This window comes from Streptomyces longispororuber (assembly GCF_014656095.1).
Lineage (GTDB): Bacteria > Actinomycetota > Actinomycetes > Streptomycetales > Streptomycetaceae > Streptomyces > Streptomyces longispororuber.
The window spans coordinates 1-112,103 of the sequence record NZ_BNBT01000007.1 but is presented as its reverse complement, the minus strand read 5'-3'; the positions used below and the strand labels follow the sequence as shown (position 1 = coordinate 112,103).

Annotated in this window: 112 protein-coding genes and 3 pseudogenes (1 of these 115 running past the window's edge); 67 read left to right on the top strand and 48 right to left on the bottom strand. The window is 73.8% G+C overall.

The features are described from left to right. A protein-coding gene (locus IE330_RS04315) for a GNAT family N-acetyltransferase (protein WP_190134480.1) crosses the window boundary here: on the top strand, window positions 1-153 show its 3' end. It extends 390 nt beyond the left edge of the window; only the last 153 of its 543 coding nucleotides appear in the window; the start codon falls outside the window, past its left edge; the stop codon is at window positions 151-153. Window positions 154-267: 114 nt separating this feature from the next. Here IE330_RS04315 and IE330_RS04310 read toward each other — a convergent pair whose 3' ends face one another. Beyond that, window positions 268-927, bottom strand: a complete 660-nt coding sequence (locus IE330_RS04310; RefSeq protein WP_190134479.1) for a dihydrofolate reductase family protein — start codon at window positions 925-927, stop codon at window positions 268-270. A gap of 190 nt (window positions 928-1,117) precedes the next feature. Here IE330_RS04310 and thrS point away from each other — a divergent pair, with 190 nt between their 5' ends. The 4 genes from thrS to IE330_RS04290 all read left to right on the top strand — a co-directional run bounded on the left by thrS (window position 1,118) and on the right by IE330_RS04290 (window position 4,446). After that, window positions 1,118-2,425, top strand: coding sequence for a threonine--tRNA ligase (gene thrS, locus IE330_RS04305; RefSeq protein ID WP_373314559.1), 1,308 nt, complete (start codon window positions 1,118-1,120; stop codon window positions 2,423-2,425). A 287-nt stretch (window positions 2,426-2,712) separates the two neighbouring features. After that, the gene (locus tag IE330_RS04300) at window positions 2,713-3,132 is read left to right on the top strand and encodes a hypothetical protein (protein WP_190134477.1); all 420 of its coding nucleotides are present in this window, start codon (window positions 2,713-2,715) and stop codon (window positions 3,130-3,132) included. Window positions 3,133-3,145: 13 nt separating this feature from the next. Beyond that, window positions 3,146-3,925, top strand: coding sequence for a helix-turn-helix domain-containing protein (locus IE330_RS04295; protein WP_190134476.1), 780 nt, complete (start codon window positions 3,146-3,148; stop codon window positions 3,923-3,925). Window positions 3,926-4,050: 125 nt separating this feature from the next. Further along, window positions 4,051-4,446 carry a GNAT family N-acetyltransferase gene (locus tag IE330_RS04290; RefSeq protein WP_190134475.1) on the top strand — a complete coding sequence of 132 codons (396 nt, stop codon included), beginning with the start codon at window positions 4,051-4,053 and terminating at the stop codon, window positions 4,444-4,446. A gap of 108 nt (window positions 4,447-4,554) precedes the next feature. On the opposite strand, the gene IE330_RS04285 is transcribed toward IE330_RS04290, so the two are convergent. Beyond that, window positions 4,555-5,256 carry a PepSY domain-containing protein gene (locus IE330_RS04285; protein WP_190134474.1) on the bottom strand — a complete coding sequence of 234 codons (702 nt, stop codon included), beginning with the start codon at window positions 5,254-5,256 and terminating at the stop codon, window positions 4,555-4,557. Window positions 5,257-5,595: 339 nt separating this feature from the next. Here IE330_RS04285 and IE330_RS04280 point away from each other — a divergent pair, with 339 nt between their 5' ends. Further along, a complete protein-coding gene (locus tag IE330_RS04280) occupies window positions 5,596-6,390 on the top strand; it encodes an SDR family NAD(P)-dependent oxidoreductase (RefSeq protein ID WP_190134473.1) in 795 nt (264 codons plus the stop codon). A gap of 40 nt (window positions 6,391-6,430) precedes the next feature. Here the strand turns inward: IE330_RS04280 and IE330_RS39980 are convergent, their stop codons facing one another. Genes IE330_RS39980 through IE330_RS04270 form a run of 3 tightly spaced genes read right to left on the bottom strand, consistent with a single transcriptional unit; the run spans window position 6,431 to window position 8,892 of the window. Then, the gene (locus IE330_RS39980; protein WP_373314558.1) at window positions 6,431-7,105 is read right to left on the bottom strand and encodes a hypothetical protein; all 675 of its coding nucleotides are present in this window, start codon (window positions 7,103-7,105) and stop codon (window positions 6,431-6,433) included. Beyond that, window positions 7,105-7,263, bottom strand: coding sequence for a hypothetical protein (locus tag IE330_RS39975; RefSeq protein WP_373314557.1), 159 nt, complete (start codon window positions 7,261-7,263; stop codon window positions 7,105-7,107). The genes IE330_RS39980 and IE330_RS39975 overlap by 1 nt, the downstream gene beginning before the upstream one ends. A gap of 24 nt (window positions 7,264-7,287) precedes the next feature. Continuing rightward, window positions 7,288-8,892 carry an MFS transporter gene (locus tag IE330_RS04270; protein WP_190134472.1) on the bottom strand — a complete coding sequence of 535 codons (1,605 nt, stop codon included), beginning with the start codon at window positions 8,890-8,892 and terminating at the stop codon, window positions 7,288-7,290. Window positions 8,893-9,144: 252 nt separating this feature from the next. Between IE330_RS04270 and IE330_RS04265 the strand changes: the two genes are divergently transcribed. The 7 genes from IE330_RS04265 to IE330_RS04235 all read left to right on the top strand — a co-directional run bounded on the left by IE330_RS04265 (window position 9,145) and on the right by IE330_RS04235 (window position 14,889). Next, the gene (locus tag IE330_RS04265) at window positions 9,145-10,113 is read left to right on the top strand and encodes an acyl-ACP desaturase (protein ID WP_190134471.1); all 969 of its coding nucleotides are present in this window, start codon (window positions 9,145-9,147) and stop codon (window positions 10,111-10,113) included. Continuing rightward, a complete protein-coding gene (locus IE330_RS04260; RefSeq protein WP_190134470.1) occupies window positions 10,110-10,367 on the top strand; it encodes an acyl carrier protein in 258 nt (85 codons plus the stop codon). The genes IE330_RS04265 and IE330_RS04260 overlap by 4 nt, the downstream gene beginning before the upstream one ends. Further along, complete coding sequence (locus IE330_RS04255) at window positions 10,357-11,580, top strand: beta-ketoacyl-[acyl-carrier-protein] synthase family protein (RefSeq protein WP_190134469.1); 1,224 nt, start codon at window positions 10,357-10,359, stop codon at window positions 11,578-11,580. Before IE330_RS04260 ends, IE330_RS04255 begins: the two co-directional genes overlap by 11 nt. Window positions 11,581-11,718: 138 nt before the next feature. After that, window positions 11,719-12,768 (top strand): type III polyketide synthase, encoded by a 1,050-nt coding sequence (locus IE330_RS04250; protein ID WP_268257264.1) that lies wholly within the window; start codon window positions 11,719-11,721, stop codon window positions 12,766-12,768. Continuing rightward, the gene (locus IE330_RS04245; RefSeq protein ID WP_190134468.1) at window positions 12,765-12,911 is read left to right on the top strand and encodes a hypothetical protein; all 147 of its coding nucleotides are present in this window, start codon (window positions 12,765-12,767) and stop codon (window positions 12,909-12,911) included. The genes IE330_RS04250 and IE330_RS04245 overlap by 4 nt, the downstream gene beginning before the upstream one ends. 215 nt (window positions 12,912-13,126) lie before the next feature. Continuing rightward, a complete protein-coding gene (locus tag IE330_RS04240; RefSeq protein WP_229925371.1) occupies window positions 13,127-14,524 on the top strand; it encodes a PP2C family protein-serine/threonine phosphatase in 1,398 nt (465 codons plus the stop codon). Then, the gene (locus IE330_RS04235; protein ID WP_190134467.1) at window positions 14,521-14,889 is read left to right on the top strand and encodes an STAS domain-containing protein; all 369 of its coding nucleotides are present in this window, start codon (window positions 14,521-14,523) and stop codon (window positions 14,887-14,889) included. Before IE330_RS04240 ends, IE330_RS04235 begins: the two co-directional genes overlap by 4 nt. Window positions 14,890-15,099: 210 nt before the next feature. Here IE330_RS04235 and IE330_RS04230 read toward each other — a convergent pair whose 3' ends face one another. Continuing rightward, complete coding sequence (locus tag IE330_RS04230) at window positions 15,100-16,284, bottom strand: PP2C family protein-serine/threonine phosphatase (protein WP_190134508.1); 1,185 nt, start codon at window positions 16,282-16,284, stop codon at window positions 15,100-15,102. A 415-nt stretch (window positions 16,285-16,699) separates the two neighbouring features. Between IE330_RS04230 and IE330_RS04225 the strand changes: the two genes are divergently transcribed. The 3 genes from IE330_RS04225 to IE330_RS04215 all read left to right on the top strand — a co-directional run bounded on the left by IE330_RS04225 (window position 16,700) and on the right by IE330_RS04215 (window position 19,498). Next, complete coding sequence (locus IE330_RS04225; RefSeq protein ID WP_229925379.1) at window positions 16,700-17,515, top strand: RNA polymerase sigma factor SigF; 816 nt, start codon at window positions 16,700-16,702, stop codon at window positions 17,513-17,515. Between the two features lie 365 nt (window positions 17,516-17,880). After that, the gene (locus IE330_RS04220) at window positions 17,881-18,723 is read left to right on the top strand and encodes a hypothetical protein (RefSeq protein ID WP_190134466.1); all 843 of its coding nucleotides are present in this window, start codon (window positions 17,881-17,883) and stop codon (window positions 18,721-18,723) included. A gap of 19 nt (window positions 18,724-18,742) precedes the next feature. Continuing rightward, window positions 18,743-19,498 (top strand): hypothetical protein, encoded by a 756-nt coding sequence (locus IE330_RS04215; protein WP_190134465.1) that lies wholly within the window; start codon window positions 18,743-18,745, stop codon window positions 19,496-19,498. 54 nt (window positions 19,499-19,552) lie between these two features. On the opposite strand, the gene IE330_RS04210 is transcribed toward IE330_RS04215, so the two are convergent. Both IE330_RS04210 and IE330_RS04205 read right to left on the bottom strand, forming a co-directional pair. Further along, window positions 19,553-20,242: a TOPRIM nucleotidyl transferase/hydrolase domain-containing protein gene (locus IE330_RS04210; RefSeq protein ID WP_190134464.1), complete on the bottom strand. Its 690-nt coding sequence runs from the start codon at window positions 20,240-20,242 to the stop codon at window positions 19,553-19,555. A 75-nt stretch (window positions 20,243-20,317) separates the two neighbouring features. Continuing rightward, window positions 20,318-20,881: a GNAT family N-acetyltransferase gene (locus IE330_RS04205; RefSeq protein ID WP_190134463.1), complete on the bottom strand. Its 564-nt coding sequence runs from the start codon at window positions 20,879-20,881 to the stop codon at window positions 20,318-20,320. 211 nt (window positions 20,882-21,092) lie between these two features. On the opposite strand from IE330_RS04205, the gene IE330_RS04200 reads away from it, so the two are divergent. From IE330_RS04200 to IE330_RS04190, 3 genes are all read left to right on the top strand, one after another. Continuing rightward, window positions 21,093-22,085, top strand: coding sequence for an aminoglycoside phosphotransferase family protein (locus IE330_RS04200; RefSeq protein WP_190134462.1), 993 nt, complete (start codon window positions 21,093-21,095; stop codon window positions 22,083-22,085). After that, window positions 22,082-22,627: a P-loop nucleotide/nucleoside kinase family protein gene (locus IE330_RS04195; RefSeq protein ID WP_190134461.1), complete on the top strand. Its 546-nt coding sequence runs from the start codon at window positions 22,082-22,084 to the stop codon at window positions 22,625-22,627. Before IE330_RS04200 ends, IE330_RS04195 begins: the two co-directional genes overlap by 4 nt. A gap of 431 nt (window positions 22,628-23,058) precedes the next feature. Beyond that, entirely contained in the window at window positions 23,059-23,361 is a 303-nt protein-coding gene (locus IE330_RS04190) for a hypothetical protein (RefSeq protein WP_190134460.1), read from the top strand. Between the two features lie 88 nt (window positions 23,362-23,449). On the opposite strand, the gene IE330_RS04185 is transcribed toward IE330_RS04190, so the two are convergent. Further along, a complete protein-coding gene (locus IE330_RS04185) occupies window positions 23,450-24,352 on the bottom strand; it encodes a serine hydrolase (RefSeq protein ID WP_190134459.1) in 903 nt (300 codons plus the stop codon). Continuing rightward, window positions 24,349-25,293: a LysR family transcriptional regulator gene (locus IE330_RS04180; RefSeq protein ID WP_229925370.1), complete on the bottom strand. Its 945-nt coding sequence runs from the start codon at window positions 25,291-25,293 to the stop codon at window positions 24,349-24,351. The genes IE330_RS04185 and IE330_RS04180 overlap by 4 nt, the downstream gene beginning before the upstream one ends. A 166-nt stretch (window positions 25,294-25,459) precedes the next feature. On the opposite strand from IE330_RS04180, the gene bla reads away from it, so the two are divergent. Next, the gene (gene bla, locus IE330_RS04175) at window positions 25,460-26,416 is read left to right on the top strand and encodes a class A beta-lactamase (protein WP_190134457.1); all 957 of its coding nucleotides are present in this window, start codon (window positions 25,460-25,462) and stop codon (window positions 26,414-26,416) included. Window positions 26,417-26,491: 75 nt separating this feature from the next. Here the strand turns inward: bla and IE330_RS04170 are convergent, their stop codons facing one another. Continuing rightward, complete coding sequence (locus tag IE330_RS04170; protein WP_190134456.1) at window positions 26,492-27,373, bottom strand: fructosamine kinase family protein; 882 nt, start codon at window positions 27,371-27,373, stop codon at window positions 26,492-26,494. Between the two features lie 516 nt (window positions 27,374-27,889). On the opposite strand from IE330_RS04170, the gene IE330_RS04165 reads away from it, so the two are divergent. The 3 genes from IE330_RS04165 (at window position 27,890) to IE330_RS04155 (ending at window position 30,217) form a co-directional block, all read left to right on the top strand. After that, entirely contained in the window at window positions 27,890-28,057 is a 168-nt protein-coding gene (locus IE330_RS04165) for a hypothetical protein (RefSeq protein ID WP_190134455.1), read from the top strand. A gap of 371 nt (window positions 28,058-28,428) precedes the next feature. Continuing rightward, on the top strand, window positions 28,429-29,124 hold the full coding sequence (locus IE330_RS04160; RefSeq protein ID WP_190134454.1) for a response regulator transcription factor: 696 nt from the start codon (window positions 28,429-28,431) through the stop codon (window positions 29,122-29,124). Continuing rightward, entirely contained in the window at window positions 29,117-30,217 is a 1,101-nt protein-coding gene (locus tag IE330_RS04155) for a sensor histidine kinase (protein WP_190134453.1), read from the top strand. The genes IE330_RS04160 and IE330_RS04155 overlap by 8 nt, the downstream gene beginning before the upstream one ends. 11 nt (window positions 30,218-30,228) lie before the next feature. Here IE330_RS04155 and IE330_RS04150 read toward each other — a convergent pair whose 3' ends face one another. Continuing rightward, the gene (locus IE330_RS04150; protein ID WP_190134452.1) at window positions 30,229-31,350 is read right to left on the bottom strand and encodes a lipid II:glycine glycyltransferase FemX; all 1,122 of its coding nucleotides are present in this window, start codon (window positions 31,348-31,350) and stop codon (window positions 30,229-30,231) included. Between the two features lie 8 nt (window positions 31,351-31,358). Further along, entirely contained in the window at window positions 31,359-32,747 is a 1,389-nt protein-coding gene (locus IE330_RS04145) for a UDP-N-acetylmuramoyl-tripeptide--D-alanyl-D-alanine ligase (protein WP_190134451.1), read from the bottom strand. A gap of 413 nt (window positions 32,748-33,160) precedes the next feature. Between IE330_RS04145 and IE330_RS04140 the strand changes: the two genes are divergently transcribed. From IE330_RS04140 to IE330_RS04090, 11 genes are all read left to right on the top strand, one after another. Further along, the gene (locus IE330_RS04140; RefSeq protein ID WP_190134450.1) at window positions 33,161-34,285 is read left to right on the top strand and encodes a D-isomer specific 2-hydroxyacid dehydrogenase family protein; all 1,125 of its coding nucleotides are present in this window, start codon (window positions 33,161-33,163) and stop codon (window positions 34,283-34,285) included. Then, window positions 34,273-35,328, top strand: a complete 1,056-nt coding sequence (vanA, locus tag IE330_RS04135; protein ID WP_190134449.1) for a D-alanine--(R)-lactate ligase — start codon at window positions 34,273-34,275, stop codon at window positions 35,326-35,328. Before IE330_RS04140 ends, vanA begins: the two co-directional genes overlap by 13 nt. After that, the gene (vanX, locus tag IE330_RS04130) at window positions 35,325-35,933 is read left to right on the top strand and encodes a D-Ala-D-Ala dipeptidase VanX (protein ID WP_190134448.1); all 609 of its coding nucleotides are present in this window, start codon (window positions 35,325-35,327) and stop codon (window positions 35,931-35,933) included. Before vanA ends, vanX begins: the two co-directional genes overlap by 4 nt. Before the next feature lie 118 nt (window positions 35,934-36,051). Next, window positions 36,052-36,636 (top strand): hypothetical protein, encoded by a 585-nt coding sequence (locus IE330_RS04125; protein WP_190134447.1) that lies wholly within the window; start codon window positions 36,052-36,054, stop codon window positions 36,634-36,636. Window positions 36,637-37,012: 376 nt separating this feature from the next. Beyond that, window positions 37,013-38,491 (top strand): MFS transporter, encoded by a 1,479-nt coding sequence (locus IE330_RS04120; RefSeq protein ID WP_190134446.1) that lies wholly within the window; start codon window positions 37,013-37,015, stop codon window positions 38,489-38,491. Window positions 38,492-38,733: 242 nt separating this feature from the next. After that, window positions 38,734-39,621 (top strand): 2,3-dihydro-2,3-dihydroxybenzoate dehydrogenase, encoded by an 888-nt coding sequence (locus IE330_RS04115; RefSeq protein WP_190134445.1) that lies wholly within the window; start codon window positions 38,734-38,736, stop codon window positions 39,619-39,621. 252 nt (window positions 39,622-39,873) lie between these two features. After that, window positions 39,874-41,046, top strand: a complete 1,173-nt coding sequence (dhbC, locus tag IE330_RS04110) for an isochorismate synthase DhbC (protein WP_373314561.1) — start codon at window positions 39,874-39,876, stop codon at window positions 41,044-41,046. A gap of 77 nt (window positions 41,047-41,123) precedes the next feature. Next, window positions 41,124-42,767 carry a (2,3-dihydroxybenzoyl)adenylate synthase gene (locus IE330_RS04105; RefSeq protein ID WP_190134506.1) on the top strand — a complete coding sequence of 548 codons (1,644 nt, stop codon included), beginning with the start codon at window positions 41,124-41,126 and terminating at the stop codon, window positions 42,765-42,767. Between the two features lie 79 nt (window positions 42,768-42,846). Continuing rightward, on the top strand, window positions 42,847-43,479 hold the full coding sequence (locus IE330_RS04100) for an isochorismatase family protein (RefSeq protein WP_190134443.1): 633 nt from the start codon (window positions 42,847-42,849) through the stop codon (window positions 43,477-43,479). Window positions 43,480-43,741: 262 nt separating this feature from the next. Beyond that, window positions 43,742-44,644 carry a glycoside hydrolase family 19 protein gene (locus tag IE330_RS04095; RefSeq protein ID WP_190134505.1) on the top strand — a complete coding sequence of 301 codons (903 nt, stop codon included), beginning with the start codon at window positions 43,742-43,744 and terminating at the stop codon, window positions 44,642-44,644. Window positions 44,645-44,920: 276 nt separating this feature from the next. Continuing rightward, window positions 44,921-46,156, top strand: a complete 1,236-nt coding sequence (locus IE330_RS04090; RefSeq protein ID WP_190134504.1) for a glycosyltransferase — start codon at window positions 44,921-44,923, stop codon at window positions 46,154-46,156. A gap of 40 nt (window positions 46,157-46,196) precedes the next feature. On the opposite strand, the gene IE330_RS04085 is transcribed toward IE330_RS04090, so the two are convergent. Both IE330_RS04085 and IE330_RS04080 read right to left on the bottom strand, forming a co-directional pair. After that, complete coding sequence (locus IE330_RS04085) at window positions 46,197-47,042, bottom strand: pentapeptide repeat-containing protein (RefSeq protein WP_190134442.1); 846 nt, start codon at window positions 47,040-47,042, stop codon at window positions 46,197-46,199. 247 nt (window positions 47,043-47,289) lie between these two features. Continuing rightward, window positions 47,290-47,682: pseudogene (locus IE330_RS04080) on the bottom strand (DUF5997 family protein); the annotation flags it as partial. A 106-nt stretch (window positions 47,683-47,788) separates the two neighbouring features. On the opposite strand from IE330_RS04080, the gene IE330_RS04075 reads away from it, so the two are divergent. The 3 genes and pseudogenes from IE330_RS04075 to IE330_RS40185 all read left to right on the top strand — a co-directional run bounded on the left by IE330_RS04075 (window position 47,789) and on the right by IE330_RS40185 (window position 51,289). Beyond that, entirely contained in the window at window positions 47,789-48,640 is an 852-nt protein-coding gene (locus tag IE330_RS04075; protein ID WP_190134441.1) for a LysR family substrate-binding domain-containing protein, read from the top strand. 237 nt (window positions 48,641-48,877) lie between these two features. Then, window positions 48,878-50,620: pseudogene (locus IE330_RS04070) on the top strand (Orn/Lys/Arg decarboxylase N-terminal domain-containing protein); the annotation flags it as partial. A gap of 42 nt (window positions 50,621-50,662) precedes the next feature. Then, window positions 50,663-51,289 carry an Orn/Lys/Arg family decarboxylase gene (locus IE330_RS40185; protein ID WP_506005374.1) on the top strand — a complete coding sequence of 209 codons (627 nt, stop codon included), beginning with the start codon at window positions 50,663-50,665 and terminating at the stop codon, window positions 51,287-51,289. 52 nt (window positions 51,290-51,341) lie between these two features. On the opposite strand, the gene IE330_RS04065 is transcribed toward IE330_RS40185, so the two are convergent. Further along, window positions 51,342-51,884 carry a hypothetical protein gene (locus IE330_RS04065; RefSeq protein ID WP_190134440.1) on the bottom strand — a complete coding sequence of 181 codons (543 nt, stop codon included), beginning with the start codon at window positions 51,882-51,884 and terminating at the stop codon, window positions 51,342-51,344. Between the two features lie 361 nt (window positions 51,885-52,245). Between IE330_RS04065 and IE330_RS04060 the strand changes: the two genes are divergently transcribed. Beyond that, window positions 52,246-53,820, top strand: coding sequence for a GMC oxidoreductase (locus IE330_RS04060; protein WP_190134439.1), 1,575 nt, complete (start codon window positions 52,246-52,248; stop codon window positions 53,818-53,820). On the opposite strand, the gene IE330_RS04055 is transcribed toward IE330_RS04060, so the two are convergent. The 4 genes from IE330_RS04055 to IE330_RS04040 form a co-directional block, all read right to left on the bottom strand. Next, on the bottom strand, window positions 53,804-55,051 hold the full coding sequence (locus IE330_RS04055) for an MFS transporter (RefSeq protein ID WP_190134438.1): 1,248 nt from the start codon (window positions 55,049-55,051) through the stop codon (window positions 53,804-53,806). The genes IE330_RS04060 and IE330_RS04055 overlap by 17 nt on opposite strands. A gap of 137 nt (window positions 55,052-55,188) precedes the next feature. After that, on the bottom strand, window positions 55,189-56,070 hold the full coding sequence (locus tag IE330_RS04050; protein WP_190134437.1) for an aminoglycoside 6-adenylyltransferase: 882 nt from the start codon (window positions 56,068-56,070) through the stop codon (window positions 55,189-55,191). Between the two features lie 63 nt (window positions 56,071-56,133). Continuing rightward, window positions 56,134-57,306 (bottom strand): M24 family metallopeptidase, encoded by a 1,173-nt coding sequence (locus IE330_RS04045; RefSeq protein ID WP_190134436.1) that lies wholly within the window; start codon window positions 57,304-57,306, stop codon window positions 56,134-56,136. A gap of 82 nt (window positions 57,307-57,388) precedes the next feature. Then, complete coding sequence (locus tag IE330_RS04040) at window positions 57,389-57,883, bottom strand: cupin domain-containing protein (RefSeq protein ID WP_190134435.1); 495 nt, start codon at window positions 57,881-57,883, stop codon at window positions 57,389-57,391. Window positions 57,884-58,572: 689 nt separating this feature from the next. On the opposite strand from IE330_RS04040, the gene IE330_RS04035 reads away from it, so the two are divergent. Genes IE330_RS04035 through IE330_RS04025 form a run of 3 tightly spaced genes read left to right on the top strand, consistent with a single transcriptional unit; the run spans window position 58,573 to window position 62,218 of the window. Further along, window positions 58,573-59,985 carry a family 2B encapsulin nanocompartment shell protein gene (locus IE330_RS04035; protein WP_190134434.1) on the top strand — a complete coding sequence of 471 codons (1,413 nt, stop codon included), beginning with the start codon at window positions 58,573-58,575 and terminating at the stop codon, window positions 59,983-59,985. A gap of 41 nt (window positions 59,986-60,026) precedes the next feature. Next, complete coding sequence (locus tag IE330_RS04030) at window positions 60,027-61,283, top strand: family 2 encapsulin nanocompartment cargo protein terpene cyclase (RefSeq protein WP_190134433.1); 1,257 nt, start codon at window positions 60,027-60,029, stop codon at window positions 61,281-61,283. Between the two features lie 17 nt (window positions 61,284-61,300). Continuing rightward, a complete protein-coding gene (locus IE330_RS04025) occupies window positions 61,301-62,218 on the top strand; it encodes a geranyl diphosphate 2-C-methyltransferase (RefSeq protein WP_190134432.1) in 918 nt (305 codons plus the stop codon). A gap of 148 nt (window positions 62,219-62,366) precedes the next feature. On the opposite strand, the gene IE330_RS04020 is transcribed toward IE330_RS04025, so the two are convergent. The 4 genes from IE330_RS04020 to IE330_RS04005 all read right to left on the bottom strand — a co-directional run bounded on the left by IE330_RS04020 (window position 62,367) and on the right by IE330_RS04005 (window position 66,066). Further along, a complete protein-coding gene (locus tag IE330_RS04020; protein ID WP_190134431.1) occupies window positions 62,367-62,879 on the bottom strand; it encodes an Asp23/Gls24 family envelope stress response protein in 513 nt (170 codons plus the stop codon). Between the two features lie 189 nt (window positions 62,880-63,068). Further along, window positions 63,069-64,355, bottom strand: coding sequence for an SLC13 family permease (locus IE330_RS04015; protein ID WP_373314556.1), 1,287 nt, complete (start codon window positions 64,353-64,355; stop codon window positions 63,069-63,071). 104 nt (window positions 64,356-64,459) lie between these two features. Further along, window positions 64,460-65,512: a YncE family protein gene (locus IE330_RS04010; RefSeq protein WP_190134430.1), complete on the bottom strand. Its 1,053-nt coding sequence runs from the start codon at window positions 65,510-65,512 to the stop codon at window positions 64,460-64,462. 320 nt (window positions 65,513-65,832) lie between these two features. Beyond that, window positions 65,833-66,066, bottom strand: coding sequence for a DUF5133 domain-containing protein (locus IE330_RS04005; RefSeq protein WP_190134429.1), 234 nt, complete (start codon window positions 66,064-66,066; stop codon window positions 65,833-65,835). A 446-nt stretch (window positions 66,067-66,512) separates the two neighbouring features. Here IE330_RS04005 and IE330_RS04000 point away from each other — a divergent pair, with 446 nt between their 5' ends. From IE330_RS04000 to IE330_RS03980, 5 genes are all read left to right on the top strand, one after another. Then, window positions 66,513-67,385, top strand: a complete 873-nt coding sequence (locus IE330_RS04000; RefSeq protein ID WP_190134428.1) for an STAS domain-containing protein — start codon at window positions 66,513-66,515, stop codon at window positions 67,383-67,385. Beyond that, window positions 67,382-67,780, top strand: a complete 399-nt coding sequence (locus IE330_RS03995; RefSeq protein WP_190134427.1) for an STAS domain-containing protein — start codon at window positions 67,382-67,384, stop codon at window positions 67,778-67,780. Before IE330_RS04000 ends, IE330_RS03995 begins: the two co-directional genes overlap by 4 nt. Before the next feature lie 104 nt (window positions 67,781-67,884). Next, on the top strand, window positions 67,885-68,253 hold the full coding sequence (locus IE330_RS03990; protein ID WP_229925376.1) for an anti-sigma regulatory factor: 369 nt from the start codon (window positions 67,885-67,887) through the stop codon (window positions 68,251-68,253). Beyond that, window positions 68,250-69,296, top strand: a complete 1,047-nt coding sequence (locus tag IE330_RS03985; protein ID WP_190134425.1) for a SpoIIE family protein phosphatase — start codon at window positions 68,250-68,252, stop codon at window positions 69,294-69,296. Before IE330_RS03990 ends, IE330_RS03985 begins: the two co-directional genes overlap by 4 nt. Then, a complete protein-coding gene (locus IE330_RS03980; RefSeq protein WP_190134424.1) occupies window positions 69,293-70,591 on the top strand; it encodes a PP2C family protein-serine/threonine phosphatase in 1,299 nt (432 codons plus the stop codon). Before IE330_RS03985 ends, IE330_RS03980 begins: the two co-directional genes overlap by 4 nt. Before the next feature lie 107 nt (window positions 70,592-70,698). On the opposite strand, the gene IE330_RS03975 is transcribed toward IE330_RS03980, so the two are convergent. Both IE330_RS03975 and IE330_RS03970 read right to left on the bottom strand, forming a co-directional pair. Continuing rightward, the gene (locus IE330_RS03975; protein WP_190134423.1) at window positions 70,699-71,052 is read right to left on the bottom strand and encodes an STAS domain-containing protein; all 354 of its coding nucleotides are present in this window, start codon (window positions 71,050-71,052) and stop codon (window positions 70,699-70,701) included. Window positions 71,053-71,254: 202 nt separating this feature from the next. Then, window positions 71,255-71,653, bottom strand: coding sequence for an ATP-binding protein (locus IE330_RS03970; RefSeq protein ID WP_190134422.1), 399 nt, complete (start codon window positions 71,651-71,653; stop codon window positions 71,255-71,257). A gap of 464 nt (window positions 71,654-72,117) precedes the next feature. Between IE330_RS03970 and IE330_RS03965 the strand changes: the two genes are divergently transcribed. Together IE330_RS03965 and IE330_RS03960 are read left to right on the top strand one after the other, a co-directional pair. Next, window positions 72,118-72,636 carry a MarR family winged helix-turn-helix transcriptional regulator gene (locus IE330_RS03965; RefSeq protein WP_190134421.1) on the top strand — a complete coding sequence of 173 codons (519 nt, stop codon included), beginning with the start codon at window positions 72,118-72,120 and terminating at the stop codon, window positions 72,634-72,636. 240 nt (window positions 72,637-72,876) lie between these two features. Beyond that, window positions 72,877-73,506: a MarR family winged helix-turn-helix transcriptional regulator gene (locus IE330_RS03960; RefSeq protein WP_190134420.1), complete on the top strand. Its 630-nt coding sequence runs from the start codon at window positions 72,877-72,879 to the stop codon at window positions 73,504-73,506. Window positions 73,507-73,542: 36 nt separating this feature from the next. Here the strand turns inward: IE330_RS03960 and IE330_RS03955 are convergent, their stop codons facing one another. Together IE330_RS03955 and IE330_RS03950 are read right to left on the bottom strand one after the other, a co-directional pair. Then, complete coding sequence (locus IE330_RS03955; protein ID WP_190134419.1) at window positions 73,543-74,802, bottom strand: PP2C family protein-serine/threonine phosphatase; 1,260 nt, start codon at window positions 74,800-74,802, stop codon at window positions 73,543-73,545. A gap of 581 nt (window positions 74,803-75,383) precedes the next feature. Beyond that, complete coding sequence (locus IE330_RS03950; protein WP_190134418.1) at window positions 75,384-75,554, bottom strand: hydrophobic protein; 171 nt, start codon at window positions 75,552-75,554, stop codon at window positions 75,384-75,386. 160 nt (window positions 75,555-75,714) lie between these two features. Between IE330_RS03950 and IE330_RS03945 the strand changes: the two genes are divergently transcribed. After that, window positions 75,715-75,888, top strand: a complete 174-nt coding sequence (locus IE330_RS03945; RefSeq protein WP_190134502.1) for a CsbD family protein — start codon at window positions 75,715-75,717, stop codon at window positions 75,886-75,888. A gap of 313 nt (window positions 75,889-76,201) precedes the next feature. Here IE330_RS03945 and IE330_RS39970 read toward each other — a convergent pair whose 3' ends face one another. Continuing rightward, window positions 76,202-76,609: a DUF5133 domain-containing protein gene (locus IE330_RS39970; protein WP_373314555.1), complete on the bottom strand. Its 408-nt coding sequence runs from the start codon at window positions 76,607-76,609 to the stop codon at window positions 76,202-76,204. 206 nt (window positions 76,610-76,815) lie between these two features. Between IE330_RS39970 and dps the strand changes: the two genes are divergently transcribed. From dps to IE330_RS03925, 3 genes are all read left to right on the top strand, one after another. Further along, window positions 76,816-77,376: a DNA starvation/stationary phase protection protein Dps gene (dps, locus tag IE330_RS03935; RefSeq protein ID WP_190134417.1), complete on the top strand. Its 561-nt coding sequence runs from the start codon at window positions 76,816-76,818 to the stop codon at window positions 77,374-77,376. Between the two features lie 70 nt (window positions 77,377-77,446). Beyond that, a complete protein-coding gene (locus IE330_RS03930; protein WP_190134416.1) occupies window positions 77,447-77,998 on the top strand; it encodes a type 1 glutamine amidotransferase domain-containing protein in 552 nt (183 codons plus the stop codon). A 291-nt stretch (window positions 77,999-78,289) separates the two neighbouring features. Beyond that, window positions 78,290-79,486, top strand: coding sequence for a S8 family peptidase (locus IE330_RS03925; RefSeq protein WP_190134415.1), 1,197 nt, complete (start codon window positions 78,290-78,292; stop codon window positions 79,484-79,486). 47 nt (window positions 79,487-79,533) lie between these two features. On the opposite strand, the gene IE330_RS03920 is transcribed toward IE330_RS03925, so the two are convergent. From IE330_RS03920 to IE330_RS03900, 6 genes are all read right to left on the bottom strand, one after another. Next, window positions 79,534-80,706 carry an ATP-binding protein gene (locus IE330_RS03920; protein ID WP_190134414.1) on the bottom strand — a complete coding sequence of 391 codons (1,173 nt, stop codon included), beginning with the start codon at window positions 80,704-80,706 and terminating at the stop codon, window positions 79,534-79,536. Beyond that, window positions 80,693-80,989 (bottom strand): hypothetical protein, encoded by a 297-nt coding sequence (locus IE330_RS03915; protein ID WP_190134413.1) that lies wholly within the window; start codon window positions 80,987-80,989, stop codon window positions 80,693-80,695. The genes IE330_RS03920 and IE330_RS03915 overlap by 14 nt, the downstream gene beginning before the upstream one ends. An 8-nt stretch (window positions 80,990-80,997) precedes the next feature. Continuing rightward, window positions 80,998-81,357, bottom strand: coding sequence for a hypothetical protein (locus IE330_RS03910; RefSeq protein ID WP_190134412.1), 360 nt, complete (start codon window positions 81,355-81,357; stop codon window positions 80,998-81,000). Between the two features lie 159 nt (window positions 81,358-81,516). After that, on the bottom strand, window positions 81,517-81,642 hold the full coding sequence (locus IE330_RS39595; protein ID WP_268257261.1) for a hypothetical protein: 126 nt from the start codon (window positions 81,640-81,642) through the stop codon (window positions 81,517-81,519). A gap of 64 nt (window positions 81,643-81,706) precedes the next feature. Next, window positions 81,707-81,985: a hypothetical protein gene (locus IE330_RS03905; protein ID WP_190134411.1), complete on the bottom strand. Its 279-nt coding sequence runs from the start codon at window positions 81,983-81,985 to the stop codon at window positions 81,707-81,709. Between the two features lie 492 nt (window positions 81,986-82,477). Next, on the bottom strand, window positions 82,478-83,212 hold the full coding sequence (locus tag IE330_RS03900) for a S1 family peptidase (RefSeq protein WP_190134410.1): 735 nt from the start codon (window positions 83,210-83,212) through the stop codon (window positions 82,478-82,480). Between the two features lie 319 nt (window positions 83,213-83,531). Here IE330_RS03900 and IE330_RS03895 point away from each other — a divergent pair, with 319 nt between their 5' ends. From IE330_RS03895 to IE330_RS03880, 4 genes are all read left to right on the top strand, one after another. After that, the gene (locus tag IE330_RS03895; RefSeq protein ID WP_190134409.1) at window positions 83,532-84,374 is read left to right on the top strand and encodes a DUF1206 domain-containing protein; all 843 of its coding nucleotides are present in this window, start codon (window positions 83,532-83,534) and stop codon (window positions 84,372-84,374) included. A 251-nt stretch (window positions 84,375-84,625) separates the two neighbouring features. Further along, window positions 84,626-85,984: a cytochrome P450 gene (locus IE330_RS03890; protein ID WP_190134408.1), complete on the top strand. Its 1,359-nt coding sequence runs from the start codon at window positions 84,626-84,628 to the stop codon at window positions 85,982-85,984. A gap of 84 nt (window positions 85,985-86,068) precedes the next feature. Beyond that, window positions 86,069-86,716, top strand: coding sequence for a TetR/AcrR family transcriptional regulator (locus IE330_RS03885; protein WP_373314554.1), 648 nt, complete (start codon window positions 86,069-86,071; stop codon window positions 86,714-86,716). Window positions 86,717-86,739: 23 nt separating this feature from the next. After that, complete coding sequence (locus tag IE330_RS03880; RefSeq protein WP_308438979.1) at window positions 86,740-87,240, top strand: DUF6069 family protein; 501 nt, start codon at window positions 86,740-86,742, stop codon at window positions 87,238-87,240. On the opposite strand, the gene IE330_RS03875 is transcribed toward IE330_RS03880, so the two are convergent. Further along, on the bottom strand, window positions 87,203-88,066 hold the full coding sequence (locus IE330_RS03875; protein ID WP_190134407.1) for a helix-turn-helix domain-containing protein: 864 nt from the start codon (window positions 88,064-88,066) through the stop codon (window positions 87,203-87,205). The two genes, IE330_RS03880 and IE330_RS03875, sit on opposite strands and share 38 nt — an antisense overlap. A gap of 147 nt (window positions 88,067-88,213) precedes the next feature. Between IE330_RS03875 and IE330_RS03870 the strand changes: the two genes are divergently transcribed. After that, window positions 88,214-89,101 carry an alpha/beta hydrolase gene (locus tag IE330_RS03870; RefSeq protein WP_190134406.1) on the top strand — a complete coding sequence of 296 codons (888 nt, stop codon included), beginning with the start codon at window positions 88,214-88,216 and terminating at the stop codon, window positions 89,099-89,101. A 101-nt stretch (window positions 89,102-89,202) separates the two neighbouring features. On the opposite strand, the pseudogene IE330_RS03865 reads toward IE330_RS03870, so the two are convergent. From IE330_RS03865 to IE330_RS03850, 4 genes and pseudogenes are all read right to left on the bottom strand, one after another. Further along, a pseudogene (locus IE330_RS03865) lies at window positions 89,203-89,613 on the bottom strand (IS5 family transposase); the annotation flags it as partial. Window positions 89,614-89,657: 44 nt separating this feature from the next. Further along, window positions 89,658-90,641 (bottom strand): BtrH N-terminal domain-containing protein, encoded by a 984-nt coding sequence (locus IE330_RS03860; RefSeq protein ID WP_190134405.1) that lies wholly within the window; start codon window positions 90,639-90,641, stop codon window positions 89,658-89,660. Between the two features lie 437 nt (window positions 90,642-91,078). Then, complete coding sequence (locus tag IE330_RS03855; protein WP_190134404.1) at window positions 91,079-92,035, bottom strand: alpha/beta fold hydrolase; 957 nt, start codon at window positions 92,033-92,035, stop codon at window positions 91,079-91,081. Continuing rightward, window positions 92,032-92,634, bottom strand: coding sequence for a TetR/AcrR family transcriptional regulator (locus tag IE330_RS03850; RefSeq protein WP_190134403.1), 603 nt, complete (start codon window positions 92,632-92,634; stop codon window positions 92,032-92,034). Before IE330_RS03850 ends, IE330_RS03855 begins: the two co-directional genes overlap by 4 nt. Before the next feature lie 280 nt (window positions 92,635-92,914). On the opposite strand from IE330_RS03850, the gene IE330_RS03845 reads away from it, so the two are divergent. Beyond that, the gene (locus IE330_RS03845; protein WP_190134402.1) at window positions 92,915-95,131 is read left to right on the top strand and encodes an MGH1-like glycoside hydrolase domain-containing protein; all 2,217 of its coding nucleotides are present in this window, start codon (window positions 92,915-92,917) and stop codon (window positions 95,129-95,131) included. 40 nt (window positions 95,132-95,171) lie between these two features. Here the strand turns inward: IE330_RS03845 and IE330_RS03840 are convergent, their stop codons facing one another. After that, window positions 95,172-96,503, bottom strand: coding sequence for a matrixin family metalloprotease (locus IE330_RS03840; protein ID WP_190134401.1), 1,332 nt, complete (start codon window positions 96,501-96,503; stop codon window positions 95,172-95,174). A gap of 426 nt (window positions 96,504-96,929) precedes the next feature. Here IE330_RS03840 and IE330_RS03835 point away from each other — a divergent pair, with 426 nt between their 5' ends. Next, window positions 96,930-97,301, top strand: coding sequence for a hypothetical protein (locus tag IE330_RS03835; RefSeq protein WP_190134400.1), 372 nt, complete (start codon window positions 96,930-96,932; stop codon window positions 97,299-97,301). 151 nt (window positions 97,302-97,452) lie between these two features. Here IE330_RS03835 and IE330_RS03830 read toward each other — a convergent pair whose 3' ends face one another. The 7 genes from IE330_RS03830 to IE330_RS03800 form a co-directional block, all read right to left on the bottom strand. Continuing rightward, window positions 97,453-98,349 (bottom strand): DMT family transporter, encoded by an 897-nt coding sequence (locus IE330_RS03830; RefSeq protein ID WP_229925368.1) that lies wholly within the window; start codon window positions 98,347-98,349, stop codon window positions 97,453-97,455. Between the two features lie 165 nt (window positions 98,350-98,514). Beyond that, window positions 98,515-99,318 carry a DUF998 domain-containing protein gene (locus IE330_RS03825; protein ID WP_229925367.1) on the bottom strand — a complete coding sequence of 268 codons (804 nt, stop codon included), beginning with the start codon at window positions 99,316-99,318 and terminating at the stop codon, window positions 98,515-98,517. Between the two features lie 117 nt (window positions 99,319-99,435). Beyond that, window positions 99,436-100,473, bottom strand: coding sequence for a methyltransferase (locus IE330_RS03820; RefSeq protein ID WP_190134497.1), 1,038 nt, complete (start codon window positions 100,471-100,473; stop codon window positions 99,436-99,438). A 273-nt stretch (window positions 100,474-100,746) separates the two neighbouring features. After that, entirely contained in the window at window positions 100,747-101,220 is a 474-nt protein-coding gene (locus tag IE330_RS03815) for a winged helix DNA-binding protein (protein ID WP_190134399.1), read from the bottom strand. Window positions 101,221-101,408: 188 nt separating this feature from the next. After that, on the bottom strand, window positions 101,409-102,296 hold the full coding sequence (locus tag IE330_RS03810) for a universal stress protein (RefSeq protein ID WP_190134398.1): 888 nt from the start codon (window positions 102,294-102,296) through the stop codon (window positions 101,409-101,411). Window positions 102,297-102,499: 203 nt separating this feature from the next. After that, complete coding sequence (locus tag IE330_RS03805; protein ID WP_190134397.1) at window positions 102,500-103,324, bottom strand: acyl carrier protein; 825 nt, start codon at window positions 103,322-103,324, stop codon at window positions 102,500-102,502. A gap of 242 nt (window positions 103,325-103,566) precedes the next feature. After that, on the bottom strand, window positions 103,567-104,028 hold the full coding sequence (locus tag IE330_RS03800; RefSeq protein WP_190134396.1) for a hypothetical protein: 462 nt from the start codon (window positions 104,026-104,028) through the stop codon (window positions 103,567-103,569). A gap of 340 nt (window positions 104,029-104,368) precedes the next feature. Between IE330_RS03800 and IE330_RS03795 the strand changes: the two genes are divergently transcribed. The 8 genes from IE330_RS03795 (at window position 104,369) to IE330_RS03760 (ending at window position 112,066) form a co-directional block, all read left to right on the top strand. Then, window positions 104,369-105,226 carry a class I SAM-dependent methyltransferase gene (locus IE330_RS03795; RefSeq protein ID WP_190134395.1) on the top strand — a complete coding sequence of 286 codons (858 nt, stop codon included), beginning with the start codon at window positions 104,369-104,371 and terminating at the stop codon, window positions 105,224-105,226. A 497-nt stretch (window positions 105,227-105,723) separates the two neighbouring features. Further along, window positions 105,724-105,876: a hypothetical protein gene (locus tag IE330_RS03790; RefSeq protein ID WP_190134394.1), complete on the top strand. Its 153-nt coding sequence runs from the start codon at window positions 105,724-105,726 to the stop codon at window positions 105,874-105,876. A gap of 111 nt (window positions 105,877-105,987) precedes the next feature. Then, window positions 105,988-107,238 carry a phenylacetate--CoA ligase family protein gene (locus IE330_RS03785; protein ID WP_190134393.1) on the top strand — a complete coding sequence of 417 codons (1,251 nt, stop codon included), beginning with the start codon at window positions 105,988-105,990 and terminating at the stop codon, window positions 107,236-107,238. 73 nt (window positions 107,239-107,311) lie between these two features. Next, window positions 107,312-107,914 (top strand): glycine-rich domain-containing protein, encoded by a 603-nt coding sequence (locus IE330_RS03780; RefSeq protein ID WP_229925366.1) that lies wholly within the window; start codon window positions 107,312-107,314, stop codon window positions 107,912-107,914. 83 nt (window positions 107,915-107,997) lie between these two features. Beyond that, window positions 107,998-109,326: an MFS transporter gene (locus IE330_RS03775; protein WP_190134495.1), complete on the top strand. Its 1,329-nt coding sequence runs from the start codon at window positions 107,998-108,000 to the stop codon at window positions 109,324-109,326. 5 nt (window positions 109,327-109,331) lie between these two features. Further along, entirely contained in the window at window positions 109,332-109,823 is a 492-nt protein-coding gene (locus IE330_RS03770) for a hypothetical protein (protein WP_190134392.1), read from the top strand. Window positions 109,824-109,884: 61 nt separating this feature from the next. Further along, entirely contained in the window at window positions 109,885-110,487 is a 603-nt protein-coding gene (locus IE330_RS03765) for a carbonic anhydrase (RefSeq protein ID WP_190134391.1), read from the top strand. Between the two features lie 22 nt (window positions 110,488-110,509). After that, window positions 110,510-112,066, top strand: a complete 1,557-nt coding sequence (locus tag IE330_RS03760; protein WP_373314553.1) for a SulP family inorganic anion transporter — start codon at window positions 110,510-110,512, stop codon at window positions 112,064-112,066. Window positions 112,067-112,103: the final 37 nt, after the last annotated feature.

Sequence of the window (112,103 nt, the reverse complement as noted above, 5' to 3'; positions counted from 1 at the left end):
CGCGGCGCGGGCGTGGGACTGCTGCGGGTCGACTGCTGGGCGGGCGGCGGAGGCGAGCTGGTCGCCTTCTACGAGCGCAACGGCTTCACCCCGGCCGAGCGGTTCGCGCACGGGGGCTGGCCGGGTCAGGTGCTGGTGCGGCGGGTGGGCTGAACTACCGCGAGGGGTACGGGTGTCCTCCCGCGGGCGCCCCCTCACGGGCGCGGGGCCGGGAGCCCGGGGCCTGGGGCGGGCAGCAGCTCTTGCGCGCGGCTGCCCGCCCCCGTGTCACTTCCGCCAGAAGAGGTGGTGCGTCACGCCGCTCGGGCTCGGCACGACCTCCAGGTGGAACCGGTCGAGCAGCTCCTTCGGCGACTCCCAGAGCCGCACCCCGGAGCCGAGCTCCACGTCGCAGACCGCCACGTGCAGGGTGTCGACGAGGTCCGCCTCCAGGAACTCCCGGATGACGGTGGCCCCGCCGCCGAGGCGGACGTCCTTGCCCCGCGCCGCCTCCCGCGCTCGGTCGAGCACCGTGGCCGGGTCCGCGTTCACGAAGTGGAACGTGGTGTCGGAGAGCGTGAACGAGGGGCGCTCGTGGTGCGTCATGACGAACACCGGGGTGTGGAAGGGGGGTTCGTCGCCCCACCAGCCGCGCCACTCCTCGTCACGCCACGGCCCGCGCTGGGGACCGAACTTGTTCCGGCCCATGATCTCGGCGCCGATGTTGTGGTGGAAGTCGCGGGTGAAGTAGTCGTCGAGGCCGCGGCTGCCCCCGGCGTCGGTGCGGTTGGGCCAGCTCGCCGTGGCACCGGCCCAGGCGATCATCGTCCGGGGGTCGGCGTGGCCGAACGGCCGCTCCAGGCTCTGGCCCTCCCCGGCGCCGAACCCGTCCCGCGAGACCGTGAAGTTCTGCACCTTCAGCAACTGTGGCGTGTGGTTCCCTGGCATGTGATTCCTCCGGAAGCTTTCCCCCGAGAACACGGACACTAGTGCGACTGCCGGGGCCGGGGAAACTCATCGCCGACACGCCCGCGAACGGAAAAGCGGGTGCGAGCCGCGTACCGGGCCGACTAGCGTCCCCCGCATGAAGCGCGCACAGGTGACGACGACGCCGGAGAACGTCCCGGCGCGCTGACAGATGTCTGGCCGAAAGCCCCGGGGCGAGTGCCCTGGGGCTTCGCCGTGCGGTCACTCGCCCACCGTCCGTGAGGAGACCGCCATGCACGACCACCGCAGACTCGGCCGCGAACTCGGCCTGTTCGACACCGCCCCGCTGATCGGCGCGGGCCTGCCGTACTGGCTGCCCGACGGCGCGGCCGTCCGGCACGCCCTGGAGGAGTACCTCCACGCGGCGGAGCGGCGCGCGGGCTACCGGCACGTCTACTCGCCGGTGCTCGGCAAACGCGAGCTGTACGAGCTCTCGGGGCACTGGTCGCACTACAGCGACGACATGTTCCCGCCCATGGAGTTGGGCGGCGAGCAGGTCGTCCTGCGCCCGAGCCTGTGCCCGCACCACGCGGTGATCTACCGCTCCCGTGCGCACAGCTACCGCGAACTGCCGCTGCGCATGGCCGAACTCGGCGGCATGTACCGCTCGGAGCCGTCGGGCGTCCTCGGCGGGCTGACCCGGGTGCGGGCCATCCACCTCAACGACGCGCACGTCTTCTGCACCCTGGACCAGGTCGCCGACGAGGTGCGGGCGGCACTGGAGATGATCCGCCGGGCGTACGAGGCGCTCGGCCTCACCCCGGCCCGTTACCGGCTCTCCCTGCCCGGCACCGGCGGCAAGTACGTCGCCGACCCCGAGAAGTGGCAGCGGTCCACCGCGCTGCTGGCCGAGGCCCTTGACCGCTCCGGGCTCGCCTACGAGGCCGCCGAGGGGGAGGCCGCCTTCTACGGCCCCAAGATCGACGTCCAGGTCGCCGACAGCGCCGGCCGCGAGTCCACCCTGTCCACCGTCCAGGTCGACCTCCACCAGCCCGAGCGGTTCGACCTGCGCTACACCGGCGCGGACGGCGCCAGGCACCGGCCGGTCATGGTCCACCGCAGCATCGTCGGCAGCGTGGAGCGCGCCGTCGCCCACCTCGTCGAACGGCACGGCGGCGCCTTCCCCGTCTGGCTCGCCCCCACCCAGGTGGCGGTCCTGCCGGTGTCCGACGCCCAGGTGCCGCAGGCCGCGGCGCTCGCCCGGCGGTGCGACGAGCGAGGACTGCGCGCGGACGTCGTCGGCCCGGAGCGCGGCAGCCTCGGCGCCCGCGTCCGCGAGGCCCGCCTGGTGCCCTACCAAGCCGTCATCGGCGCCAGGGAGGCGGCCGACGGCCACGTCGCGCTGCGCCTGCGGGACGGGCGGCGGCCCGCCCCCCTCCCGGCGGACGACGCCCTCGCCCGCGTCAGCGCGCTCGTCGCCGCCCACAGCCCCCGCCTGTGGGACGACGACGCCCTGTAGCACCGGGTCGCCACAGGGGCGTTGGCCGCCACCGCATCAACTCCCTTCCCCGGGCGCCCCACACCCGCGCACCCGACGCGTCCGCGCAGGTGCCGCGCGCGGGGGAGCGGAGCCGCGGGGCCCCGGGGGCGGCGGTGGGCGGGGCGCCACCGCATCAACCCCCGCGAGGGCGCGCGGCGGACTGCCACCATGCTGCCCAACGGGCGTACGCCGTCGCCCGGTTGCCCCCGCACGGCGTCCTGGCACGGGGGCGAGGAACGCCGCACACCGAGAACCAGAGGTAGTCCATGTTCCAGCCGTTCCAGCCGTTCCAGCCGTTCCAGCCGTTCCAGCCGTTCCAGCCGTTCCAGCCGTTCCAGCCGTTCCAGCCGGTCGAGCCGGTCGAGCCGGTCGAGTCGTTCAAGTCGGTCGAGCCGGTCGAGCCGCTCCGGTCTTTCCGGTCTTTCCGGTCTTTCAGTTCTTCCCGGTCCTTCCGGTCGCCCAAGTCACCGTGCCCGTCACGCCGACGTCCTGCCTGCGCCCCCGACACGTTCCCGGTCCGCCCCGGCACCGGGCGGACCGTCATCGTCGTCGTGGTCCTCGTCCTCGGGGCTGCCCTGGCCGCCGCCGGGCTGCCCGCCGTCGTCGTCGCCGAGGTGCTGGCGGCCGCGGGCCTGGTCGGCGCCCACCTGGCGCGGCACGCCCCGCTCGCGCCGGACGCGCGGTGACGGAGGAGGTGCCGTGGGACGCCCGGAACGGCCGGTGGCGGCCGCCGACCCGGCCCTGGAGAAGCTGGCCCGCTGGCTGCGCGAGTGGCGCCACGCGGCAGGGCTCACGCACCGGGAGCTGGCCAGGAGGTCCGCGTACGCCTTCTCCGACACCACCTTCTCCCGCGCCACCACGGGCACCCGCGTCCCGCGCCTGCCGGTGGTGGAGGCGTACGCCCGGGCCTGCGGGGCCCCCGTGGGACACGCGCGCGGCCTGTGGCGGGCCGCGCGCTACGCCGAGTACCGGCGCCGGAACCCCGAGGTGGACGTGCCCCGGCCCGACAGCGTGTACAACAGGGACGAGCTGATCCACGCCTTGCAGCAGCTCTACCACCAGGCGGGCGCGATGCCCCTGGACGAGATGGAGCGCCGGGCCGGACGCCACGGGGAACTCCCGCACAGCACGCTGCACCGCATGCTCGCGGGCAAGTCCGTGCTCGACCTCCAGCAGCTCGACGCGTTCCTGCGGGTGTGCGACGTCACGGGCGGCGATTGGGAGCGGTGGTGCCTGGCCTGGCGTCGCGTCCGGCGCCGCCACGAGGTGCTGCGCGCGGGCGACCGCCTGACCCGCACCCTGCGGGCCCCCGCCCCCGCTCCCGCTCCCGGCGACGCCGTGCCGCGCCGGTTCCCCGCGCCCGCCGAGCCCGTGGGGGAGCCCTCGTCGGCGCGTCCTCCCGTGGCCCTCGCGATGCCCCTCTTCCGGAGGGCGCGCACGACCCGGGTGGGGCCGCGCGCGCCGGTGCCGCGGCCCTGAGCGGCCTTCGGGTGGGGCCGGTGCGCGTATTGCGTACGGGACCCGGTCCGGCGAGTCCCGTAGTCCCGTCGGAATACGGTCCGCGCGCCCGGTACGACACCGTCGGCCATGGCATCGTCGGTGCCATGACGATCAGGTACACCTGGCGCGGCGACTTCGACAACGAGGACGTCAACGCGCTGCACGCGGAGGGGTTCGGCCACCCGGTCCTGGACATCGACTGGCTCGCGCAGGTGCGGCGGCACAGCCTCGGCTGGGTCTGCGCGCACCGCGACGGCGCCCTGGTCGGGTTCGTGAACGTCGCCTGGGACGGCGGCGTGCACGCCTTCGTCCTGGACACGGTGGTCGCCGCGGCGCACCGCCGCCGCGGTGTCGGGGCCGGGCTCGTCGCCGAGACCGTCCGGCGGGCACGCGCGGCCGGGTGCGAGTGGCTGCACGTCGACTTCGACGACGGACTCGCGCCGTTCTACGTCGAGTCCTGCGGCTTCACGCCGACCCGCGCCGGGCTCGTCGCGCTCTGAGGAACCACGAGTGGAACCGTCGGGGAGCGGGCGCGACGGACGACAGCGGTGAGGCACCGGCCCCGGACTCCGGGGCGGCGCCTCACCGCGCGGGTGCGGGCGGTCCCGTCAGTCGCGGTCCACGTGTTCCCGCAGGACCTTGCGGTTGGTCGCGTCGATGTCGTACGTCGTCTTGTTCCAGTCGTCGGTCGTCACGACGTCGACGGACCACTTCGGCGTGCCCTTGTCGGTGTCGTCGAGCTCGACGGAGGTCACCGTGCCCTTGGTCTTGCCGGTGGCGGTCTGCGCGGCCTGCTCCGCGCTCACCGTGGCCTTGTCCAGCCACCGTGCCAGCTCGCGCTTGTCGTCGGCGTCGTCGTCCGCCTTCGCCTGCGCCTTGTCGGCCTTTCCGGTGACCGCGTCCACGCGGACGGTGTGGGCGGAGCCGTCGGTGGTGGCGACCTCGGTCTCCCAGACGGGCCTGTCGGCCGGGCCCTTCAGCTCGGTGGAGACGGGCTTCGACTTCGGCACCGCCGCGACCGCGGCGCTCAGCGCCTTGTCGTAGCCGACCTTGGCCTTCGGGACGAGGTCCTTGCGCTCGGACTGGTCCTCGGTGAGGGCACCGCCGCTCGCCGTGGCGGAGGCGGCGGTGGGCGGCGCCTTGGAGGTGCCGGCGGCGCCGCTCCCGTCGCCGTTGTCCTTGTCGTCGTCGCCGCAGCCCGTGAGCAGGGCCGCCGCCGCGACCGCCGCGCACAGCAGGCCCGCGCCGCGCGCCGTCGGGAGGGGCCCGCGCTTCTTCCCGGGAACGGTTTCATTCCTTTTAGTGACCATATGGGCACGTTAAGGGATGTATGCGCCTCGTGCAGCGAAAGGCACGGGCCCCACGGAGCGGGAGACGGCCCGCGAGCGGGCGTACCGGGCCCGCGCCCCCCGGGTCGCCCCCGGCTCGCTCCTGCCCTGCCCTGTCCTGATCGCCCTGATCGTCCGCTCCCGTCCCGTCCCGCGGCGTTCCGCCCCGTCCGCCGGGTGGCCGAACGATGTCGACGTACGAGGATCCGGACGGATCATCGGCCCGCCGCCGGGGAAGCCTCGTGACCGGGCCGCCGCGAGCCGCGCACCGCGCCCACCCACCGACCTTGTGTACGTCGCACAGCGAGGAGAAGGCACGCCATGCAGATCGACCTCACCGGACGGACGGCTCTCGTGACCGGGTCCACCCAGGGCATCGGGGCCGCCATCGCGACCGGGCTCGCCCGGGCCGGGGCACGCGTCGGGATCAACGGACGGGACCCGAAGCGGGTGGACGAGGCCGTCGAGCGGCTCGGGGAGGAGGTGCCGGGCGGCGACTTCGTCCCCGTGGCCGCCGACGTCGCCGCCGACGACGGCGGGGAGCGGGTGCACGAGCTCCTGCCGGAGGTCGACGTCCTCATCAACAACCTCGGCATCTTCGGCGCCCAGGACCCGCTGGAGATCACGGACGCGGAGTGGCGCCGCTACTTCGACGTCAACGTCCTGGCCGCCGTCCGCCTCACCCGCACGTACCTGCCGCGGATGGCCGAGCGGGGCTGGGGCCGCGTCCAGTACATCGCCAGCGACTCGGCCGTCGTGACCCCCGCCGAGATGATCCACTACGGCGTGTCGAAGACCGCCCTGCTCGCCGTCGGCCGCGGCTTCGCCAAACAGGCCGCGGGCACCGGCGTCACCGTGAACTCCGTCATCGCCGGGCCCACCCACACCAAGGGCGTGGAGGACTTCGTCTACCAGCTCGTCGACCGCGACCTGCCCTGGGACGAGGCACAGCGCGTCTTCATGAAGGAGCACCGCCCCCAGTCGCTGCTCCAGCGCCTCATCGAACCGGAGGAGATCGCCAACATGGTGGTGTACCTCAGCTCCGACCTGGCCTCCGCCACGACCGGCGGCGCGCTGCGCGTCGACGGCGGGTACGTCGACGCGATCCTTCCCTGACCGGCCCCGGCCCCGGTCAGGGCCCCAGCCCCGGCCCCGGTCACGGGCGGGCGGCCGTCGGTAGCTCGGCCAGGAAGTACGTGGTGACGCCGTCCGCCGTGCCCTCGACGTGGCCCGCCAGCCACAGGGCGCCGTCCGGGCCGTGCGTCACCGCGTCCGCCGTCGGCGCCCCGGGCGGCGGTCCCTCGCCCGTGGACCAGGACGAGCCGGTCCACCGCTGGAGCGGCACGCGGGTGCCCGCCGCCCACACCTGCGTGCCGTACGCCGCGAAGTGCTGGACCTCGGAGGCCTCCAGGCCGGACGGGTGCCGCGGTGACCACGCGCGGCCGTCCCAGGCGGCCGCGGCCGCGCGCTGATCCACCGAGCCGCCGGCACAGGAGACGCCGTCGCGGACCAGGAGCGCGGACACGTGCCCGGCCGCCGGGCCGAAGGGTGCGGGCAGCCGCGTCCAGGAGCTGCCGTTCCAGAGGAATGGCCGGGCTGCTCGCCTGACACCGGTGCGTTCAGGCAGGTCGCTCACCAGCGGCAGGCCCGGTACGACGATCACGCGCGTGTTCCACTGCGGACCGAGCGCGTGCATGCACCAGGCCCGTATGACGTTCACCAGGACGACCGCGGCCCACGCGGTCCAGCCGAGCGCCGGGACGAACGTCCGTGCTGCCAGGGCGACTTCGGCCGGCATGCCGACCACACGGCCCGCATGGAGCACGACCATCACCGGGTGTGCCCCTGTCCGTACTCGACGCCTCCGCGGGCGGCGGCCCAGCGCGCGTTACGGCGGGCCACCACGAGTGCGCGCAGCCGCTCGGCGACGAGAGCCGCGACGAGGATCAGCAGCCCGGCGGGCAGGTGGGCGAAGCCCGGCTCGTTCACGGAAAGGGGTCCTCTCCGAGGTGCTCATTCCGGCGATGCCGGCTGCTGCGGAGTGCGTACGAGGAGACAGGCGGCGACGGCGGTGATCGCCGCGATCGAGCCGAGCGCCACCGACATGCCGGTCACGAGCGCCTCCTTGACGTCCGTGGCGAGCACCACGCCCTGCGGGCCGAGGCGGTCGGCGACCTCGAGGCCGCCCACCGCGGAGTGGCGCACGACCTCCGCGGCGGGCTCGGGCAGGCCCGAGAGGTCGGGCAACGAGGACCGGTAGTGACTGCCGAACAGCGAGCCCATCAAAGCGATCCCGATCGCCGCGCCCGCCTCGCGGGTGACGTCGTTCATCGCGGAGGCGACGCCCTGCTGTTCGCGGGGGAGCGAACCAGTGATCGCCGAGGTGCCGACGACTCCGGTGAGACCGATCCCGAGCCCGGCGAGCACAAGGCTGCCCAGGAAGGGCGGGTAGCCGGAATCGACGTCGATCAGGGACAGCGTGAACAGCCCGGTGCCGAGCAGCAGCAGCCCGCCCATCATGACGGTGCGCATGCCGAGTCGCATGGTGAGACGAGGTGTCACCTCCGAGACGACGGCGACGACCACCGCCACGGGCACCAGAGCGAGTGCGGACTTCAACGGGCTGTAGCCGAGCACCAGTTGCAGGTACTGCAACCCGACGAAGAAGAACCCGAACACGGCCATGAACTGCACGGCGATGGTCACGGCCCCGGCCCTGAATCCCCGGTTGCGAAAGAGCCGCGGGTCCAGGAGTGGGTGTTCGGTGCGCAGCCCCAGAACGACGTACGCGATGCCGACCACCACGGTGACGGCCAGTGCCGCGAGGACCGTGGGCCGGCCCCAGCCCGCGTCGTTGCCCTCGATCAGCGCGTACACCAGACCGGCGGGCGCGAGCGCCGTGCACAGCGCACCAGCGACATCGAACCGGTGCCGCTCCCCGCCCTTGGTCTCCGGGGCCAGGAACACCGCGGCGAGTGCGACGCCCAGCGCGGCCACGGCGCCCGAGACGAAGATCGACCGCCAATTGAACCAGTGCAGCAGCACGCCGGTGGCGAGCATCCCCAGGATCACGCCGACCGCCGCACACGCGGACCAGACGGCGATGCCCTTCTGCCGCTGTGCGTCCGGAAGCACGGCGGTGATCGTGGACAGCGTGCCGGGCATGATCATGGCCGCGCCGAGACCCATCACGGCACGCCAGGCGATCAGCGCGGTCGTCCCCGACGCCTCGGAGGCGGCGAGCGCCGCGGCCCCGAGCACGACCGCGCCCGCGAGGAGCACCGCACGCCGGCCGAGCCGGTCGCCGAGCGCGCCGAACGGAAGGACCAGCCCGGCGAGGGCCAGCACGTAACCGTCGACGATCCAGGTCAGCGAGGCGGTGGACGCGCCCAGGTCGACGGCCAGGTCGGGCAGCGCGAGATACAGGCTGGACATGGACGCGGTGACCAGGACCAGTGCCAGGCACATCGCGAACAGCACGCCACCGGTCTTCACCCCGCCGTCGTCCTTGGTGCCGGACCCGGAGGGACCGGCGACGGAGTCGGAACCGATACCGGAACCGGGATCGGGGACGGAACCGGGATCGGGATCGGGGACGGGATCGATGATGTCGGTCATCGGACACACGTCCCTCGTGAAGGCGTGCGCGTCGACGGCAGGACTGAACGGGAAGAGGCCGAGGCGATCACCCGACAAGAACTACCGGCCCGAGCGTGCTCGACAGGTCACCGTCACGCGAAAGCCGCACGCCGCATGCGGCCTGTTGGCCGAGGGTGCCGATCGGGTGAAAGACCGTTCCCCCCGGACGTGAAATGCGTTAACAGGAAGTCGTACAGATGTGTCCTGCGTACATGATGAGGGGACGTGCGAATGGCTGAGCCCCCAGCCGCGTCGGAACACGTCCTGCACGAACTGGAACCCTCGGTGGAACGGCTCATGGCACAGCATCTCGACGCTGCCCGTGACTGGCTTCCCCACCAGTACGTGCCATGGTCCGCGTCCCTGGACTTCGACGGCCCCCTGGACGGCACGCCCTGGTCACCGGACCAGTCGCCACTGCCGCAGGCCGTCCGGGACGCACTGGTCGTCAACCTTCTCACCGAGGACAACCTGCCCAGCTACCACTTCGAGATCGCCGGCCGGTTCGGCCGGGACGGCGCCTGGGGCGCATGGGTGCATCGATGGACCGCGGAGGAGGACCGGCACGCCTCGGTCCTGCGCGCCTACGTCCACGCCCGGCGCGCCGTGGACCCCGTCGCGCTGGAAGCGCTGCGCATGCGGCACGTCGGGACCGGATTCCACACCGGCCTGCCGACGCTGTTGCACTCGCTGGCCTACGTCACCGTCCAGGAACTGGCCACCCGCCAGGCGCACCGCAACACCGGGGCCGCCTGCCAGGACAAGGCCGGCGAACTGCTGATGGCACGGATCGCGGCGGACGAGAACCTGCACATGCTCTTCTACCGGAGGCTGTTCGCCGACGCCCTCGCCGTGTTCCCGAACGAGGCGATGACCGCCCTCGCGGACGTGCTGCGGGACTTCACGATGCCGGGCGCGGCGATCCCCGGATTCCGCCCACGCGCCGCGCGCATCGCCGCGTCCGGGATCTACAACCTGGACGTCCACCGCGAGTACGTGGTGACACCGCTGGTGCGTGCGCTGAAGGTGATGTCCCTGCCCGGCCTCGGGCCGGCCGGCGAGCAGGCACGCGAACGTCTGGGCACGTACCTGGAGCAGCTCACCGAACGCGCGGCCCGCTCACGTGAGTTGTTCGAGCGCATGACCCCCCACAAGAATCCCGCGGTCACCGCGCAATCCACGAAGGAGACACAGGCATGACGCAGGAAAGACAGGACGCCCTTCCCGAACCGCTCGTCGCCCTGCTCACGGAGTACTGCAAGGTGGAGGCGGAACCCGAAGCCCTCACGCCGTCCACCACGTTCGTGAGTCTCGGCATGGACTCGCTGGCGCTCATGGAGATGATCGTCGCAGCGGAGGAACGGTTCGGGATCGTGCCGTCCGAGGAGGCCCTGGACCTGTCCCCGTCCGCCACCCTCGGTGACGCCGCCCGTGTCATCGCCGATGCCCGCTGACGTCGCTGTCACCGGGCTCGGGCTCGTGACCCCGGCCGGACACACGCCGGAAGAGAACTGGGCGGCCCTGTGCCGGGGGCGTTCGCTGGCCGCCCCGGATCCCGAACTCACAGGCCTGCCGGTCGACTTCTCCTGCCAGGTCACCGGCCTCGACGCGGCGGGAGAACTCGGCCCGCCGCTGGCGCGGCGCGTGGACCCGTTCACCCGGTTCGCGCTCGTCGCGGCGCGCCGGGCCGTCGAGGACGCCGGCCTGTCCACGCAGGGCGGTCTCGGCCCGCGGGTCGGAGTCGTCCTCGGCGTCGGTTCCAACTGCCTGAGCACGTACGTCACCGAGTTCGGCCACCTCGGCGCGGACCGGCCGCGGCGCGTGTCCCCGCTGGCACTGCCGCGCAGCGTGCCCAGCATGGCGGCAGGCGAGGTCGCCATCGACCTGGGCGCGCAAGGTCCCAATTTCACCACCGCCAGCGCCTGCGCCTCAGGTGCCACCGCGCTCGGGGTGGCACGTGATCTGCTGCGGTCCGGTACCTGCGACATCGTCCTGGCCGGCGGCAGCGAATCCGCCCGGTCCCGGATGACGGCCACCTGCTTCACCCAGATGCGCGCGCTGTCACGGCGCCGTGACGAACCCGCACTGGCCAGCAGGCCGTTCGACGCGGGCAGGGACGGAATGGTCCTGGGCGAGGGCGCCGCCGTCCTCGTCCTGGAAAGGGCTGCCGACGCGCACGCCAGGAAGGCACCGGTTCTGGCGCTGCTGCGCGGTTACGGCGCCGGCTCCGACGCCCACCACCCCGTGGCCCCGCACCCACAGGGCGAAGGTGCCGCCCGCGTCATCGTGGCCGCACTGGAGGACGCGGGATGCCGCCCGCGGGACATCGGGCACGTGAACGCGCACGGAACCTCCACGCCGCTGGGCGACGCGGTCGAGGCCGCCGCCCTGGCACGCGTCTTCGGTGACACGCCGCCCCCGGTCACGGCGGCGAAGGGCGTGATCGGCCACTCCCTGGGAGCGTCGGCGGCGATCCAGGCGGCATACACGGTCCTCGCGCTGCGCCACGGGGCCGTCCCACCTGTCGCGAACTTCCAGGGTCAGGACGGGGAGCACAAGCTCGACATCGTGGCCGGGAAACCGCGCCTGGCCCCCATGCGAACGGCCATGAGCTGCGCCTTCGGTTTCGGCGGGCAGAACGTCGTTCTGGTGCTCAGCGACGCGTGACCGACCGCATGACCACCATCCACCGCTACCACCGGGATCCCCGAAGGGGCGAAGGGCGAGTTGACCACAGAGCAGACGACGGCGGAGCACTCAAGAGCAGGTCGCGGGTGCCGTGCACCGGGCGCGCCGGCGCCGAGGGTGACGTCGATCGCGACCGCCGTGCCGCCGCACCGGTTCCAGCAGGAACAGATCATGGACTTCCTGGCGGGCACGACACTGGGCCGGTCGGTGACCGGCGCGGCCATGCTTCAGCAGATTCAGTCCAACGCCGGGGTGGACGCGCGCCACTTCGCCCGGCCGCTCGAGGAACTGCGGGAGCTCACCGACTTCTCCGACGCCAACCGTGTGTGGCTGGAGACCGCCCTGGAGATCGGCGAGAAGGTGGTCACCGAGGCGCTGGAACAGGCGGGCCTGCGCCCCGACGGCGTCGACGCGGTGATCAGCACCACGGTCACCGGCATGGCCGTCCCCTCCCTCGAGGCCCGGCTCGCCCACCGCATGGGCATGCGCCCCGACGTGCGCCGGATCCCCCTGTTCGGCAACGGATGCGCGGGCGGCGCGGCAGGCCTCGCCCGCCTGCGCGAGTACCTGCTCGGCCACCCCGACCACGCGGCGGTACTGCTCTCGGTCGAACTGTGCTCGCTGGCCTACCAGATGCAGGACACCTCGATGGCCAACATCGTCGCCGGCAGCCTCTTCGGCGACGGCGCGGCCGCCGTGGTCGGCATGGGGGCGAAGCGCGCCCAGGGCTTGCCCGGCCCCGAACTCGTCGACAGCCTGAGTTACCTGGTGCCGGGCACCGAGGACGTCCTCGGCTGGGACATCGGCTCCCATGGCCTCCGCATCCTGCTCGCCCCCGAAGTACCCGACCTCACCGCTGAACACCTGCCCAAGGCCGTCCACGAACTGCTCGGCCGCCATGGCCTCACCCCCGACGAGATCGCCACCTGGATCGTCCACGCCGGCGGCCCCAAGGTCATGACCGCCTTCGAGGAGTCCATGGGCCTGCCCCCGCCGGCACTGGACGCGACGCGCACCTCCCTGGCCGCCAAGGGCAACCTCTCCTCCTCCGCCGTGCTGCACGTCCTCCACGAGGCGATGCGAACCCCACCGCCCACCGGCGCACCCGGATTGATCTCCGCCATGGGTCCCGGCTTCGCCATCGAACTGGTACTGACCCGCTGGTGAGTGACCGGATCCCAGTCCCCGCGACCTCGGCCAAGGTCGCGGCGTTCATCACCGCCAGGGCGTTGCGCTGCCTGCAGGATAAGGTTGCCGAGACCGAGCAAAGCCTCGACAGCTCCGGGGCGGCCGGACTTGCCGTCTCGTAGCGCGCAGATTGTCGCGGTTTGCCCGTTTGTGCATCGCTGTGCTCAGTTGCGACTGTTTCCGCGTAGTTCGTCGTCGGTACGGGGGAAGCTGGGCGTGTCGGTACTGTGTGGGGGTGCCGGCTGTCTGGTCGGCGCTTTCCTGGGGGACGAGCGAGACGAGGGTTATGCCGGAGCAAGCGAGCCCGCCTGCGATAGCGCCGCAGGAACCTCTGGCCGTGTCGGTCGAGGCGGCGCGGATGGCGGCGGTGCGCCGTTACGACATTCTCGACACCCCTCCGGACGGCGCCTACGACCGGGTCGCGGCGCTGGCCGCTCGCCTGTTCGAGGTGCCGGTGGCGACGGTGACCATCGTGGACGAGGACCGGATCTGGTTCAAGGCCACGCACGGCCTGGAGGGTGTCACCGAGATCGGCCGGGACCCGGGGTTGTGCGCCTCGGCGGTCCTGACCGACGACACCACCGTCATCCCCGACACCCTGCTCGATCCGGTCGCCTGCTCCAATCCGCTGGTCGCCGGCCCGATGGGGGTGCGGTTCTACGCCGCCGCTCCGATCATCACCGCCGACGGGTACCGGCTGGGCACGGTCAACGTCCTCGACACCCGCCCCCGCGAGATCAGCGAGGCGGATACGGCCACGCTGGCGGACCTGGCGGCGGTGGTGCGTGACCAGCTCGAACTGCGGCTGTCGGCGTTGCACGTCGTGCGCGCCGAGCAGGACAAGCGGCAGGCGGAGGAAGAGGCCCGGCAGCGCGCGGAGCGGGACAAGGCGGCCATCGCCGCGTTCGCCTCCACCCTGCAGCGCACCCTGGTGCCTCCCGCGCTGCCCGCGGTACCGGGACTGGAGCTGGCCTGTCACTACAAGACCGCCTCCCCCCAGGAAGTGGGGGGCGACTTCTACGACGTCTTCCCCGTCGGCGACGGCCGGTGGGCGTTCTTCCTGGGCGATGTGTGCGGCAAGGGCGCCGAAGCCGCCTCGGTCACCTCACTGACCCGCTACACGCTGCGGGCCGCAGCCCTCGTCGACGCCGAACCCACGGCCGCGCTCAAGGCCCTGAACGCCGCCCTGCTGCTGGACCCGGCGGTCGGCACCCGCTTCTGCACCGCCGTCTTCGGCCTGCTCGATCCCGCCCGGGACGGCGGTTTCACGGTCACGCTGGCCACCGGCGGCCACCCGCCCGCCTACCACCTCAGCCCCACCGAGGACGGCGGCATGCGGGTGGAGGCGGCCCGCGTCAAGGGCGGCATGCTGGTCGGCGCGTTCGCCGAAGCCGCCTTCGCCTCACGCACCCTGCACCTGGCACCCGGCCAGGGACTGCTGCTCTACACCGACGGGCTGACCGAGGCCCGCACCGCCGAAGGCGACATGCTCGCCGATACCGGCCTGACGGACTTCCTGGCCCGGCGCCAGGGGCCGGTCAGCGCCGGCTGCCTGATCGACGACACCGTCGCCCTCCTGGACACCCTGCCCGACACCGAACGCGACGACGTGGCACTCCTGGCCCTGTCCGTCCCCACCCCCGATGCCGCCCCCGCGGGCATCACCACCACCGCTCACAGCGCCGCCGCCCCGACCGCCGACGCCTCCGTCGGGCAGGAGAACCCACGCCCATGACCGACACACTCCACATCGACGTCCCCCACACCGGCGGCACCCTGGCCGTCATCGCACTGTCCGGTGAATTCGACATCACCACGGCCCCCGCCGTGCGGGCCCGCGCCCTTGACCTCATCGCGAACGGCCACCCCGACCTGGTCGCCGACCTGGCGGGCGTCACCTTCTGCGACTCCTCCGGCCTGGGCGCCCTCGTCGGCATCTGGCGCTGCGCCAAGGACGCCGACGGCACCCTCACCCTGGCGGCCATCCCCGACCGGCTGGGCCGCCTGCTCAACGTCACCGGGATGGACACCTTCCTGCCCGCCTATCCCAGCGCCGACGCCGCGCTCGCCGCACGCCAAGGCAACCGCACCACCACCTGAACCCCCTCGCTCGCCAGGCGGCACCAACAGCGGCGCGAAGGCAGCGAAGCCCTCGACGATCATGCTGAGAGAGAGCCGGTCCGCGGTGCCGGACGCGGCAAAGGTCACCTCGGTCACCGACCCCGACGGCACCGGGTCGTCCACACCGTCACCGCGGGGGCGGGCTCACGTGCGGACGGGGCCGCGGCGGACGGCCGCGGGCCCGCCCGGTCAGCGCGGGCTCGACGGGCACCACTCCATGAGCAGCAGCGTGGCGTCGTCGCGCAGCGGCTTCTCCTGCCGGTCGAGGAGGGAGTGGATGAGCTGCCGCAGCGCCTCCGGTGCCGACTCGCCCGCGGCCGTCGCCCGGATGATGGTGTCCGTGAACCGCTCCAGGCCGAATTCGACGCCGTTGCCGGTACGCGCCTCGGTCACGCCGTCGGTGTACATCAGCACCCGGTCGCCCGGCTTGAGGTGTTCCTCGTGCACCTGCCACGGGTTGCCGGCCAGCAGTCCGGGCGTGCCCAGCGGCGGCTGCGCCGAGCGCTCCAGGGCACCGGCGAGGACCCGGTGGTCGCGGATGAGCAGGGGCGGAGGATGCCCGCAGTTGCACCACCGCAGGACGCCTCCGGCCAGGTCGAGCTGGGCGAAGATGCCCGTGCAGAACTGCTCGGGCAGCCACTCGGCGAGGGCCCGCTGGATGTTGTCGACGAGCTCGGGCAGCTCCGCGCCCGCCCGCCGGGCGTTGCGGCAGCCCGCCATGGCCACGGACGTCGTCAGGCCGGACGCCAGGTTGTGCCCCATGGCGTCGAGGATCGCCACGTGCAGCGTGGAGCTGGTCAGGGAGTGGTCGAAGACGTCGCCGCCGATGTTGTAGGCCGGCTCCAGGACGGCGGTCGAGATCGCCCGGGAGTTGCCGACCGTGCGGGGCGGCAGGAAGGCCCGCAGCATCTCGGCGGGCAACTGCATGACCTGGGAGCGGGTCCGGCGCGCGAAGCTGTCGCTGGAGGCGCGCTTCGAGGTGATCACCATGGCGAGGATGGAGGCCAGCATGCGGCAGCGCCGCAGCAGCACCCCGTCGATCAGGGGCGCCGTGGCCCCGATGACGCCGAGCCGCTCCGCACCGTCGATCAGCGGCAGCCAGACCGTGATCCTGCCCTGCGGCAGCTCCTCGACCCGCAGGTCGTGGGCCCGGTAGGCCGATCCGGCGACGGAGGTGTTCACGTCCAGCGTCGGCGGCCCGTCGCTCAGCGGCACCAGGCAGCGCTGCTGGAGGTCGACCAGGTACACGTCGATCTGGTCGAGGCTGGTGGCGTCGGCGAACCGCTGCACCAGGGAGGGAAGCTCCATCGGGGTCGCCGCGTGGGCCGCGGTCAGGAGCTGTTCGAGCAGCAGCTCTCCCGGGCCGGACGCCATCGGCTGGCTCACCACCTGCGCTCACCTCCTCAGGGGCAGTCTCACACCGCACGCGGGATCGTGCCCGCGTGCGGGGCGGGGCAGGGCGTGTGGGCGGGGCGTACGGACGGGGCGTACGGGCGCCGGGGGCCGGGGCGGGCCCGGCGGGCGGACCCGTGGGTTCTTGGGTCCTCGGGCCCTTGGGTCCTGCGAAGTCGTGGCCATGGTCCCGGCCCCCGGTGAGGAAGGTCCCGGTACACGGCGCGGCCGTTGCGGAATCACTCGCCCGACCGCACGAATCGGGTGAGGGAGCAAGACTGTGCCTGCCAACATCGGCGTGAGCGGGACGACACCACGCGCACGCTGCCACGGGGCCGACGCCGACCGGACCGCCGCCGCGACCGGGGGGCGCGGCGGCCGCGCCGCCTCCGCCGGGCTGCCGTGGATCGAGGAGGCCGTCGACGTCGCGCCGAAGGACGCGCGGGAGCTGACGAAGCTCTTCGTCGACCGGCTCCGCGTCCTGGAGGAGGGGACGCGCGAGTACGAGTACGCGCGCAACACGCTGATCGAGATGAACCTCACCCTCGTGCACTACGTCGCGGGCCGGTACCGGGCCCGCGGCAGCGGACAGATGGAGGACATCGTCCAGGTGGGGACGGTGGGGCTGATCAAGGCGATCGACCGGTTCGACCTGAGCCGCGGCGTCGAGTTCACCACGTTCGCCGTCCCCTGGATCCTCGGGGAGATCAAGCGCCACTTCCGTGACACGAGCTGGGCGGTGCACGTACCGCGCCGGCTCCAGGAGCTGCGGTCCCGCCTCGCCGCCGCCCAGGAGAAGCTGTCCACCACGCTCGGCCGCGAGCCGACGGTCAGGGAGCTCGCCGCCGAGCTGGAGGTGACCGAGGAGCAGGCCCTGGAGGCGATCGTGGCCGCCAACGGGTACACCGCCGGCTCCCTCGACGCCCCGAACGATCCGCGCGACGAGGGTGAGACGCACCGGCGCGGCCGCTCGATCGCCGACGTCATGGGCGCCCCCGACCCGGCCCTGGAGACCGTCGAGCACCTGCACGCCCTGGCGCCGCTCCTCGCGGAGCTGGGGGAGCGGGAGCGGCGCATCATCGAGATGCGCTTCGGCCAGGAGATGACCCAGGCCGAGATCGGCAGGGCGCTCGGCATCTCGCAGATGCACGTGTCGCGCCTGCTCTCCCACACCCTCGCCCGCCTGCGGACAGGACTGCTCGCGGACGACTAGGCCCGCGGCCGACTAGGCCCGCGGCCGACGGCGCTCCGGGCCGGCCGCCGCGGAGGCTCCGCCGGTTCGTGCGAGGTGGGTCGATGAGGTCGCCGCCGTGCGCCACGGACGGGGGCTGGGCGCCTCTCCGCCCCCACCTCCCTCTTCCGGATCGCCGCGGGTGCGTGGGGGCTGGGCGCGCCGTTCCCCGCGCCCCTCACGGGGCGCCCCGTCCGGGTCCCGGTAGCCCCCACCGCGAGTCCCCGCATGCGTGTTCGGCGGCCGGCGCCCCGGCCGCCGACCGGCCTCGGCGAAGTGCTCCCACGGCGGACGCGACCCGGCTAGCATCGTCGCCTACGACGCCGGGCGGCAGGCTGGAGCGGGGGATGAGGGGCGGCATGCGCCACCGGGCCGAGCGCATCGCGCTGGCCGTGATGGCGGCGGCGGGCATCCTGGTGGTACTCGCCGATCTCCTGGGCTGGCTCGACGAGCTGGCCCCGGGCAGCACCCTGCCCAAGGTGACGCTGCTGATCCTGAGCACGGTCACGCTCTTCCTGCTCCTGGAGTTCGACCGCCTCAAGGTGCTCGACGACGTCCACACCCAACTGTCCAAGCTGGACATCGACGCCATCGCGCGCGAGGCGAAGCAGCGGCACTACGCCGGGGCGGTCCGGGTGCACGAGCGGTTCCCCGACGACCGGTTCGCCGCGCTCGTCGACGGCGCCACCCGCGAGGTGGCCGTCCTCCAGACGTGGATACCGAACCTCGACGAGTTCGACCGCGAGCTGCGCAAGGCCGTCCTGGAGCGGCAGGTGCGCGTCCGCGTGCTGCTGCTGCACCCGTCGTCACCGGTGGCCGGGCTGCGCAGCGAGGCCCTGCGCACCGTGCGCGACCCCGCCCGCGACGGCGACGTACGGGTCAACATCGAGCAGTGCCTGTCCACGCTGGCCTCCCTCGTCCACGACGCGGCCGACGAGGACCGCGCCCGCCTGGAGGTGCGGGTGTACAACTCCCTGCCGTCGGTCGCCGTGTACAAGGCCGACGACCACTACCTGGTGAGCTCGTTCCTGCACGGACGGCTCGCGATCCGCTCCACCCAGATCGAGATCGACGGCTGCGGCACGGTGATGGGCCGCGAGGTGCAGCACGAGGTGGACACGCTCTGGAGCATCGGCCGCCCCGTGGACCTGAGCGACTGGCGCGGATCCGTCGGACGAATCAACTTGTGACCCGGAAGAGAGCACGGCCATGCCACGACTGGACGGACCCGAGGGCCTCGACCGCCTCGACGCGTTCGAGGACGACCTGATCGAGCGGTTCGAGAAGCACCCGGTGCTCGCGAACGTCACGCTGCTGCCGGACGACGTCTTCGCGGCCGTCCTGCTGCAACGCCGCTTCGTGTCCCTCGCCTTCACCCCCTGCTACGACCTCGCGATCGACCTGCTCGACGACGAGGTCGGGGTGCGCATCGCCCGGGTCATCCTGCGCGAGGAGTACCCCGACAGCCACGGCCACACCCGCTCGCACCGCGAGGACATGACGGAGGACCTGCTCCACCTCGGCATCTCCCGCCGGGCCCTGGTCACCTCCCGGCCGACCGCCACCACCCGGCGGGTCATCCTCGACTCCCTGGAGCTGATCGCCGACGCGGGCGCCGAGGACGACGCCGACGTACGGCTGTTGACGCTGCTGCGCTTCTGGGGCGAGGTCCTGGTCTCCGTCGAGTACGGGCGCCTGTGGGAGCGGATGGGCCCGCTGCTCACGCGCGACGGCGAGAACCGCTCGCGCTTCTACTACCCGCACCACTCCCACGACGCCAAGGCCCACCCGCTCGCCAAGGTCTCCCTGCTCTCCACGACGCACTCCGACCGGCTCGGCCGCCGCCTGAGCGAACTCCTCGCGCGCGAGCCGTCGACCGACTCCTTCAAGGAGGTCGAGGAGCGGGCGCTGCGGCTGAAGACGGACTTCTACGACCAGTTCCTGCCGGCGCCGGTGCAGGCGTAGGCCCCCGGGCCTCGCGCCCTGGGCCCCGCGCCCCCGCGTCCCGCGCCCCCGCGGTCACAGGCCGGCGAGCAGGCCGTCCAGCGGGGCGGGTACGCGGTCGGGGTCGAGGGCCTCGACCAGGACGCGGCCGTAGCGGATCTTGCGGCCCTTCTTCGTGCCGAGGAAGCGCCGCAGCCGCTGCCGCGGGTCGCGGTCGCGCTGCGCGGGCTGGCGCAGGAAGCTCCGCAGGGGGCGCAGGTCGCCCTCCGCCCGGACCAACTCCTCCACCCGCACCACGCCGAGGGCGCGGATGAGCTCGTCCTCCAGGTCCGCCGCGCAGACGAAGAACTCCTGGTCAGCCGCACCGGCCCGCTCGAAGCCGCGGCGGTAGTAGCCGCGCTCCGCCTCGTCGCACAGCCCCGTCAGCCGCAGGCCCAGGCCCGCCGGGCCGAGCAGGCGGGCGTAGCGGCCGACGCTCATCGCCCCGCCCATCGACAGCACGCAGACGCCCTCGGCCGCCAGGTCCCGGCCGTGGCGCGCGGCGAGGGCGTCGACGGCCTCGGCGTCGCTGCGCCCTTCGAGCAGCACGACCGTCCGCACGGACAGCCGCGCGGCGAGCTCCCGTACGGAGTCACCGGCGTCACCCGCCTCACGGGCGTCGTCCCGGTCACCGGCGTCACCCGCCTCACGGGCGTCGTCCCGGACACCGGCGTCCACGGCCGCCCACGCGGTCACCGCTTCCCGGAAGGACTCCATGTCAGCCATGGGACGATCCTCCGCCATGCGCGGCCCGCGAGGCAGCCGATTTTCCCTTCGCTGCCCGACCCTGCCTTCCCCCGCTCATCGCGGGCGCCGTGACCACTCCGTCGCGGCGGTGGCGTCGCCCTCCGCGTGCCGCAGCTCCTTCTCCAGCAGCGTGAAGGACTTGGGCGCCGCACCGGGCTGCGGCTTGCCCGCCTTGTGGCCCACGACGCGGTAACCGGCGTCCTGGTAGTACGCGTTGAGGCGCGCGTTGCCGGCCAGGCAGTCCAGGCGCACCCGCGTCCGGCCCGTCGCGGCCACGCGGCGTTCCGCGGCCGCCAGGAGCAGCCGCCCCGTCCCCGGCGCGGCGGCGCCCCGGTCCACCATGAGGCGGTGCACGTACCCGGCCACGGGCGGCTGCGGCCCCCAGGCCGCCTCGTCCTCCCACCACAGCTCCCAGGCGCCCGCGACGGACCGGGCCGCCTCCGCGAGCCAGACCTCGCCGCGCGCCATGACCCGGCCGAAGTGGTCCTCGTCCAGCTCCCCCGGGCGCCATTGGCCGGTGATGCCCCGGGCGAGCATCCAGCGGGCGGCGTCGTCGCGGAGGCGGACGAGGGCGGTCAGATCGGCCTCGGTGGCAGGGCGGAAGCGCAGCTCGTTCACCCCGGGATCCTCGCACGCCCGTCCGACGGGCCGTCTGCCGTCCCCGGACGTGGGCCGGACAGCGGCTCGGGCCGAAGGCGGCCGGGCGTGCCCGACCCCGCCACCGAATTCCGGTTGACGGACCCCGCCCCGAAGCGTTCGGATGATCACCTTCGCGCACGGGTCCGTACGACGCGCGCGCGAAACCGTCACCGTCTTCGAAAAGGTGTTCATGAGCGGTCGCCCCCCGCACGCCGAGGTCTCGCACGCCGACGTCCCGCACGCCGATGTGCCGCACGCTGCCGTCCCGCACGCTGCCGTCCCACGCATCGACACGACTCTCGTACGCCGTCTCGTCGCGGCGCAGTTCCCGCACTGGGCGGACCTCCCCGTGGAGCGGGTCGGCTCCTCCAGCACGTCGAACGTCATGTACCGGCTCGGCCCCGACATGGTCGTGCGGCTGCCTCGCCGGGCGGGCTCCGCCGCCGACGTGGACAAGGAGCACCTGTGGCTGCCGCGCCTCGCCCCGTCGTTGCCGGTGGCCGTGCCCGTGCCGCTGGGCGCGGGGCGGCCGGGCGAGGGCTACCCCTGGCACTGGTCCGTCTTCCGCTGGGCCGAGGGCGAGAACCCGGTCGTGGGACGCCTCGCCGAACCGGGCGCGCTCGCCGCCGACCTGGCCGCGTTCGTCGCCGCCCTGCACGCGATCGACCCCGTCGGCGGGCCGCCCTCGTACCGTAGTGAGACCTTGAAGGAACGCGACGCCGCGACCCGTACCGCGCTCGGGGCCGTACGCGACCTCGTCGACGCGGACGCGGCGACCGCCGCCTGGGAGGAGGCCTTGGACGCCCCCGAGTGGCCCGGCCCGCCGGTGTGGATCCACGCCGACCTCCAGCCGGGGAACATCCTGCTGACCCGGGGCCGGCTGAGCGCCGTCATCGACTTCGAGTGCCTCGGCCTCGGCGACCCCGCCGTCGACCTGATCGCCTCCTGGTACGTGCTGCCCGCCGGGGCCCGGGACGCCTTCCGCGCGGCGCTGCCGCTCGACGACGCCGCCTGGGCCCGGGGGCGCGGCTGGGCGCTCTCCGTCGCGCTCCTCGAACTCGCCTCGTACCGGGAGACGAACGTGACCATGGCGACGGTGGCGCGCCACGTCGTCGGCGAGGTCCTCGCCGACGGGCCGTCCCCGGCACGCGGCGGCGGCCACGGCGGGGGAGGGGCACGTTGATCGTCTGGATCAATGGGGCGTTCGGCAGCGGCAAGACCACGCTGACGGAGGAGTTGCGCGGGCGGTGGCCCGAAGCGCTGCTGTACGACCCGGAGATGGTCGGCTTCGTGCTGCGCGAGATCGTGGAGGTGCCGACCGGCGACTTCCAGGACCTGCGGCTGTGGCGCCGCCAGGTCGCCGATCTTGCGGTCGGGCTGGTCGAGGAGTACCGCCGCCCCGTGCTCGTCCCCATGACCCTGGTCCACCCCGGGTACGTCGCGGAGGTCTTCGGCCGGGTCCGGGACGCGGGCATCGAGCTCCACCACTTCTTCCTCACGGTCTCCCGGGAGGTGTTGGAGCAGCGGATCGACGGCCGTACGCACGCCCCCGGGGACCCCGTCCGGGAGGAGCAGGTCCGGCGCTGGTGCAAGGACCGCATCGCCCCGTGCCTGGCCGCGGCCGACACGCTGCCCCCGGACACGGTGTTCCTGGACGGCGAGTCGCCCCCGCGGGACCTGGCCGAGCAGGTGCTGGCCCGGATCGGCGCGGGCGCCACCGGGTAGCACGCCCGTGCCGCGCCCCCACGGACCGGCGTGCGTGGACGCGCACCGACAGCGGGGGCGGTGCGCGGCGGACGCCGGTACCAGCGGGGCCGTCCCTATGCGGAAGCACGAACCGGTCGTCTGTCGGCTCCGGACCCGTCGGGCGGGCGCCGGTCGTCGTACGGCGACCACCGCATTCGTGCGTAGCCGCTCGGCACGTCCCACCCGCGCGGGCCACAAGCGGAACGCGGTGACCTGCGCCCCCGCGACGCCTTCCGCGTCCAGCGCGCCGGGACGCCCACCGGGGCACGCGCCGGTGGTCCCGGCACCGCGCGCCGCCACCACGGGCCTGCGGCTGACGCTCCGTTATGGACCGGTCCTCCCGGGTACCGGCTCGCATGGCCCGACGACCGTCGGGCGCACCCCGATTCAGCCCGACACAGGAGGACACGATGTCCGCTGCATCGTCAGCCGGTTACCCGGAGTCCGGCGCACCGCGGACCACGTACGCCGGGGAGCGGGTGGTCAGGGAGACGAAGCCCGCCTACAAGACCACCGAGATGATCGCCTACGTCGCCGCGGTGATCGCCACACTGATCGCGTCCGCCGTGGTGGGGGACGACGACGGCGGCACCGACCGCTTCGCGGCGGACCAGGCGTGGCTGTACGTCACGCTCCTGACGATCGGTTACATGATCAGCCGGGGCCTGGCCAAGAGCGGCATCCGCGGCCAGGGTGACGACACCCGCGGATGACACCCCCTGAGCACCGCCGTGGCCGCGCCGCGCCCGGGCGCGGCCACGGCTACGTCCGGTGCGCCCCCGGCTCGGCGGCTCGCCCTGCCTACCACTGCCGGAGGTGGTCCCGCAGGCTGCGGGCGACGTGCGCCATGAGGGCGTCGGCGCCCGGCTGGTTCCCGGCCGGGACCAGGGACTCGGTGAGGGCCGCGACGGCGAACGTCTGGCCGTCGGCGTGCTCGACGACACCGACCTCGTGCCGCAGGTTGAGCAGGGTGCCGGTCTTGGAGGACCAGGTCGTCGCGTCGGAGCTGAAGTCCGGGGTGAGCCGGTGCCGGATCAGGTTGTTGGCCATGAGCTCGCGGACGCGCGCGGCCACGTCGGGGTGGATCGCCGAGGGCGTCCACAGCGCCTGCAGCAGGTCGACGTAGGCGCGGGCGCTGCCGGTGTTGGCGCGGGTGGTGTCGAGCTGGGGCAGCCGGTGCCCGCGGCCGCTGGTGCCCGCGTCGATGGCGAGGGCGTGGGCGAGGTGGACCTGCGCGGCGGGGAAGCGCTCGGAGGGGGTGTCGATCAGCTCGCGCATGTCGTGGCGGACGGTGAAGCCGCGCAGGCCGAGGTCGTCGAGGAGGGCGGCGACCCGGGCGGGCGGGGTGAGTGCGAACAGCGCGTCGGCGGCCGCCCCGTCGCTTATGGACGTGCTCAGGTAGAGCAGGTCGTCGAGCGCGATGCGCGCGGGGTGGCGGAAGCGGCTCACCCCGGTGGGGCCGGGCGTGGTGACCCGGCCGGGCCGTACGTCCAGCGGCGTGCCCCCGTCGAGCTCGCCGCGCCGGACGCGCTCCGCCGTCGCCACCGCGAGCAGGATCTTGACCAGGGACGCGGCGGGCAACTGCGTGTCCGGCTCGATGCCGAGCTCGTCGCCCGTGTGCAGGTCCCGTACGAGAAAGCAGCCGCGCAGGCCGCCGTCGCGCAGTTCCTGCCGCAGGTCGCTCAGGAGCGCCTCGGTGTTCACGTGGTGGTTCCTCGCGGGGTCGGGGGCTGGTCGTCGTTCGGTCGCCGGGACCGGGCCGGGCCGGTGTCCGCCGTGGCCGCGCCCAGGCAGCGGGCGAGGGCGTCCCCGAGGCGTGCCCGGAGGTGCTCGGGGTTGCCGTCCGCGGCGGCGGTCAGGGCGAACCCGCGGCTGAGGGCCACCTCGCCGACGGGGCGCCAGTTCAGGCCCAGCTCGTCGGCCTGCGCGGGGGAGCACAGCAGCAGGTCGCGGGAGCTGAGGGCCTCCGCGGCGGCCGTCGTCAGGTCGTCCGCGGTGACGAGCTGCGCGGGCCGCAGGCCGAGCGCGTCCCGCAGCCGGGTCAGCGGGTCGCGGATGTGCGGTACGTCGTCCTCCGGCTGGATCCACACACGACGGACCGGTCCGGTGGCGCCGCGCCGCAGCCGCAGCGTCTCCAGGTAGACGCGGTTCACGCCCGGGTCCTGGGCCGTGGCGAGGCCGAGCGGCACCGACCACGTCGCCTCGTCGGCGGGCACGGCCAGGAGCGCGGCGCGGACCTGCTGGGCGTGGATGAGCTCCAGGCGGCGCGGCGGGGCCGCGACCCGCAGGTCGAGCGTGACGCCGTGGCCGCGCGCCTCGGCCACCAGGCGGGCCAGCGCGGCGGTGGAGCAGGTGCCGGGCACCGCGAGCCGCCACGGCTTGCGCTTGGCGGCCTGTGCCTCGTGCAGCAGGACGTCGGCGTCCTGGACGAGCCGGCGGGCCGTCGGCAGCATGTCCCGGCCGAACGGCGTGAGGACCGCCCGCCGGGAGGTCCGCTCGAACAGCGGCTCGCCGAGGTGCTCCTCCAGCGCGGCGACCCGGCGGCTGGCCACCGACTGCGACATACGGGCGGCGGCCGCCCCGACGGTGAAGCCGCCCCGCTCGCTGACGCTGACGAAGGCCCGGCACGCTCCCACGAGATCCACACCCCGCACTCTATGCGAGTTCGGCATGGAACCGCGCGGAAGCGTATTGGACCGCATGACGCCGGGCGACCAGGGTGGTGCCGGTACTGATCACCACCCGTCGGGACGGGGCCGTGCCGCTCCGTCCCCCGTGCCCCGCGTGCGGGGCGCCCTGGAGGTTTAGACCATGCGGTACACCCGTACCCGGCGCGCTGCTCTGGCCGCCCTCACCACGCTCGTCCTGGTCCCGCTCGTGGCCTGCGGCGACAACGAGACCCCCACGTCCTCCGCCAAGACCGTCACGACCACGGTCCAGGAGGCGGCCGACACGACGGGGAAGCCGTCGGTGAACGCGCCGGCGGCGTACGGCCGCGCGTTCAAGAAGCTGGAGCGCGAGTACGACGCGACGCTCGGGGTCTACGCCCTCGACACCGGCACCGGGCGCGAGGTGGCCTACCGCGACAACCGGCGCTTCGCCTACAACTCCACGTTCAAGGCCCTGGCCGCCGGAGCCGTGCTGCGCAAGTACACCCTGGCGGGCATGGACAAGGTGGTGAAGTACTCCAAGGAGGACCTGGTCGACTACTCCCCGGTGACGGAGAAGCACGTCGACACGGGGATGACCCTGCGCGAGCTGTGCGACGCCGCGGTCCGCTACAGCGACAACACCGCGGCCAACCTCCTGTTCGAGGCCCTCGGCGGCCCCAAGGGCCTCGACCGGGACCTGGAGGAGCTGGGCGACCGCGTGACCCGCGTGGAGCGGATCGAGCCCTACCTCAGCCGGTGGGTCCCGGGGGAGAAGCGGGACACGAGCACGCCCCGGGCGCTCGCGAAGGACCTGCGGGCGTACGTCCTCGGGGACGTCCTCGGCGAGCCGGAGCGCGAGCAGCTCGCGACGTGGCTGCGGACGAACACCACCGGCGACAAGGTCATCAAGGCCGGGGTGCCCAAGGACTGGGTCGTCGGCGACAAGACCGGCACCGGCAGCTACTACGGCGCCCGCAACGACATCGCCGTCGTCTGGCGGCCGAACGCCGCCCCGCTCGTCATCTCGATCCTGTCGCACCGCGCCGACAAGGACGCCACCCCCGACGACACGCTGATCGCCCGGGCCGCGTCCGTGGTCGCCGAGACGCTGCCGTAGCAGCGGGGGCCGGCGGCCGGGGGCGCGGGACCTTCGTGCCGCCTCACACCGCCGGCGCGGGACCTTCGTGACGCCTCACGCCGCCAGCGCCGCCCGTGCCGCCGCCACGGCCTGCTCGGCGTAGCCCCGGCCGAAGAGCACGGTGTGCACCAGCAGCGGGAAGAGCTGGTGCAGGGAAACACGCTCCCGCCAGCCGTCCGCCAGGGGTGCCCGCTGCCGGTAGCCGTCGAGGACGCGCTCCAGATGGGGGCAGCCGAAGAGCTGGAGCATCGCGAGGTCGGTCTCCCGGTGGCCTCCGTGGGCGGCGGGGTCGATGAGCCAGGCGTGCCCCTCCGGGTCCCACAGGACGTTGCCGTTCCACAGGTCCCCGTGCAGCCGGGCGGGCGGTTGGGCCGGGCCCGCCAGCTCGGGCAGTCGCGCGCAGACACGCTCCACCACGGCGGCTTCGGCGTGGTGGAGCGACCCGTCGTCGACCGCTTGGCGCAAATAGGGCAGCACCCGGTGCTCGGCGTACCAGCCCGGCCAGTCGTCGCCGCGGACGTTGCGCAGCGGGGCCGAGCCGATGAACGCGTCCTCGGGCCCGTCCGGCGGCGGGGCGCCGAACGCGGGCGCGCCGCAGGCGTGCAGCGCGGCCAGGTCCCGGCCGAACCGGGTGGCCGCTTCGGCGCTCGGCCGCCCGGACGCCACCCGGTCGGTCACCAGCCACGGTCCCTCCCGGCCGCGCACGGCGGGCACGCGCACCGTCCCCGTGGCGGCGAGCCAGCGCATCCCGGCCGCCTCGGCGCGCGCCGCCCCCGGCGTGTCGGCGCGCTTGACCACGACCACCGCCCCGCCGTCGAGCACGACTTCGCCGAGCGTCCCCGCCAGCGGCCGCTCGGCGGTCGCCCGCAGGCCGGTGAGGCGGCTCGCCACGGCACGCGCGCCGGTGCCCCCGCCGGCCGCAGGCCGGGCGGTCATGCGGCACCGCCGGGCCCGTGCCTCCGGGCCGACGGAGCGGACGTACGTACGGCGTGGGCGTTCAGCACGTGTGCGGGTCCTTCCCGAGCGGTCCTGCCGGATCCGGCGGACGCGCCACTGGATCCGACGGGCGCGCCACTGGATCCGGCGGACGCGCCACGCCGTCCAGTCTCGCGCCGCGACCCATGCCCCGTGCCACCGGCCCGCCCGCGCGGCCGGGCGTTCACCGGGGTACGTGGCGGCCCGCCCGTACGCGACGGCGACGTGCACGCCGGAGACGCAGGCCGTACGCCGGAGCCGGCCCCGGGCGGGGGAGGGCTGCGGCATGAGCCGGCCCGACCCCCGACGCCGTAGCGCGCCGGAGACGCAGGTGGCGCGGCTGCTCGGAGGGTCCGGTGTCCTGGTCCGGGCCCTCGCCGCCGGTGCGGCCTGACTCTGAACGGAGCAACATAGCGGGCACTCCGCGCCGGTGTCCGGTGTGATGGCTGTGTCCCATCCACGGAAAAGGAGCAACAGATGCGTATACGCACCTTTGGCGCGACGGCTCTCCTCACCTGCGTGCTGGTCCTCACGGGGGCGACGGCCGCGCACGCCGCGAATGACGGGAATGAAGAGCCGTCGAACGTGACCGTGCTCAACCTGCTCAACATCCTGAGCCTTATCGACAACAACATCACGAACTGACGACGGGTACCCCGTGCCCCCTTGGCCACAACCTCTGGGGCCGAGGGGGCCCGAGGTGGCTCCGTCGACCGGCCTGCCCTCGCCGACAGCCCACCGCCGCCTTCCCGGACGGCTGCCGAACAGGCCGACACGAACCCCGCCGACCCGACCGTGCAACGCTTCCCGCGCACCGCGTCGACGGGGCTGTGGATCCACTGTGTGACGCGGTCTACGACCTCACCGGGTGGGCATGAGGGAAGCAGGCCACGCGGGGCAGGCGCGCTGTCCTCCCGCCCGCGCAGGGGCCCAGAAGCAGGAGTTGAGCGAGCGTCGGCGGGCACCCTGCTGCTTTCGATACGTCGACGATATGCGTCGGCTCGTAGCATCGGACCATGCGTGTGTTAGTCGTCGAGGACGAGCCCTACATGGCGGAGGCCATCCGTGATGGGCTGCGCCTGGAAGCGATCGCGGCCGACATCGCCGGGGACGGTGATACGGCTCTGGAGCTGCTGAGCACCAACGCGTACGACATCGCCGTGCTCGACCGGGACATCCCCGGGCCCACCGGTGACGAGATCGCCGCGCACATCGTCGCCTCCGGCGGCGGCACGCCGATCCTCATGCTGACCGCTGCCGACCGGCTCGACGACAAGGCCACCGGGTTCGAGCTCGGTGCCGACGACTACCTCACCAAGCCCTTCGACATGCGCGAACTCGTGCTGAGGCTCAGAGCACTCGACCGCAGGCGCGCCCACAGCAGACCACCCGTGCGGGAAATCGCAGGCTTACGCGTGGATCCGTTCCGCCGCGAGGTCTACCGAGAGGGCCGCCACATCGCGCTCACCAGGAAGCAGTTCGCCGTACTCGAAGTCCTCGTCGCCGCCGAAGGCGGTGTCGTCAGCGCGGAGGAGTTGCTGGAGCGGGCGTGGGACGAGAACGCGGACCCGTTCACCAACGCCGTGCGCATCACGGTCTCGGCCCTGCGCAAACGCCTCGGCGAGCCCCAACTGATCGACACCGTGGCCGGGGTCGGTTACCGCATCGGCACAGGACCGGACGCGGACGACCGGGGCGCGGAGCGTGGATAGGCGTCAAGGGCTGAGCGTGCGTCTCAAGCTCACCCTCAGCTACGCGGGGTTCCTCGTGATCGCGGGCACCTTGCTGCTCGCCGCCGTATGGGTGTTCCTGCTGCGGGGAAGGTCCAACAGCCTGGCCGTCCCCGAGCGGGCGGACTTCGTGCGCGTCTTCACTCCCGGCAATTTCGGCCCGGTCGTCTTCGTCCCGGCGGGAATCCTGGTGCTCGCGTTCCTGCTGGTGTTCGGTCTCGTGGGCGGGTGGATCCTGGCCGGCCGGATGCTCGCCCCGCTGACGCGCATCACCGACGCCACCCGCAGGGTGGCGAACGGACCGCTCTCCTACCGGATCCGCCTGCCGGGCCGCCGGGACGAGTTCCGCGAACTCGCCGACTCCTTCGACGCCATGCTCGCGCGGCTCGAAGCCCACGTCGCCGAACAGGAGCGGTTCGCGGCCAACGCCTCCCACGAACTGCGCACACCGCTGGCGGTCACGCAGGCGCTGCTCGACGTGGCCGGCAGTGATCCGCACCACGACACCGGCCAACTCGTCGCGCGACTCCGCGCGGTCAACACCCGCGCCATCGACCTCACCGAAGCACTGCTCCTGCTCAGCCGGGCCGACCAGCGGTCCTTCACGAGGAAACACGTCGACCTGTCCCTCCTGGCGGAAGAAGCCACGGAGACGCTCCTCCCCTTGGCGGAGAAGCACGGTGTCACCATCGAGACCTCCGGCGACATGAGCACCACCACCGGCTCACAGGCGCTCCTGCTGCAGATGACCATGAACCTCCTGCACAACGCGATCGGCCACAACCTGCCCGGACAGGGCACCGTATGGGTGCGTACCGGCATCCGCACCGACACGGCCGTGCTCACGGTCGAGAACACCGGCGAGAGGCTCACCCCGGAGCTGGTCTCGACACTCACGGAGCCGTTCCAGCGCGGCTCCGAACGCCTGCACACCGGTCACGCGGGTTTCGGTCTCGGCCTGGCCATCGTCAAGAGCATCGTCCGAGCACATGACGGAGCCCTCACCCTCACTCCCCGCCCCGCCGGCGGGCTCCGCGTCACGGTGCGGCTGCCCGCCGCGCCGGCGCGTCAGTGATCACGGCCGCCTCAGCCTCGACGGGACATGTAGACGTCGAACGCCTTGTACAGCAGGCGGTGCAGCGGCAGATCCCATTCGCCGAGGTACTCCACGGCTTCGCCGCCGGTGCCGACCTTGAACTGGATCAGGCCCAGTTGCGGGTCGTTCGCGTCCACGGTGTCGGTGATGCCGCGCAGGTCGTAGACCGTGCATCCGGCGGCCAGGGCGTCAGTGACCATCCTCCACTGCACGGCGTTCGACCCGCGTACCTCCCGTTTGGCCGTGGCGGAGGCGCCGTAGCTGTACCAGGCGTGGGCTCCGACCCGGATCCAGAGGGTGGAGGCGACGAGGTCGCCTTCGTGGTGGGCGAGGTAGAGCCGGATCCGGTCCTTGTCCTCGGCAAGCAGCGCCTCGAACATGACGGGGAAGTAGCTGAACGGCCGCGGTATGAACTGATCACGTGCCGCGGTCTCGACGTAGACCCGGTAGAAGTCGGGCAGGTCCTCGACACCGCCCTGGGTCACGACGACGCCCGCTCTGGCGGCCTTCTTGATGTTGCGCCGCCAGAGCTGGTTCATCCCCTTGAGGAGCTGGTCCTCGTCCTTGCCGGCCAACGGGACCTGGAACACCCAGCGCGGCTGCCCGGCGGCGAAGCCCCCCTGTCCGTCCTTCGGCGGGCGCCAGCCCAGCCGCCGGAGCCGGCTGCTCGTCCGGGCGGCGACGTCGTTGACCGTGTCCGGCGGCGCGTCGCTCAGCCTGGTGATCCCCGGGTCGGCGATGGCGGCCTTGATCGTCGCGGCACTCCAGGTGCGGGTCACCGCCGTCGACCCGATGCGTACGGCGAAGGCGCCGGAGCGCTTCAGATGGTCCACCATCGGGTCGAGCCAGCCGCCCAGGTCGTCCGAGGCCCAGTCGATCACCGGTCCTTCGGGGAGGTACGCCAGCGACATCTTGGTCCCGGGCAGCCGCCGGTACAGCACCAGGCCCGCGCCGACCAGTCGACCGAGGTCGTCGAACCAGCCCAGCGACTCCGACCCCCACTCGCGCTTCACCGCCGCCCAGGCGGGGGTCTGCAGGAAGCTCACCGCGGGTCGCGTCGCGTTGAACGCGGTGTGCTCGCGCGCCGTGATGGTCCGTACCCGAAAAGCCACAGCCACTCCTACCTGTCGTCCATCGGCCGGTCTGCCGGCGCGTCGTGGGGTCCTGACGTGAGCTCGGCGGCGACCTCGTCGAGGCGCGCCCCGCGGGAGGCCTTGACGAGCACCACGTCGCCGGCGGTGAGCCGACCGCGCAGCCACGCGACGGCCGCGGCGTTGTCGGCCACCTCCACCGCCACTGCCTGTTCCGCGGCTCCGTCGGCGAGCGGCCGGGCGCCGACCGCGACCACCACGTCGGCCCGGGAGGCGGCGTACGCCCCGACGGCACGGTGCTCGGCCTCGTCGGCGTCGCCGAGTTCGAGCATCCGGCCGAGGACGGCGATGCGGCGCTCGCCCTCGACGGCGGCCAGCGCGTCCAGGGCGGCACGGGCCGAGTCGGGGTCGGCGTTGAAGGAGTCGTCGAGCAGCGTCGCGCCGCCGGCGAGGGTACGCAGCTCCAGGCGCCACTTCGACAGCGAGACCGTGGGCAGCGCCGCCGCGGCCGCGTCGAGGGGCACGCCGGCCGCCAGCCCCGCCGCGGCGACGGCCGCCGCGTTGAGCGCCTGGTGAGCGCCCACGAGCGGCAGCGTGACCGGAGCCCGGGCGGCGGCGGTCCGCAGGGTGAAGGACGGCCGGGCGAGCCGGTCGAGGACCACGTCGCGTACGCGGACGTCGGCGTGTTCCGCCCGGCCGAAGGTCAGCACCGGGCCGTCGGTGAGTGCGCGCATCGCGGCCACCCGGGGGTCGTCGGCGCTCAGGACCGCCGTGCCGCCGGGCGCAAGGCCCCGCACCAGCTCGCCCTTGGCCCGGGCGATGGCCTCGCGTGACCCGAGATGGCTGAGGTGGGCGCGGCCGACGTTGAGGACGACACCGATGTCGGGCGCGACCAGGCCGGTGAGTTCGGTGAGGTCGCCGATGCGGCGGACGCCCATCTCAAGGACGAGGAACCGGGTGGCCGGGGTGGTACGCAGCATGGTGAGCGGCACGCCGAGCTCGTTGTTGAGCGAGCCGGTCGTGGCGACCGTCGGCGCGGTGCTCGACACCACGGCCGCCAGCAGGTCCTTGGTGCTGGTCTTGCCGCGGGATCCGGTCACCCCGACGACGGTCAGCCCGTCGCGCAGCCGTGCCACGACGTGGGCGGCGAGCGCCTGCAAGGCGGCCCTGGCGTCCTCGACGACGACGGTCGGCAGCGCCGTGGGCCGGGAGCCGAGCACGGCCACCGCACCGGCCCGGCCTGCCTGGGCGGCGTGGTCGTGGCCGTCGGCGTGCTCGCCGGTGAAGGCGACGAAGAGGCCGCCCGGCTCGGCCCGCCGGCCGTCGAGCACGGCCGGCGCGGTCACCTTCACGGCGCCGTCGCCCTCGACCGTCCCGCCGACGACCGCGGCGATCTCACCGAGGCTGAGCGGGATCACGCGCGGACCGCCGCGCAGGGACCGGCGCTGCGCGTCGCCGACCGGCCGGCCGCCATGACGGCGATCGGGGGCGGCGGACTCACGAGGCTGTGAAGGGCAGAGGATGTGTCACGGAAAGTCATGCCCTCCAGTCAAGAGAGGGCGGTGTTGTCTGCGCGTATGCGCATTCCGATACACCGACGATAGGTGGTGGCCGGCCCACTCGGGCGCCGCCGCGGGACCGCCCGGAGCCCTGGGGGAGACACGACAACGCGGTGCGTATGCGCCGCGCCGCCGCGCCCTGTAGGGCCTGGGAATTCATCTCGCAGGTCAAGCCGGGAGCCGTCGTGGGATCGCGGCGATCGGCGCCCTATCGTCCGCGTATCGGAAAACGCATACGCGTCGGCAACACCGCGCTCTCTTGACTGGAAGGCATGAGTTCCAGCGGACCAACACGAGCGGCGGCGTGCCGCACCCGAGCGCCGGCGTCGTCCTCACGGACTGCCTCGACCACGGGCATCACGATCTATGGGTGCGAGCCGGACGAGGCCCGCCTCTTCCGGGAAATGGCGCCTCGCTTCGGCGTGGTGCCCACCATCACGAAGGCGGCGGTATCCGAAGCCAATACCGACCTGGCGGCCGGGAATCGCTGCGTCAGCATCGGCCACAAGGCGCGAGTCACCCGAGCCGCGCTCGCCGCACTGAGCCGCGCCGGTGTGGAGTACCTCTCCACACGGAGCATCGGATTCGACCACATAGACGTGGGCTACGCGGAAAGCGTCGGCATCTCCGTCGGGAACGTGACGTACTCACCCGACAGCGTCGCTGACTACACGCTGATGGTGATGCTGATGGCGGTGCGCCACGCGAAGGCCACCCTCCGTCGTGTCGACGCCCATGACTACCGGCTGAGTGAGAGACGCGGCAAGGAACTGCGCGACCTGACTGTCGGAGTGGTCGGCACGGGGCGCATCGGCACAGCGGTCATCGACCGGCTGCGAGGCTTCGGCTGCCGCGTGCTGACGTACGACAACCGCCCCACCGCCTACGACAACCGCCCGGCGGTCTACGACAACCACTCGGCGGCGTACGGCAACCGCCCCACAACCTCCGCCAACCGACCCACGACATCCGCCACTCACACACCGATCGACGAATTGTTCCAACGCAGCGACATCGTCACGCTCCACACCCCGCTCACCGCGGAGACCCGCCATCTCGTCGATCGCCGGCGTATCGAGCGGATGAAAAGCGGCGCGTTCATCGTGAACACCGCACGCGGGCCGCTCATTGACACCGAAGCCCTTCTTCCGGCGCTGGAGAGCGGCAGGTTGGGCGGTGCGGCGTTGGACGTCCTCGACGGCGAGGAAGGGATTTTCTACGCCGACTGCCGGAACAAGCCGATCGAGAACCGGACGCTGCTGCGCCTGCAGGCGCTGCCGAACGTGTTCATCAGTCCACACGTGGCCTATTACACCGACCACGCGCTGAGCGACACCGTAAGGAACAGTCTCCTCAACTGCCTCGCATTCGAAAGTGGTGGAACATGGACAAGTTGAAGATCGGCGTCGTCTTCGGGGGCTCTTCCGAAGAACACCACGTCTCCGTCAAGTCCGCCCAGGAGGTCGCGAAGAACCTCGACACCGATACGTACGAACCGTATTGGATCGGCATAACACGGTCCGGAGCCTGGCAGCTCTGCGACTTCCCCGGCGCCGACCGGGAGCACGGTGGCGCTCGGCCGGTCATGCTGTCACCCGACCGAAGCGTCCACGGACTGATCGTCCTGGAACAGGGGCGATACGAAGCGATCCGCCTGGACCTCGTGCTGCCCGTTCTGCACGGCACGCTCGGCGAAGACGGGGCGATCCAGGGCCTGTTGGAGCTCTCCGGCGTCCCCTATGTCGGCTGTGACGTCCAGAGCTCCGCCCTGTGCATGGACAAATCCCTGACCTACACCGTCGCCCGGAGCGCGGGAATCGCCACGCCGCGGTTCTGGGTGGTCACGGAGAACGAGAAGGTCGATGCCGAGCGGCTTCCCTATCCCGTCTTCGTGAAGCCGGCCCGGTCGGGCTCATCCTTCGGCGTCAGCAAAGTGGCCGGGGCGGAGGACTTGCCGAGCGCGCTGGACGCCGCACGACAGTACGACTCGAAGGTCCTGATCGAAGAGGCCGTGGTCGGGAGCGAGGTCGGCTGCGCCATTCTCGGGGACCCAAGCGCCCCGATCGCGGGCGAGGTGGACCGCGTAGCCCTCTCGCACGGGTTCTTCAGGATCCATCAGGAGGATTCGCCCGAGACCGGTTCGGAGAACTCGACGTTCGTCGTTCCCGCCGACATCGACGACGCGTCGCGTCGGCTCGTCCAGGAAAGCGCCAAGACCGTCTACCGCGTACTGGGCTGTCAGGGGCTCGCCCGTGTGGACATGTTCCTCACCGAGGGCGGCCAGGTGGTGCTCAACGAAGTCAACACCCTGCCCGGCATGACCTCCTACAGCCGCTATCCCCGGATGATGGCCGCCGCGGGACTGCCGCTCCCCGACGTGCTCGACCGGCTCGTGTCCATGACGCTGCGCCGGAAGGCACTGCCCCGGGAAAGGCGATGAATGACGACTTCGTGTACCTGGACGAACTGGTGCCGGGCATCCGTTGGGACGCCAAGTACGCCACCGGGGACAACTTCACCGGGAAACCGGTGGACGGATACCAGGCCAACCGGATAGTCGGCACCACGGCTCTGTGCACCGCCCTGGGGCGAGCGCAAGAAGAGGCCGCGGTCCTCGGCCTCGGCTTGCTCGTGTGGGACGGATACCGTCCGCAACGCGCCGTCGACTGCTTCCTGCGCTGGACGAAGCAGCCGGAGGACGGCCGGACGAAGCAGCGCCACTATCCCGGCATCGACAGGTCCGAGCTCTTGGACAGGGGCTACGTGGCTGCCAGGTCGGACCACAGTCGCGGCATCGCCGTCGACTTGACGCTCTGCGCCCTCGCCACCGGAGAAGCCCTCCCCATGGGCGGCGACCACGACCTCATGGACCCGATCTCCCATCACGGAGCAGAAGGAACGACCCCCACCGAAGCGAGGAACCGCGAACTCCTCCGCTCCATCATGGAGGGCTGCGGATTTGCTCCCTACACCTGCGAGTGGTGGCACTACACGCTGAAGAGTGAGCCCTGTGCAGATGTCTACTTCGACTTTCCCCTCACATGAGGAAACACATGGGGAAACACATGAAGAAACGCACGAAGAAACACATGGGGAAACACATGAGGGAACCCTCCCTTACGTCTCCCAGTGGGGAAGCCTGGACCGGAACGCCGATGTCGTCATGCGGCGTGCCGCGCCATCGGGTCTCGACGTCTTCCTGAGGCGCACCGATCCGTCGCACCTGCACGACTGGGCCTCCGACGGGTACCACTCGAGCGAGGAGTACCTGTTCTGGTCCCGCAAGGTCTGCGGCTTGGCATGCCTGCAGTCCCTGCTCCACGGCTGGACGGACATACGACTGCCGATGCGTGAGCTGCTCGCGCTGGCCCTCGACCGGGGCTGCTACGTGGTGGAACCCCGGGGCAACGTCAGAGGACTCATCTACAGGCCGTTCATGGCTTGGGTCAGCTCACAATTCGGGTTCACATGCCAACTGGTCGAGAACACACCGATCCAGGCGTCCGCCCGAGCGGTGCGCCCAGGGCGCGCCCTGATCGCTTCGGTGTCTCCCGAGATCCGTGACCCGGGAACCCTCGCACCGCAACGGGGAGGACACCTCGTGCTGGTGCATGCGGTCCAGGGCGGGAAGGTGCGCTTTCACGACCCGTCGGGCCACTCCCACAACGCGGTCTCCGCAGCGCTTCCCCTGCACGTATTCGAACGGTTCCACGCAGGACGGGGAATCCTGATCAGCGCGCCGTCGTGAGACCGGACGCACCGGCTCCGTGCGTCCTTGTCGCCGGTCGCCACTCGGTGGGGCGCACTGAGCCCAGCCCACGCTCCACGGACCGGCTCGACCCCGCGGTCCGGCACGGCGAACCGCCGAGTGGCCGACCCCCCGTCGCCGCCAGGGGTCCCTCGTCCGGCCCCTCCGTACGTGCGGTCCCCCCGGGCGGTCCTGACGATGAGGCCAGACAAGCCCCGCAGCCTCCTGCTGCTCGAAAACGCCGCCGCGCGCCCCGCGGCCGGTCACGCGGACGTGTGCGCCGATCGGCACAGGGAAAGCGGTGGTACGCCACGGCCGGGCGCGGCCGGGAGCGCCGGGGGAACGGGCCCCGGCCGGGCGGGTGAAGGAGGCGGCGATGGCGACAGAAGACCGGACGGGTGCGCGGACCGGCACGGTGACGACGTCCGTACCGGCGCGGCTGGACCGGCTCCCGTGGTCGCGCTGGCACTGGACGGTCGTGATCGGGCTCGGCACCGTGTGGATCCTCGACGGCCTGGAGGTCACGGTCGTCGGCAGCATCGCGAGCCGCCTGTCCGAGGAGGGCAGCGGCCTGCCCGTCAGCGCCGCGCAGGTGACGGGCATCGCCGCGGCCCTGTACGTGGCGGGCGCCTGCACGGGCGCGCTGTTCTTCGGCTGGCTCACCGACCGCTACGGCCGCAAGAAGCTCTTCCTGGTCACTCTCGCCGTCTATCTCGCGGCGACCGCGCTGACCGCGGTCTCCTTCTCGAGCTGGTGGTTCTTCGCCTTCCGCTTCCTGACGGGCTTCGGCATCGGAGGCGAGTACGCGGCCATCAACTCGGCCGTCGACGAGCTGATCCCGTCCCGCTACCGGGGCCGCGTCGACCTCGTCATCAACGGCAGCTTCTGGCTCGGCGCGGTGGGCGGTGCCCTGCTCTCGGTACTCGCCCTCGACACCGACGTCTTCGCGGCGAACGTCGGCTGGCGGCTGACCTTCGCCCTCGGCGTGGTCCTCGGCCTGGTCATCCTGCTGGTGCGCCGCAACGTGCCGGAGAGCCCCCGCTGGCTGTTCCTGCACGGACGCGGCGAGGAGGCGGAGACGCTCGTCGCGGACGTGGAGAGGCAGATCGCGGCGGAGAAGGGCGGCCCGCTCCCCGAGCCCGAGGGCGAGATCACCGTCCACACGCGCAAGAGCATCGGCTTCGGCGTCATCGCCCGCACGGTCCTGTCCACCTACCGCAAGCGTGCCGTTCTGGGCTTCTCGCTCTTCGTCGGCCAGGCCTTCCTCTACAACGCGATCACGTTCGGGTTCGGCACCATCCTCACCACGTTCTACGACGTGCCGAGCGGGTCGACGGGCTACTACTTCGCGGTGATGGCGGCCGGCAACTTCGTCGGGCCGCTGGTCCTCGGCCGCCTCTTCGACACGCTCGGCCGCCGCGTCATGATCTCCGGTACGTATCTGGCCTCCGGGGTGCTGCTCTTCCTCACCGCCTGGCTGTTCGACGGCGGGCACCTCACCGCGAAGACCCTGACCGCCTGCTGGTGCGTGGTCCTCTTCTTCGCCTCCGCCGGGGCGAGTTCGGCGTACCTGACGGTGAGCGAGATCTTCCCGATGGAGACCCGCGCGATGGCCATCGCCTTCTTCTACGCCATCGGTACGGCGGCCGGCGGCATCAGCGGCCCGCTGCTCTTCGCGAAGCTGACCGAGTCCGGCGTCGTCGCCGACACGGTGCTCGCCTTCCAGGTCGGGGCCGCCCTGATGACGCTGGCCGGACTGGTGGCGGCCGCTCTCGCCGTACGCGCCGAGCGCCGCTCCCTGGAGGACATCGCGGCACCGCTGTCGTCCGCGGCGCCTTCGGGCTCCCGGGCCTGACGGTCTGCCGGACCTGGTCCTCCTCCCTTGCCGCCCCCCGGGGCCTGAAGGCCTGCGGCCCCAAGGCGCCCCCGAACTCGCCCCGGGGGAGCGGCCCTTCAGCCGGAGGAACCCCCGCTCCCACATTCCGCGAACCGGCGTACTGAGGTTAGGCTAACCAAAGTCTGATCATGGCCCGGTGTCGATCGGGTCATGCCTGTGTATTAGGTTAGCCTTACCTAACCAACACCGGGGGTTTGCTCATGCCTGACCACATACCCAGTGCCGGCACCACACTCGCCCGAAGAACAGCCCTGGTCACCGGGGCGGGGCAGGGCATCGGGGCGGCCGTCGCGGAGGCGCTGGCCGCCGAGGGCGCCCACGTGGTGGCCACCGACCGGACCGCCGAGGGCATCACGAAGCTCGCCGCCGAGTGGGTCGGACGGCCGGACCGGCAGGGCCGACGGGACCGGCAGGACCGACGAGAACGGCAGGACCGACGAGGCCGGCAGGACCGGCAGGGCGCCGACGCGGAGGGCGCCATCACCGCCCGCGTCATGGACGTCACCGACGCGGCGTCCGTCGAGGCCGTCGTGGCGGACACCGAGGACACCCACGGCCCGCTGGACATCCTGGTCAACGTCGCCGGAATCCTGCGCCCGGGACCGGCCGCCGCACTCACCGACGCCGACTGGGCGGACACGTTCGCCGTGAACACCAGCGGCGTCTTCCACACCTCCCGCGCCGTCACGCCGCGCATGGCCGCGCGGGGCGGCGGCAGCGTCGTCACCGTCGGCTCCAACGCCGCCGGGGTGCCCCGCACCGGCATGGCCGCCTACGCCGCCTCCAAGGCCGCGGCCGCCATGTACACCAAGTGCCTCGGCCTGGAACTGGCCCGCAGCGGTGTGCGCTGCAACGTCGTCGCCCCCGGCTCGACCGACACCGCCATGCAGCGCGCCCTGTGGACCGACGACGAGGCGCCCCGGCGGGTCATCGACGGTGACCCGGCCACGTACCGCACCGGCATCCCGCTCGGCCGCATCGCGGCGCCCCGGGACATCGCGGAGGCGGTGCTCTTCCTCGTCTCGGACCGGGCCCGCCACATCACCATGCAGGAGCTCTACGTCGACGGCGGCGCCACCCTCCGCTGACGAACACCACCGCCCTGTCGGTCGCGCGGCCGCACCCCCCGTCCGGCCCGTCCGGCCCGTACCGCACAGCACACCCCCGCGTCCTCACCCCGCATCCGCACGCCCACCCGCGCCCGTGCCGCGCGCCACCCCGGCGCACGCCGACGGAGCCCGGGAGAAACGGAGTTCCCCGTGTCGACGGCACCCCGTGTCGCCACACCCGCCCCGGCCCCGGCCGGCCCCGCCGCGGCGGCCGTCCCGGACCACGCCGGCGTGGCGTCCGCCCCGGCCCACCCGGCCGTGGGAGCCGCCACCGCGCTCCTCGCCGCCTACACTCCGGGCGCCCGCTTCCTCGGCACCCCCACGCGCACGCTGCTCGGACAGGGCGTCCACAGCGAAGTGCCGCACGACGAGCGGCCGTTGGCGGCACGCGTCGCGCACACCCTGGCCGCCGCACGGGCGGCGGGTGTCGAGGCGCCCGTCGTCATCGGCGCCGTACCCTTCGACCAGGCGGCCCCGGCGGCACTGGCCGTGCCCGCCGCGGTGCGCGGCACGCCGCCATTGGCCGCCGACCCCCTCGTCGCCCTGCCCGCCGAGCCGCCCGCCCCCGCCCGGTGGCGCATCCGCCAGGTGCCCGGCCCCGAGCGCTACGGGGAGGCCGTCGCCGACGCCGTCGCCCGCATGTGGCGCGGCGAGTTCAGCAAGGTCGTCCTCGCCCGCACCCTCGAACTCGACAGTCCCGCGCCCCTGGACGTGCCGGCCATGCTCCAGCGCCTCGCCCGCCGCGACCCCGGCGGCTACACCTTCGCCCTGCCCACGGGCCCCGGGCGCACCCTGCTGGGCGCCAGCCCCGAACTCCTGGTGTCCCGCCGCGGCCGCCAGGTCGTCGCCAACCCGCTCGCGGGCTCCGTCCCGCGCAGCGACGACCTGGCCGAGGACGTACGCCGCGCGGCGGCCCTGCTGCAGTCCGCCAAGGACCTGCACGAGCACGCCGTCGTCGTCGACGCCGTGCACCAGGCGCTCGCCCCGTACTGCACGGACATGACCGTGCCCGCAACGCCCACCCTGATCCGCACGGCCGCCATGTGGCACCTGTCCACGACGGTCACCGGCACCCTCACCGATCCGCTCACCTCCGCGCTGGAACTCGCCTGCGCGCTGCACCCCACCCCGGCCGTGTGCGGCACCCCGACCGCCACCGCCCGCGAGGTCATCCGCGGGAGCGAGCCCTTCGACCGGGGCTTCTTCACCGGCATGGTCGGCTGGGGCGACGCCACCGGCGACGGCGAATGGGTCGTCACCATCCGCTGCGCCGAGGCGGAGCGCACCTCCCTGCGCCTGTACGCCGGTGCCGGGGTCGTGGCCGCGTCCGAGCCCGCGGCGGAGATCGCCGAGACCGCCGCGAAGTTCCGTACGTTCCTCACCGCCGTGGGAGCCGAGCTGTGACCACCGAGAAGCCCCTGCCGGACCCGGCCGACACCCCGCCGCACGCGACGGCGGCCGCCGCCCGGCCGCGCGGGACGGTGACCGACCCCGCCGCGCTCGCCCCCACCTGGCCCGAGGAGTTCGCCGAGCGCTACCGCGCCGCGGGCTGGTGGCGCGGCGAGACCTTCGGCGGGATGCTGCGCGAGCGGGCCGCCGCCCACCCCGACCGGGTCGCCGTCGTCGACCCCGCCACCGACCGCCGCTGGACGTACGGGGAACTCGACGCGCGCGCCGACCGCCTGGCCGCCGGGATGCTCGCCCGCGGCATCGCGCCCGGCGAGCGCGTGGTCGTCCAACTCCCGAACATCGCCGAGTTCTTCGAGGTCGTCTTCGCGCTCTTCCGCATCGGCGCGCTGCCGGTGTTCGCGCTGCCCGCGCACCGCGAGACGGAGATCGCCTACTTCTGCCGCTTCACCGAGGCCGCCGCCTACGTCGTCGCCGCCGAGCACGGGGGCTACGACTACCGCGCCCTGGCCGCGCACGTGCGCGCCGAGGTGCCGACGCTGCGGCACGTGTGGGTCGCCCAGGGGGACCCCGGGGAGTTCGAGGCCCTGGCCGACGTGGCGGCCCCGGCCCCCGCGCGCCCGGACGTACCCGGGCCCGCCCCGCACGACCTGGCCTTCCTGCAGTTGTCCGGCGGCAGCACCGGCGTCCCCAAGCTCATCCCGCGCACCCACGACGACTACCTCTACTCCCTGCGCGGCTCCAACGAGATCTGCGGCGTCGACGAGCACAGCGTCTACCTCTGCGTGCTCCCGGCCGCGCACAACTTCCCGCTGTCGTCGCCCGGCACGCTCGGCGCCCTGTACGCCGGCGCCCGGGTCGTGCTCTGCCCGCAGCCCGGCCCCGACACCGCCTTCCCGCTCATCGAGCGCGAGGGCGTGACCCTCACCGGCCTCGTCCCGCCCCTGGCCCTGCTGTGGACCAGGGCCGCGGAGACGACCTCGCACGACCTGGGCAGCCTCGACGTCCTGCTCGTCGGCGGCGCCAAGTTCAGCGAGGAGGCGGCCCGCCGGGTCCGCCCCGCCCTCGGCTGCGCGCTCCAGCAGGTCTTCGGCATGGCCGAGGGCCTGGTCAACTACACCCGCCTGGACGACCCCGAGGAGACCGTCGTCACCACCCAGGGCAGGCCCATCTCCCCGGACGACGAGATCCGCGTCGTCGACGACGCGGACGACGACCTGCCACCCGGCGCCACCGGACACCTGCTGACCCGCGGCCCGTACACCATCCGCGGCTACTGGAACGCGCCCGAGCACAACGCGCGCTCCTTCACCGCGGACGGCTTCTACCGCACCGGCGACATCGTCCGCCTCACCGACACCGGCCACCTGGTCGTCGAGGGCCGCGCCAAGGACCAGATCAACCGGGGCGGTGAGAAGATCGCCGCCGAGGAGGTCGAGAATCACCTCCTCGCCCACTCCGCCGTCCACGACGCCAACGTCGTCGGCGAACCCGACCCGTACCTCGGCGAACGCACCTGCGCGTACGTGATCCTGCGGCCGGGCGCGGAGCCGCCGACGGCCCTCGCGGTCAAGCGGTTCGTCCGCGCGCGGGGCCTCGCCGCGTACAAGGTGCCCGACCGCGTCGAGTTCGTGGACGCCTTCCCGCACACCGGGGTGGGCAAGATCTCCAAGAAGGACCTGCGCGCCGCCGCCGCCCAGCGGCCCGGCACCCCCTGACCGCGCACCCCTCACCGGGCACCCCGCGTGACCCCACCCCCGTGTCACCCCGCACCCTCCTGACGGAAAGCACCCCGCCATGGCCCTGCCCACCATCACGCCCTACCCCATGCCCGCCGCCGCGGACCTGCCCGCCAACCGCGTCGACTGGAAGGTGGACCCCGACCGCGCCGTGCTGCTCGTGCACGACCTGCAGAACTACTTCCTGTCCGCGTACGACCCCGAGGCCTCGCCGGTCACCGAACTCCTGCGCAACGTACGCGCCTTGAAGCTGCGCGCGGCCGCCCTCGGCATCCCCGTCGTCCACACCGCCCAGCCCGGCGGCCAGACCCCCGCCGAACGCGGCCTCCAGCAGGACTTCTGGGGGCCGGGCCTGCCCGCGGACCCGCACGCGGCGGCCATCGCCGACGCCGTGGCGCCCGGGCCGGACGGCCGGGTCCTCACCAAGTGGAAGTACAGCGGGTTCGTCCGCACGTCGCTGGAGCGCGACCTCCGCGACCAGGGCCGCGACCAGCTCGTCGTCACCGGCGTCTACGCCCACATCGGCGTCCTGATGACGGCCTGCGACGCCTGGATGCGCGACATCCAGGCCTTCGTGGTGGCCGACGCCGTCGCCGACTTCTCCGCCGCCGACCATGCCATGGCCCTGCGCTGGGCCGCGGGCCGCTGCGCCGTGGTCACCACCACCGACACCGTCCTGGACGGCGTCTGACCTCGAACGACGGTACGGCCGTCCGGTGGCGCCGCCCACCGGACGGCGTGGGCCCGGCCCGCCGAACGGCGCCTCGCCGCAGGGGAGTTCACGGCGGCCGGATTGGTCTAAACCCTTGACTGGTATAGACCAAGGCTGTTGACTGCGCCCAGTCCGACTCGGCCCCCACCGTGGCTCGTCGCCGCACCGAGGAGTGAAGAGATTGAACGAGCGCAAGTCCTCAGGACGCGTCACCGCCCGTATCCGCGCCCGCGCCCGGCGGCTGCGGCCGTGGCTCGCCGCCTCGGCGGCCTCCGGGGCGGCGGCCCTCGTGGCCGTCCTGCTCCCCGTGTCCCCGGCGACGGCCGCCCCGGCCGCCGCGCCCGCCTGCGCCACGGCCTGGAACTCCGGAGCGGTCTACACCGGTGGCTCCACCGTGTCGCACGGCAACCACAACTGGCAGGCCAAGTGGTGGACGCGGGGCGAGACGCCCGGCACCACCGGACAGTGGGGCGTCTGGGTGGACAAGGGCGAGTGCGGCACCGGGAGCGGCAACCCCGACCCCAGCGGCTTCATCGTGAGCCAGGCCCAGTTCGAGCAGATGTTCCCGAACCGCAAGCCGTTCTACACGTACCAGGGCCTCGTCGACGCGCTGAAGGCGTACCCCGAGTTCACGAAGACCGGCAGCGAAGAGGTGCGCAAGCGCGAGGCCGCCGCCTTCCTCGCCAACGTCAGCCACGAGACCGGCGGGCTCGTCCACGTCGTCGAGCAGAACCAGGCCAACTACCCGCACTACTGCGACAAGACCCAGCCCTACGGCTGCCCCGCGGGCAACGACGCCTACTACGGGCGCGGCCCCATCCAGTTGAGCTGGAACTTCAACTACAAGGCCGCGGGTGACGCGCTCGGCATCGACCTCCTGAACAACCCGTGGCTGGTCGAGCGGGACCCGTCCGTCGCCTGGCAGACCGGCCTGTGGTACTGGAACACGCAGAAGGGCCCGGGCACCGTGACGGGCCACCAGGCCATCGTCGACGGCCACGGCTTCGGCGAGTCGATCCGCAGCATCAACGGCACCCTGGAGTGCAACGGCGGCAACCCCGCCCAGGTGCAGAGCCGGATCAACCGCTTCAAGGAGTTCACGCAGATCCTCGGCACCACCCCCGGTGACAAGCTGAGCTGCTGACCCGCCACCGAGCCGCCGGACCCGGCCCGTACGGGACCGGACCCGGCGGCTCGTCCACCGGCGCACCCCTCTGCGGTGCACCCGCTCGCCGGTCCGCCCGTCCACTGCTCGGGACGCAGCCCGAACCGGCGGCGCGAACCGGCGGCGCGAACGGGGACGGGGCCCGAACCGGTGGCCCGGAAGGCGCATACGGGCCGACCCACGCGTGAACCTCCCGCGTTTCCGCCCGTGACGCCGTGCCCGCCTCCCATACTGTGCGCTGTGCGCGTGGTGATGATGACAGCGGGTTCGAGGGGCGACGTCGCCCCGTTCACCGGCCTCGGTGCCGGCCTCGTCCGGGCCGGACACGACGTGACGCTGGCGACGCACGAGATGTTCGCCCCCCTGACACACGGCTCCGGCGTCCGCTTCCACCCCCTGCCCATCGACCCGCGGGCCGAACTCCACTCGGAGCGGGGCCGGGAGCTGCACCGCAGCGGCATCGGCCCGGCCAAACTGGTGAAAGTCGTGTCGATGGCCAGGGAACTCGTCGGCCGGCTCACCGACGGCCTCATCGCGGCGGCCGAGACCGCGGACGTACTGATCCTGGCCGGAGCGGTGGCCCCGCTCGGCTGTGCCGTCGCCGAAGGGCTGCGGCTGCCCACCATCGGCGTGAACCTCCAGCCCATGCACCCCACCCGCGCCTTCGCGCCGCCGATGGCCGGACTGCGCTCCCTCGGCTCCCTCGGCAACCTCCTGGCCGGACACGGCGTCACCGCCGCCGTGGAGCGGGTCTTCACCGACGCCGTCCGGGACGCCCGGGTCCGGCTCGGTCTGCCGCGCCGCGGCGTCGCCGCCGCCCGCCGCGCCCGTGAACGCGCCGGCTGGCCCGTCCTGTACGGCTTCAGCCCGCACGTCGTGCCCCGCCCCGCCGACTGGCGCCCCGGCCTGGACGTCGTGGGCTACTGGTGGCCGTACGACACCCGGCCCCTGCCCGCCGACCTGGAGGACTTCCTCGCCGCGGGCCCCGCCCCCGTCTTCGTCGGCCTCGGCAGCGCCACCACCCCCGACCCCGAGCGCCTCGGCGACCACGTCGTCCGCGCCCTGCGCGCGGCGGGCCTGCGCGGTGTGATCCAGCGCGGCTGGGCGGGCCTGTCCGTCACCGGCGACGACGTCCTGACCATCGACGACGTACCCCACAGCCTGCTGTTCCCGCGCATGGCCGCCGTCGTCCACCACTGCGGCGCGGGCACCACCGGCGCCGGGCTGCGCGCGGGCGTCCCCGCGGTCCCGGTCCCCGTCCAGTTCGACGAGACCTTCTGGGCCCACCGCCTCACCACCCTCGGCACGGCCCCCGGCGTACTGCCGCTGCGCCACCTCTCCGCCGAAAACCTCGCCGCGGCGCTCACCCGCGCGACGAGCACCCCGTCGTACCGCGCACGCGCCCAGGCCCTCGCGGCCCGCCTGGCCACGGAGGACTCCGTGGATCCGGTACGGACCCGGCTCGAGACCCGTCCGGGGACATGGCCTTGACCGGCACCACCGCGCCGCGAAGCCGGGCCTGGACGGGGAGTCAGGTACGCGACGTGCCTTGGGCCTCCCAGTGCGCGGGGCGCTCCAGGAGGGGCGGGATCTTCGTGCGGGCGTCGCCGTGGGCGGCGTTGAGCTGGGGCTGGGTGAGGAAGAGAGCGCCGGTCAGGTCGGCGCCGCGCAGGTTCGTGTCCCGCATGTCCGCGCCGATGACGTCGGTGTCCCGCAGGTCCGCGCCGGACAGGTCGGCCGCGATCAGCAGGGCGCCGCGCAGGCCGGCGCCGCGCAGCTTCGCGCCGCGCAGCCGGGCGCCCATGAGGTTGGCGCCCCGGTGGTCCTTCTTGCGGCCCGGCACCGCCGCCCGGGCCAGCTCACTGGCGCGCACCAGCAGCGGGTTCACCTCGCCGCGCAGCGCGTCCACGTCCACGGCCAGCAGGGCCTCGGCCGTGTCCCGGGTCAGCGCGTCGATCCGGTCGTACGCCCGGCGCAGCTCCCGGTGCACGGGCCGGGCCGCGGCCAGGTCCAGGGCCTGCGCGGTGTACTTCAGCAGCTCGTGCAGGTGCCGTACGACGGGGAAGACCTCGTACATCGCGCGGGCCGAACCCGGCTCCTCCCGCCAGCCGACGCCCTTGAACGTGACCTGCGAGACCTTCTGGCCCGCGCCGAAGCAGTCGAAGACCGTGCAGCCGTTGTAGCCCTTGTCGCGCAGCCGCTCGTGGATCCCGCAGCGGAAGTCCTCCAGGAGGTTGCCGCACGGCGAACCGGCCGACTTGGTCACCGGGAAGTCGGAGGAGCGGGAGAAGGGCAGCGCCACACAGCACAGACCGAAACAGCTTCCGCAGTCCGCCCGCAGGTCGGGCTGGGCGGCGTGCGCGGTGGGCTGGGACAAGGCGGTGGCTCCTGGTGCGACGGCGGCGGTCTGGTGGCGGCGGGCGGGTGGGCGAGTGGGCGGGTGTGCCCGCTGTCGTCCGTGGCGTCCCCGGCGGGCGCCACCGGGGGAGAGTACCCACGGTCCGCCGGGGGCGCTGGGGCGGGGCGTCCTAGGGCGTGCGCCGAGGTCAGCGGCGTGCGCGTGGGCCGCGCCGGTCCTCGCGCTCCGCCGCGCCGGTCTCCCCGGTGTCCTCGGTGCGCGCGGCCTGCTCGGCCTTCTCCGCCTTCTCGGCGTGCAGGGCCTTGATCCGTACCGTCTCCTTGCGGACCTCCGCCTGCGTGGCGCGCTCGCGCTCCAGCCACTCGGGGCGCTCCTCCTTCAGCGCCTCGATCTGCTCCGTGGTGAGGGCCTCGGTGACGCCGGCGCGGGCCAGCCCCGACACCGAGACGCCCAGCTTGGCGGCGACGACCTGGCGGGGGTGCGGGCCGTTGCGGCGCAGCTCCCGCAGCCACTCGGGCGGGTCGGCCTGGAGCGCGTTCAGCTCGGTCCGCGAGACGGCACCCTCCCGGAACTCGGCGGGGGTGGCCTCGAGGTACACACCCAGCTTCTTCGCCGCGGTGGCGGGCTTCATGGTCTGGGCGGTGTGGTGCGACGTCATGGGACAAGGGTATCGATCGAACGAGCGACTCCTGACCACGGCGGACCGGACGCCCGCCGCCCCCGCCGGTGGGCCCGGGGGTGACTACGGCCGGTAGTCTGGCGAGGTGACAGCCTCGGAAGACTCCACCGCGTTCCGGCTCGCCTACGTCCCCGGGGTGACGCCCTCGAAGTGGGTGCGCATCTGGAACGAGCGGCTGCCCGACATCCCCCTCACCCTCGTCCAGGTGCCCTCCGCGGAGGCGTGCGGCGCCCTGCGCCGGGGCGACGCCGACGCGGGGTTCGTCCGGCTGCCGGTCGACGGCGACGACCTCAGCGCGATCCCGCTGTACGAGGAGACGACCGTCGTCGTGGTCCCCAAGGACCACCTCGTCGCGGCGGCCGACGAGGTCACCCCCGACGAGCTCGCCGACGAACTGGTGCTGCACCCCCTCGACGACACCCTGGACTGGGACCACCCGCCGGGCCGCCCGGCGCTGGAGCGCCCCGCCACCACGGCCGACGCCGTGGAGCTGGTCGCCGCGGGCGTGGGCCTGCTCGTCGTGCCCCAGTCGCTCGCCCGGCTGCACCACCGCAAGGACCTCACGTACCGCACGCTCACGGACGTCCCGGCCTCCCGCGTCGCGTTGTCGTGGCCGCAGGAGGCCACCACCGACAGGGTGGAGGACTTCATCGGCATCGTCCGGGGCCGCACCGTCAACAGCACCCGCGGCCGCCGCGCCGAGGCCGAGGCCCCGGCGAAGGACCGGCGCGCGGACAAGGGCGGGGCCCGGCGGCAGCCCGCGGCCGGAAAAACCGGGCAGACCGGGAAGACCGGGCAGACCGGGAAGGCCGCGGGCAAGGGGAGCGGCAGGACCGCCTCGGGCAAGCCGACGGGCAAGGCGTCCGGCAAGGGCCCGCGCCGCGGCTCCGGCGGCGCGAAGACCACCCAGCGCGGCAAGCCCCGCCGCAGGCCGTAGCCCGCGTCCTTCCGGGGTGCGGCCCGGGCGCGGCCGGTGTGGAGGGCTGCCGCGGGCCCGCCCCATGGCCCCGGCGCTGCGGACAGACGTACCGCCCCTGACGGGGCCCCCGGCCCGCGCCGCGGCCACGGTCCGCCGTTCCCACCTGCGGGTGGTTTGCCCCCGGCGGGACCCCACCGGGGCCGGGCCGCTCCCACACTGGGCCGGGGCGGCGCGCGCCGCCGGGAGGGGAGTCGCATGACGGACAGCGGGATTCTGGTCGCGGTACGCGAACACCCACGGGACGACGGCGCGGGTGCCCAGCAGTTGGTGCGCGTCCGCGAGGCGATCGAGGCCCGGGGCTTCGCGGTGCGCTGGGCGGTCGACGCGGCCGACGCGCAGGCGGTGCTGCGCACGGAGGCGGGACTCACCGCCGCCCTGGTCGCCTGGGAACTGCCGGGCCCGGGCGGCGCCGACGGCGGACCGGGCGGCGCCGCGGTGCTTCGCTCCATCGGCCGCCGCTACCACGGCCTGCCGGTCTTCCTCGTCATGAGCGACGAGGGCACCCAGGACCTGCCCCTGTGGGTGTCGGAGTCCGTCGTGGGCTACGTGTGGCCGCTGGAGGACACCCCCGGCTTCATCGGCGGCCGCGTCACCGCCGCCGCCCGCGCCTACCGGGAGGACGTCCTGCCGCCGTTCTTCCGGGCCCTGCGCCGCTTCGACGACGCGCACGAGTACTCCTGGCACACCCCCGCCCACTCCGGCGGCGTCGCCCTGCTGAAGTCCCCGGCGGGCCGCGCCTTCCACAGCTACTTCGGGGAACGGCTGCTGCGCAGCGACCTGTCCATCTCGGTGGAGGAACTCGGCTCGCTGTTCGAGCACACCGGCCCGATCGGCGCGGCCGAGCGCAACGCGGCCCGGGTCTTCGGCGCCGACCTCACCTACTTCGTGCTGCACGGGGACTCCACCTGCAACCGCGTGGTCGGCCACTTCAGCGTCACCCGGGACGAGATCGCCCTGGTGGACCGCAACTGCCACAAGTCGGTGCTGCACTCCCTGGTGATCTCCGGCGCCCGCCCCGTCTACCTGATCCCCACCCGCAACGGCTACGGCCTGGCGGGGCCCCTGCCCCCGGCGGAGCTCGCGGCGGAGTCGATCGCGGCCCGCGTCGCCGCCCACCCGCTGTCCGGACAGGCGCCCTCGCCCCGTCCCCAGTACGCCGTCTTCACCAACTCCACCTACGACGGGCTCTGCTACGACGCCTAGGCGGCGGCACGGGCCTTCGCCGCGAGCACCCCCCGGCTGCACTTCGACGAGGCGTGGTTCGCGTACGCGCGCTTCCACCCGCTCTACGCGGGCCGCTACGGCATGTCGGTGGACGAGGACACCTTCCCCGGCCCGGACCGGCCCACGGTCTTCGCCACCCAGTCGACCCACAAGCTCCTCGCCGCGCTGTCGCAGAGCGCGATGGTCCACGTCCGCTCCTCGCCCCGGGCGCCCGTCGCGCACGACCGGTTCAACGAGGCGCTGATGATGCACGGGACCACCTCACCGCTCTACCCGATGATCGCCTCGCTGGACGTGGCGACCGCGATGATGGACGGGCCGCAGGGGCGCTGCCTCCTCGACGAGGCCGTGACGGAGGCCGTCCGGTTCCGTCAGGAGATGGTGCGTCTCCGGCGCCGTGTCGAACAGGCCGGTGACCGGCCGCCCTGGCTCTTCGGCGTGTGGCAGCCCGACACGGTCACCGACCCGGACAGCGGTGCCCGACTGCCGTTCGACGAGGCCCCCGCCGAGCTGCTGCGCACCGAACCGGCCTGCTGGCACCTGGAACCCGGCGCCGCCTGGCACGGCTTCCCGGGCCTGACCGACGGCTACTGCATGCTCGACCCCGTCAAGGTCACCCTCACCTGCCCCGGCATCGACGCGACGGGTGCGACCGCCGCCTGGGGCATCCCGGCACGGGTCCTCACCGCGTACCTGGCCACGCGCGGCATCGTCGTGGAGAAGACCGACACCTACACCACCCTCGTGCTGTTCTCCATGGGCATCACCAAGGGCAAGTGGGGCACCCTCCTCGACGCGCTGATGGACTTCAAGGCCCTCTTCGACCAGGACGCCCCGCTCGACCGCGTCCTGCCCGCCCTGACCGCCGCCCACCCCCGGCGCTACGCCGGGCAGACCCTGGGCGGCCTGTGCCAGCAGATGCACGACCACCTGCGCTCGGCCCACCTGGTCACCCTGCTGGAGACCGCCTTCCGGGAGCTGCCGGAGCCGGTCGCCCCGCCCCAGCGGTGCTACCAGCGGCTGGTCCGCGGCGGCACGCACCGCGTCGCGCTGCGCGACGCCCCGGGCCAGGTGGCCGCCGCCATGGTCACGGTCACGCCACCGGGCATCCCCGTCCTCATGCCGGGGGAGTGCGTCGGTGCCGCCGACGGCCCCCTGCTGCGCTACCTCACCGCTCTGGAGTCCTTCGACCGCCGCTTCCCCGGCTTCCACAGCGAGACCCACGGCGTGACCCTCGACCCGGACACCGGCGACTACCTCATCGAATGCCTGCTCCCCACCGCGGACGAGCGCACGGCCCCCACCGCGGAGGGCCAGGCCGTACCACCGGCCCGCGCGAGCCACCCCGAGGAGTCCGCGCGCCCGAGCGGCACCGCGCCCTGACCCGGGCCCGGCCACCCGACGCCCGGGCCCGGCCGCTCCGCGCGGCGGTCCGCTACGCCGCCCACTCCCGCAGCAGCCTCTCCCGCTGCGGACCCCGGGGCGTCCCGCCCTCCCGCGTCCTGCCCCACTCGGCCATCGCCGCCAGCGTCGTCGACATCGTGGCGGCGCCCTCCGTGAGGCGGGCCAGCAGGGTGCGGGAGAGGGCGACCTCCGCCCGTGAGTAGCTCGCGGTGGCCACGTGGGCCGCCAGCTCGTGGACGCCGTCGGAGGACTCCACGCGCACGGTCATCACCGCCGGGGCCTCCTCCGCCGGACCCGCGCCCATGGGCTGGGCGAGCATCAGCACCGTGCCCACCGCCAGGTCCTTGACCGCGCCGGCCCGCCGCAGCAGCGACTTCACCGGGACGTCCGCCACCGTCAGGGCGCTCACGTCCTCCCACAGGCGCAGGCCGGACTGCCCCTCGCCGAGGCCCAGCACGCCCTCGGGCGTCAGCCGCACCCCCGGAGCAAGGCCGGACGGCTTCGCGCCCACGTACACATCGCCCTGGGCGATCCAGAACAGGCCCACCATGGCCATGGCTTGCTCACTTCCCACGACGACGGCTCGTGGTCGTCGCGCTTGTCACCGGACGACACGTTCGTCCGTCCTTGAGGACGCGCGCGCACGCCGGAACGTTCCGCGCCCCGCCGCCCGTACGGTGCCGCCCCCGGCCGGAACCCGGCGTACGGCGACAGTGACCGGCCCCACCGGTCAGGCGTTGGCAGGGCGTCGGGCGTCGGGCGTCGGGCGTCGGGCGTCGGGCGTCGGGCGTCGGGCGTCGGGCGTCGGGCGTCGGGCGTCGGGCGTTCCCGGGCGTCCGCAGCCCTGCCGTCCCGTCTCACCGTCCCCGCCCCGTCCTCCGCCCGGCCCGTCTTCCGCCCGCTCCACCGCACGCACCTCACCCCTCGGAGGGCCCATGCCCCTGTCCCGTCGTGGATTCCTCGGCCTCGCGGCGAGCGGCGCGCTCGCCGGGCTCGGCGAGGCCGCAGCCCGCGGCGGTGGCCGCCGCGCGCGCGACGGCCGCCGCACCCACTTCCGCGCCCTCGTGATCGGCTCCGGGTTCGGCGGCTCCGTGGCCGCGCTGCGCCTGGGCGAGGCGGGCGTCGACACACTCGTCCTCGAACGCGGCCGGGAATGGCCGGTCGCCCCCGACCGGCACCTCTTCGGCTCCGCCCACGGCATCACCGACACCATGTTCTGGCGGCGCCGCACCGCCCGCTGGCCCGCCATGCCCCCGGTGCCGGTACGGCCGAGCGGGGGTGTCATGGAGGTGTCCCAGGAGACCGGCCTGGACATCGCCTGCGCCGCCGCGGTCGGCGGCGGCTCGGTGGTCTACACGTGCGTCACGCTCGCCCCGCCCCGCCGCTACTTCGCCTCGCTCTACCCCGCCGGGCTGAGCTACGACGCCTTCGCCCGGACCTGGTTCCCCAAGGCCCACGCCATGCTCGGCGCCTCCCGCATGCCCGACGACGTCTACCGCTCCACCCCCTTCACGCACTCCCGGGTGTGGGACCGCCAGCTCCGCCGGGCGGGGTGGACGCCCTTCCCGCTGGAGTCGACGTTCGACTGGGACGTCGTACGCCGCGAACTCGCGGGCACCGCGCCGCGGTCGGCCACCGTCGGCAACTCCGACTTCGGCTGCGGCAACGGCGCGAAGAGATCCCTCACCCGCACCTATCTGCCGGCCGCCCTGGCCACCGGCCACGTACAACTGCGCCCGCTGCACGAGGTGGTCTCGCTGGAGCGGCGCAAGGGCGGGGGCTACCGCGTGGGCGTCCACCGCCTGGACCCCGACGCGGCCGTCGTGGAGAGGTTCGAGCTGAGCTGCGACCTGCTGTTCCTGGCGGCCGGCACCCTCAACACCAACCGCCTCCTGGTCGCCGCCCGCGACCGCGGCGACCTGCCCGACCTGCCCGCCGCCGTCGGCACCGGCTTCGGCGACAACGGGGACCAGCTCGACCTGCGCAGCCAGCCCCTCGTCTTCCACGGCGGCAGCCAGGGCTCGCCCAGCGCCTCTGCGGTGTTCCTGCACCGCGAGTACAGCCTGCCCCTGCTGGTCGAGAACTGGGTGCTGCCCACGTACCAGGCGCTGCCGGCCGTGGTCACCTTCGGCATGACCGTGGACCGGGACCACCGCGGCACCTTCCGCCACGAACGTGCCTCCGGCCGCGTCCGCCTCGCCGACTGGACCCCGGACAAGTCCGCGGAGGCCGCCCGGGCCCTGCGCGCCCACAGCGCCCGCGTCGCCGCCGCCAACCCCGGCACCCTGCCCGTCACCCTCAGCAACCCGTACCCGTTCACCGGCCACCCCCTCGGCGGCTGCGTCATCGGCCGGTGCACCGACCTCCACGGCCGGGTGCACGGCCACCACGGGCTGTACGTCGTCGACGGGTCGCTGCTGCCGGGCAGCGTCGGCGGCGCCAACCCCTCCCTGACCATCACCGCGCTCGCCGAGCACGCCCTGGCCGGGATCGTCACGGCCGGCGGCTGACCCCGGCCGCCTCCACCGGCGGCCGGTCCTCCGTGTCCCCCCGGCGCGGCAGCAGCAGCGAGGTCGACAGGAGCAGGACTCCGGCGGCCGCGAGCGCGGCACGCGGGCCGGTGAGCGCGCCCAGCAGGCCCCACAGGGCGGTCAGGGCGGCGATGCCGGTGCTGGTGCCCACCGACCACGCGGTCAGGGTGCGCGCGAGAAGACCGGGGGCGGTGTGGTCGAGCCGCCAGGTGGCCAGAACCGGGTTGAACACGCCGCAGCACGTCACCAGGCCGAACTGGACGACGATGACCAGCACCATGCCCGGCACACCCGGCCCGGCGAACGCCAGCCCGAGGGGCCAGCACGCGCGCAGCGCCCCGGCCGCGCGCAGGGTGGTGTGCCGCCCGAACCGTGCCACCAGCCGGTGCGCGAGGCGCGAGCCGACCAGGCCGCCGACACACGGCACGGCGAACACCAGACCGTACTGCCACGGGGCGTACCCGTACCGGTCGAGGAGCAGGACGGCCAGCAGCGGCTCACCGGCCATGATCAGACCGTTGACCACGATCGCGTTCAGGAACAGCGGGCGCAGCGAGGGGTGGCCGAGCAGGTGGCGCCACCCTTCGAGCAGTGCGCCCGCCCGCGGCCCGCCGGTCCGCGCGGGGCGCGGCTCCGGACCCTTCAGGGAGCGGATGCCCAGCGCCGACAGCAGGTGGCTGACCGCGTCGGCCACCACGGTCGTCACCGGGCCGAACACCCCGACGGCGGCCCCACCGAGCGGGGGCCCGACCATGGTCGCCGTCCACGTCGTGGCCTCGAACCGGCCGTTCGCGGCCAGGAGGCCCTCCGGCGGTACGAGCGCCTTCATGTACGCCCCGCTCGCCGCGGTGAAGGCGATCCCCGCCGTGGCGACGACGACGGAGACGGCGAGGAGCTGGACGAAGGTGAGCCGGCCGAGCGCGTACGCCGCGGGGACGCTCAGCAGCGCCAGCCCCCGGGTCAGGTCCATCGCCACCATGACCGGCCGCTTGCGGTGGAACTCCACCCAGGGCCCCAGCGGCAGCGCCGCCACCGCCCCCGCGGCCCGCCCCGTGGCGGCCAGCGCCGCCACCTCGGCCGGGCCGCAGCGCAGCACGGAGACCGCGATCAGCGGGAACGCGCCGAACCCCAGCCAGGTGCCGTACGCGTTCACCGCGTACGCCGTCCACAACCGTCCGAAGTGCGGCCCCAGGGTCCGCCTGCCCGTCATCCCCGCCGCCACCCTCACCGCTCCGGCCGTCCGCCTGCTGCTCACCGGCATCCAAGCGACTGTGGGGTGCGGGGATCAAACAACTGAGCACCAGCCTTGTACAACCAGTGGTTGTGCAGGACGGCGTGCCGCCCGGGTCAGGGGCGTGTGCGCCCGGGGTCATCGCCGAGGGCGGGGACCGTTTCGAGGGTGGGGCGGATGGCCTGCTCGGCCTTGTGGGGGTAGGGGAGGCCGTGGGCCTCTGCCACCTCCTTCGCCAGCTCGGCGAAGAGGTCGGCCGTCGCGCGGGCGGCCCGCAGCGCGTCCTCCGCGTCGAAGCCGCCGAAGGTGCCGGGCAGGCGCTCCCACACGCCGGGCGCCGCCCACCGCCGCATGCGGGTGCCGCCGTACCAGACGTCGTGGCCGGTGCCCCGGCGCGTCAGGGCGTGCCACTCGATCACGCACTCGAGCAGTTCCTTCGTGGTCGCGTCCCGGGACTTGGCCACCCACAGCTCGCCGCGCGCGAGGCAGCGCGGCAGGTGGGCCACCTCGAACCAGAACTCCGCGCAGACCTCCGCGAACTCCTCGGCGTCGGGGAGTTCGGCCACCACCGTGCCGCCGGCCTCCGGCAGCCCGGCGGTCGCGCCGTCGCGGTCCCACAGCACCTCGTAGCCGCGCTCGTGCAGCTCGTCCAGGCCCTCCGCGGCCAGCTTCTCCAGGCGGGCCGCCGGCACCACCTGGAAGTCGACCTTGACGCCGCCCTCGAAGAACACCAGCCGCGCGGGGTTCTCCCACGGTCCCTCCAGGCCGACCTGCACCACGACCGGGCCCAGCTCCTCCACCCAGTCGCCGCTGTCGTACCGGTCGGGGTCGGTGGTGTACAGCTCGATGTCGTGGTCGGAGAAGGCGTCCACCGTGCCGTCGCGGCGCGCCCGCGAGCCCGTACGGAGGACCGCCCGGACGTCCGGGCGCCGCCGCGCCCACTCCAGCACCCGCCCGACGATCCCGTCGGCCGCGTCTTCATCGGTTCTGGCGATCATGTCCGTTACGGTACTGCGCCCCGTACGAGCATCCCGGACGGGGCGTCCGCCGGGCCCCGGCCCTCAGTCCGTGTGCGGCGTCCGCGTGAGCACCTCGCAGCCGTCCTCGGTGACCAGGGCGGTGTCCGAGAAGGCGTGCGTGCCCAGGCGGTCGTCGAGGAGCCAGGACTGGATGTGGAACGTCATGCCCGGACGCAGCGGCATGGTCTCGCCCGGGCGCAGGGTGCGCGAGCCGCCCATCCAGCCGGGCGGGAAGCCGATGCCCACCAGGTAGCCGCAGTGGTGCCGTGCGTACGGCCGGCCCAGGGCCGACTCGACGACCGCGTGCCAGGCGCGGAAGACCTGCTCGGCGGTGTGCCCGGGACGCAGCGCCGAGCGCAGCGCGGCCATCGCCGCCCGCGAGGTCTCGGCGGCGCGGGCGTGGCGCGCGGCGTCGCGGCGGTCCAGGTGGAGCAGGCGGGCGAGGGGCGCGTGGTAGCGGCCCCGCGCCCCCGACAGTTCGAGGAAGACGGCGTCGCGCGGGTGGAACCGGTGCCGCGACCAGGTCAGGTGCTCCTGTGTCAGCCGCTCGGTGCTGCGGACGAGCGGCGCGAAGGCGGGCAGGTCGCCGCCCGCGTCCAGCATGGCCGCGTACACCGCCCCGGCGACCTCGCACTCCCGCGCTCCCGCGGCGGCGGCGTCGAGGCCCGCCGCCATGGCCGTGTCGGACAGCCGGGCGGCCTCGCGGATGCGGACGATCTCGCGCTCCGTGTGGACGTGCCGCTCCTGGGCGAGCAGGTCGTCGCAGGGCGTCCAGCGGACGGCCGCCGAGCCCCGCAGCCGGTCCCAGACGGCGGGCGGCAGGTTCGGCGCGGCGGCCTGGTAGCCCACGGCGCTCCCGGGCGCCACGAGCTGGGTGAGGACGTCGAGCAGCGCCTCGGCGGGGTCCTCGGCGTCGCCGTAGCCGCGGTGGCCCACGCCGTGCGTCTGCGCGGCCGCCGTCGGGGCCTCCATCGCGCGCTCGACCAGGACGGGCACGCCGTCCAGCGGCACCAGCAGCCCGGTCACGGCGAAGTGCCCCTGATGGTCGAGACCGGTCAGGTGGTGGACGTCCTCGGGGGCGGTGACCAGCACCGCGGCCAGACCCTGCCGCTCGGCCGCGAGCCGTACGGCGGACAGCCGCCGCGCGTACTCCTCCGGGGGGAACTCCGGCTCGCTCACCTGCTGTTGGACGGTCGGGCTCAGTGATCGCGTCATGCCGTCCCAGTGTGCACCAGGGGCCCGGGCGGCGCGGACGACGCGGGCGACGCGGACGCGCGCGGGCAACGGGCGCGGCGGCTCAGCGGTCGGCGTTCGGGTCCTGCCGCTCCCCGCACCAGGCGCAGAAGGGGGCCCGGGCCTCGGCGCGCATCGTGCCGCAGTGCGGGCAGACCCGGTCCAGGGCGCACGGGGCCTCCCCGCCCTCCGCCGCCGCGGCGGGGCCGGCGATGCCCATTCCCGGACGGCGCGTGTGCACGGTCAGGTACACCAGGCCGTCGGACCCCGCCCGCAGCCCGCGCCGCGAAGAACGCGGCAGCCAGGCCACGGATCCGGTGGTCAGCGGGAGCGAGGCGTCGTCACCGTCCAGGTGGCCGTCGCCCGCGACCACGACGAGCAGGACGTCCAGGGCGTTCTCGACGTGCAGCGCCACGCTGCCGGAGGCAGGAAGCCTGATGAGGTTGGCGTCGAGCTGCCGTCGCCGCTCCGCCAGCTTCCACAGCGCGCCGCCCCGCGCGGAGGACGCGGACGGGACGAGCTCGTCGAGGGAGAGCAGGAGGCGGGGCGTCTCCGGCACGGACATCGGCACCTCCGGGCTGAGCAGTGGAATGGTCGAATCCTAAACGGCCCAGATGAGGCGCGGCCGCCCGGCCTCGGCGGGACGAGGTGCCCGTACGGCAGCCGGGGGCCGTACGGGGGAGGGGCGTCGTCCAGGGCCAGACATGCGGGCGGTCGGGGCGCCGTCGTCGGAGACGGGCCGCCCTGCGGCGACTGGCCGCGCGTCGCACGCGCCGCCGTCGTCGGCTGCGGGCGTGCCGCGTCCGAACAGACGCCGTACGGACGGCAGGCCATCGTGATCACGTTCGACGCCCGGAGGTCCGGAAAACGCCCCCGCGGACAGCGCCCGGCGGCCGGGACAGGCGCACGGTGCCCACCCGTCGGCTGCGGTCGAGGCGCCGGGGCACCGAGGTGGGCGCGCCCGCGCGCCTCTGCCGCGGGCGTGCGCGCCGGTGTCCGAAAACCCGGTGGTCCCGGCGCCAAACACCGCGTCGGCCAAGCTCACCGCATCGAAGTAATACCGGCCTCTTTCCCGGGTGGGCCGGGCACAAGTGCCGTTACGGTTCCCGGAGTTCTGGACGGATTCACCGGCATTGGCACCCGGTTCCCCCTTTCCGTACTTGTGCGCAGGTATGCCGTTCGCTGCTCCGAGACACACGCGTGGCCCCGCCGGCACGCGCGTGGCCCTGACGAAGGAGACCCTGACCGATGAGCGTTGACGCCGACCCGGAGGCGCGGCAGGCGCCGCAACCGCGGTCCAGCCTGGGCACGACGGCTGCCCGCAACCTCGCCACCACGACCAAGTCGGCCCCGCAGATGCAGGAGATCACCTCCCGCTGGCTGCTGCGGATGCTCCCCTGGGTGGAGACCAAGGGCGGTGCCTACCGGGTCAACCGCCGCCTCACGTACACCGTGGGGGACGGCCGCATCGAGTTCCTCCAGGACGGAGCGGACGTCCGCGTCATCCCCCGCGAGCTCGGCGAACTGCCCGTCCTGCGCGGCTTCGACGAGGACGACGTGCTGACCGCGCTCGCCGACCGGTGCGTCCAGCGCGACTTCCGCGCCGGTGAGGTGCTGGTGGAGCGCGGCACGCCCGCCGGGGAGATCCATCTGATCGCCCACGGCCGCGTCCGGCAGACCGCCGCGGGCAAGTACGGCGAGGACGTCGACGTCGCCGTGCTCGGCGACGGCGACCGGTACGGCGACCACGCCCTGCTCGACGCCGACGCCACCTGGGAGTGCACCGCCACCGCCGAGACCGCGGGCACGCTCCTCACCCTGTCCCGCGAGGACTTCGCCGCCGTCCGGTCCTCCGCGCCGCACCTCCAGGAACACGTCGAGGAGTTCACCTCCCGCACCCGGCAGCGGCAGAACCGCCACGGGGAGGCCGAGATCGCGATGTCCGCCGGCCACACCGGCGAGCCGGAGCTCCCCGGCACCTTCGTGGATTACGAACTCCGCCCCCGCGAGTACGAACTCTCCCTGGCCCAGGCCGTGCTGCGGGTCCACACCCGCGTCGCCGACCTCTACAACGGGCCGATGAACCAGACCGAGGAGCAGCTCAGGCTCACGATCGAGGCGCTGCGCGAGCGCCAGGAGCACGAGCTGATCAACAACCCCTCGTTCGGCTTGCTGCACAACGTCGTCCCCAAGCAGCGCATCCAGCCGCACTCCGGCCCGCCCACCCCGGACGACATGGACGCGCTGCTCTGCCGCCGCCGCGGCACCAAGTTCTTCCTGGCCCACCCCCGCACGATCGCCGCGATCGGACGCGGGTTCAACGCGGACGGGGTCTACCCGGAACACGTCGACGTGGGCGGGCAGCACGTCCCGGCCTGGCGCGGGGTGCCGATCCTGCCCTGCAACAAGATCCCCATCAGCAAGGAGAACACCAGCTCCGTCCTCGCCATGCGCACGGGCGAGGACAAGCAGGGCGTCGTCGGCCTGCGCCAGACCGGCCTGCCGGACGAGTACGAGCCGGGCCTGTCGGTGCGCTTTATGGGCATCAACGAGCAGGCCGTCATGTCCTACCTGGTGACGGCGTACTACTCCGCCGCCGTCCTCGTGCCCGACGCGCTCGGCGTGCTGGAGAACGTACAGATCGCCCGCAGGCCCGACTAGCCCGACCAGCCCACGAGCCCGACCAGAACGAGGAGCTACGGATGCCCGACCCCGGGTCCCCTTCCCCGCCCGTGAGCCCGGCCGCCACGTCCCACATCGGGCCCTACGTCCTCGCGAAGGCGCACGGCACACCCGCGCCGGAAGCCCCCGCGGCCCCCGCCACCCCTGCGCCCCTCCTGGAGCGCGTCCTGCGCGGCCCCAGCGGCCTCGGCACGGCGGGCCTGAGCCGGGCCCCGCGCGCGGAGCCCCCCGCGGCGCCGCGCCCCGAGCCGCCCGAGCCGCCCCGGCCGGAGACGCCCGAGCCGCCGCCCCCGGCCGAGGGCCGCCCGGTCCCCGGCCTCTACCACCACCCCGTCCCGGAGCCCGACCCCGTACGGGTGGAGGAGGTCAGCCACCGGATCAAGAGGTGGGCGGTGGACGAGGTGGAGGCCTACCCGCCGGAGTGGGAGGACCAGTTCGACGGCTTCTCCGTCGGCCGGTACATGGTCGCCTGCCACCCCGACGCGCCCACCGTCGAGCACGTGATGGCCGCCACCCGGCTGATGGTCGCGGAGAACGCCGTCGACGACTGCTACTGCGAGGACCACGGCGGCTCCCCGGTCGGCCTGGGCGGCAGGCTGCTGCTCGCGCACACCGCGCTCGACCCGCTGCACACGACCGAGGAGTACGCCCCGGCCTGGCTGGAGTCGCTCGGCTCGGACGCCCCGCGGCGCGCGTACACCTCCGCCATGGAGTACTTCGTCCAGCTCGCCAGCCCCTCCCAGGCGGACCGGTTCCGGCACGACATGGCCCGGCTGCACATGGGCTACCTCGCGGAGGCGGCGTGGGCCGAGACGGAGTACGTGCCGCAGGTGTGGGAGTACCTGGCCATGCGGCAGTTCAACAACTTCCGCCCGTGCCCCACCATCACCGACACCGTCGGCGGCTACGAACTCCCGGCCGACCTGCACGCGCTGCCCGCCATGCAGCGCGTCATCGCGCTCGCCGGCAACGCTACCACCATCGTCAACGACCTGTACTCGTACACGAAGGAACTCGCGAGCCCCGGCAAGCACCTCAACCTGCCCGTGGTGATCGCCGAACGCGAGGGCGTCTCCGCCAAGGAGGGCTACCTCAAGGCGGTCGAGGTCCACAACGAGCTCATGCACGAGTTCGAGGCCGCGGCCGCCGAGCTCGCCGCGTCCTGCCCCGACCCGCGTGTCGTGCGCTTCCTCAGGGGCGTGGCCGTCTGGGTCGACGGCAACCACTACTGGCACATGACCAACACCTACCGCTACAGCCTGCCCGACTTCTGGTAAACGAGGGGGACTTCACCGTGTCCAGCACCGATGTCACCGCCGATGTCAGCACCGCGACCACCGCTGGGAACGACGCCGGGGACGCGTCCGTGTTCATCCCCGCCCCGGCGACGCCCTACCAGGGCGACATCGCCCGCTACTGGGACCACGAGGCCCGGCCGGTCAACCTGCGCCTCGGGGACGTCGACGGTCTTTACCACCACCACTACGGCATCGGCGACGTCGACACCGCCGCCCTGGGCGACCCCAAGGACGACGCGTACGAGAAGCGGCTGGTCGCCGAGCTGCACCGGCTCGAGTCGGCGCAGGCCTCGCTGCTCCTCGACCACCTCGGCGACATCACCCGCGACGACGCCCTGGTGGACGCGGGCTGCGGCCGCGGCGGCACGATGGTGATGGCCCACCAGCGGTTCGGCTGCCGGGTCGAGGGCGTGACCCTGTCGGCCAAGCAGGCCGAGTTCGGCAACCAGCGCGCCCTGGAGCTGGGCATCGAGGACCACGTCCAGTCCCGCGTCTGCAACATGCTCGACATGCCCTTCGAGACCGGCCAGACGGCCGCCTCCTGGAACAACGAGTCCAGCATGTACGTCGACCTGCACGACCTCATGGCCGAGCACGCCCGCATCCTCGGCGTCGGCGGCCGGTACGTGACCGTCACCGGCTGCTGGAACCCGCGCTACGGCCAGCCGTCGAAGTGGGTCTCGCAGATCAACGCGCACTTCGAGTGCAACATCCACTCGCGCCGGGAGTACCTGCGTGCCATGGCGGACAACCGTCTCGTCCCGCAGGCCGTCGTCGACCTCACTCCGGCGACCCTGCCGTACTGGGAGCTGAGGGCCACGTCGTCCCTGGTCACGGGCATCGAGGAGGCGTTCATCAACTCCTACAAGGACGGCTCGTTCCAGTACGTCCTCATCGCCGCCGACCGCGTCTGAGACCGCACCGCACGCCGGGGCCGGGCCGTCCGTGCGACGGCCCGGCCCCGGCGCGCGGAGGCCCGGGGCCGTCAGGGCCCGAGTGGCCTGGCGGGAACGGGAGCCGGACCTGCTGCCCGTCCCCGCGTGCGCCGTGCGCGGGGGTCGCTCACTCCACGCGGGCCGAGCCGCCGTCGGAGTTGTCGTCGTCGGGCAGGTGGACGTCGTTCACGGCCACGTTGACCTCGACGACCTCCAGACCGGTGATGCGCTCCACGGCGGCGATCACGTTCTCGCGCACGTCGTGGGCGACGTCCGTGATCGGCACGCCGTACTCCACGACGACGTCCAGGTCGATGGCGGTCTGCCGCTCGCCGACCTCCACCTTCACGCCCCGGCCGACGTTCGAACGGCCGCCCGGGACGCGGTCGCGCACGGCCCCGATCGCCCGGGACAGGCCGCCGCCCATGTCGTACACGCCCGGGACCTCCCGTGTCGCGATTCCGGCGATCTTCACCACGACGACGTCGGCGATGGACGTCCTGCCGCGCGTCGCCGGGGGCTGGTCGGCGCCGGCACGGCCGGTGAGGGTGGTGGCACCCGGCGCGTTCTGCCCGGTACCGCCGGTGTTCTCCCCGCTCTGCGGCGTGTTCGCCTTCGGCGCCAGCTCTGATGTCGCCATGACGTGTCTCCTCGTCGTCTCGTCCGGTGCGGTCTCGTTCCGTGCGTCAGCCCGGTACGTGCCGTCCTGCCGCCTTCCTCCTGTCCTTCTGCTCTGCTCCACGGGTCCGGATGCATGGCGGTCGGGCAGGAGCGGTTTTTGACCGAATGGCCACGGGCGCGCCCCGGCACGGGCGGGCCGGGGACCGGCTCAGGGGCCGAGCACGGCCAGGCCCGCCCACAGGGCGAGGACCGCCGCGAGCAGCGCGGCGGGCACGGTGAGCAGGCCCAGGACGGTGTACTCGCGCAGGCGGACCTCGTGCCCGTGGTGCCGGGCGACGCGCCGCCACAGCAGGGTGGCCAGCGAACCCGCGTACGTCAGGTTGGGGCCGATGTTCACCCCGATCAGGACGGCGAGGACGGCGCCGGGCCCGGCGGGCGCGGCCAGCGGCACCAGGGCCAGGACGGCGGGCAGGTTGTTGATCAGGTTCGCCAGGAGCGCGGCCAGCGCGGCGGCGCCGAGCAGCGGGAGCAGCCCGGTGCCGTCGGGCAGGGCGCGCCCGAGCACGTCACCCAGGCCGTTGTCGAGCACGGCGCGGACCACGATCCCGAGGGCCAGGACGAAGGCGAGGAACGCCGGGGAGGCGGCCCGCACCAGGCCGCGCGGCGCCAGCCGCCCCCGGACGAGCGCGCGCACGGCCGGCACGGCCGCGCCCGCCGCCCCGGCCCGGGCCGGGTCGATGCCCGCGGCCGAGGCGACGGCGAAACCGGCGAGCGTGCAGGCGACGGTCACCAGGGCGAACAGCGGCAGCTCCGGCGGTTCCGGCTCCGCCGCGCCGGTGTCGGCGGCGTCGGCCGCGGCGGGCCCGGCCAGGTCGGCGGCGAAGAACCGGCGCAGGACGGCGTACTCGACGGCGATCGCGGCCAGCCACGGCCCGGCCATGAGCAGCGCGAACCGCGTGAAGGACAACCCGGACGCGCTGAAGGCGAGCAGGTTGGTCAGGTTCGACACCGGCAGCAGCAGGGAGGCCGTGTTCGACAGGTGCGCGGCGGCGTAGAGGTGCGGTGTCGGGACCACGCGCATGCGGCCTGCCGTGACGAACACCACAGGGGTGAGCAGCACGACGGTGGCGTCCAGGCTGAGCGCGGCGGTGATCACCGAGGCCAGGGCGAAGACCGCGCCGAGCAGCCGGCCCGGGCGCCGCCCCGCCCAGCGGGCCATCCACGTACCGCAGGCGTGGAACAGGCCCTCGTCGTCGCAGAGCTTGGCGAGCACCAGGACGGCCGCGAGGAAGCCCACCACCGGCCCGAGGCGCGCGGCCTCCTCCCGTACGTCGGCCAGGGGGATGGCCCCGGCGGCGACGACGGCCGCGGCGGCGGGCACCGCGAACACCGCCTCCGGCAGGCGGAACGGACGGACGACGGCACACACCAGGACGACGGCCAGGGCGGCGACGGACACGGACTCGGCGAACATGATCCCGATCATTCCCGGCATGCGCCGGAGCGTGCGCACCTGGCCCCCGAGTCCGGTGGGCGCCACGGCGTGGGGCCCACCCGCCGTCCCGCGTGCGCCAGGGGACGGCGGTCGGGCAGCAGGCTCTACGGGGCCGGGATGTACGCCAGGCCGTGTGCTCCCGGCTCGCCCGCGCGGTCGACCTCCAGGGTCGTCACCACCCGCGTCCGCCGCAGGTCCACGACGGTGACCGTGCTGGAGACGACGCCCGCGACGAAGCCGAGCGAGCCGTCCGGCGACGAGGTGATGGTGAGCGGGAACCGGCCGACCTCGACCTGGCCGACCTGTTCGAAGGTGTCCGGCGCGAAGACGGTCAGGACGCCGTTGTGCTGCCCGCCGAGCGCGGCGTCCGGGTCGGCGGACATCCGCAGTTCACCGGCGAGCAGCAGACCGGTGGCGGTGGTGTGCACGGGGAAGACCACGCCCTCGGTGGGCAGCACGCGCACCACGCGGTCCGTTGCGGTGTCGACGACCCGGATGCCCGGCTGCGCGGCCGGACGGGGGCCGAAGTCGCCCTTGGGAGCGGCGACGTAGACGTACCGGCCGTCGGGGGAGACGTCCAGGCCCTCGCTGCCGGGGACCTCGATGCGCCCCGTCGGCCGGTCGTGCTCCAGGTCGACGACCGTGACGAAGGGGGCCTCCTTGTTGGTCGCGTAGCCCTTGCGGCCGTCCGGCGTCAGGGCGAACCAGTGCGGGCCCGGGGCCAGCGTGGGGATCCGGGTGATCCGCCGCCGGTCCCGCGCGTCGTACACCACCACCCCGCCCGGCTCGGTGTCCGTGGCCTCGACGCTGACGTACAGGCGGTCGCGCGCGCCGTCGAGGACGATGCCGTGCGGGGCGTGGTCGGGGGTGGTGTCGATCACGTCGACCACGGTCCGGGTGGCGACGTCGATGACGCTGACGGCGGTGGCTCGGCCCGCGTTGGCGTGGTAGTAGCCGGAGACGTAGGCGCTGGTGGCGTAGAGGAGGCGGCGGCGCGGGTCGAAGCAGAGCTCGTGCGGCTCAGGCGGCAGCGCCAGCACCTCCTGCCGCTCGAAGGTGGCGGCGTTGAAGAAGGTGACGCCGGGCCCGCTCTGGCTGACCACCGCCAGCGTGTCGGAAGCGGCGGAGGGGGAAGGAAAGGTCTTCGTGGACGTCATGTCGATCATCCTGGGCGCGGGCCCCGGACGCTTTCCAATGCCGCGTGCGCAAGGTGTCCTTGCGGCACGCAAACACCCCGGTGGTGCCGGACGCGACGGGGGACCGGTGCGACGCGGGTCACACTCCACAAGTCGCGGGTCACACTCCACGAGTTTCGTGCGTACTCGGCCCGCGGCGGCGGCACCTCGAACTACCGGGCCGCCCCGGGTTCGCGGGGTTCTCCGGCAGCTCCGGCCCGTCCGCTGCGGACGCCCCCGGGCCGCCGGGCGCGGACGCCTCCCGGTGCCCGGCCGGTCCCGCCGGGGGGCGGAGCCCGGCGTCAACCGGCCTGCGCCGCCAGGGAGTCGTCCAGGGGCCGGGCGCCGGGCAGCCGGTGCCGGGCGGCCGCCAGGGCGGCGTCGATGTCGGCGGTGCCCGTGGCCACGCACAGCGTGTACGAGACGTCGGCCAGGCGGCGGCGGGCGGTCTCGCCGCCCTCCTCGGCGTTGAGCGCCGTCAGCGCCTCGTACTCCCGGATCAGGTCGGAGAGAACCACGGGGTGGGCCAGCAGCATGGAGTTCTCCTCAGTCGTGTTGCTCGGTTGACCTGCCGCCCGGCGGTCGGTCACCGCGGGTGGCTCTGCGTCCTCGTGCCCCGGCCCCTCCCGGACATGTGCGTCGATTTTCGGCCACGCCGCTGTGCGGGGGTGGAGTACGCGCCCCCGCGCGTGCAGGATCCCGGAAGTTCACACCCGTTCATGTGTTCCCGGACCACTCGCAAGTGCCATGGTGGTGAAGGCAACACGGGGTACGCGATGCCCCACGGGCACCATGGGCAGGGGGCGCCGACGCGGCCACGGCCACCCGGAACCCCCCTCGGCTCCGGGTTGACGGGGGCCGATAACATTTGCCGGGCGGCAAGCAACAGTCCGGCCGACCGGGTCGCGTCCCGGTACGACTCCTGGTCGGCAGCAAGAGGATGACGTCCACCCGGACGGTCCGGAAGGTGAGAGGTTGGGCTGTGACGAGCAGCGACACCGCCGTACGTGAACGCGTCACGCAGGTTCTGCGCGCGAACGCCGATGACATCGCGGACCGCTGGGTACAGCTCCAGCGGGAACAAGCCGTCCTCGGCAGCGACCTGACCGAGGGCGAACTCCACGAGGAGGCCGACGCCCTGGTCGCCGCCCTGTCGGCGGCCCTCGAAGGAGGCGGGCGCCCGCAGAGCCTCGTCCACACCCACGAGGACCTCAACAGAAACGTCACCGACCTGTCCCTGCGCCGCGCCCGGGGCGGAGCGTCGCCGACCCTGGCCTCGCTGGCCGTCCAGGCCCTGAAGCAGGCGCTCCTCGAAGCCGTGCGCCGCGTCAGCCACGAGAGCGACGAGATCCTCGCGGCGGCACTGCTCATCAACCAGCTCCTGGACGCCGCCGGCGCGCTGTCCTTCGAGGTCTACGTCGAGGGCCGCGAGGAGATCATCCGCCGCCAGAGCCGGCAGCTCCTGGAGATGTCCACGCCCGTGGTGCGGCTGTGGCGCAAGGTCCTCGCCGTACCCCTGATCGGCACCCTGGACACCGCGCGCACCCAGATCGTCATGGAGAACCTCCTCCAGGCCATCCAGGACGACCAGGCGCTCGTCGCCATCATCGACATCACCGGCGTCCCCACCGTCGACACGGCCGTCGCCCAGCACCTCATGCAGACCGTCAAGGCGGTCCGGCTCATGGGCGCCGACTGCGTCATCAGCGGCATCCGCCCGCCGATCGCCCAGACCATCGCCCAGCTCGGCATCGACCTGTCGACCATCCTGACCCGCGCCACGCTCGCGGACGCGCTCGCCGCCGCCATCCCGCTCACCGATACGCCGGGCCCCGACGGGACGGACGCCCGGTGAACCAGCGACCCACCGCGGGGGTACCGATTCTGCGCCTCGGCGACGTCCTGGTCAGCGGGCTGCTCAACGAACTCGACGACAAGTCGGCCCTGGCCTTCACCGAGGAGCTCACCGAGACCATCGCCACCACCGGCGCGCGCGGCGTCCTCATCGACATCTCGCGCCTGGAGCTCGTCGACTCCTTCGTCGCCCGCACGCTGATGGACCTCAGCACCACGGCGCGGCTGCTCGGAGCCCGCGTCATCGTGGCCGGGATGCGCCCCCCGGTCGCCATCACCCTGGTCGAACTCGGCATCGAGCTGGCCGGGGTGGAGACCGCGCTCAGCGCCGAACAGGGGATGGCCGCCCTGGGCTGGTACCGGGGCGCGTCGTCGCAGGAGAGGCCGGAACCGTGACGCGAGCCGACGGACACACCGCCGCCGCGCCCCGCACCACCGGGGTACCCGGGCAGACGCGTCCGCAGGATTCCACCACCCACACCGTCTGCACCGAGGAGGACCTGCTGCACGTCCGGCACGCCGTGCGCGCCGCCACCGTGCTCGCGGGCTTCGGCATCGTCGACCAGACGCGGGTGGTGACCGCCGCCAGCGAACTGGCCCGCAACGCCTACGTGCACGGCGGCGGAGGCACCCTCACCATCGAGATCGTCCGCCGCCTCGGCACCACCGGCATCCGGCTGACCGTCGAGGACGAGGGGCCCGGCATCAGCGACGTGGACGCCGCCCTCACCGACGGCTTCACCACCGGCGCGGGCCTCGGCCACGGCCTGGGCGGCGCCCGCCGGCTCATGGACGACTTCGCCGTGCGCAGCGAACCCGGACGGGGCACGGTCGTCACCGCCACCCGGTGGCACACGAGGCGCGCGTGACCCCCGGCCCCACCAGCCCCTCGGGACCCCCGGGCGGCGCCCTCGCGGAGACCACCCGAGCCGTCCCGATCGACCACTTCAGCGCCGTGCACCTGGCCGCGGCGACGGCCCGCGCCGTCGCCGAGCGCTGCGGCCTGCCCGGCGCCCTGCCCGACCAGGCGGCCGTGGTCGCCTCGGAACTCGCCAGCAACATCGCCAAACACGCCAACGGCGGCAGCCTCTACCTCCAGCCCCTCACCTACGGTGAAGGCATGGAGGTCATCGCCGTCGACCGGGGCCCTGGCATGCGCGAGCTGGAGCGCTGCCTGACCGACGGCTACACCACCACCAACACCCTCGGCGCGGGCCTGGGCGCCATCGGCCGCATCGCCACCACCCTGACCATCCGCACCCGGTCGGGCACCGGCACGCTCGTCTGCGCCCGCCTCGCGCCCCCGCGCCGCACCGCGGACGCCGAGCGCCCGCTGGCCTCCCTGTGCCTGCCCGCCGACGGCGAGAAGCACTGCGGCGACGCCGTCACGGTGGCCCTCACCGACCGCGGCCCGACCGCGCTCGTGGTGGACGGCCTCGGCCACGGCGCCGAGGCGGCCGAAGCGGCCCGCGCCGCCGTACGCACCTTCCGCCGCGCCCCCGACGCCGACCTGCCCGACCTGCTCACCGCGGCCAACCGCGCCCTGCGCCACTCCCGTGGTGCCGCCCTCGCCGTCCTGCGGCTGGAGGGCGCCACCGCCTCCTACTGCGGCGTCGGGAACGTCCGTGCCGTCCTGCTGTCCCCCGACGACGTCGCCCACCGGCTCACCGGCCAGCCCGGCGTCGTCGGCTGGAACATGCCCCCGCCGCAGGTGCGCCGCCTCGGCGCCCCCGCCGGCACCACCGCCGTGCTCCACACCGACGGCCTCGACCACCGCTGGGCCCGGGCCCCGGAGCCGTTCCTGCTGCGGCTGCCGCCGCCGCTGCTGACCGCCGCTCTCGTCCACGGATTCCGCAGCAGCCGGGACGACACGACCGTCGTCGCCGTCAAGACCCCCCAGAGGCCCCGATGACCGCCACCGACCTGTGTTCCCTGCCGGCGCTCAGACACGCCGTCCGCCGGCTCGCCGACGCCCACCACCTCGACGTGGAGGTCCGCGCCCGGCTGGCCCTCGCGGTCACCCACGTCGCCGCCCCGGCCGTCGAGGCGGGGCACGCCGTCGCCCTGACGGCCGAGCGCCGCGGCGCGGGGCAGGACGGGACGCCGATGCTCGTCGTGGTCCTCGACCGCCCCGCGTGCGGCGTCGACGTCCCCGCCGCGGACGACCTCCCGCTCCCCGCGCACCGCACCACCCCCACCGCCGTGACCTGGCACATCCCCCTCGACCCGGCCCCGCACGACGTCCCGCGCCCCGCACCGGGCGCCGACGTCGTGGCGCCGGGCGAGCCCCTGCCCACCGGCGAGACCGAGCTGCTGCTCAAGGAACTCGGCGCGGCCCTGGCCCAGGTCGACGCCCTCAAGGCCGAGCACCGCATGCTCAAGCACGAACTGGCCGAGACCAACAGCGGCGTACTCGCCCTGTACGTCCAGCTCGACGAGCGCGACCAGCAGTTGCGCCGCGCCCACGGCCGCGTCCTGCGCGAGCTGGAGGACGCGCTGCGCCCGCCCGTCCTGGACGTGCCCGGGCTCGAACTCGGCGTGCACTACGCCCCTGCGGACTCCGAGGCCCCCACCGGAGGCGACCTGTACGACTGGTTCGTGCTGCCCGACGGCACCGTGCACATCACCGTCGTCGACGCGCTCGGCCACGGCGTCCGCTCCACCCGTACGGCCCTCAACGTCACGCACGCCGTCCGCACCCTGGCCCTCGAAGGCCACCCCCTGGAGTCGGTCGTCGCCCGCACCAACGAGGTGCTCGCCCCCTTCGACCCCGGCCTGATGGCGACCGTCCTGCTGGCCCGGCTGCGCCCGGAGACCGGCGAACTCCGCCTGGCCAACGGCAGCCACCCGCCCGCGCTGCTGCTGCGCCGCGAGGGCGACACCGAGTTCCTGGAGACCCCCGGCCGGGGCATCGGCTTCCCGCTGCCCGGCAGCGAGGGCATCCGCCGCACCCGGCTGCGCCCGGGCGACCTGCTGCTGCTCTACACCGACGGCCTCACCGAGAGCCGCAGGGACCCCGAGGAGGGCGAGGCCCGGCTGGCCCGGGCGGTCCGTGAGCACGCCCACCGGCCCACGGCGCACCTGCCCGCGGAGATCGCCAAGGAGATGCACGAGGTGATACTGCACGCGGACGACACGCTGGCCCTCGCGGTGCGCCTCGGCGGCGGCACGGACGAGGGGGCGTCGGGTCAGGGAGCGGATGCGTAAGCTCGGCGCGGGATCCGACGGGACGGGCCGGGCAACGGCCGTCGCGGACCGTCCGCCCGCACCGGGCAACGGCCGAAGGTCGGTTCGCCCGCAGGCCGTCGCGGATGTCAGGGATGGGGTACGTCCACGTCATCTATGCCGTCGACCACACGGAACACCTGGTCCGTGTGCGTCAGGCGCAGCAGATGGCGGATGCTGGGCGAGGGCCGGGAGATCAGGAGCCGCGCCCCGGACGTCTCGGAGTGCTCGCGCAGGATCAGCAGGGTGTTGAGCCCGCTGGAGTCGCAGAACGTGACGTCCTCGCAGTCGAGAACGACGGTCCGGGCTCTGTCGTGGAGCAGCGGGCCCGCGGCTTCGGCGAGCGACGGGGCACCTTCCAGGTCCAGTTCGCCCGACAGCCGCAGCACGGCTCGCGCCCCCGCGTCGTCGTCCTCGCGGCTGAGCCAGAAGCGGTCTTCCATGGCCTGCACACCTCTCCCGGGCCATCACCGCCCGACTCGCTGCCGACGTGCTTCGTGGAGCAGACCTCTACCCCGTGAGGACGCTCTTAGCAGCACTTCAGCGCGACGGGCGTGTCGCCTTGCTCACATGAGGGACACGGGTGGGCACGGCACGTCACCCGGGAAAGGGGGGCTCTCTACGCTCGTACGAAAGGGCGCGCTCTCACGACAGCGGCACGGTGGCCCCCACCCGCTTGCCGACCGGGCGCCACTCGACTTCCAGGCGGCCGGCCAGGCCGCGTACCAGGTGCAGACCGAACCCGCCCGGCCGGGCCGGGTCCAGGGCCGCGGTGCGCGGGGGGTCGTCGGTGGCGTCGTACACCGACACCGTCACCCCGCGGTCGCTGTGGTTGAGTTGGAACGCGGTCACGCCGCCGGCGTGCCGCACCGCGTTCGTCACCAGTTCCGACACCACCAGGAGCACCGCGTCCGCGTGCCGTTCGTCGGTGTGTCCCACCGAGGCCAAGAACTCACGCGCCGTCGCGCGCGCCTCGGCCGCCGAGACCCTTCCGTACCGCGACCACTTCCGCACCGCTCGCTTCTCCTCCGGAGGGTGCACCACGACAACAACCTCCCATCGTCTCGATGCTCACGTACAGATCGCCTGCCCCGAACCCCCGGGGCTACGCCGCGAGCCGGCACCCGGGTGGGAAGCCGCAGGTCGGGCGCCGTGCGCGGGCGGACATCCGTACCGTGGGGCCGGGGCCGTGGGTTCGGACGCGGTACGGGGATAGGCTAGAGGGCGCGGCCGCCCGCCTCGTCCGGCGCCGCCGAGTGGCGGGGCGTGACGACGCGGACGGGCAGCGGGCCGTGCGGTCCGTCCCCGTCCACCGACGTGCGGGGCGTCGAGGCCGACCGAGGGGGCGACGAGGGGAAAGGCCATGAGCAAGCCAGTGACGCGCCGTCCGGGCGGACGGTGCCCGCGGCCCGGTCCGGTCGGTTCCGTCGGCGCGGCGGGGACAGCGGGGACGGCGGGTGTCACCGCCCGCCGGTGGCCGGGCGCCGGCGGCGGGAAGTGTCGGTGAGATGGTCACGGACCACGGCGAGCTGAGCGCGCGGCAGCGCGCGGACGACACGGACCACACGCACCCCGACCTGGCCGGTGAGCTGGCCGAGCTCCTGGAGGCGCTGTGGGAGCACGGCCGTGAGGTGCCCTCGGCGCCCGCCTCGCCCTCGCAGCTCCGCGTCCTGCACTGCCTGGACCGGGACGAGGGCATCAACCTGCGCACGCTCGGTGAGCTCCTGGGCTCCGCGCCGCCGTCCGTGAGCCGGCTGTGCGACCGCCTCGAGGCCCTGGGCTTCGTCCGCCGCGTCCCGAGCAAGGTCAGCAGGCGGGAGCTGGAACTGCACCTCACCCGGCACGGCCGCACCTATCTGCGGACCCTGAGGGACCGGCGGGTCGCCTCGCTGCGGGAGGTCACCGACCGGATGACCCCCGCCGCCCGCCGCGTCCTGCTCGACGGCCTGGTCGCCCTGCGCGACGCGCTGGAGCAGACGCAGGGCGCCTCCGGCCGCGGCGCCGACGGCGATGTGCGCTCGGCGTGAAGTGCCCGCGCTGGAGCCCCCACCAGGTGTCCACGGCGCCTCCACCGCCCCGCTGACCTCGCGGGGAAGCGGGGCTCGCCGCCGGGAGCGGCGCGCCGACCGGGCGGTAGGGTGCCGCCAGGGCGAGGAACGCCGGACCGGGGCGGCACGGCCCGGGTCGCGTCCGTACGGACGGTACGGACGTTCCGCCGTACCGGACGTCCCCGCAGTACCGCCGGAACTCACGGGAAGTGCAGTGGCATGAACGCTCAGCCCGCGCCCGCCTCGCGGCGCCCCGCCGATGTCGCGCCGGTGGCGTGCGACGCCATCGAGCTGCTGGACCTGGTGTGGGACACGGACCGCGGCCAGGAGCCCGGCTCCGGCGGTTCCACCGTCTCCGCGTCGCAACTGCGCGTGCTGCGCTGCCTGGAGCGCGGCGACGGCATCAACCTGCGCACCCTCAGCGAGCTGCTGGGGTCGCCGCCGTCGTCGGTCAGCCGGCTGTGCGACCGCCTGGAGGCGACGGGGCTGGTCGAGCGCGGCCCCAGCCCGGTGAGCAGGCGCGAGCTGACGCTCCGGCTGACGGGCCGGGGGCGGGGGCACCTGCGCGGGCTGCGCGAGCGGCGGGAGGAGAGCCTGCGGCGGGTCGTCCGGGCGATGCCGCCCGCGGCGCGGAGCGCGCTCAGGGACGGGCTCGTCGGGTTCCGGGCCGCGCTGGAGGCGGGCCCCCAGGCGCCCGGCGAGCGCCCCGGGGACGCGATCCTGTCGGAGGCGGCGGCCGGGGCGGCGCGCACGGCGTCGGTACGCCGGGACGAGGCCTCGCCCGGCTCTTCGTCCGGCCGCGGTGCCAACCCCGGTGCCGCCGAGCCGGAGGGCGCCGGACCGCGGTGACCGCAGGCCGGCGCCGCCCGGGGGTGTCAGGCGGTGTCAGGCGGGGCCGTCGCCGGAACCGGCGGGGTCCTCGGACCCGCCCGGACCCTCGGGGGCGTCGGTGTCGTCGGAGCCCTCCGGGACGTCGGGGACCGGGGCCGCCCCCGGGCGCCCGTACCAGTCGAGGCACAGCACCAGGGCGTCGTCGTCCAGGGCCGGGTCCCCGTGGTGGTCGCTCAGCTCGCGCAGCATCGCGCCGGGCACCTGCGACGGCGGCAGCAGACTCGTGGCCAGCAGGGTGCGGGCCAGCGCGCTCTCGCCGTAGTTCACCCCGCCGGGTGACGAGGCGTCGTACACGCCGTCGCTGCCGAACGCCAGCCGGTCGCCCGGGCGCACGGTGAAGTGCTGCGTCTCGTACACGGTGTCCCCGAACATGCCCAGCGGGAGCTGCGCGTCGAAGCGGACCTCCGACACCGAGCGGCCCCGCAGCCGCCACAGCCGCGGCGAACCGGCGTCCACGACGTCCACCTCGCCGGTCGCCAGGTCGAAGCTCAGCAGCAGCACCGCGACGTGGGCCTCGCCCCCGTACTGGGCGTGCACCGCCTGGTCGGCCAGCAGGGCCTGGCCGGCGATGTCGAGGCCCGCCCGGCGCGCGTTGCGCAGGGCGCTGACGGCGAGGTTCGTCAGGAGCGCGGCCTGGACGCCCTCGCCCATGCCGTTGGTGATGGTCAGCGTCAGGCGCTCGGCGGACACCGACCAGTCGTAGTTGTCGCCGAAGATGGCATAGGCGGGCTCCAGGTGGGCACCGATGGCGAACTCCTCACGGGCGCAGGCCCGGCCGGGCAGGAGCTGCCACTGCATCTCGGCCGCGAGGGTCAGGCGCGCCGCCCGCCGGGCGAGCACGTACAGGTCCGTGTCGCGCTCCGCGACGAGGATCTCGTGTCCGAGCGCTTCACTGATGCGGGCCAGCTCCGGCAGGATCGGCTCCGCGTAGGTGTCCGCACCCATGCGCACCGTGAGGACGCCGAGGTTGTCCCCCCGGATGATCACGGGCAGGTGGACGTCCACCGCACCGGCCGCGGTCCGTGTCATGTACGGCTTCTGGGAGCCGAACGCCCGCCCCTGCGGGCTGGTGTGGATGCACACGGACCCCTCCGCGTCCGGACCGACGGCCTGGAGGGAGCGCATTCCGTAGTCGGCGAGCCGGAGTTGGACGTCGACGGCGCCGTACGTGTCCTTCACGGCCTCGCGTACGACGTCCACGAGGGCATGGGGAGCCGCGGCGCGCAACGCCTGCGCGATGGGAGTCTCGTCCACGTCATCCTGATTCAGTCGGTGCCGGAACCGGGGGCCCGGCAGGGGGACTTCCGCCGACCGGTCCGCGGACCTGTCCACAGAAGTGAAGGTTGCGCATGAGTCGTGCACGACTCGTGAAGCACATGAACGATGCGCAACGCTTGCCGCAAGGCAATGGTAGCCCTACGGCAAGTCACCGGTGTCCGGCCCGCGTTGGCGCGGGGGTGCGGGCGCGGGGGCGTGCCGCCACCCCGGCACCGGTCGCGCACCGGACTCAGGAGGACGGGTCGGCCGTAGGGGAATTCGGCATTCCGGCGACATGGGCGGAACCGGAGCGGAAGCCGGAGTGGAACCCGGAGCGGAAAAGGGCACACCCGGCGTGTACGCACGGCGCGCAATGCGTTGTCGGCGCCCGGCCGCGGGTGGCCGTACCAGGAAAAGGCCGGGGAAAAGCGGGTGGCGATCTTCGGGGTGCTCCCGGGGAGGCGGCGGGAAAATCGCCGGACCGGGGGAGCGGCCCCCGCGGCGGCACGGGCCGGAAACGGCGAAGGCCCGGCCGCTCCTCGCTGTGAGGGGCGACCGGGCCGTTCATGTCTCAGCCGTTACCAGCGGTACCAGCGGCTCCTGCGCCCGCCCGTGCCCGCGGTGCGCATCACGAAACCGAGCAGCCAGGCCACCAGGACGATGGCGGCGAGCAGCCAGAGGAATTTCATCGCGAAACCCGCGCCGAACAGTACGACGGCCAACAGAAGAACAAGCAGCAAAGGCACCATGCCCTGTCACCTCCACAGAGCCGAGTTCCCCGGATTCCCGATATGACACCGGCCCGCCCGGCGGGTTCCGCGCGGTGCGCGGCGCCGCTCCGGTTTACGGCGCCGGAGCGCGGTTAGGCGCCTCAATGCACCTGTTGTCGATATTCGGGAAGTGAGCACTGTGGCTGGCGACGAGAAGGCCAAGGGCAAGACCGAGCAGGCCAAGGGCAAGCTGAAGGAAGCGGCGGGCCGCGCCGTGGGCAACGAGCGCCTGACCGCCGAGGGCCGCGCCGAACAGGGCAAGGGCGACCTGCGTCAGGCGAAGGAGAAGGCGAAGGACGCCTTCCGCCACTGAGGCGCGAACGCCGGGAGGCACGCACGCCTGCGTACGCCCCCCGGGTGACACCCGTGCGTACGCCTCCGTGACGCGCGCGCGTACGTCTCTGTGACGTGTGTACGCCCATACGCCGGCGACGGCGTGGTACGCCCGCACTCCGCCGACGGCGTGGGTACGCCCCCCACCCCGGTGACGTGCGGGCGGACGCCCACCGGCCGAGGGCCCGGCGCCGACCGCGCCGAACCCTCGGCCGGTGGAGTGTGTGCCGGGCCCCCGCACAGCGACCGCCGCCCGGCTTCCCGGGCGGCGGCCGACAGGCGGACGGACGGGCTCAGACGGCCAGCGAGACGCCTCCTGCGCCGCCCACGGCGGACTCGGGACCGGTCTTGGCCGACGGCAGGGGCACCGGGGCGGGCGCGGGCCGGGAGGCCGACGGCCGGGGGAGCGGCAGCTCCCGCGCCCGGCCGGCCGTGCCGGCCGTCCGGACGCGGGGCGTGCTCGACGCCCGGGCCGGGGCGGGACCGGCGCACCTCGGCACCGGCTCGCCCGCGAGCAGCGCGTCGGCGACGCCCAGGGCGTCCTCGATCGTGGTGGCGCCCGTCAGCACGCACAGGGTGTAGCTCACGTCCTCCAGCGCGCGGCGGTTCGCCTCGGTCGGCGGTGCCGCGATACGCAGATCGGCGTAGCGGGCGAGCAGAACTCTCAGTTGCTTGGGATCCGGCATCAGCACGGTGTCCACCCCTTCTTCTGATGTGTCCTGCGTCTGCCCCGTCGCCCCGACTCCATGTGTCTTTTGATCTACTTCACACGTTATGTCGTACTGGTCGGGGGAAGACGTGCCCGGGAGGCGATGACCCGGTCGTCTCCAGTACCCCTTGTTCCGGCTTCGATGCCCCCGGCGTGCGCGCCGGGCGTCGACGCCCGACCCTTCGAGGAGCAGACACCATGGCCCGTTCCACCACCCCCCGCTACACCGTCCCCGGCATCAGCGTCGAGGACGGCGGCAAGCTCATCACCGCGCTCAGCATGCGCCTGCACGCGCTGAACGACCTGCACCTCACGCTCAAGCACGTGCACTGGAACGTCGTCGGCCCGCACTTCATCGCCGTGCACGAGATGCTGGACCCGCAGGTCGACCGCGTCCGCGACATGGCCGACGACGTCGCCGAGCGCATCTCGGCCCTGGGCGGCGTGCCGCAGGGCACCCCGGGCGCCCTGGTCTCCGAGCGCACCTGGAACGACTACAGCATCGGCCGGGCCGACGCCATCGCCCACCTGGGCGCGCTCGACCTCGTGTACACCGGCGTCATCGAGGGCTACCGCGCGGCGATCGACGAGGTCGGCAAGCTCGACCCCGCCACCGAGGACATCCTGATCGAGCAGGTGCGGGACCTGGACCAGTTCCAGTGGTTCGTCCGGGCGCACCTGGAGAGCGCGCAGGGCACCCTCTCCACCGGCGGGTCGACCACCGAGCGCGAGGCCGCGGAAGCGGCCCAGGACGCCTGACCCGGCCCCCGCGCGGCCCCGGCCGCGCGCACCCGACCAGCAGCACCGACACGACCGAGGAGGAGCCGCCGTGCGCGTCGCCTTCCTGACCGCGCCCGAAGGCGTGGAGCAGATCGAACTGACCGAGCCGTGGCGGGCCGTGGAGGCCGCCGGGGCCGAACCCGTCCTGCTGTCGACCGCCCCGGGCCGCGTCCAGGGCTTCGACCACCTCGACAAGGCCGACTCCTTCCCGGTCGACCAGGTCGTGGCCGAGGCCGCCGCCGCCGACTTCGACGCACTGGTCCTGCCCGGCGGCGTCGCCAACCCCGACGCCCTGCGCCTGGACGAGAAGGCGGTGGCGTTCGTCGGGGACTTCTTCGCGGCGGGCAAGCCGGTCGCGGCGATCTGCCACGCGCCCTGGACCCTGGTCGAGGCCGACGTCGTACGGGGCCGCACCCTCACCTCCTGGCCCAGCCTGCGCACCGACATCCGCAACGCCGGCGGCGAGTGGGTCGACCGGGAGGTCCAGGTGTGCACCGCGGGCGGCAACACCCTGGTCACCAGCCGCAAGCCGGACGACCTGCCGGCCTTCTGCGGCGCCCTGACCGACGCCCTGGGCGAGGGCGGCGCCGCGGGGCGCTGAGGTACCGGGCGAGGGGCGGGCAGGGCCGCCGCCGAGCGCATCGCCTCGGCGACGCCCACCGCCCCCGGCGCCCGTGCTCCTCACCCTTTCCTTTCCTGCTCCTGGTCGTGTCCTCCGTACTCCTGCTCCTGCCCATGCTCCCGCTCGACGTGGCGACCCCGGGGTCCCCGACGTCCGGAGCGCGTACTCCATCGGTGGGACGGCGGATAAGCGCGCGTGTGGCGCGGTGACAGATACAGAGCGGTCGGCGGACCGCCCCACGCAGCGCCCCCCACAGACCAGGAGCAGCCCATGCCCGTATCCCCGTGGTACGCCCTCACCGCCGTCGTCGCCGCGAGCGTGCTCGCCGCGCCCACGGCGGCGGCCGAGCAGCGGACACCGGCCCCTGTGCGCGAGACGGCCGAGCCCGTGCCCGGTCGGTACATCGTCACCCTGGCCGCGGGCGTCCCCTCCGACCGGGCCGCGGAGCGGTGGCGGCTGCCGGTGCGGGAGACCTTCCACGAGCTGCTCAACGGCTTCTCCGCCGATCTCAGCCCCCGGCAGGTGCGCATGGTGCGCCGGATGCCGGGGGTGATCGCGGTGGAGCAGGTCGGCGTCGTCTCGGGGCCGCGCGACGCGGTGCGCGCGCACCACCGCGAGCCCACCGAGTCCTGGGGGCTCGACCGCATCGACCAGCGCGCGCTGCCGCTCGACGGCTCGTTCACGCCCGGCGGCGACGGCGACGGCGTGACGGCGTACGTCATGGACAGCGGGATCGACCTCGCCCACACGGCGTTCGGCGGCCGGGCGACGGGGGGCTTCGACGCCTTCAACGGGGACGGCGCGGACTGCTACGGGCACGGCACCAGCGTCGCCTCGCTGGTGGGCGGGGACCCGTACGGGGTCGCGCGCAAGGCCAAGCTGGTGTCCGTCAAGGTCCTCGACTGCGAGAACAAGGGGACCAGCGAGGGGGTGCTCGCCGGGCTCGAGTGGATCGCGAAGAACGCGGTCAAGCCGTCGGTGGTCAACTCCTCGCTCAGCTCACCGAAGTTCGCGACCGTCGACGCGGCGGTCGACGCCCTGGCCGGACGCGGCGTCCTGACCGTGGCGGCCGGCGGCAACCAGGACGACGACGCCTGCACCCGCTCGCCCGCCGGTGCGACCACGGCGCTGACCGTCGGCAACAGCACCAACGAGGACAAGGAGTCCGAGACCAGCAACCACGGCCGCTGCCTGAGCCTGTACGCCCCCGGGAACGACGTGCTCGCCGCCAAGTCGGGCGGCGGCTCCGCCACGGTCAGCGGCACGTCCTTCGCCGCGCCGTACACCGCGGGCGCGGCCGTGCTCGCCCTGGACGCCGCCCCGGAGACCGCCCCCGCCGCCCTGAAGCAGCAGCTCGTCGAGGCGGCCACGCCCGGCGTCCTGACCGTCGGCCCGGGCTCGCCCAACCGGCTGCTGTACGTGCAGCCGGGCAGCGCGCCCAACCCCCCGGCCACGGCCGTCCGCTGACCCCGGGCCCCGGCGGGCGGCGGCGACGCGGCCCAGGGGGGTGCGGCTCAGGCGTGCGGGCGGGTGTCCTCCTCGTCCGCGCCGGGGCCGGTGTGCGCGTCGGCCAGACGCCGGCGCAGGCGCGCGGCGACCGACTCCTGGTCCTCCGGGGAGAGCGGGGACGCGATGCCGTCCTCGGGCGGCGCGGGTGGGGGAGTGCGCTGTTCCTCCAGGGCGGTGAGCAGGGAGTCGCGGGTGACGGCCGTCCGGCGGCGCCGGGCGGTGCCGACCGCGGCGAGGATGACCGCCGTCTTGATGTCCCGGCCCGACACCTCGGCGACGTCGGCGAGTTCGTCGAGCGAGACGTCGTCGTGGACCGGCAGCTCCGCCGGCAGGTGCGTCTGCCAGATCCGGCGGCGGGCCGCGCGGTCGGGCAGGGCGAAGTCGACGTGCAGCAGCCGGGACTCGACGGCGGCGTCGTAGCTGTGCGGCAGGTTGCTGGCGAAGATCACCAGGCCCCGGAAGGTGTCGAGCGCCATCAGGAGTTCCGTACGCATGGAGTTGATGGCGCTCTCCGCCGCCTGCTGGGGCTGGGCGAAGCGGCGGGAGAGCAGCGACTCGGCCTCGTCGACGAAGAGGACCGCGTGCTGCTCGGCGGCCGCGGCGAACAGCGCGGCCAGGTTCTTGGGTCCGTCGCCGTGGTACTTGCTCTCCAGGTCCGAGAGGCGGCAGGACAGGATGCGCCGGCCGAGCCGGTGCGCGAGGGCGTGGGCGGCCATGGACTTGCCGGTGCCGGGCGGGCCGCGGAAGTTGACGGCGGTGGAGGGGTGCGGCTCGATCGAGCGCAGGTTCCAGGTGTCGAAGACGAGGGGCGCCACCTCGACGAGGGACACACAGTCCAGGAGCCGGCCGACGGTCTCCTCGGGCAGGACCAACTGGTCGAAGGTGTACAGCGGTTCGACGGTGGAGAAGGCGGGCGTCTCCGGCGCCGCGGTGTCCCGCGGCGACGGCGACGGCGGCGTCAGGGGCTCGGGCGGCACGCCGTAGCCGGCACTGAGGACGAACGGGCCGGGCCGGTAGCGGCTGATGACGTCACCGAGCATGGCGAACAACCGCACCCGGAACTTCACCAGCTCCCGGTCGGGCAGCTCGGTGGGGAAACCGCTCAGGAAGAGGTGGGGCGCGGACCAGGTGTCCCCGTCCGCGCCGTGCTCCGTGCGGCCGCGCTCATGTGTGGACACGGATGACACCTCCCGCGACGCGGAGCCGCCGGGCGAGTTCGGGGTCGAGGGCGCGGGCGTCCCAGACCTGCGTCGCCGTCCTGACGCCGTACGGGCTGAAGACGCCCCCGACGACGTGGTACTCCCCGGTGGAGAGCCGCTCGGACAGGATCTCCGCGTAGCCGCCCCTGACGGCCCGCGCGGAGACCCAGCCCTCCACCATGTCCCAGGTCACCAGGGCGAGCACGGCCCCGGCGGCGAAGCCTCCCGCCATCAGCAGCAGGAGGAGGCTGATGGGTTCCACCGCGCCCCCTAGCTGTAGACGACGAGGCCGCGGCCCGCCGCGTGGTGGCGTACCACCTCGGGACCCGGCTGTCGCGTGCTGGCGAGGGCCCGGGCCTCGACCACACGGCCGGTTCGCTGGTCGAAGAAGCCCTGCACGACGCGGGTGGTGGCGGCCGCCGGGGTCTTGTCGAACACCCCGCCGACCTTCGCGTAGTCCTTGTTGGCGATACGCTCGGCGAGCGAGAAGGCGATCGCGTCGGAGTTCTCCGCCTTGATCCTGCCGCGCGCCCGGAACCATTCCGTGATGATTTCCACGGTGATGGAGACGATCACCACCGCGATATACCCGAAGAAGGCGATCGCGGCGATGAGGGAGAGTGGATCCATTGCTGTTTTCCCCCGATGTCGTTCGTTTTCCACTGCTGTCGTTCTGCTGTCGTTCCGCTGTCGTTCCGTTGTTGTTCCGTTGTCTTGTTGTTGTCGTGCCGTTGTCGTTTGTCGTGCCGTTGTCGTTCTGATGGTGTGGGCCGGTGCCGACGGGTGTGCTCACCGGTGGCGCCGGAACCAGCGGTGCAGTTCCGCGTCGTCGACCCGCACGTCCAGGCGGCGCCTCCTGCGGGCGCGGTGCGCCGCGACGAGCAGCGGCACCGCGACGGCCAGAGCGGCGGCCACCGCCCCCCATTTCCACATTCCTTGGCTCCGCTCCGGCCCGGGCGCGGCACGCCGCCTGCCGGGCCTACTCGAAGATGATGAGCTCCCGCCCGCCGAACATGCCGAGCAGCTCGCTGTCCAGGGCCCTCGCCACCACGAACCTGCCGTACGGCGTCCCGGAGGGCATCAGGCACGGCTTGTTGTCACGGTCGACGAAGAGCTGGAGACAGGGGAATCCGTAGGACAGGCCCTGGCGGGTGAGGAGGGCGCCGTGGTGCACCTGGGGCGCGTCCGGGCGCTCTTCCACGAAATAGCGGACCACCTCGTCGAAGGTGAGCTTCCTGAGCTGCAGCGGACGCGGCACCTGAGCCTTTTTGATCGCTACGCTGCCCAGCAGATGGAGAACGCCGACGACGGCTTCCGCCGCCTCCGGTGAAAAGTCCTGGACCCACGGCCGGGAACTGCTTCCGTGCGGCGGTGGTGAATCATGAGAGCGTGGATCTTCGGCCATGTCCGATCATCCCCCGAAATTCCCCGAGCCGGATATCCCGATGAGCGAGTGTAGCGGCGAAAGCCTTTTCTTGTACCGCCGATTTCCCGGGGATCAAGGCGTTTTCTTGTGCGATTTTCCACAGGTGTTCGGGGGTATTCGGGGGAGCCGCGGGGCGTGCGAGGCGTACGGGGAGGCCGTCGTGCTCGCCGTACGGCAGTGCCCCCTTCGCGCGGTGGGTGCGCGAAGGGGGCACGGTGTTCATGTTCCGGTGCCACCGGGGGCCCGGGGCCGGTCGGGCCCCGGAACCGTCTCGGGTGGCCGCGGCTGCCTCGGGGGAGCGGGGCCGCCGCCGGTCCGGTGCCGTCAGACGCCGGCCACGCTCTGGATCCAGGAGCGGTACGCCGTCACGTTCGTGTAGGCCGTGGTGGTCTGGCGGTCGCTCGTGGAGGCCACGCCGACCTGGACGCCGCCCGCCATCATCGGGCCGCCCGAGTCGCCGCCCGCGGTGATGCCGTTGCCGCGGCGGGCGCAGATGGCCCGGCCGTTGTAGGCGTCGGTGCAGCCGCCGGTCACCACGACGTCGGCGACCTTCAGGAGGCGCGACTGACAGTTGATCTCCTGCCCGCACTGGGAGGTGGCTCCCCAGCCGTAGACCTGCACGGTCTGGCCGACCTGCACGGAGCCCGGGCTGCCCAGGCGCGCGTAGGTGCCCGACACGGAGCGGTCGAGGCGGACCAGGGAGAGGTCGGAGGACGCGTGGTTATGGATGCTGACGCCGTTGGCCTGGGTGCCGCCGGTGGTCTGGTCGAGGCTGCCGATGCGGAACGACAGGTTGCCGCCGCTGACGCAGTGCTTCGCCGTGAGGATCCAGGTGGGGGCGATGATGGTGGCGCTGCACGTCTGCCGGCCGTTGGAGAAGAGCCGGGCCGCCCACGGCGCGTTGCTGGCGTAGCCGCCGCCGATGATCGGCTGGACCGCCTGCGTGGAGGGGGCGGGGGCGCGCTCGGCGGACTGCGCCTGCGCGGCGGCCGTGGGAGCGAGTCCCAGGACGGACAGCGCGACGGCTGCGAGGGCGGGGACAAGTCGGGATATACGCACGTTCGTCTCCATTGTGTGGGGGTTGAACGCCCTGCATGGGGCCCGCCGTGCATAGGTATGCGAAACGGGCACCCACGCGGACGGCCGGTGAGCCTGTCGCGTGCATGCCATGCTGGGCAGAGGTGAATGTGGCAGACCGGCCAAGGTGGCCGCAAGGGGCGGGTCGCGCCTATGCGCGTAGAGTTGCGGACTTCCGCATAGGGAAAACATATGGTCTGGACCACTCTGTGGTGAAAGGTCGGGCTGCTCCCCGGTGCGGACCGGCTCCCTTTCGGCCCGCCACGCGCATGAGAGGGAGGACTCGGGGGATCCGGGCTGCATGAGAACTGATGGGGCGGTGCGGAGCGGAGTGGGACAGGCGCGCCGGGTGGCCCGGGGGCGGGGCCTCGACGTCGCGGCGCGGGCGGGGTTCGTGGCCCGCGGCGTGATCTACGTACTCGTCGGGGCGTTGGCGCTGCGCATCGCGCTCGCCGACGGTGACAAGCGGCAGGCCGACCGCGGCGGGGCGCTGGCGGAGATCGCCGAGAAGCCCTTCGGCAACGCCGTGTTGTGGCTCCTCGGCCTCGGCCTCGTGGGGATGGCGCTGTGGCGGCTCTCCGAGGCGCTGTTCGGCCAGGCGGGCCCCGACGGCCACAAGAAGGGCAAGCGCCTCCTGTCGGCGGGCCGCTTCGTCTTCTACGCGGTGGTCAGCTACTCGGTCCTCGCCTATGTCGCGGGCGACAAGGGCAGCGGCAGCGGCTCGTCCGACCGCCAGGTCGACGACGTCACGGCGACCGCGCTCGACTGGCCGGGCGGCCGGTGGATCGTCGGCGCCGCGGGCGCGGGCGTGGTGGCGGCCGGGCTCTGGATCGCGGGCCGCGCCGTGCTGCGCAAGTACCGCCGCCGGCTGCGCATGGGGGAGATGTCCGCCAGGACGCGCCGGGTCGTGGACGTCCTCGGCGTGGTGGGCGGCTGCGGGCGGGGCTGCGCCTTCGGCGCGGCCGGGGTCTTCCTCGTCGTGGCCGCCGTGCGGCACAAGGCCGGCGAGGCCAAGGGCGTGGACGACACCCTGCGCTCCTTCACCCACACGGCGGCCGGGCCGTGGCTGCTGGTCGCCGTGGCCGTGGCGCTCGTGGCCTTCGGCCTCTTCTCGTGGGCGAACGCGCGCTGGCGCAAGGTGTGACGCCCTGCCGGTGAGGCCACAAGGTGTGACGCCCCCTCGGTGAGGCCCCTTCGCCCGGCCCCGCCCCGCCCTGACAGGCACCTGCCGTGCAACGGCCGGGAGCGGGAGGGCAGTTCACCCACGGCGGCTCGGTTCGCGACGCCCTTCCTCGCGGGGTCCGGGGTGGTGCACACTCCTTCGGGGGAGCGGGGCATCCGGCGCGGGCCGGCCGCCGGACGGCACCGCCCCGGCAGCGACCAGGAGGCGCACCCATGGACATCCCCGGTCCCGAGCCCCACCCGGACGGGGGCGCGGGCGCCGTCGCGGCCGCGGGCGGACTGCACACCTACCAGTTGCGCCTGCACGCTCGGTACGGCCCCGTCGTGCGGTTCCAACTGCCCGGCGCCGACGACGCCGTGTCGATCGCTGACCCGGTGCTCCTGGAGGCCACCGCCCACATCAACCAACGCCCCAAGCGCCTCTTCGAGTTCCTGGCGCCCCTGTGCGAGGCGGACAACCTCCAGGTCCTCGAAGCGTCCGAGCACGGCCCGTGGCGGCGCCTGCTCCTGTCGGTGTTCGCCGGACGCCCCTCCCACGAACAGCACTTCGCCCGCTTCACCGAGCTGGCGACGGACCTCGCGGTCCGCTGGGCCGGGCACGGCGCGGACGAGCCGGTCGAGCTGCAGAAGGACCTCACCGCCCTGACGCTGCGGATGATCTGTGCGTACGCCCTCGGGGGCGACGCCGCGGACCCGGACCGGGTCAGCGCGGCCTTCGAGGTCGTCCTCACCGAGTACCTGGGGCGGCTTTACCACGTCCCGGTCCCCGGCACCGAGGAGGAGCGCGCCCGGCGGGCGGAGGAGGCGCTCGCCTTTCTGCGCGCGACGGTCGACGAGGTCGTCGCGGCCCACCACCGCTCCGGCGGCCGCGGCGGCCGCAGCGACCTGATCGGCGCGCTCGTCGAGTCCGGGGCGAGCCCCGCGCGGATCCGCGACACCGTCATGGTGACGCTGCTGGCCGCCCACCACACCACCGGCGTCGCCGTCTCCTGGACCCTGCACCTGCTCGGCCGTCACCCCGAGGCCGCCGCGCGCGCCGCCGACGAGCTGGACCGCGTCCTCGGGGACCGCGCCGCGCCCTCCTACGCCGACCTGCGGCGGCTGACGTATCTGGACATGGTCCTGAAGGAGGCGATGCGGCTCTTCCCGCCCGGCCCCTACGGCGCACGCGAGACGACCGAGCCCCTCGTCCTGGGCGGGTACGAGATCCCGGCCGGGACGACGCTGTTCTACCCGTTCTGGGCGGTGCACCTGAATCCGGACCACTGGCCCGAGCCCGAGAGGTTCGACCCGGAGCGCTTCACCCCCGAGGCGGCGGCCGGACGGCCGCGCCTCGCCCACATCCCCTTCGGCCTCGGCCCCCGTAGCTGCGAGGGCGCGAGCCTGGCCACGGTCGAGGCCCTGCTGACCCTGTCGGTCCTGCTCAAACGCCTCACCTTCCGGCCCGTGCCCGGACACGAGGTGCGGCCGATCGAACGCTTCGTCCTGTGGGCCGCCGACGACATCCGCATGTACGCGCGACCGCGGAGACCCCGGGGCGGGGCGGGAGGGGCGCTTCGCGCAGGGCCGTGACGCCGTAGGGCGACGAGGCAGGAGTTCGCGGAGTGAGGACTCACTCATTGACGGAGTGAGCCCTCACTCCGTAGTGTTGCCGTCATGACAGCGCCCAAGGAGAACGAGACCGGCCGGCCCGACCGGGCCGCACGCCGCCGCCGCGCCCCCAGCATGTCGCCGGAGCGGCGCCGCGAGATGATCATCCAGACCGCTATCCCGCTGATCGCCGAGTACGGCGCCACGGTGACGACCGCGAAGATCGCCCGCGCCGCGGGCATCGGCGAGGGCACGATCTTCCGCGTCTTCGCCGACAAGGACGAGCTGTTGCAGGCCTGCGTGGCCGAGGCGCTCTCCCCGGAGCACGCGGTCCGCGAGCTCGACGCGATCGACGTGTCGCAGCCGCTGCCCGACCGGCTCGCGGAGGCGGCCGAGGCGTTGCAGGCGCACCTGTCCCGGATGGGGGCCGTCATGGGCTCGCTGGGGCATCGCGGCGGCAAACACCCCGGCACGGTGCGCGGCGCGGGCCGCGACGAGTCGACGAGTCGGATCCGCGCGGCCCTCGCGGAACTCCTGGAGCCCGACAGGGCCGCCCTGCGCCGACCGCCGGAGCAGATCGCGGCCCTCTTCCTCGGGCTGCTCTTCACCCAGCCGCGTACGGAGGACGAACCCGACCTGACCCCGCGGGAGCTGGCGGAGGTCTTCCTGTACGGGGCGCTCACGGCGGGCGCGCCCGCGGCAGGCGCCGAGTGAGCGTGCGGAGGGGGCGTCTCGGGGTGACGGCCCTGGCCGTCCTCGCCCCCGTCCTGGTGTGGCTGGTGGCGGACCCACTGCTGGGGCACCGGCCGCGCATCACCGACGGCGGGCGGACGCTCGACCTCGGCGCCGCGCCCGTGGCGGCCGTCGCGCTGCTGGCATCGCTCGCCGGCTGGGCGCTGCTGGCCGCCCTGGAGCGGTTCGCGGCGCGGCGCGCCCGCGCCGTCTGGACCGGGACGGCCTGCGCCGTCCTGGCGGTGTCCTTCCTGCCGCTCACCGGCGGCGGCATGGACGGCGGTACGCGACTGTCCCTGGCGCTCATGCACTTGGCCGTGGCGGCCGTACTGATCCCGGGGCTGGGCGGCGGGTGGGCACCGGCCCTCACCCCCGGGGGCCCCTGCCGCCGGAGTGCTAGGGCGTGTGTCGAAAGTGGTGATGGTCGACTGCTGCTCGACGTTTCAGTCGCAGCGATGCTCGGGAAGGTCACGGCCTCTGAGCCGTGCCGCGAGCCAAAGCGGTAAGTCGTTCCGCGTCTGGAGTGCCGGGATCGGCCGACCAGAGCACGAGCTGCTGCTCTGGGGCACCGGCGTAGCGGAAGGTGTCCCAGTCGAGGGTGAGTTCGCCGACGGTGGAGTGCGCGATGCGTTTGCTGCCGAAGTCCTGGTGTGCGACGCGGTGCTCGGCCCACCAGGTTCGGAAGTGCTGGTCGGCCACGGCCAGCTCGCCCACGAGGGCGGTGAGGGCCGGGTCGGTCGGGTTCGTTCCGGCCTCCATCCGCAGGACCTCGACACAGGTGCGGGCCACGTCCTCCCAGTCCGGGTAGATGTCGCGCATCACCGGGTCGGTGAAGACCATGCGGACGTAGTTGCGCTCAGGCTCGGGCACGGCCGCGAAGTCGCACAGCAGCTCCGCCGCCAGCGGGTTCCACGCGAGGATGTCGAGGCGCGGGCCGAAGACGAGGGCGGGTGTGCCGGTGAGCTGGCCGAGCAGCCGGATCAGGTGCGGGTGCGCGGTGGGACGGGCGGCCCGACGCGGCATCTTGCGGTGCCCGGCCCGCGCGGCCTGGGCGACCAGTCCTTCCGCGTACGTCCTCTGGTCGGCGTCCAGCCGCAGCTCCCGCGCGAGGGATTCGAGTACGGGTGGTGACGGTGCCAGCCGTCCCTGTTCGATGCGTACGTAGTAGTCGGTGCTGATCGCGGCGAGCTCGGCCACCTCCTCGCGGCGCAGTCCTTGCACGCGGCGCTGGGTGTGCGCGCGCTCGGGGAGCCCCACCTGTGCGGGTGTGAGTTCGCCACGGCGGTGCTTGAGGAACTCGCCGAGCTCGCGAAGATGGGCGGAGCCAGTCATTCCTTCAGCATGGCACCGGGGAGAAGGCTCTGCCTGGGAAGGATCCTTCCTAGGAAGCAACGCGACCTTCCTGCGCCCGGCTGGCGGCCGGACAGTGGGTACGGGCCCGCAGATCGCCGGCCACCCATGATCCCGCAGGAGCAGCACATGAGGACTGACGTCCGCTTCCCGACCAACGGCCTGCAGCTCGCCGGCCACCTCTACCTCCCCGACGGTGTCGACGCACCGCTCGCCGCCATCGTCGTCGGCCATCCCACGACCGGAGTCAAGGAGCAGGCGCCGGCAGCGTACGCGACGCGCCTGGTCAAGGAGGGATTCGCCGTTTTGACCTTCGACGCCGCTTTCCAGGGCGAATCCGAGGGCATGCCCCGGGGCCTGGAGGACCCCTTCCAGCGTGCCGAGGACTTCCGCGCGGCGGTCTCCTACCTCACCACCCGCCCCGAGATCGACCCCGACCGCATCGGGGTGATGGGTGTGTGCGGCTCCGGTGCCTACGTGCCCTACGCGGCCCAGACCGACCACCGGATGAAGGCCGTGGCCGGCGTGTCCGGGACCGACGTTCCCAGCTTCTTCCGCGGCGCCGACCCCGAGGGCTGGCAGCAGATGGTGGCGAACTCCGGGAACATCCGCAGCGCCGAGGCCGCAGGCGAGCCCGCGGCGACGTTCGCCGTGCTGCCGGAGACGGTCGACGCCGACACCCCCGCCCCGACGGCCGAGTTCGTCGACTACTACAAGACGCCCCGCGGCCACCACCCGCGCTCCACGGGTGACCTGGTCGTGCGCAGCGCGGACCTCCTCGACCAGTTCGACTCCTTCGCCGACGTCGCCAAGATCGCGCCCCGCCCCCTGCTCATGATCGCCGGTACCGAGGCGGTGACCCGCGGGTTCTCCGAGAAGGCCGTCGCCGACAGCCCCGGCAACGCCGAACTGTTCCTCGTCGACGGCGCCACCCACGTCGACCTGTACGACCGCGACGAGTACGTGACCCCTGCCGTCGCCAGGCTGGTCGAGTTCTTCAGCAAGCACCTCGCCTGAGCCGGCGGGCCTGTGCGGGCAAGAGGCGGGAGGGCGCTGGTCGCAGCCACTCTCCGATGGCCGCGACCAGCACGACGGCCTCATAGCGGACGGCGAGCTTGTCGCCCCAGCCCATGGTCACCGGGCTCTGTGAACACACCGCCAGGCGGCTCTTTCTGTAGGCCACCTTGCTTGCGGGCCCCGGCCGCATGCTGGTGGGCGCGGCAGACCGTGGAGTCGCCGCTCAGGTCCCATGTGATCGCGCCTTTCACGTCGGCCAGGGACTGGAGGCGGGTGAGGATCCGGTGCCAGGTGCCGTTGCGCTGCCAGCGGCGGAACAGGTCGTAGACCCGGCCCCACGGCCCGTACTCGGAGGGCACGTCCCGCCACGAAACTCCGGTCCGGACCCGGAACCGTATGCCGTCGATCGGCTGCCGCCGAGGCCAGACGGGCGGCCTCCCCGACCTGGCCCCCTTCGGCAACAACGGCTCCAGCACCGCCCACTGCTCGTCCGTGAGATCTTCCCGACCCATGAATCTTGATCATTCACAATTCGGATCCACTTTCGATACACGGCCTAGAGCGAGGTGAGTGCCTGCATCGCCTCGCGTTCGATGCGGGAGAGCTCGTGGAGGGCGGAACCGGCCTGGACGAGGTTGTGCCGGTCGCCGGATGTGCCTGCTGCCGCTACGAGGGTCGCCACCTGCGTCCAGAGGGTGGCGGCCTCGGCGTACAGGCTGTGGGCCGTGCGCAGGTGGCCGCTGTCCAGCAGCTCTGCGCACTCGGCGAGGAAGTCGCGGTAGAGGTTGCGGAACAGGGCGCCGCCGGTGCCTGCCTTCTCCATGAGGGCGGCCGTCCGCGCCAGGTCCGCCTGCGGATCGTCGCCGCGCTGGAGCCACTTCGGCACGAGTCGGGCTGCTTTCTCGATGCCGCGGTGGCCCAGGTTCGCGATGGGCGGGTTCAGGAAGGCGGTGGCGCAGGTCTTGACCGCGCGGTGGATCCGGTCCTGGGACGACGGCAGGCTGCCGGGCACGGCGAGGGTGAAGGAGCGGTGCCTGGCGGTCATGGGGCCACGCTCGGCCCTGGCCCTGGCCAGCCCCGCGAGACTGGTCGATACGGCACCGCCCTGCTGGGCGGTGTCCACCAGGTAGGCGTTCCGCTCGTCGTAGCCGTACATGGCCACGACGTGCCCGCCGAAGTGCACCTTGGTGCTGAAGTGGTCCAGGTGGTAGCTGTCGAGCTGGAGGCCGACCGGCCGTCCGGCGTCGATGGGGGCCGCCACGTTCTGCCAGGCCTTGCGCGGGGACGTGGTCTCGGCGACCTGGAGGTCCAGCCCGAGCACGGTGGCCAGGTTCCTGGTGAGCTCGAACGGCTTGACCCGGCCTCCCAGGAAAGGGAATGCCATGGCTTTGCTGTCCCAGTAGACGAAGGACAGTCCGGAGCCCAGACCGAACAGCATGGGTTCGGACAGATCGAGCCCCTCGTGCCGCAGCAGCACACCCAAGGCCGTCGTCTCGCAGTGCCGCATCCCGCGGGCGTCGATGTCTCGCACCATGGTCATGCCGCTCATCCTCACGTCTCCGTCCCCCATCAGCGCGCCCCGTCGACACCCTCCGTCGACAACGCCCGGCCGAGCCTGCCAGACCGCCGTGCTCGCCCCCGGTCAGCCCCCGAGCGGTCGCACGCCGTGCGTGGGACCGGTGGGGTGTGTCCCAGTTCACTGCCGTGTGCGGCACTCGCCCGGAACAACCCGGTACGGCGTGCCGTTCTGTGAGTGTGGCTGCGGAGGGGACAGTGTCCCCGGGCCTCACCCTCCGCCCATGGGGACGATCGTTCGGCTGAAGCCCCATGGAGCCTTTCGCCGCGAGGCGACCGCCCTCCGCCGCCACCTCGTACCGCCCCGGCCGGCCTCCCCCGTCCGGCCGGGGCTTCCCCCTCTCCGTCACCGCTGTCCGGCCGGGGGCTTCCCCTCCTCGCATGCAGGCGTTTCCAGGGCGCTCACAGCGCCGCTTTCCCGCGCAGGATCTCGCTCATCCGCGCCGCGAACTCCGCCGGGTGCGTGGTCAGGCCCGTGTGCCCGCCCGGGAAGTGCTGGAGCTCCTGGCCGAGTAGGCCGGCGAGGAACGCCACCGCGCGGTGGGGGAGTTCGCCGCGGGAGTCGTGGCCCGCGGCGAGCACGAGCCGGTGCGGGAGCGCCCGCAGGCGTTCGAGGTCCGGGGCGTAGGACATGAAGGCCGGCACGATGCGGCTGACGAAGTACGGCAGACCGGCCATCGTCCGCTCGGCCCGGGCCGCCGCCTGCGGGGGCAGCGCGAGCCGGGGCCGCGGCTCGGGGGCACCGCCCTCCCCCCTCAGGCCCGCGGCGAACTCGGCCATCGCCGGCATGAGCCCTTCGGCGTGGAACGTCCGCCGGACGCGGGCGATGAGCGCCCGGTGCGCGGGCGCGTCGGGCAGGACCTCCACGAGCGGCGGCTCGTGCAGCACGGTGCGGGCGACGCGGTCCGGGCGCGTGGTGAGCAGGTGCGCGGCGGCGATCGCGCCCGAGCTGGAGCCGAACACCCGCGCGGGCTCGTCGGGCGACAGCAGGTCGAGCAACCGCGCCGCGTCCTCGGCGTGTTCGGCCACCCGCTGCTCCGCCGCGGGGTCGTCGAGCGGGCTGCGGGCCAGGCCGCGAGGGTCGTAGGCCACGACGGTGTACTCGGCGGCCAGCGCGTCCGCGACGCCGTCGAACGAGGCCGCGCCGCCCGTCCCGCCCGGTATCAGCAGGAGCAGCGGGCCCCGGCCGCGTACTTCGTAGTGCAGGGTCGCGCCGTCCACGCGCAGGCTGCCCTCAGTCGTGGCCGTCGTGACGACCGCGGCGTCAGGAGTGGCCGCACCGGTGGGCGTGGCCGGGGCGTCCGGCGCGTTCGAGCTGGTCGAGGTGGCCGAGGTGGCCGAGGTGGTCGAGGTGGTCATACGAGGTCTCCTTCGTCTCCTTCTCCGGCGGCGGGCCAGCGCTCCAAGAGGCTGTGCAGGGCGTCGAGCACGCGGTCCCAGGACCGCTGCGGCGCCCGCTCGTGGGCGAACCCGCCCGTGGCCTCCAGGGCGACGAACCCGTGGAACGTGCTGCGCAGCAGCCGGACGGCGTCGGTCAGGTCGGGCTCGGCGAGGCCGTAGCCGCGCAGCACGCCGTAGGTGAGCTCGACGGCGCGGCGCGGCCCGGGGGCCCGGGCGACCAGCTCGGGGTCGATCCGCAGGCCGGCCTGGGTCGCCGCGTAGCGCCCGGGGTGCTCGTGGGCGTACTCCCGCCAGGCCCCGGCGAACGCGACCAGCGCGTCCTTGCCCGCCCGGCCCGCGGTCGCCTCCGCGATCCGGAGCGTCTTCTCGTCCGCCGCCAACAGCGCGATGCGGCCGCGCAGTTCCTCCAGGTTGCGCACGTGCGTGTAGAGGCTCGCGTCCTTCACGCCGAGCCGCCGCGCCACCCGTGCCATGGTGACCTGCTCGAACCCGGCCTCGTCCGCCAGCTCGGCACCCGCACGCGTCACCCGTTCCGCCGTCAGCCCGGCCCGCGCCATACGCCCTCCTCGCCGTTTCCTAGGGGTCCTAGTTATAACCTAGGGACCCTAGGTGAGCAACTGCGATCTGCCTGGGAGGGGTGAGCCGCCCGGTGGGAGCGAGGGGTGGTGAGGCGTGCGGTGCCGGTGGGCGCGGAGGGGTTTGGTGCCCGGCCCCTGTGGCTAGATCCGCTGCAGGTCTCGGCCGTGTCGGCCGTGTTGACCGCGTCGGCCCGGCCGCGCCGGACATGCCACCCGTCCGAGTCCTGACGACCCGCCAGCCACCCGTACCGGAGGTCCCATGCGCTCAGCTCCGCGTGTCCTGTCCGCCCTCGCCCTCCCGCTCGCCGCCGGACTCACCCTCGGCGCGGCACCGCCACCGGACACCGCGCGTCCGCCGACGCCGTACGGGACCACCGCTTCCACCGTCCGCGGGGCGGGCGGACCGGACGCGTACGCCGACGTCCTCGACCTCCAGGGGAGCCCGGACTCCGCCGACCCGGGCGAGTTCAACCGGATCAACGTCTTCGCCGACCAAGGCGCCTGGCACGCGTACGCGCTGCCCGAGGCCGACGACCCGGCGACGTACGGCGGCTTCACGGGGCCGCTGCACATAGCCCAGGAGTACCCCTGGTGGCTGAGCCGGTCCTTCAGCCGGATCCGGCTCACCGAGGGCGGCAGGACCCTCGGCCTCGCGGACGGGGGCGCGCCCCGGCTCACCTCGCTGCCCGGCCGGCTGCGCCAGACCTACCGGCTCCGCGGCCTCACCCTCACCCTGGAGCTGCGGTTCGCCACCGACCGCACCGCGCTGGTCCGCGCCCGTGTCCACAACACCGGCCGGGCGCCGCGGACGCTCGCGGCGGACTGGACCGGCACCCTGCTGCGCCCGGACAAGGGGCCGCAGCGCGACGCGCCCGAGCTGGCCGTCACGGAGCACGGTGTCGCCGTCCGCTTCGCCCGGGTCCGCGAGACGTGGGACTACCTCACCGACGGCACCGAGCGGTTCGAGGTCAGGCACCGCGAGCCCGTCCGCACCCGCCTCGGCCACGACACCTACCGCACGGAACTCGCGGCCCCGCTCCGCCTCGCCCCCGGCGCGGCCCGCACCCTGGACTGGACCGAGAGCTATACGTTCACCGCCGCCGAGCGGGCCCGCGAGGCCTCCGCCGTACGCCGTGTCCTGGCCCGTCCCGACGCCGTCGCCGCGCGCGGCACGGCACGCTGGCAGCGCCACGTCGCCGCCGTCACCCGCCACGTGCCGCCCGCGCGCCGCCGCCTCGCGGTGAAGGCCCTGGAGACCCTGGTCACCAACTGGCGCTCGGCCGCCGGGCGGATCCGGCACGACGCGGTCACGCCCTCGCTGTCGTACAAGTGGTTCGCGGGCGGCGTCTGGGCCTGGGACACCTGGAAGCAGGCCGTCGGCACGGCCCGCTTCGACCCCCGGCTCGCCCGGTCCCAGATCCGCGCCGTGGTCGACCACCAGATCCGGCCGGACTCGGCCACCCGGCCGCAGGACGCCGGGATGATCCCCGACGCGGTGTTCTACAACGCGCCCGCGGACGGCGGCGGCAACTGGAACGAGCGCAACAGCAAGCCCCCGCTGGCCGCGTGGGCGGTGTGGGAGGTCCACCGGCGCGGCGGCGACCGCGCCGACCGGGCGTTCCTGCGCGAGATGTACCCGAAGCTGGCCGCCTACCAGGCCTGGTGGTACCGCAACCGCGACCACGACCGCGACGGGCTCGCCGAGTACGGGGCGACCGTCGACCCGGCCAACGACAGCCCGGAACAGCGGCGCCTCGCCGCCGCCTGGGAGAGCGGCATGGACAACGCGCCGCGCTTCGACGCCGCCCTCGGTACCGCCGTCGTCGCCAACCGGGACGCCACGGGACGCCTGACCGGCTACTCGCTCACCCAGGAGTCCGTCGACCTCAACGCCTACCTGGCCGCCGACCAGTCCCACCTCGCCGCCATCGCGCGGGAGTTGGGCGACAGGGCGGGAGAGCGGCACTGGCGGGCCCGCGCCGCCGCCACCCACGCGGCCGTGCGCACACGGATGTACGACCCGCGCGACGGCTGGTTCCACGACACCGCCCTGGACGGCGGCGCCCGCCTGACCGCCCGCGGCCGGGGCATCGAGGGGGCCGTCCCGCTGTGGACCGGCACCGCCTCGCCCGCCCAGGCCGCCGCCGTCCGCGACAAGCTGACCGACCCGGACGAGTTCGCCACGCCCGTGCCCTTCCCCACCGTGGCCCGCAGCTCGCCCCACTTCGCCCCGCAGCGCTACTGGCGCGGCCCCGTCTGGCTCGACCAGGCGTACTTCGCCCAGGCCGGACTGCGGCGCTACGGCCACACGCGGGAGGCCCGCGCCCTGACCGGACGGCTGCTCACCCACGCGCGCGGGCTCACCGGCCGGGGCCCGGTGATGGAGAACTACGACCCGCTGACCGGCGCGCCCCTCAACTCCCCGAACTTCAGTTGGTCGGCGGCGCTGCTGCTGCCGATGCTGGGCGGGCGGTAAGGCATCCCCCGAGGCGGGGCGGAGCCTCGGGGGCGCGCCCTCACCACCAGTTCTCGACGGCCCCCTGGTACTCGGGCGAGGCGACGAACCCGACGACCGCGTCCTGGTGGTTGAGGCCGCCCCGCAGCCCGTCGGTCCAGGCCTGCCACCCCTCCGGGTCGGGCTGGCGCCGCAGGTAGTGCGCGTACAGGTCCCGGCTGAAGTTGCGGCAGTACTCCTCGGAGAGGACGAAGCCGCGCGCGACCTCGTGCCGGGGCGTGCCCTCGCGCATCCGCTGCTGCCAGTGCGCGAAGCCCTCGGCGTCCGGCGGGCGCCGCAGCAGGCGCCGGTAGAGCGAGTCGATGAACGCGGCGTCGTCCGGGTACTTCTGCCGGTACTCGGCGCTGTCGAGGAACGCGACGATCGCCGCCTGCCGGCCCATGCCCTGCTGCAACTGCTGCCGCCAGCCGGCCAGCCCCTCCGGGTCCGGGGCGCGGTCGAGCAGCGCGAAGTACAGGTCGGAGGCGAGGCGTTCGGAGTGCTCGTGCGAGTAGCAGAACCCGCGTGCCACGTCCTCGGGGCTCGCGCCCGAGAACAGGCCGCGCACCCAGCCGTCGTACCCCTCGTCGTCGAAGCGGCGCCCGAGGACGTCGCGGTACAGCGACGCCACCCAGATGTGGCGCCGGTACACGTACCGCATGCCGGCGCGGTCGTCGGCCGCGGGGGTCGACGGCGTCGGGTAGAAGGGGTTCATCGTCGAGTCGGGCACCGGGGTGTGGTCGAGCCCCAGGGAGTGGCCGAGCTCGTGCACCATGACCGTCAGCAGGTCGATGCCGGCGCCGGCGACGCCCTCCTGCCAGGTCTCGTCCTCGTCGAGGTGCGTGTCCCCGGCCAGCGCGCCCCCGTTCGGCGGCGGGTAGAACGCGTGGGCGAGGACCCGGCCGGGCCCGTCGAACGGGAAGCCGTCGCCGTGGTCGCGCGCGCCGAACCTGATCTCGATGTCCGGCTCACCCGTCGTCTCGCGGAACACCAGGGGCACCACGGCGGCCCACCGGGCGAACGCCGTGGTGATGGCCGCCCGTTGGCGGTCGTGCGGGAGGTCGGGGGAGAGGTTGTTGACGCGGTAGGTGAGGATGGCGTGGTCCCACACGGTCCCGAACGCCACGAACGAGGCACCGCCGGGCCCGCCGGCCCCCCGCCGGTCGGGCACCCCGCACCGGGGCCGGGCGAGCACCTCCGCCGTGGCGTCGTCGAGCTCCCCCGACGCCGGAAGCAGCGCCATCGCCTGCAGGGCCCGTACCGCCGCCCGGCCCTGGGCGGTGTCGAGAGCGACACCCTCCGCCAGGTAGCCGAACTCCCGCAGATAGTCGGACGCGTTGTTGTCGTCACCCATGGTGTTCTTCCTCTTTCCGTCGTGCCGCCCCCGGCCGTGTCGAGCGGGCGCATGCCCCGCTCCCTCGGCTCCGGATGTGCGGGAAGGGGGCCTGCACGGCCGCGTCGCGCAGGGGCTGCGGTCCCGGTCAGCCGGTACGACCCCACCTTGGCCGACGGCTCCGGCCCGCGGCCACCGCGGTTCCGTTCAGCGGAACCCGAAGTCCGTTGACGGGGGCCGGAGATGGTGCCGCCGGGGTCGGTGGGGCGGGCGGGTCTGGCGGTGTCCCTGAGCGTCCGGGAAACGGACGATCTCATTCGGCCCCACGGCGTGATCCGCGTCCTTATGATCGCAGTCGGTCTCCAGGGGGAGGCCTGCGTGACCCACGCCCGTGCGGCCACGCCTGTGTGACCCACGCCTGTGTGACCAACGAGGGGAACAGCCACCATGACCGGAGTTTCCAGACGTGCCCTGCTCGGCTACTCGGGTAGCGCCGCCGCGGGCGCGGCCCTGGCGTCCGCCGGGACGGCCCGTGCCGCCGACGGCGCGCCGGCCGAGGCGGCCGAGGCGACCGAGGGGAACGGCGCCGCCGAGGCGCAGACCATCGACTACGCGGACGGCACCGAGTTCAGGGGGACGACCAGCATCGGCGACATCGACGCGATGATGGAGATGTCGTTCCGCATCAAGATCGACAACGCTCCCGCGGCGAAGCAGATCACCCCGCTCGAGATCGCGGAGGCCCTCAACAAGATCGGCGCCTCCCGCGGCTGGCCCAAGGTGACGTTCTACTACACCACTTCGGCCCCGCTGAACTGAGCCGCCGAACCGGGCGCGGCGTGCGGTGCGCGCGGGTTTCCACCGGCCGGAAGGGCGGATACCCACGCGCACCACACGCCCGGACGTCCAGCCGTACGTCTGCCCGTACGTCCGTCCGTACGTCCGCCCGTACGTCGCGGGAGGCGCCGGGTCACGGCACCCGCTCGGCGTCGGCGTCGGTGTCGCCCGCCGGTGCCGTCGCGGCGGGCAGCCCGGCGAGCAGGACGACGCCCCAGGCCGTCAGGGCGGCGCCCGCGGCCTGGGGCGCGATCCACCAGCCGGTGCGCAGGCTGTCGCCGTACAGGACGGCTCCCAGGGCCAGGCTGGCGGCGGCCTCGCCGAGGGTGAGGGCGGGCTGCGAGACGAACAGCGGCCCGGACTCCATGGCGTTGGCGAGCAGGAACAGCGCGCAGCCGCCCGCCGCCCCGCACGCGTAGGTCTGCCACGTGGTGGCCAGACCACGGACCCCGGCGTCGGCCAGGGCGGCGATCGCGGCGTTCATCAGCGCGGCCGTGAGCCCGTAGCAGAGCGCGGACGCGGAACCGAACAGCGCGGCGCGCGCCTTGCCCCGCGGGCGGCGCAGCGCGAGCGCCGTGCACCCGCCGACACCGGCGCCGACGACCAGCAGGGCCACGGCCCACACGGCACCGGACACGCCGCGCCCCCCTTCGACGGGCGCCGCCGCGCTCAGGGCGAGGGCGAGTCCGGCCCCGGTGAGCGAAGCGGCGCTCCAGCCGCCCGCGGGCATCGGCGTCCCGGCGAAGACGCGGGCGATCACCAGGGCGAGCGGAAGTTCGAGCACCAGGATGGGCTGCACCAGCGACATCGCGCCCCAGGCCAGGGCGAGCGCCTGGAACACGGCGGCCGCGACGATGACGCCGATGCCCGCAAGCCACGCGCGGTCGCGCAGCAGGTGCCCGGCGAGTCGCGGGCTGAAGGCGTCCCTGGTGGGCACGGTCCGGGCGGCCACCCGTTGCAGCACGGTGCCGGCGGCGTTGGCCACGGCGGCCGCCACCGCGAACAGGGCGGACAGCAGGGACGCTTCCACGACACTCCTCCCACCGCCGGGTCGATGGCGGCGCGGTCAGGGGGCACGGCCACCCGGGGGCTCGGGCGGCTCGGCGGGCTCGGCAGGCTTGACGGGCTCTTGCGGCTCCTGGGACTCGGCGGAGCGAGGGTGCCGCTCGGACACAGGCAGCCCGGCCCGGCCGGTTCAGCCGGTCTGTCGTCCGTCACGGACGTCACGGACGTCACGGGCGCCACGGAGGTCACGGAGGTCACGGGCGCCACGGAACAGGTCACGTGCGGCGCGGCGGGCCCGGCGGGGCCGCGCGGGCGGAGGGGCGGGGGCCCCGGGCGGTGGGCACGGGGTGCGGGCGCCGTGGGCGAGGAGCGCCAGCCACGCCCCGACCAGCAGCAGGTGACACCGCTGGGCGACACCGTGCCACCCGCCGTACCCGAGCAGCGGCCCCACCGTGCACAGCGACGACACCAGGGCGCCCCCGCCGAGCAGCGGCCCCCAGCGGGCCACGCACCGCGGCTCCCCGCGCCCGCGCGCCGAGTGGACGAGCAGGGCCAGGCAGGCGAAGAGGCAGCAGTGCACCAGGGCGCTGGTGACGGTGTGGGCGGGGTGCACGGCGCGGCAGCCCGGCTGCACCGAGGGCGCGCACGCCATCGGCATCAGGACGTCGGCCGTCGAGCACAGGCCCACCCCGGCCAGCGCGCACCACCCGGCCCGGCCCGCCCGGTCCGTCGCCGCGGCCGCGCCCGCCACGGCACCCGTCACGACCAGCGCGGCGCAGACCAGCTCCAGGCCGCCGAACAGCCACCGGTAGGGGCTGCCCACCGCGTACAGCTCACTGACGTACGCGTGGCGCGGATCGAGGCCGGTCGGGACGACGGCCTCCAGGACCCAGGCGTTGTACACGAAAGCGGCGGCCGCCAGCAGGGCGGCCGCCGTCCTGAGAGGCTCGCGCACCCGGCGCGCCGGGCGGCTGTGCGTCGTGGTCTCCGTCACCCGAGCCTTGATAGCGGCCTTGCGCCGCGTTGTGGGGGAGTACGCCGCCGCGTCACCCGTGCGAGCCGGTGAGCCTCACCCGTCGAGGGCAACGGCGCCGCGCGCGCCGTCGTGGCCCTACGCGCCCGCGGCCACGGCCTCGATCGCGTGGTACGGGGCGTCGTCGCCGTCGGCCAGCGGGGTCACCGACACCACGGACAGGCCCGCCGCGTGGCACACCCGCTCGAAGTCCGCGCGGTTCCGCTCCCGGCCACCCACGTTCACCAGCATGTTGAGGTCGGTGAGGTAGTTGAGCCCGGGCGTGACGGGGTCGACGACGTCCGGCAGCACCGGCTCCACGATCAGCACGCGCCCGCCGGGCGGCAGCACCGCGCGGCAGTGGCCGAGGATCGTGACCACCTGCTCGTCCGGCCAGTCGTGCACGACGCTCTTGAGCAGGTACAGGTCGCCGCCCGCGGGCACCGACCGGAAGAAGTCCCCGGCCGTCAGGGCGCAGCGCTCGGTGAGCCCGTGCCGCCGCAGGGTCGCGGGCGCCTGCGCCAGCCCCTCCTCGGTGTCGTACACGACGCCCCGCAGCGCCGGGTACGCGCTCAGGACCGCGCCGAGCAGCGTCCCGTCGCCGCCGCCGACGTCCACGACGGTCGTGAACCGCCCGAAGTCGACGGCGTCCCGCAGGACGGCGGCCGTGTGCCGGGTGGCCTGGCTCATCGCGGCGTTGAACTCGGCGGACAGCTCCGGGTGCGCCCTGAGGTGGCCGAAGAAGTCCGTGCCGAAGACCTTGTCGAAGGCCACGTCGCCGGTGCGGACGCTGTCGTCCAGGTGCTCCCAGCCGCGCAGCAGGGCGGGCTCGGTGAACACGCGTACCAGGGACGTGAGGGAGCCGGGGTGCGCCGGGTCGAGCAGCGCGCCCGTGGGCGTGACCGAGAAGGTCCCCGCGGCGTGCTCCCGCAGTACGCCGAGGCTCGCGAGGGCGCGCAGCAGCCGGGTCATGGGCTGGGGCGCGGTGGACGTCCGGGCGGCGAGGTCGGTGGCGTGGCACCGGCCGTCGCCGATCAGCTCCACCACGCGCAGCCGGACGGCCGCCCGCAGGGTCTGGGCCGCCAGGCTGCCGTAGAGGTGCCGGACGACGGCCTCGGGGTCGGCGGCTTCCGTCATCCGGTCGTGGTCGTGCGTCACTGTTCTGTTCCTCCCGTCGTGGCCGCGTCACAGGGTCCGCGGCTCGGCACGGCTCCACCCTCGCCGCCCCCGCCCCGGCCCGTCTTGGAGGAATGTTCCGTACGCCGCCGGGGGCCCGGCCCCGCGGGGCCGGGCCCCCGCCGCGGCGACGCCCGGTGGGTGGTCCGGTGGGTGCACCCTCAGCCCCTGCCGCCACCGTCGGCACCGTCGGCACCGACGTCGCGGGTCAACCGGCGGCGCCGCCGCGGCGGGTCAACCGGCGGCACCGACGTTGTGGATCATCCGCCGGAGCACCTTCAGGGCGGTGACGTAGTCGGCGTCGTCGACGCCCTCGTGGATGCGGGCGCGGATCGCGGGCGCGTGCCGCCGGAAGGCGGCGCGGGCCTCGTCCCCCGCCGCGGTGATCCACAGGCGCCCCGCGTCGTCCCGGGTGAGCCAGCCGCGCTCCAGCAGCACCTCGGACTCGGCCGCCAGGTCGTCCTCGGGTCTGAGGTAGCCGCTCATGGCCCGCTGGAGCTCGGCGACGGTCATGCCGTGGCCGTCGGTGGACAGGTCGTGCGCCGACAGGTTGCGCAGCAGCCAGAACTGCGGCTGGGTGAAGCCGAGTTCGGCCTGCCGCGCCCGGGTGAAGGCGATGAGCGCCTCATAGGCCAGGCCGGTCCAATGGGCGGCCGGCTGCGCGGCGAGCTCGGCGTCGGTCAGGGCCGGAAGCTGGTGGGTGGTCATGGTGCCGCTCCTCACGCGTGTTCGCTGATGGAGGCACCGTAAGACCTCAAGTCGACTTGAGATCAAGGGTTCCCTGCGCCGGGGCGGCGCGGACCCGGGTGGCCGCCCTGTGCCCACCGGGCCCGCGCGGGTGGCGCCGGTCGGGCCGGAGGGCCCTGTGCCCACCGGGCTCGCGCGGGTGGCGCCGCTCAGGCCGGAGGGACGACCGCGACCGGGCAGTTCGCGTGGTGCAGCGCGGCGTGCGCCACCGACCCGATGCGCGTACCGATGGGGGAGCGGTGCGTCCTGCGGCCCACCACCAGCAGCCGCGCGTCCGCGGCGGCCGCCAGCAGCACCTGACCGGCGCTGCCGATCTCGACGTGCTCCGTCACCGGCACGTCGGGGAACCGCTCGCGCCAGGGGGCGACCGCCCGCGCCAGCGCCTGCCGCTCCATCGGCTCCAGGCCGCCCGCCTGGTCCGCCATGTCCAGCACGCCGGTGTTGTACGCGTACAGCGGCGGCAGCGTCCACGCCCGCACCGCGCGCACCGCCGCGCCCCGGGCGGCCGCCGCCTCGAAGGCGAACCGCAGCACGGCCTCGCCGTCCTCCGGCTCCCCGTGCTGGCCCACGACGATCTCGCCCGCGCCGTCGCCGGCGTGCGGGGCCTCCGCCCCCGTCCCGGTGCCCGCGCGCACCGAGACCACGGGCCGCTGTGCGTCGGCGATCACCTGCTGGCCGTACGAGCCGAGCAGGAAGCCGACGACGGCGCCGTGCCCGCGCGAGCCGAGCACCAGCATCTCGGCGCGCTCGGCCTCCCGCAGGAGCGCGGCCACGGGCGAGTCCCCGACGACCTCCGCGCTCACCCGTAGGTCAGGACGGCGCCCGGACACACGCGTCTCCACCTCCCGCAGCACGGCGTCGGCGGCGCGGGCCTGCTCCTCCCGGTCCTGGGCGACGGTCGCGTCGGCGGACTCCGGGTGCCAGGCGTGCACGACGCGCAGCGGTGCGCCGCGCAGCGCGGCTTCCCCCGCCGCCCAGTCGGCTGCGGCCAGGCTCTCGGCGGATCCGTCCACTCCGACGGCGATGGCGCGGGTCATGGGGCCTCCGTACGTTCGTGAGGCGGGCACGGCGCGGCCGTCCGCACCCGCACCCGCTCCCGGTTCACTGTCTCGGTCGGGTCTCTCCCCGTCCCTTTCTCCCTCTCTCCCTCTTTCTCCTGCTCCTCGCGGTCGCGGGCAATCGGAATCCACCCGTGCGGATCATGTGAGGTGCGTCAACCGCCCCGCTCCGGCCCGGGGCGTCACGGGGTCACGTTCTTGACCGGCAGGTGCTTGCTCGCGCCCGCGATGTAGTAGTCCTTCGGAGCGGAGAAGACCACGAACGCGTTGTCGTAGTCGCGGATCTTGGCGCGGACGGTGAAGTTGCCGCGCGCGTCGGTGGTGGTCTTGGCGTTGTACGCGGACTCGTAGTACGTCCGCAGCAGCACCCGGGTGCCCGCGACCGGGCCGTGCCCGGCGGGCCAGGAGACCTTGCCGGTGACGACGAGGGTGTCACCGGCGCGCACCTTGGTCTTGTTGACCTTGTAGCTGATGGTGCTGGTGACCGGCTCGGCGGCGACGGTGGTGTCGGCGAAGAAGATCTCGTTGTCGTCGGGGTCGCCCGGGTCGTACGAGGCCTGGAACTCCACCTCGTGGCGGGGGAAGAGGAAGGTGCTCGGCTCGTCCTGCCAGCGGTCGGCGGGCACGTCCGCGAGGGAGAACCGCCCCTCGGCGTCCGTCCGCACGGTGCCGAGGGCGAGCGTCTCGCGCTCGACGGGGTCGATGGGGTCGCCCCACGGGTTCCAGGTGGTGTACATGACGCTCTTGAGGAGCTTGACCGGCGCACCCGCCAGCGGGGTGCCGTCGGCGCGCGCCACGGTGCCGCTGAGGTCGACCGCGCGGTGTCCGTAGTCGGTCGTGGGGGTGTTGCTGGAGAGGGTCACGGTGAACGGCGCCGGCGGCGGGCCGCCGGGCGCGGGGGCGTTGTCCGTGCCGTGGGCGGCCGGGACGCCGATCCCGAGGACGGCGAGGGCGAGCGCGGCGACGGCGGCCGAACGGGCGACGGGGAAGCGGGAACGCGGGTGCACGTGGGCTCCGTGGGTGTCGAGGTCGGTGGTACCGGCGGGACCGGCACCACGTTCGACACGCGGCGCGGGGCCGGTGGTTGTAGGGGGCCCGCAGAGTGCAGGCACCGTACGCGCCGCGGTCGAACTTCGCCACCAGGTCACCCAGCCGCCATTTGTCACCTGCCACCGCGGGGACCGCAGGAGAACCGGCCGGGTTCCGAGGAACCCGGCCGGTCAGGTACGTGCGGGAGGGGCGGCCCGCGTCAGTGGTCCGTGCCGGTGGCCCAGACGGCGCGGCTGCCGTCGTAGATGACGACGTTGCCGTCGTCCTGGACGACGAGGCGGGAGCCGGGGTGGCCCGCGGTCCCGGACGCCCAGGCCGGGCGGCCGCTGCGGGTGTAGACGACGAGGTTGCCGTCCTCCTGGAAGCGTGTGGTCCAGCCCTTGCCGACGGTGCGGGAGGCCCAGCGGGCCCGGTTGAACTCGTCGTAGACGACGAGGTTTCCGTCGGACTGCATGACGAGGGTGGCGGTGTCGGAGCTCAGGGACTCGTTGTGGTTGAGGGTGAAGGGCGCGTACCGGATCTGGTCTGCGAGGATGCCCGGTTCGGCCGCGCGGGCGGCGGCCGGAGCGGTGTCGTGTGCGGGGGTGGCGTTCGCCTGGCCGATCAGGGTGATCGAGGCCAGTGCGGCGGTCGCGAGAAGCGTGACGGTCTTCTTCCCCACGAAGGAACTCCTTGGAGTCAGGTGGTTCACCCAGCGGCGCCCTGCTGGGCTCCGCACCCGGGACTCTGACACCGGCGCGGCACCGGAGGCGGCGGCTCCGTACAGGGATGGCGGTTTGCCGCCCCTTAATGACCGGAACTTACGGATGGCATGTGATCGCCCTCTGGGGGCTCACGAACAAGGATTTCGGCTGGATGTTGCCTTTGAATTGAAGGGGTCGCAGGGGGGTGTGCGCGGGAGCGCGGGGCGTGTACGGCCCTTCGGCGGGCGTCGCGGCCGGGGAGGGGCGTGGCATCATCGGCGCCTTGATGACGGGCTCCGGTGAGGGTGGTGTGCCGGCGTGGACGGCTGGGAGTGGGACGAGACCTTGTTCGCGGGCGCGGCCCGCTACTACGCGCGCGGGCGGCTGCCCTACGCCCCCGGCCTGGCGGACGCCCTCGCCGGGGCGCTGGGGCTCGACGGGCGGGGGCGCCTCCTCGACGTGGGGTGCGGGCCGGGCACCCTCGCGCTGCCACTGGCGCACTGGTTCGGCGAGGTCGTGGGGGTGGACCCGGACAGCGGGATGATCGCCGAGGCCCGGAGTGCGGCGGTGGCGGCCGGTGTCGCCGCGAAGGCCACCTGGCTGCGGGCCCGGGCCGAGGAACTGCCCGCGGGGCTCGGCACGTTCACCGTGGCCGTCTTCGGCCAGTCCTTCCACTGGATGGACCGTGATCTGGTGGCGCGGACCGTGCGGGGCATGCTGCGGCCGGGCGGGGCGCTGGCCCACGTCGCCGACGCCAAGGCCGAGCCCTGGCCTGCCGAGGAGCTGCCGCACCCGGCGGTGCCCCACGCCGCGCTGGACGAGCTGGTACGCCGGTACCTCGGGCCCGTCCGGCGCGCGGGCCGGGGGGTGCTGCCGCGGGGGACGCCCTCGGGTGAGGCCGAGGTGTTCGCCCGGGCGGGCTTCACCGGCCCGGAGCGCCTCGTGGTCCCCGGCGGGCGGGTGCTGCGGCGCACCTGGGACGACGTCGTCGCGGACGTGTTCTCCAAGTCGTACTCGGCGCCGCACCTGTTCGGCCCGCGCCGGGCCGCGTTCGAGGCCGACCTGCGCGCGCTGCTGCGGGCCGCCTCGCCCTCGGGCTGCTTCGCCGCGCACCAGCCGAGCACGGAGGTGTTCCTCTGGCGCCCTTCTCCCGGCCGGGACGGGGATGAGTACTGAACGGTTGGCGCGACGGGCGGGCCGACAGGCTCCCGCCTGTGCGTACGGCCGACGCCGGCGCGCCCAGTGGTGCCGGAGCCCGCGTGCCACTGCATGCCGGGCCCGCCACCTGCGCGGGTCCGCCCCGTGACCGCCCCGCGTCCGCCCCGTGACCGCCCCGCGTCCGCCGTGCGTCCGCCCGCGGTGCGGTTCCTCGTACGTTGCTGTTCCTCCGCCCGTGGTGGGGTAGGTCGTACGTCGCCGTTCGTCCGCCCGTGGTGGGGTGGAGCGGCCCCGGCGCGCGCCCGTGCGTGTGTCATGACGGGCGCGTGAAGAGGTGGTGAATCGCGCTTCGCGCGCCGCTGGTGATCAAGCCAAAGACGGCGCGCCGGGCGGTTTTTGAGCCACTGTGCATTGCTCGCCTTTGACTTCGACTTGGTCTGGCTTTTACCTTCGATCGCGGCGGTGACCACGCACGCACCCCCGCCGTTCCCCCTCACCCTTCCCTGGAGGTACCCGTGGAGAAGCTGATCGCGAAGATGGTCGAGGACGAGGTCTGGAACCAGTGGGCGGCCGTGAACTCCCCCGCGGCGTCCGGCAAGGACGGCTGTGTGAGTGCCGACAAGTCGGGGTGCGTCAGCGCGTCGGCGAAGTCCGGCTGTATTTCCTGATCTCGCGCACGCCGGTTCGTTGCCCTCGCCGGCCACGCCCGGTCCGGCACGCCGCGCGGTGTGCCGGACCGGCGCGCCCCCCCACACGCGTCAAGAGCCCGAAGGGTGGTCATGAACGGTCAGCCCAGTGCCGACGTCGTCGCCCAGGTCAAGGACATCCCCCTGTACCGGACCTCCGTCGAGCGCGGCCACTTCCCCATCCTGGAGAAGCCGGAGATCGCCCGCGGCTTCCCCGACAACTGGATGACCCCGGCCCTGGCGGCCGCCCTCGACTCCGGCGAGGCGGAGTTCGTGCTCTCGACGGGCACCAACCACGCCCGGATGCAGCTCATCCGGCCCCCGTACTTCCTGCTCAACTCCTACTACCGGCTGTGGAGCGAGCACCCCGACATCGCCCACACCTGGCACGAGGGGTGCCGGCGGGTCTCCCTCACCACCGTCCTCGCCACCGAACACGTCGCCCGGGTCAACGCCCGCAAGCGGGGCGGCCCCCAGGCGGAGCCCGACCCGCTGCCCGACCTGGAGCAACGGCGCCTGGACGAGCGGACGTTCTACGTCAACCTCCGGCGCGACCCGGCGCTGTGGGACCGCGCGGACGTCGAGCGGATGATCGACGAGATCCGCGCCGCGCAGAGCGCCCACCCGCACGGCTCCTACCACCTGGACTGCTCCGGCCCGCACCTCGCCCACCTGGTGCGCAAGGCCGTCGACTGGGGGCTGTGGGCCACCTTCCCGCGGCCCGCCAGCATCGTGCACGCCTACGAGTACACGCCGCTGAACGTGCGGCGCTACCTCCAGCACCACTTCGCCTGCCCGGTCGTCGACCTCTTCGGCAGCACCGAGCTCGGCTACCTCTTCTACAGCGACCGCACCGGCCGCTACCACCCGTACCTGGACCGGATGAGCGTCGAGCTGATTCCCGTGGAGCCGGGCGACCACCCCCTGTACGCCCTCATCGTGACCAGCCTCCGCAACCCCCACATGCCCCTGGTCCGCTACCGCTCGGGGGACTGCGTGCGCACCGAGGACGGTTCCCCCGACCCGGCCCGCATCACCCGCTTCTGCGGCCGGGAGAAGGAGCTTCTGAAGACGGAGCACGGGCCCGTCGCGCAGGGCGACCTCGACGACGTGATCGCCGCCGCCTCGCCCCGTGTCTTCGTCCACCGGCTCGACGCCCGCGACCCGTCCCGCGCCCTGCTGCGCTACACCACCTTCGACGGCGCCCCGCTCGCGCCCGCCGAGGCCGACGCGCTGCGCCGCGGACTCACCGGCCTGACCGCGCGCCCGAGCGACGTGGAGCACCAACGGCACATCCCCATCGGCGCGTCGGGCAAGTACGCCTGGCTCGCCCAGGACGCCTGACCCGACCGCCGCCTCCGCCGCACCGCGCACCACACGCCCACGCCCGCACGCCCGCACGCCTTCCGGGAGCATCATGAGCACGCAGCCGACCGCGTCCGCAGCCGACCTCGTGCGCGCCGACGACTTCGTGCGCGCCCACGACCCCGCGTCCGCAGCCGACCCCGTGTCCGCAGCCGATCCCGCGTCCCTGCTCGGCGACGCCCTGCACACCGAGGTGGTGGAGCACTTCGCCGCCGCCACCGGCGCGCCCCGGGAGTACGTCGAGCGCCAGGTCACCGAGTGTCTGCGCTACCTCTACCTCGTCTCCCTCCACCCCGACCGGCTCGGCGGGCTCTTCCTGCCCGTCGAGCAGGAGATCGACGAGATCTGGCACTACCTCATCCTCCAGACCCGCGAGTACCGCGCCCTGTGCGAACAGCGGCTGCCCGGCGGCTTCTTCGTCGAACACCGCAGCATCGCCTACGAGGAGTACCAGCGCGAACCGGGCCGGGAGCGGGCCGTCGAGCAGGCGCTGCGCTGGATACCCCTGTACGTGCGCGCGTTCGGCCCCTTCGACGAGGGCGCGCTGCCGCACTGGACCGTCGTGCGCTTCCTGCACGAGCGGCTCGACATGTCCCTGGCCGAGATCAGCGCGCTGTCGCCCGCGGCGGAGCCCCAGGGATCGGGGGGCACGTGACCAGGCACGCGCACCACGGCACAAGCCCCGGTTCCGACCGCGCGGCGCACCCGCAGACGTACGACGGCCCGGCCACCCCTCCCGTGCCCGCACGGGCCAGTGACACCGACCCGCCCGAGCAGCGCCGCGTCCTGACCGTCCTGGTCCTGTCCCAGGTGCTCAGCGGCGCCGGACTCGCCGCCGGGATCACCGTCGGCGCGCTGCTCGCCGAGGAGATGCTCGGCTCGACGTCGCTGGCCGGGCTGCCCGCCGCCCTGTTCACCGGGGGCACCGCCGTCGGCGCGGCGGGCGCGGGCCGGCTGTGCCAGCGCCGGGGCCGCCGCCCCGGCCTCGCCACCGGCTACGCCGTGGGCGCACTCGGCAGCCTCGGCGTGGTCGTGGCCGCCGCCACGGACAGCGCCCCGTTGCTCTTCGTCTCTCTCGTCGTCTACGGCGCCGGTACGTCGACCAACCTGCTCGCGCGGTACGCGGGCGCCGACCTGGCACGGCCGGAGCGGCGCGGCCGGGCCGTCAGCACCGTCCTGCTCGCCACCACCCTCGGAGCCGTGGCCGGCCCGAACCTGGTGACGCTGTCCGGCGCGGTCGCGCACGACTGGGGCCTGCCCCGGCTCGCCGGCCCGTTCCTGCTCGCGGTGGTGGCCTTCGCCGCGGCCGCCGTGGTCCTGGCCTGCTTTCTGCGGCCCGACCCGCTGCTCCTGGCCCGCGCCCGCGCGGCGGGCCCACCCCCGGAGGACGCGACCGTACCGGAGGCGGACGCGGCGAAGGCACCCCCGGCGGAAGCGACTCCGGCGGCAGCGACCCCGACGGCAGCGACCCCGACGGACGCGACCGCGACCGACGGCCGGGCCCTGGTGACCGGGGCCACCGTCATGGTGCTCACCCAGCTCGTGATGATCGCCATCATGACCATGACGCCCGTCCACATGCGGGCCCACGGCCACTCCACCCAGGCGACGGGCCTCGTCATCGCCCTGCACGTGGGCGCCATGTTCCTGCCCTCGCCCCTGACCGGACGGCTCGTCGACCGCCTCGGCCCGCACCCGGTCGCCGCCGCCTCCGGCCTCACCCTGCTGGCCGCCGGGGCGACCGCCGCGCTCACCCCCGCGCACGCCACCTCCGGCCTCGCCCTCGCCCTCGTCCTGCTCGGCCTCGGCTGGAACCTGGGGCTGCTCAGCGGCACCGCCCTGGTCACCGCCGCCGCGCCGCCCGCCACCCGGGCCGCCACCCAGGGCCTGGTCGACGTGGGGATCGCCGTCGCCGGTGCCACCGGAGGCATGGCGTCGGGCGTGGTCACCGCGTCCGGCGGGTTCCCGGTGCTCGCGTTCGGCGGGGGAGTGCTGGCCCTCGCCGTCCTGCCCGTGCTGCTCGTGACCGTCCGCCCCGCGCCCCGCCGCGGCCCCGAGACCCCCTGACGCCGATGAAGCCCCCCACCACCGACCGACCGGACCGGCGGCCGGGCCGCGGCGACCGCCGCCCGGACCCCGCGCCCAGGGCGCGCCACTGGGCCGTGACCACCCTGGTCGTCCTGCTGTCGCTGCTGTGCGGCGGCATGGCCCCGGCCGCCGCCGCGCCCGGCCCGGCGGCGACCCCCGCCACGCCCGTCGCGCCCCTCACGCCCGTCGTCCCCGTCACCCCCGGTCTCGGGCCCGCGGAAGCACCCCCGCCCACCGCGGACACCCGGGAGCGCACGGCCAGGGACGGCGAAGTGCACCACCCTCCGTGCCACTTCGCCCGCGCCCACGACTCCCGTACCTCATCGGCGTACGGCAGGCGCGGCCGGGACCGGGCGCACTCCCCGGCCCCGCACGCCCGCACCGGCACGGACACCGCCCCCGGGCCCGCGGGCCCCGAACGGGCCCTGCGAACCGGCGTCCAACTGCTCCTCCTGTACTGCGTGGCGCGCTCCTGACGGGTGGCCCGGCCCCACGCGACGCACCACCCACACCGACACCACAGGAGGCGTCTTCACCATGGAGACCTTCATCCACCACGCCCGCGGCCTGCACGCCCGGATCTCCGCACGGCGCGAGGAACAGGAGACGTTCGGACGGCTCGCCGCCGGCCAGTCCCCGCTCGCCCTGTTCATCACCTGCTCCGACTCCCGCGTCGTCCCCTCCCTGATCACCGGGGCCCGCCCCGGCGACCTGTTCGAGCTGCGCACCGCGGGCAACGCCGTGCCGCCGTACGAGGAGGGCCGCCCGGCGTGCGCCGAGGCCGCCACCATCGAGTACGCGATGTGCGTGCTGCGCGTCGCCGACATCGTGGTCTGCGGCCACTCGCACTGCGGCGCCGTCGGCGCCAAGGCCCGCGGCGAGGACCTCGCCGCCCTGCCCGCCGTACGGGACTGGCTCGACCGCCAGCTCCCCGGCGAACTCCCCGCCGACGACGGGCCCGCGGTCGCCGGGGCCGTCCAGCGCCACGTGCGCGAACAGCTCGGCAGGCTGCGCTCCTACCCCTGCGTCCGCGAGCGCCTCGACGCCGGGGAGGTGCGCCTGCACGGCTGGTACTACGAGGTCCACACCGGCCTGGTGGCGGCGCACCACCCCGAGTCCGGCCTGTTCCTCCCGCTGTGACCCCACGGGACCCGTGACTTCCATGAAAGCTGACGTACCGACCATGAAGAGGCCCTCAGTGCGTGATCTCTCCACACTGCGCGCGGACTTCACCGCGTCCGTCGTGGTCTTCCTCGTCGCCGTCCCCCTGTGCGTCGGAGTGGCCGTCGCCTCCGGCGTCCCTGCCGAACTCGGCCTGGTCACCGGCATCGTCGGCGGCCTCCTGACCGGACTGCTGCCCGGCTCCAGCCTCCAGGTCAGCGGCCCCGCCGCCGGACTCACCGTCCTGGTGTACGAGGCCGTGCAGGAGTACGGGCTCAAGGCGCTCGGCGCCCTGGTGCTCGTCGCGGGGCTCCTGCAACTGGCCATGGGCGCCCTCAAACTGGGCCGCTGGTTCCGCGCCATCTCCGTCGCGGTGGTCCAGGGCATGCTCGCCGGCATCGGCCTCGTCCTCATCGCCGGGCAGCTCTACGCGCTCGTCGACGCCGAGGCGCCCGCGTCCGGCCTCGACAAGCTCGCCGAACTGCCCCGGCTCGCCGCCGACACGGCCGGGTCCGGCGACGCCCTGACCGCGTTCGCCGTCGGTGCCGGCACCATCGCCGTGCTGGTGCTGTGGCCGCGCTGGCGGCGGGCGGCGCGGATCCTGCCCGCGCCGCTCGCGGCGGTCGCCCTCGCCACCCTCGCGGTCTTCGCCCTCGACCTGCCGGTGGCCAAGGTGGAGGTGCGGGGCCTGATCGACGTGGTGCAGCCGCCCGGCGGCGACGCCTTCTCCGCCCTGGTGGAGGGCGGCGCCCTCGCGGGCGCGCTCGGCACCGTCCTCGCCTTCACCCTGATCGCGTCCGCGGAGTCGCTGTTCAGCGCCGCCGCCGTCGACCGGATGCACGACGGCCCGCGCACCGACTACGACAAGGAGCTGATGGCGCAGGGCGCGGGCAACGCCGTCTGCGGGGCGCTCGGCGCCCTCCCGATGACCGCGGTGATCGTCCGCAGCTCCGCCAACGTACGGGCGGGCGCCAGAACCAAGGCGTCCCGCGTGCTGCACGGCGTGTGGCTGCTCGCGTTCGCCGCGGCCTTCCCGGCGGCGCTCGGCGTCATACCCGTGGCGACGCTCGCCGGGGTCCTCGTGCACGCGGGCTGGAAGCTCATCCCGGTCAAGGACTTCGGGCCGCTGTGGCGCGAACACCGCGGCGAGGCCCTGGTCCTGGCCGTCACGGCCCTGGCGATCGTGGGCACCAACATGTTCGAGGGCGTCCTCATCGGCCTCGCGCTCGCCGTCGTCAAGACGGCCTGGGAGACCTCCCACGTCCACCTGGAGGTCGACGGCCTCGAAGGCACCGGCACGGTCCGCGTACGGGTGGTCGGCAACGCCACCTTCCTGCGCCTGCCCAAGCTCCTCGACCAGTTGGAGGCGCTGCCGTCCGACCGCAGGACCCACCTCGACCTGTCGGGCCTGCGCCACCTCGACCACGCCTGCGCCATGGCCCTCGCCACCTGGGCCGAACGGCACGGGACGGTGGCGGCGGACGACGACGCGCCGCCGCCCGTGGAGGGAGACCTGACCCGCCCCGAACGGAAGGAGACCGCGGGCGCGCCGAGCTGAGGCGCCGGGCGCGGCCCGGGGGCGGTCGCCCGCCCCC

Excerpts from the sequence above, each read along its gene's own strand:
- IE330_RS03890 (WP_190134408.1), top strand. The coding sequence starts at position 84,626 with ATGGACATCCCCGGTCCCGAGCCCCACCCGGACGGGGGCGCGGGCGCC.
- IE330_RS04140 (WP_190134450.1), top strand. The coding sequence starts at position 33,161 with ATGAGTTCCAGCGGACCAACACGAGCGGCGGCGTGCCGCACCCGAGCG.
- IE330_RS04045 (WP_190134436.1), bottom strand. The coding sequence starts at position 57,306 with ATGACGCGATCACTGAGCCCGACCGTCCAACAGCAGGTGAGCGAGCCG.
- IE330_RS03885 (WP_373314554.1), top strand. The coding sequence starts at position 86,069 with ATGACAGCGCCCAAGGAGAACGAGACCGGCCGGCCCGACCGGGCCGCA.
- IE330_RS03815 (WP_190134399.1), bottom strand. The coding sequence starts at position 101,220 with ATGACCACCCACCAGCTTCCGGCCCTGACCGACGCCGAGCTCGCCGCG.
- IE330_RS03845 (WP_190134402.1), top strand. The coding sequence starts at position 92,915 with ATGCGCTCAGCTCCGCGTGTCCTGTCCGCCCTCGCCCTCCCGCTCGCC.
- IE330_RS03870 (WP_190134406.1), top strand. The coding sequence starts at position 88,214 with ATGAGGACTGACGTCCGCTTCCCGACCAACGGCCTGCAGCTCGCCGGC.
- IE330_RS03910 (WP_190134412.1), bottom strand. The coding sequence starts at position 81,357 with ATGGATCCACTCTCCCTCATCGCCGCGATCGCCTTCTTCGGGTATATC.
- dps (WP_190134417.1), top strand. The coding sequence starts at position 76,816 with ATGGCCCGTTCCACCACCCCCCGCTACACCGTCCCCGGCATCAGCGTC.
- IE330_RS03975 (WP_190134423.1), bottom strand. The coding sequence starts at position 71,052 with ATGGAAGACCGCTTCTGGCTCAGCCGCGAGGACGACGACGCGGGGGCG.
- IE330_RS03770 (WP_190134392.1), top strand. The coding sequence starts at position 109,332 with ATGAAGCCCCCCACCACCGACCGACCGGACCGGCGGCCGGGCCGCGGC.
- IE330_RS03960 (WP_190134420.1), top strand. The coding sequence starts at position 72,877 with ATGAACGCTCAGCCCGCGCCCGCCTCGCGGCGCCCCGCCGATGTCGCG.
- IE330_RS04215 (WP_190134465.1), top strand. The coding sequence starts at position 18,743 with ATGCCACGACTGGACGGACCCGAGGGCCTCGACCGCCTCGACGCGTTC.
- IE330_RS03980 (WP_190134424.1), top strand. The coding sequence starts at position 69,293 with ATGACCGCCACCGACCTGTGTTCCCTGCCGGCGCTCAGACACGCCGTC.
- IE330_RS04050 (WP_190134437.1), bottom strand. The coding sequence starts at position 56,070 with ATGATCGCCAGAACCGATGAAGACGCGGCCGACGGGATCGTCGGGCGG.
- IE330_RS04210 (WP_190134464.1), bottom strand. The coding sequence starts at position 20,242 with ATGGCTGACATGGAGTCCTTCCGGGAAGCGGTGACCGCGTGGGCGGCC.
- thrS (WP_373314559.1), top strand. The coding sequence starts at position 1,118 with ATGTCTGGCCGAAAGCCCCGGGGCGAGTGCCCTGGGGCTTCGCCGTGC.
- IE330_RS04015 (WP_373314556.1), bottom strand. The coding sequence starts at position 64,355 with ATGCCGGGAATGATCGGGATCATGTTCGCCGAGTCCGTGTCCGTCGCC.
- IE330_RS04230 (WP_190134508.1), bottom strand. The coding sequence starts at position 16,284 with ATGGCGTCCGGCCCGGGAGAGCTGCTGCTCGAACAGCTCCTGACCGCG.
- IE330_RS04160 (WP_190134454.1), top strand. The coding sequence starts at position 28,429 with ATGCGTGTGTTAGTCGTCGAGGACGAGCCCTACATGGCGGAGGCCATC.
- IE330_RS04170 (WP_190134456.1), bottom strand. The coding sequence starts at position 27,373 with ATGACCGCCCGGCCTGCGGCCGGCGGGGGCACCGGCGCGCGTGCCGTG.
- IE330_RS04235 (WP_190134467.1), top strand. The coding sequence starts at position 14,521 with ATGACCGACACACTCCACATCGACGTCCCCCACACCGGCGGCACCCTG.
- IE330_RS04260 (WP_190134470.1), top strand. The coding sequence starts at position 10,110 with ATGACGCAGGAAAGACAGGACGCCCTTCCCGAACCGCTCGTCGCCCTG.
- IE330_RS03760 (WP_373314553.1), top strand. The coding sequence starts at position 110,510 with ATGAAAGCTGACGTACCGACCATGAAGAGGCCCTCAGTGCGTGATCTC.
- IE330_RS04300 (WP_190134477.1), top strand. The coding sequence starts at position 2,713 with ATGTTCCAGCCGTTCCAGCCGTTCCAGCCGTTCCAGCCGTTCCAGCCG.
- IE330_RS04220 (WP_190134466.1), top strand. The coding sequence starts at position 17,881 with ATGAGGGGCGGCATGCGCCACCGGGCCGAGCGCATCGCGCTGGCCGTG.
- IE330_RS03810 (WP_190134398.1), bottom strand. The coding sequence starts at position 102,296 with ATGACCCGCGCCATCGCCGTCGGAGTGGACGGATCCGCCGAGAGCCTG.
- IE330_RS04310 (WP_190134479.1), bottom strand. The coding sequence starts at position 927 with ATGCCAGGGAACCACACGCCACAGTTGCTGAAGGTGCAGAACTTCACG.
- IE330_RS04060 (WP_190134439.1), top strand. The coding sequence starts at position 52,246 with ATGCCCCTGTCCCGTCGTGGATTCCTCGGCCTCGCGGCGAGCGGCGCG.
- IE330_RS04125 (WP_190134447.1), top strand. The coding sequence starts at position 36,052 with ATGCGGCGTGCCGCGCCATCGGGTCTCGACGTCTTCCTGAGGCGCACC.
- IE330_RS03850 (WP_190134403.1), bottom strand. The coding sequence starts at position 92,634 with ATGGCGCGGGCCGGGCTGACGGCGGAACGGGTGACGCGTGCGGGTGCC.
- IE330_RS04120 (WP_190134446.1), top strand. The coding sequence starts at position 37,013 with ATGGCGACAGAAGACCGGACGGGTGCGCGGACCGGCACGGTGACGACG.
- IE330_RS04285 (WP_190134474.1), bottom strand. The coding sequence starts at position 5,256 with ATGGTCACTAAAAGGAATGAAACCGTTCCCGGGAAGAAGCGCGGGCCC.
- IE330_RS04290 (WP_190134475.1), top strand. The coding sequence starts at position 4,051 with ATGACGATCAGGTACACCTGGCGCGGCGACTTCGACAACGAGGACGTC.
- IE330_RS03965 (WP_190134421.1), top strand. The coding sequence starts at position 72,118 with ATGGTCACGGACCACGGCGAGCTGAGCGCGCGGCAGCGCGCGGACGAC.
- IE330_RS03895 (WP_190134409.1), top strand. The coding sequence starts at position 83,532 with ATGAGAACTGATGGGGCGGTGCGGAGCGGAGTGGGACAGGCGCGCCGG.
- IE330_RS03950 (WP_190134418.1), bottom strand. The coding sequence starts at position 75,554 with ATGGTGCCTTTGCTGCTTGTTCTTCTGTTGGCCGTCGTACTGTTCGGC.
- IE330_RS04055 (WP_190134438.1), bottom strand. The coding sequence starts at position 55,051 with ATGACGGGCAGGCGGACCCTGGGGCCGCACTTCGGACGGTTGTGGACG.
- IE330_RS04035 (WP_190134434.1), top strand. The coding sequence starts at position 58,573 with ATGAGCGTTGACGCCGACCCGGAGGCGCGGCAGGCGCCGCAACCGCGG.
- IE330_RS04005 (WP_190134429.1), bottom strand. The coding sequence starts at position 66,066 with ATGCTGCTGGCCCACCCCGTGGTTCTCTCCGACCTGATCCGGGAGTAC.
- IE330_RS04280 (WP_190134473.1), top strand. The coding sequence starts at position 5,596 with ATGCAGATCGACCTCACCGGACGGACGGCTCTCGTGACCGGGTCCACC.
- IE330_RS03840 (WP_190134401.1), bottom strand. The coding sequence starts at position 96,503 with ATGGGTGACGACAACAACGCGTCCGACTATCTGCGGGAGTTCGGCTAC.
- IE330_RS03835 (WP_190134400.1), top strand. The coding sequence starts at position 96,930 with ATGACCGGAGTTTCCAGACGTGCCCTGCTCGGCTACTCGGGTAGCGCC.
- IE330_RS04165 (WP_190134455.1), top strand. The coding sequence starts at position 27,890 with ATGCGTATACGCACCTTTGGCGCGACGGCTCTCCTCACCTGCGTGCTG.
- IE330_RS04030 (WP_190134433.1), top strand. The coding sequence starts at position 60,027 with ATGCCCGACCCCGGGTCCCCTTCCCCGCCCGTGAGCCCGGCCGCCACG.
- IE330_RS04265 (WP_190134471.1), top strand. The coding sequence starts at position 9,145 with ATGGCTGAGCCCCCAGCCGCGTCGGAACACGTCCTGCACGAACTGGAA.
- IE330_RS04270 (WP_190134472.1), bottom strand. The coding sequence starts at position 8,892 with ATGACCGACATCATCGATCCCGTCCCCGATCCCGATCCCGGTTCCGTC.
- IE330_RS03780 (WP_229925366.1), top strand. The coding sequence starts at position 107,312 with ATGAGCACGCAGCCGACCGCGTCCGCAGCCGACCTCGTGCGCGCCGAC.
- IE330_RS04190 (WP_190134460.1), top strand. The coding sequence starts at position 23,059 with ATGTCCGCTGCATCGTCAGCCGGTTACCCGGAGTCCGGCGCACCGCGG.
- vanA (WP_190134449.1), top strand. The coding sequence starts at position 34,273 with ATGGACAAGTTGAAGATCGGCGTCGTCTTCGGGGGCTCTTCCGAAGAA.
- IE330_RS04200 (WP_190134462.1), top strand. The coding sequence starts at position 21,093 with ATGAGCGGTCGCCCCCCGCACGCCGAGGTCTCGCACGCCGACGTCCCG.
- IE330_RS03820 (WP_190134497.1), bottom strand. The coding sequence starts at position 100,473 with ATGACGGAAGCCGCCGACCCCGAGGCCGTCGTCCGGCACCTCTACGGC.
- IE330_RS03875 (WP_190134407.1), bottom strand. The coding sequence starts at position 88,066 with ATGACTGGCTCCGCCCATCTTCGCGAGCTCGGCGAGTTCCTCAAGCAC.
- IE330_RS39980 (WP_373314558.1), bottom strand. The coding sequence starts at position 7,105 with ATGGTCGTGCTCCATGCGGGCCGTGTGGTCGGCATGCCGGCCGAAGTC.
- IE330_RS04115 (WP_190134445.1), top strand. The coding sequence starts at position 38,734 with ATGCCTGACCACATACCCAGTGCCGGCACCACACTCGCCCGAAGAACA.
- bla (WP_190134457.1), top strand. The coding sequence starts at position 25,460 with ATGCGGTACACCCGTACCCGGCGCGCTGCTCTGGCCGCCCTCACCACG.
- IE330_RS03860 (WP_190134405.1), bottom strand. The coding sequence starts at position 90,641 with ATGACCATGGTGCGAGACATCGACGCCCGCGGGATGCGGCACTGCGAG.
- IE330_RS03785 (WP_190134393.1), top strand. The coding sequence starts at position 105,988 with ATGAACGGTCAGCCCAGTGCCGACGTCGTCGCCCAGGTCAAGGACATC.
- IE330_RS03765 (WP_190134391.1), top strand. The coding sequence starts at position 109,885 with ATGGAGACCTTCATCCACCACGCCCGCGGCCTGCACGCCCGGATCTCC.
- IE330_RS04010 (WP_190134430.1), bottom strand. The coding sequence starts at position 65,512 with ATGACGTCCACGAAGACCTTTCCTTCCCCCTCCGCCGCTTCCGACACG.
- IE330_RS04100 (WP_190134443.1), top strand. The coding sequence starts at position 42,847 with ATGGCCCTGCCCACCATCACGCCCTACCCCATGCCCGCCGCCGCGGAC.
- IE330_RS04090 (WP_190134504.1), top strand. The coding sequence starts at position 44,921 with ATGACAGCGGGTTCGAGGGGCGACGTCGCCCCGTTCACCGGCCTCGGT.
- IE330_RS03855 (WP_190134404.1), bottom strand. The coding sequence starts at position 92,035 with ATGACCACCTCGACCACCTCGGCCACCTCGGCCACCTCGACCAGCTCG.
- IE330_RS40185 (WP_506005374.1), top strand. The coding sequence starts at position 50,663 with ATGGGCATCACCAAGGGCAAGTGGGGCACCCTCCTCGACGCGCTGATG.
- vanX (WP_190134448.1), top strand. The coding sequence starts at position 35,325 with ATGAATGACGACTTCGTGTACCTGGACGAACTGGTGCCGGGCATCCGT.
- IE330_RS04020 (WP_190134431.1), bottom strand. The coding sequence starts at position 62,879 with ATGGCGACATCAGAGCTGGCGCCGAAGGCGAACACGCCGCAGAGCGGG.
- IE330_RS03925 (WP_190134415.1), top strand. The coding sequence starts at position 78,290 with ATGCCCGTATCCCCGTGGTACGCCCTCACCGCCGTCGTCGCCGCGAGC.
- IE330_RS04255 (WP_190134469.1), top strand. The coding sequence starts at position 10,357 with ATGCCCGCTGACGTCGCTGTCACCGGGCTCGGGCTCGTGACCCCGGCC.